The sequence below is a fragment of the Vibrio sp. Vb1127 genome (assembly GCF_033338735.1).
Classification (GTDB): Bacteria; Pseudomonadota; Gammaproteobacteria; order Enterobacterales; family Vibrionaceae; genus Vibrio; species Vibrio alginolyticus.
On the sequence record NZ_JAWOTF010000003.1, the window covers coordinates 216,207 to 331,549 of the forward strand.

Consider the following 115,343-nt stretch of genomic DNA (forward strand, 5'->3'; position numbering starts at 1 on the left):
CAAAGGCCGTAAGATCTCGGTAATGGGCCACGGTATGGGTATCCCATCATGCTCGATTTACGCAACTGAACTAATCAAAGACTTCGGCGTGAAGAAAATCATCCGTGTTGGCAGCTGTGGCGCAGTGAATGAAGACATCAAAGTGCGTGATGTTGTGATCGGCATGGGTGCATGTACTGACTCTAAAGTGAACCGTATCCGCTTTAAAGGTCATGACTTCGCGGCAATCGCAGACTACAACATGGTTCGTGCGGCAGAAGACGCTGCAAAAGCTCGCGGTATTGACGTTAAAGTTGGTAACCTATTCTCAGCAGAGCTTTTCTACACGCCAGATCCAGAAATGTTCGATGTAATGGACAAGTACGGCATTGTTGGTGTTGAAATGGAAGCGGCTGGTATTTACGGTGTTGCGGCAGAATACGGTGCAAAAGCTCTGACAATCTGTACGGTTTCTGATCATATCAAGACTGGCGAACAGACTACATCTGACGAGCGTCAAACGACATTCAACGACATGATGCTAATCGCACTAGATTCAGTATTGCTTGGTGACGAAGAGTAAGCGACGAAGAGTCATTCTATTTTTCGCTCTCAAGAGCTAAAAAAACAGCCCGCACATTGCGGGCTGTTTTTATATGAGTTGTTAGCGCTACCTAGTTACTTGGTTAGCAGCAGGTTTAGCGCTTTTTTACGACGTATCGGTTGTCGACGTAAAATCAAGATGAACAACATACCACAGACAAAGCTCATTAAGACCATCATGTACATATAACGATCGCTCTTGCGATAGTGGTGGTCTGAAATTGCCGTCACCCGGCCCGTCTCAAAGGTCACGCGAACAAAACCGATAAGCGCACCATCTGCAAAAACTGGTTCAACCAACTGCTGGCGACCAATGGAAGCTGTTGCCAAAGGCGTATCCAGGCCAAGAACTTCGCGTACCGATAATGCCTCTTCACTAGACGCTAAACGTACACCCTGTGCATCGTAGATTGTTGCATCAAACACTAAACGGTCTTGTGCTAGCTGGTTTGTTAGCTGAAGTAATCGTTCTTGATCTTTAGTTAAAATCATCTCACTGGCAGAAAGAGACGCCTGTGAAATCAAAACTTTGGTGAGTGTTTCAAGCTGTTGTGCTTGAATTTTCTCATTACCCTTACTGATCACAACACTGTTTTTTATTGTGATAAACAACATCACACACAGCAGGATTAGTGCCAGAATTCTTAGGGCATTCCTTACTGAGAACAAAGATTCACTCATGCTCTTTACTCATCCATTTAAAATAAAACAAAGACTTGCCTTTTTAGTTTGTTGAGGTAACGTTTTAGCAAAGTCATAAGGGATTATATACATGGACGCGTCAAAAAGCTTGCCTATCAGAAAACATACGACACTTTTAAAACGATTACCCGAGACTCGATTTGCCTCCCAATTAGATAAAGCAAAAGCAAACTGGATCGTATTTGCTGAGTACCTTTCGCCAAGTCACTTCGAAGACATTGATTTCTTCACCGGCTTTTACAACCCGATACTAGAAACGTGGAAAGTTGGCCAATATGAAGTAGCCCTGATGGCCGGAGAGTTGACTCCTCAACATGAAACGATCTTACAAAGTCTCAACCTAGATTACGCCTCGCTTAATGAAGTGCCCGATCTATCAACCCAAGGGTTGATTGTATTTGATATGGATTCAACGGCGATCCAGATAGAGTGTATTGATGAAATCGCGAAACTGGCAGGAGTAGGGGATGAGGTAGCGGAAGTCACTGAACGTGCCATGCAAGGTGAGCTGGATTTTGAGCAAAGTTTACGTCAGCGAGTTGGTAAGCTCAAAGGTGCCGATGAATCAATTCTTGAACAAGTTCGTTCCCAGTTACCATTCATGCCGGACTTTGAAGCGCTAATTGCGACGTTGAAAGCCTTGGGCTGGAAAACAGCGATTGCTTCCGGTGGTTTTACTTACTTCTCTGATTACATCAAAGATAAAGTCGACCTAGATTTTGCTCGCTCCAATCAATTAGAAATTATTGACGGCAAACTCACGGGTAACGTACTTGGTGATGTGGTAACGGCGCAGATGAAGTCAGACATTCTAGTGGAATTGGCGGATGAATATGAAATTGAGCAGCACAACACGGTTGCTGTCGGTGATGGCGCTAATGATCTTGTGATGATGTCGGTGGCAGGATTAGGGATTGCGTATCACGCAAAACCAAAAGTGGAAGCTCAAGCGCAATCTGCGATTCGCTTTGCTGGGTTGGGCGGTGTGCTCTGTATTTTATCTGGCGCATTGGTGAAGCAGCAAAAGGTCAGCTGGAAAGCTAAACCTTAACCACCCATTCAAAAACACCGCCAGAAAGGCGGTGTTTTTTTTCAATTTGGTATGACTTTGAATTTACTCGGTTAACTCCAATCTAATTACAACCTCTTCAGTAATGTCTTCAAATTCACTGTAACCAACGAGCGCTGTCAACTCTTTTTCTAACTTGCTTGCTTGATGTACACCAAATTGGGTTAAGTCACTTAAATCTTGTTGCAGTAATGATGTCATCGGATCGAAAATTGGCGCAGTAGAAAGGCGAAGCACGTAAAAGTCACCCATCATTCGCGCTTTCTTTATAAATTGAATCCGCTCTTTTACGCTGTTGAACTCTTGATGAAGCTTTGACTCAATACCTGTAATTTTATTGCCTACTTTTGCGGCGCTTATGTAGATATCCTGATGTCTGGCTTGAGCACCTTCTACACGTTTTATTGGCTCTGCGATTAATGTGCTTGTCCGGCCTTTAAAGATAGGTTCAAGTGACAACAGTTGGTCATGCCCAAGACGGGCAAAAAGCTCAATGTGTTTAGGTAGCGGCAAGTTCACCCCGATAACGGGGGTTTTTATTGAAGATGACGTACTCTTACTGATAAAAATGGGCGTGCTCAGCGTACGCGAGAGCAACATGCAGTGCAGCCTTTCAAGTAGAGCATTACTTGGTAGCGTCTCTTTTTGCGGGATTAGCTTGTCTTGATTGTGCTCGATAATACTGTTGAAAAAAGCGATTACCTTCATGGTTTGGCTGCTTTCATCAATAACTAGCTGCACGCTACAACCATCTGGGCTTACACGAATTACTCGATATGGCACCGACATTAACGGCAATTTTTTATCGTAGAGTTGTAATTCTCGAAAGTTGATTCTTACCTCTTGCCCAGAACGTAACATCGTGGGCTCACTTAGCCTAATTCCGAGTCCTCGTTTGGAAAGGTCAACAGTACAGCCGCCTGTTTTAGTTTGTCCTGAGTACAACTCTAAAGGTGTTTTAAAACGATAACGAGGCTCTTTACGACGAGACTTTGCATCAAAATAAATGCCCTTTGGATTGCCGATAACTCTTCTCGGATGACGAAACGCGTTTAACGTATTAGCGGGTAAGCGCGGCTTTTCAGTTAGCAGGTAATCCTGCCCTGATTTTTCGTCAGCAATTTCTTGCAAAATACCAATATGAGTCAGTGATTGAGACGTTTCTGCCAACTCTGGAGAGAATGCTGCTAGGTCTTCCTGTTCTTGCTCTGATAGTTCAAAGATTGAAATTCTAAAGGCGCGCCAACTCTCTCGTTTGCCACCTAAATGCCAAAATAGCTGGCGCTGTTCGCGAGTTGCTTCTGGGCGAAACATCGAATAGAAATAGGTTCGATTCTCGTGCTCGTGAGTAAATGAATAAAGGACATTGGTTGTTCCTTTAACACCAGGCTTAATGAGTGACGCGATGCGTTGCTCGTTGAATAAGGAACCAAACATTTGCTGGTTTCTCTCATCGTGCCAGTATTGCCAAAGCTTTTGATTGTTTGGCGTTAACATTGCTAATTTTAGGTCACTACCATCAAAGAATAGAGGCAAGCTGCTGGTGTGCTTTAGTGCGATGTGCTCATAACCGCGAGTTCGAGCTCGAATAATCTTGTCTTGATTGTCGTGACGAGCCCTTTTAGCAGCACTGTTGAGCGCTTCATCTATCACTTTGGTGACGACATTGGTATCAGTTAAGCGTATGGTTCTGAGGTATCGAACTGAGTCATTTTCGTAACAGTCATCAACCGCGAGTATGCGGTATGCAAGCGGTTTCTCTATACCTGCAACGTTAGATTTGCTGGCAAATTCAGTAAACGTGACCTGAATAATTTCCCCAAGGTTATATTTAAATGCGCTAGGGACTTTGAACTTTGCGCCAGAGCTAGATAAATCAATGCTTAATCCATGAAGAAGCTGTCCTTTAGAACGGCAAATTTCAACTTGAGATTGGACTTTCAAGCGTTTTTCTTGGCGCTTTAAATCGTAGCCTAGGTGAACGGGTTCTGCTAAGAACGGGCTTTTAGGATCCGTTAACGATTGCGTTTTTTGCTGAGTAAGGCGCTTGCTCATTACGCGAAAGTTATTTCGCGTGTTGACCAATGCTTCCCACATTCCTTCCGTGTAGCAGCCAAACTTTTTGATGTTTTTATGGTAAGCGTTGAAAGCAACATCATCCAACCAATGTGGAATACCATCCAAAATATACTCGCGACATTCGCCTTGAACGCGACCTCGCAAATCAATGCTTTTTTTGCATGGAGCCATTAAGCGGTTAAGTTCCATTTTAACCAAAATTTTGGCCGAAGGCGGCTCTTCCTCGGTCAGTTGGCCAAGGACAAAGTCAAAGTCATTCGTACCGTAAACGGGAATGAGTCGTTCTGCGAGCGAGAGAATTTCAGATTGCTGCATTATTTCTGTTAGAGTATGTCGTTACTTTAAATTGTATCGGCTAAGCGAAGTAATACTTAAGTATATCAATAGTTCATTTCAGTTCAGGTCTGACTTGGCTGTGCTTAGTCACATTTGTAGAAAAAATTGAGGCATCATGGCGAAAGCAAAACGAGCGTATGTTTGTAATGATTGTGGCGCGGACTTTCCCCGTTGGCAGGGGCAGTGTAACGCATGTGGTGCATGGAATACGATAACAGAAGTACGTATCGCTGCATCGCCAACCGTTGCTCGCAATGAACGCTTAAGCGGCTACGCTGGTTCCGCAACAGAAGCTACGGTTCAAACGCTATCCGAAATTGATCTGCAAGAAGTACCTCGCTTCACCAGTGGGTTTAAAGAGCTTGACCGTGTGTTGGGTGGTGGGGTTGTGCCAGGTGCCGCAATTTTGATTGGTGGTAACCCTGGTGCAGGTAAATCAACACTTCTGTTGCAAACCATGTGTAGTTTATCTGCGCAAATGCCAACGCTTTACGTAACCGGTGAAGAGTCGTTACAGCAGGTGGCAATGCGTGCTTCCCGATTGGGCTTGCCGAAAGATCATTTAAAAATGCTATCGGAAACGAACGTCGACAAAATTTGCCAAATCGCCGAAAAAGAGCAGCCTCGTATAATGGTAATAGACTCGATTCAGGTGATGCACGTTTCTGATGTTCAATCGTCGCCTGGCAGTGTTGCTCAGGTACGTGAATCTGCGACGGCTCTGACACGATACGCAAAACAGAATAATGTTGCGGTATTTATTGTTGGTCACGTAACAAAAGATGGTACCCTTGCGGGCCCCAAAGTTCTTGAACACATTATCGACTGTTCGGTACTACTCGATGGTGGAACGGATAGCCGATTCCGCACTTTGCGTAGTCATAAAAACCGTTTTGGTGCTGTGAATGAGCTTGGTGTATTTGCAATGACAGGCCAAGGATTGAAGGAAGTGAGTAACCCATCAGCGATCTTCCTTTCTCGTGGTGAAGAAGAAACATCAGGCTCTTCAGTCATGGTGGTTTGGGAAGGCACGCGCCCTCTACTAGTAGAGATTCAAGCGCTGGTGGATTACTCGCAGTTAGCCAACCCTCGTCGTGTTGCGGTCGGCTTGGAGCAGAACCGCCTATCACTTTTGCTCGCTGTGTTGCATAAGCATGGTGGCTTACAAATGGCAGACCAAGATGTCTTTGTTAATGTGGTTGGCGGTGTTAAGGTGACGGAGACAAGCGCTGATCTTGCTTTAGTTATGGCGCTTTTATCGAGTTTTCGTGACCGTCCACTCCCTAAAGATGTGGTGATTTTTGGTGAGGTAGGGCTTGCGGGCGAAATCCGTCCAGTGCCAAGTGGGCAAGAGCGTTTGAATGAAGCGTTCAAACATGGTTTCAAGAAAGCCATCGTGCCAGCAGCCAACATGCCGAAAGGTGGCATCCCTGGCATGCAAATTCACGGCGTTAAGAAATTGTCGGAAGCGATAGAGGCTTTTGACGAGCTGTAATGCTCATAAGAATGGTATTTGTGCAATCACAAACTGTTCTATCCGTCCTCAATAAAATGCGAATAAAGTACATAAATTGCTGTGTTTGACTATGCTTTGGGGACGGAAATTTCACGTTAAAATTTTTTTTCTTCCATCCGCACGCAAGGGTATCAGTATTGACAGAATGTGATATACTCTGCGCGCACTTTATACCTTATTAACAGAGTAAGACAATGACTGATTTATCAAAATACAGAAACATTGGTATTTTTGCTCACGTAGACGCGGGTAAAACTACCTCTACAGAGCGTATCCTAAAGCTAACTGGTAAGATCCATAAGATCGGTGACACTCACGACGGTTCAACTACTACTGACTTCATGGAGCAGGAAGCTGAGCGTGGTATCACAATCCAGTCTGCAGCAACAACTTGTTTCTGGAACGATCACCGTCTAAACATCATCGATACTCCTGGACACGTTGACTTCACTATCGAAGTTTACCGTTCTCTAAAAGTACTTGACGGTGGTATCGGTGTATTCTGTGGTTCTGGTGGTGTTGAGCCTCAGTCAGAAACTAACTGGCGTTACGCTGACGAATCACACGTATCACGTCTGATCTTCGTTAACAAACTAGACCGTATGGGCGCAGATTTCTACAAAGTTGTAGATCAAGTACAGAACGTACTAGGTGCTACACCTCTAGTTATGACTCTACCTATCGGTATCGAAGAAGATTTCGTAGGTGTTGTAGACGTACTAAGCCAACAAGCTTACGTATGGGATGAGTCTGGCCAACCAGAGAACTACGAAGTTCAAGATATTCCAGCAGACATGGTAGAGAAAGCTGCTGAATACCGTGAAATGCTAATCGAAACTGCTCTAGAGCAAGACGAAGATCTAATGATGGCTTACCTAGAAGAAGGCGAAGAGCCATCTCTAGAAGACATCAAACGTTGTATCCGTAAAGGTACTCGTGATCTAGCATTCTTCCCAACTTACTGTGGTTCAGCGTACAAGAACAAAGGTATCCAACTTATTCTTGACGCGGTAATTGATTACCTACCATCTCCAACAGAAGTTGATCCACAGCCTCTAACTGATTCAGAGACTGGTGAGCCAACTGGTGAAGTTGCGACTGTATCTGCAGACGAGCCACTACGTGCTCTTGCATTTAAGATCATGGATGACCGCTTCGGTGCTCTAACCTTTATCCGCATCTACTCTGGTAAGATGAAGAAAGGTGACACAATCCTTAACTCTGCAACTGGTAAAACAGAGCGTATCGGCCGTATGGTTGAGATGCACGCGGACGAGCGTAACGAAATCGATTCAGCACAAGCTGGTGACATCATCGCTGTAGTTGGTATGAAGAACGTTCAAACTGGTCACACTCTATGTGATCCTAAGCACGAATGTACTCTTGAGCCAATGATCTTCCCAGATCCAGTAATCTCTATCGCAGTTAAGCCTAAAGATAAAGGCGGTTCTGAGAAGATGGGTATCGCGATCGGTAAAATGGTTGCAGAAGATCCATCATTCCAAGTTGAGACTGATGAAGATTCAGGCGAAACTATCCTGAAAGGTATGGGTGAACTTCACCTAGACATCAAGGTAGATATCCTTAAGCGTACTTACGGCGTTGAGCTAGAAGTTGGTGCTCCACAGGTTGCTTACCGTGAAACTATCACTCAAGCAATCGAAGATAGCTACACGCACAAGAAACAGTCTGGTGGTTCTGGTCAGTTCGGTAAGATCGACTACCGCATCAAACCAGGTGAGCCAAACTCTGGCTTCACGTTCAAATCAACAGTTGTTGGTGGTAACGTACCTAAAGAATTCTGGCCTGCAGTTGAGAAAGGCTTTGCGTCAATGATGGAGCACGGTGTTCTAGCTGGCTTCCCTACTCTAGACGTTGAAGTTGAACTATTCGACGGTGGTTTCCACGCAGTTGACTCTTCAGCTATCGCTTACGAAATCGCAGCGAAAGGTGCATTCCGTCAGTCTATGCCTAAAGCTGGCGCGCAACTTCTTGAGCCAATCATGAAAGTTGACGTGTTCACTCCAGAAGATCACGTTGGTGACGTAATCGGTGACCTTAACCGTCGTCGTGGTATGATCAAAGACCAACAAGCAGCTTCTACTGGCGTACGTATCAAGGGTGATGTACCTCTATCAGAAATGTTTGGTTACATCGGTACTCTACGTACTATGACTTCTGGTCGTGGTCAGTTCTCTATGGAGTTCTCACACTACGCACCATGTCCAACAAACGTTGCAGAGCAAGTAATTGCTGACGTTAAAGAGCGTAATGCTAAGAAGTAATTCTTAAGTTAACTCTATAACTTGAAAGCCCCGCTTAGTGCGGGGCTTTTTGTATTTAGCAGTCTTATACGCAGAGCGTGTTTGTTTTATTCCTATTTAGCGTTTGTTTTGATGATTGTTATGATGCCGTTCTAGTGCTGTTGCCTTTTAGGTCAATGGTCTTAAAGTCTGGTACCACTGACTTTTCAAATATTTCTATTTCTTCCTTCAACCATTGCGCAAACAATTGAGCTTTAGGTCTTTTTAAGTAGCCTTTTGGCGCACACAAGTAATACGCAAAGTTGGGCTTGATAGCGATATCTCCAATTCGGACCAATTTGCCAGAACGAAAATATTGATGAGCTAAACTGTGTTTTACTAATGCCACGCCTTGAAGTGATAGTGCAGCCTCAAGCACGAGATGTGATCCACTGTATTTTAAGGTAGGCTTTGCTGCGCAGTGACCCAAGGTTGCTAACCACATATTCCAATCAAGATCAGGCCAAACATCTTCAATCAGCTCAGCTTTGCTTAAATCCTCGATGTTATAGATCCCGTGCTCTTTCTGGTACACCGGATGACAAGCTGGATAAAAAGCTTCGTCCATTAGCCATTGTGATTCTAAATTGGGGTACTTTCCTAAACCGTAACGAACACATAAATCTATCTGGCTATCTTGAAAAGACACCAAATCATTGGTTGGTTCTAATAGCAAGGCGATATCAGGGTGACGCTGACGAAAAGCCGTAATTTTCGGGACTAACCAATGATGAGCGAAAGAGGGGAGTGTTGATATCGAAAGGTGGTTCGGGTTTGGATCTTGATTGACTAATCTTACCCCTTGCTGCAAATGAGCAAACCCTCTTTCTGCCTGACTAAACAGTAGCTCTCCCTCAGGTGTGAGCACGATTTTTCTGTGCTGACGAACAAATAGGTCCGTGCCTAAGAACTCTTCTAAATGACGAATTTGCTGACTAATGGCCGCTGGCGTAACAAACAGTTCTTTTGCTGCCGTTTTAAAGCTTCCTTCCTTTGCTGCAACGAAAAAGTAATACAAGCCCTGTAAGGGAGGCATTCGATCTTTCACATTAGTTTTCCTTAACTCTATGGCAGATTCTATCGTTTGAGGATATCAGCGTAGTCGCTGATTATTAAGTGGTCAACATTGTATAGGGATCTTTGAAATGGAAAACATGACACACACTTGTGAGCGTACTATACCTACTGCCCATCAGAGCGGGTTACAGTTAATTTATTCTAAACTGGCGGCTTGGAGAAGGAACTATAAGACACGTCGTCACTTGAGAGAGTTACCAAAGCACCTTTGGGACGATATTGGGTTAGGTGAAAGGGAGATTAGTTGTGAAGTGAGTAAGCCATTCTGGAGAGAGTAGTTTATGAGTTTGATTCAAGCTCAAAGTTAAGTTGCACTCCCCAATGGTGTTGAGGAGTGCAAGCAAAATTACAAGTCTTCTTCCCACACGACCAATTCATCTTTTGGCCAATTGTGGCCTATCTCATGATACTTTTGTTCGAGCACATGACGTTTAATTTTAAGCGTTGGCGTCAGTACGCCATTTTCTATACTCCAAGGTTCTTTAATCATTAACACACCTTTGATTTGCTCATGAGAGGCGAGTTCTTGATTCATCCTGGCAATAACTTTACGTGTGGTACGTGCGTATCGCTCTCGATCAAAGTTAGGGAAGTCATGTGGCACAACCAAAAGAATCGGAGCGGGTAGCCCTAAACCGATGAGACACATCATCTCTACGCGACTGTACTCGAAAAGCTTTTTCTCGATAGGAACCGGAGAGACAAATTTACCTTTGGCGGTTTTGAAGTTATCTTTTTTACGGCCTTGAATCGTTAGATAACCATCTGAGTCGATAGCGCCGATATCGCCTGTGTGTAGCCAGCCCTCTGAATCAAAAGACTCTTGGGTGGCAATGTCATTTTTGTAGTAGCCAGAAAATAGCCCTTTGCCACGCACCATGATTTCATCATCAGCTGCGATTTTTAACTCAATGCCTGGTCCTGCATTACCGACACTACCGATTTTGTCAGCTCTAAATGGGTAGTTGAGCGTGCTGTAGGCAAATGATTCCGTCATCCCCCAAGCCTCTGTGATATCAAGGCCCACTGAGTGGTACCATTCCAACAGCGCTGGCGAGACAGGTGCAGAGCCACAGCCTAATACTCGAGCCTGATCTAAACCTAGACCATCTGCTAGCTTTTTCTTGATCAAAGAATTGACGAATGGGATTTTCAACAGAATATTGAGCTTCTTCTGTGGAAGTTTGTCTTGAATACGTTGCTGGAATAGCGTCCATAATCGTGGGACGGAGATAAACAGAGTTGGTCGGTGCATCTTCACATCTTCGATAAAAGTGTCCAGTGACTCTGGAAATGCTGTTGGCACGCCACCCATAATCGATGAACCGAAGATATAAACACGCTCTGTAATATGAGCGAGCGGTAAATAAGAGAACAATCGGTCGTTTTCTTGGATACCAATATGATTGATCAGTTGCTGAACAGACCAACTGAATGCGCCGTAAGTTAGCATCGCGCCTTTCGGTAACCCTGATGTGCCTGAGGTATACACCAACGACATTAGCTTGTCATCGTAATGCTGCGGACGCTCTTTACTTGGCACTGCATCAGCAATGAGCGCTTGGTATTCGTGCTTACACTTTGGTGCCGTGTCATAAGGTAGAGCGATGCTAATGAGTTCAGGCATAGCATCAATGACTTGCTGAGTTGCTTTGGGATCATCGAGTTTTCCGCCAATGATCGCTTTACTTTCACTATGAGTCACACAGTATTCGATGGTGTCTGCACCGGCGGTAGGAAAGATTGGCACACTGACATAGTCACCAAGCATCATAGCAAGATCGCAAATAAACCATTCTGCACAGTTTTTAGATACTAATGCGACTTTGTCGCCAGGCTTTACACCAAGTGAGCGTAGTGCGCTGACAAGTTTTAAGGCTTGATCTGCAACATCAGAGAATGTGTACTCAACAAATTGTCGGTTAATAATTTGTTTTAGGTAGACCTCATTTGGACGCTCTTGAGCCCATTTGAGGATCATTTCATTTGGTGGTGGGAGAGCGCAACCAGCAGCGCTATTTAGATTCGGCTGATTCATTTTAAGTGACTCCATGTCTTCTCATTGTATTTATAATTGTTAACGCATTGTTAACTTTAGCATGTTAAATCGCGACACGGGAATGCATTTTGATGAAATATGTGGGGAAGATAGCGTTAGTTATGGTTGAAGTCGGAGCGACTCGATCTAAAAAAGCAATGTGATTGATGCTACGCAAAAGAGAACAGGCTTTTCAGCTGTTATGTCATATCGACTTCATACTAAGAGCACAGGTAAGCAATTTATTTTATTAATAATATTGCGAAAACATAGAATCTATCCTAATTATTTATTAACTAGTGGCTTAGTGTTGAAGATAAGTATAAATGTCTCCTAATTTCTTCAAAGCGCCAAACTTAAAGGTATGTCGTGGTTTTGAAGTAGCTATACTAATCTTACTTTGGAAAGTTAGGAGCTTCACCTCAAGCTATTGCCTGAGATTACTTGGGTACGATCATCAGCAAAAGGAAAGATGTGATGTTACGGAAGACTTTACTGGGTACCTATCTTTGTAGTTTATTCATTGCGGGGAATGCATATGGTGCTGAAGGAGATGATATTCCTCAGCGCGCCCAAACGGTTGGTGATGTTATTGAGCGCCCAGGCGTTCTCACACCTAAAGGTAAATGGTCATTTGATTCGTCTTTAAGCTATACACAAAACTCTTCAAACAAAGTATCTGTTGTTGGGTATACAGTCTTACCAACTCTGATTGTTGGGCGAATTGAAGTGAGTGATTCGGATAGGACTACAGTAACCGTTGGATTAACTGCTCGGTACGGTTTAACAAACGCCACAGAGTTAGAAGTTAGAGTGCCGTATGTGTATCGTAATGACCAAGTTTCTACGCGCCCCATTCAAGATGGTTCAAACAGTGAAGTAGTAAACACAACGGTGGATGGCGGAGGGCTTGGTGATGTAGAGTTCGCATTGAGGCACCAGTTTAACTTTGAGTCTGCGCCATACTGGGTAGGTGGCCTTAGAGTAAAGTCGGATACAGGACGATCGCCTTATGATGTTTCTATTGAAGATGGAAGCAACTCATTTAGTGATGTCCCTACAGGTTCGGGTTTTTGGAGTTTTGAGCCTAATTTATCTCTTATTCACCCTGTTGATCCTGCGGTCTTGTTCGCTAGTCTAAGTTATATTTATAACTTAGAGGATACTGTTACAGTTGGCGACACAAAAGCTGATGTTGAACTTGGAGACACTATTTCTCTTTCAGGAGGAATGGGGTTTGCGGTGAATCCTGATCTTTCATTCTCTTTAGGACTTAGCCATAAAACTATTTTAAAAAGCAAAGTAAATGGCAGATCGGCAGATGATGCTAAGTTGCTTCAATTAGATGCATTAACTTTTGGTATAAACTATGCCTTTAGTGAACGCTCATCTATCAATGTTAGTGCTCAAGCTGGTCTTACAGAAGATACTCCCGACTTTCAATTAACAGTACGAGTACCTTTTAATTTGTAAAATGGATATTAGGCCCTTGAGTCTTGGGCCTAATTTATCGTTAGCGCCTAGTGTTCGCATTATAAATTGATTGGATTATATTGGATAAAGTAGGTATATATTCTTAAAATGATGGTGGCCTATTGATATATCTACCTTTCTTTTGGTATGTAATCATAGATATCAGTCGTTTCTAATATCAAAGAAGCTTAACGTGACAATTTTTCAGATAAAAATGGAAATGCTCATTGAAGGTGGTTCAATAAGGCGTCTTCTAATTGTTGGTTTGCTTTGATTTCCCGTATTACCCCATTTACTTGAGCATCAATGTCTACGAGCGTGCTAAGTCCAATAATACTGTTATCTTTCGTGTTTTGAATAATATTGATAATACTTGAATTTATAAAGTCTGAACTTATTATATTAGGATGTTGAGACGAAGGCATTTTGGGTGAATCTATAGAATCATCTCCAATAATATTTCCTTCACCAAATTGTATGATGTTAACAATACCCTGGTTGAAAATATCTCCACTTTGATTTTCACTATTTGCGCTAATGTTTTTTAAATTACCATTTTCAATTACTAAGTTGGCAATGTTTGTGTTCAAAATATCATCGCCATTTATAGTCGTAGTAATGCTTAATCCAATATTAATAATATACTCGTCCGTAATTTGGAAGCCACCTCGATATTCTTCTAAAGATAAATTTGAAAGAGGAGTAAGTTCTTGCAGGCCAACATCTTTAGCATTCACATTAAAATGAGGTATTAGCATACAAAGCACTAACAAAAATTTATTGTAGTTCATAATGCAGGCCTTTCAGGTTGTTTAGTTCTTAAAGTTATTTAAAACAATGTTATATTAATTTTCACCGGAAACTGGGAGAGTAATGCTAAATACCCCTAAGGAATCTCTAGACACTCCTGTTTTTAATGGTGATCTTTGATATACGGTGAAATTATCATTGGTTATAAAGCTAGACCTTCCCATTTCCGCTTCGTTACGGACCAGTAACACAATTCCTTGGTAATATTTTTCAAACTCATCCAGTTTCATTATCATGGTTCCTCTAGAAGGGTCTCCTAGAATAACTGAGTGATTGTTTATACCTCTGATGACAACAAAATGCATATACCCATCGAAATTAACGAGAGTAATCCCAGGGACGCCGACTTCTTTAATTTTCTCCAATCCTACTTGAAAGCCGTCAGAACGTAACCCTATGGAATCCAAGTAAAACTTCATATCCAACAAAGAAAAACCTTTCTCTTTGATTTTTTCTTTATCACCTTTTTCAAACATGCTTTTGAAGATATCTTGTTCAGATGACTCTGTTGCATAATGAAAAGTGAGAAGAGAAGCCAGGGCGGCAGAGCCACAGCTGAAGTCATACTGTTGGCGAAAAACATCACCGAACACTATTTCTTTGTAGCTTTTAACAGGAACAGAGTAATGTGCTCGGTAAGGTAGCAGTTCTAATGAAATGGCTGATGCTGAATAAACGAGCATCAGCCAAATTACGTTATTTAATACTTTCATATTGTTTACTTGAGTGTCAGGTTAACGACGGTAGAGTTCTGGATTAAAACGTTGTTTCCGCTGTTCTGAATTACGTTGGATATACCCGAACTGTCTGCGAACGCTCCACTTGATAGTATATTGTTACCACTCACGGTGTTTGACGCGACATTATCTGACGAAATACCATTGATATCTGATTCTGCATAAACCAAGTCGAGTTCAACATTTTGTCCACCTCTTGATTCATTCATGATATCCAAGCTAACTTCTCCGCCAGATAATGCAATGTCATCAGCGAGTGCAGTGCAGGCAACTATCATACTCAAAGTACAGATTGCCAAACGCATCGCTTTCTCCTACTAGTCGGTTACTCACCCCCAGTAAACACACTTGCATTAGTTGTAACAGATTGTTGTACAAGTGAATTTGAACCAGCATTCTGACCAACGGTAGTAATACCAGCCGCACCACCAAGACCACCAAGGGTGTTCATGTTTTCAACTCGAACTCGAGTATCATCCGCGTTAGTTGCATAAATAACTGATGCACCTGTAACACCACCCATTAGGCTTGAGCTCGCAACAACCATATCTGTATCCATATGGACTTGATTGAAGCTATCAACATTTGTTGAGCTCGAGTCACTTTGATAGTTACTATTGTCGTTAAAGCTGTTCGAGTTTGTTGTGCTTGAATCAGCGTAGCTACGGTTATCACTCTGGTTACGGTTGTCGCTTTGATTACGATTATCGCTGTTATCGTTAAAGCTACTGTTGATACTAGAGTCACTGTTGTCGTTGTTGCTACGTCTTACAGTAGTACTAGAGTCGCTGTTGTCGTTGTGGCTTCTATTTGTGTTAGTACTTGAATCACTACTATCACTATTTAGGCTCACATCAAGATCAGCACTGGTACTGTTGTCGTTAGCGTTAGACGTACTATTGTCGTTGTGGCTTTGAGCTGTGTTAGTGCTCGAGTTTGAGTTGTCGCTGTTGTTATTAAAGCTGTCATCAACACCAAGAGTTGCACTGTTGTCAGTGTCGCTGTTGTCGTTGAAGCTATGACCAATACCTAGTGACGCACTATTATCGCTGTTGTCGTTGAAGCTATCACCAACACCGAGAGATGCGCTATTGTCACTGTTATCATTGAAGCTGCCAGATAAACCGATATCGGTATTAGCGCTGTCAGTCCATTGCATGTTGTCGTCTCCATCATCGATCTCATTCGCGATTAGAGAGCCACTAAATAAAATTGCTGACATTGCTAAAGCAAGCCCTGTTTTGTTTAGAGTCATAACGATTACTCCATTTCCTGTTATTCCTGATTAAAAATGACTGCACTTAACTTCTTGCTGCTTCCTTCAAATGTTGTGGGAAGCGATGAAATTATAAGAAAGGATCAGTGAAAGCTGTTCTCATTATTGAGAATGATTCAGGCTGGAAGGGAGTATTTAGGTGCGTCTCTTTAAGGTGTTAAAGAAAAAAATAACATAATCATAATGTTATTTTTTGTATTTACTTTAAGTACTCATCAAGTATGAAATGAAGCCAATATAAAGAAGTAATTCGTTCTATTGCACTGAGCGGAGCAGTCATCCATTTTTTATAAATGGTATTTTATCCAATTATTATCTTTATTATTTAATATTATAAATCATATCCTTATGCTAACACAGGTTGAAAAGTATGGATAAAAATATAACATGTTCATACTTTTTAAGTCTTTTTCGGTGCTGAAAAGCAATGCGATATCATTCTGAAGTGCTATATTTTCTACTTAAAATGAAGATAAATTCTCTTTGCTATCCCCAATTAATTTTCTAACGGGGGTTGGTGAAACAGGTAAGTTAATGTGGTGGGACTATGGAAAAGAAGCACTTGATACTGCTAGCTGAGAGTAATTTACAAAGTAACTTAATAAAAAAACAGCTGTCTTCCATTCATGATGTCGATGTAAAGATAATGCAACCAGATGAAGTGGTGTTCAGAAGTCACTCACTCAGTATCGATTTGATGTTTATTGATTACGATTTTATGCGTCAGCTTGAAGTACAAGGAAAGTTACCAGATTTTGATCTATTTGGGTGGTCCTTTATGCTTCACAACGTCCCTTGTGAAAAAGTACAAACGGACTTACTGCATTGGAAGTTGTTAAAAGGAATTTTGCTCCGAAGTGCATCAGTGACACATATATGTGATGGCGCGGAATACGTACTGAAAGGTGGGTTGTGGCTACCAAGAATGTACCTAGAGAAGTTAGTCCTCAATTATCGGCATGCAAATTTGTCCGAAGAACAGCAGCATGATGAGTTAACATGCAGAGAAAAACAGATTCTAGAGCTACTTGTGTACGGCATTTCAAATCAACAAATTGCTTCAAGACTTTTTTTATCTGAAAGTACAGTGAAAAGCCATATATACAAGTTGTACAAAAAACTCGATGTCCATTCTCGTCATGATGCGGTTAAGTTGGTAAGAATGAACAATGGCTTAACCGAGAGAAGTTAAGTCACAATTTGTGATGCTCTTTTTATCGGGGTCTGTTCCGTTTTCACTATCTAATCTAAGCAAGGGCACTCGTATTTGAGTGCCCGTGGTTTATCTAGATTCAATAGTTGGCGTATCAGCAGGCTACATCATGCCCGTGACAAGGCCTGCTGCCACAAAAAACACGATCATCCATAGTACCGAAAGGTTGAGCTTTTTGTGTAGATAGAAACCCGCAATCACTAACGCCATGTCGATGGGAGCAACAACTGCGCTGCTAAATACTGGCTGGTAAAGTGCCGCGAGTAGTAACCCTACTACCGAGGCATTTACACCGTTGATGGCGCCGGAGACCAGCGGTTTGCCTGCCAGTGCTTGCCAGTTTTTAAGAACGCCAAGCAGTAAAAGAAACCCTGGGAGGAATACGCCAAGCGTTGCGATCAGAGCGCCTAAAATTGGCGTATCCGAAAGCTCATAACCGATAAAAGTCGCAAAGGTGAACATTGGCCCCGGTACAGCTTGTGCAGCGGCGTAGCCTGTTAAAAATGCATCTTGGCTGAGCTGGTCGCCAACAATGTTTTGCAGAAGCGGCAGCACCACATGACCGCCACCAAACACTAAACTACCAGCTTGGAAAAAATCACTAAACAGCCCAAGCAAAGGTAACGTATGAGCCACTAATGGTAAGCCGAGTAAAAGCACCGCAAATAGAGCCAATGGCGCGATAGACGGTTTAAACGGCTCGGCTGATGACGCGGAGTCTTTCTTCAGATATCGCGTACCGACAAAACCTGCTGCGATCAACACGAACATTTGCGTCATGATGTTTGGTCCCACCAGCAACGCAATCGCAGTCGCGACGCACAAACCCGCGGTCAGTTTACTTTGGCAGAAGTTTTTGTACATGCCCCAAGTCGCATCCGCCACGACGACGACTGCGAGCAGTTTTAGGCCGTGAACGATGTTTTGGAGCACTGCGGTGTCGGTGATTTGGCTGCTCACCATCGCCAGCGCCAACATGATGATCACCGAAGGAAGCGTGAATCCGACAAATGCTGCGCATGCGCCACCTAAACCGCCGCGTTTATAACCTAAAGCAAAGCCAACTTGGCTTGAGCCCGGTCCCGGCAAAAACTGACTGAGTGCGACAATTTGCGCGTACTCGCTGTCATCAAGCCATTTCAGTTTCTCAACAAAGGTTTGGCGAAAATAACCAATATGAGCCGCCGGGCCGCCGAAGCTGAACCAACCCAGCCAGAAAAAAGTTTTGAATATGGTGAACATGTCGAGCCTGTTTATCTAAAAAGCATTGTTGCTAATTTATCGAATGCTCTAAAATGACTCAAATTGATGATTTTAATTTCATCTATGAATAAAATGGGATGAGGATGTTGGAGTGAAAGAGGACATTCAGTGGCGCAACATTGACTTGAACTTATTGGTGACGTTTTCCTACTTGTATCGCTATCGAAGCGTTAGCGTCGCGGCAGAGAAAAGTTACGTTAGCCAGTCGGCGATGAGTCATAGTTTGTCTCGTTTAAGGTTGTTGTTTGACGACCCGCTTTTTGAGCGAAAAGGGCACAAGATGGAGCCCACCGAGCACGCTCACCACATCGCGCCAATCGTGCATCATTTGTTGGATTCTATTGCCAAAGACTTGCTCACTAAGTCTGTCTTCCAGCCTAAAAATTACGCGGGTGTATGTCGCATCGGGTTAACGGATTATGCCGAGTTTATCTTTGCTCCTCGGCTTTATGACGAAATACGCCAGCGCGCCCCAGAGGCGCAGATCAGTTTTATTAACGTCAATCGTAGCAACTACGTGGCATTAACTGAGCACGAAAAGCTCGATGTCATTATTGGCAGCATGCCGGTGTTGGATGACAACTTTGAGAGCTTGTACTTGTACACCGAAAAACACGTGTGCATGTGTGATAAACAGGTGTTGAAAGGGGAAACACAGCTGTCTCTGGAAGCGTTCGCGAACATCGAGCAAGCTCTGGTAAGTCCCGATGGGAGCTTAAAGACACAAGTAGACCAAAAGCTCGCAGAACATGGCTTGAGCCGCAAAGTCACCGTGGCGTCGCGCAACTTTCTCACTATTCGGCATCTATTGAAAAAGCGCGATCTCATTGCCATCGTGCCAGAAAAAATGGCGTTGGCGGAGGGCTTTTCGGACGATCTCATTACTGTTAAGCCGCCGATCGCCGTTGCGGATTTTGATATTGCCATGCTGTGGCATTCCAGCCGAAACAATGAAGACAAAGGCATTTGGCTACGCGAGTTGGTTTCTTCGACCATCACCTCTAAATGATAAACATTTGGGGCACTCATGGTGCTTAGAGTGATTTGTTGTTGAACTTCTTACTACCCGCTGAGTTATCGGCGTTACGCCGAAACAGTACTGATTGTGCAAAATGAATATCTTGGGTTAGGGGGGGATGTTCCAGATTTAATTCATAAAAGAGATTAATGGAAAAGGTATCATTGAGTTGTACCACGTAGTTTAAGCTCTGTTTGAACGTATACATGAAGAGGGAGTAAGCGTCCATCTCGGTATTTTTCCACTAGTAAGTTCACTCCCTGAGTTCCCATCAACTCAGAGTGAATACGAATTGTAGACAACGGCGGAAAGGTAAAGCGAGCAGTAGGAATATCATTCATACTAATCAGCGTAATATCCTCTGGTATCTTTAAGCCAAATTCATGGATTGCACGTACTATGCCAATCGCGATGGAGTCTGAATCAATGAATACTGCTTTCGGGAAGTCACCTTTGGCTAGCATCTCTTTCGCTAAGTTATAACCGGACAAACTAGAGCAGGCACAATAGTGTATATCATGTTCTGCGACCACGCCTTTTAGATAGCCATAGTCCAAAAACACATTTTCACGAGTGTCAGCTGCGTCGTGCTTGTCTTGACCGCCAATATAACCGATGCGGCGGTGGCCTCGTTGTACAAAGAAATCAACTACTTGCCTACTGATTCGAATAAGGTCGACATCAACGCAATCATAAGGGCAGGTTGGATCTGAAAAGTTTATGTAGCAAATGCTATCGGCTAGACGTTTAGGTAATTTATCTACTACCTTTTGGTCGACATTTCCGACTAAAAGGACACCTGTTATCTTTTTCGTTTCAACATCAATTTCACTGTTATAGCAATTGGTTAGCGTAATACCTAATTTGTCGCATTGCGTTTCAATCCCATGACGAATTGATAAGTAGTAAGGGTCATTCACCTCTGTTTCTTGTTTGTAGTTATATAAGGCTAAAAAGTGATGTTTTTGCTTAGCTTCTTTGATGCCTTTCTTCGAGCTACTGGTGCGGTACTCCAGTTTTTCTGCAATTTCCAAAATGCGGTATTTGGTTTCTTCTTTAACGCTCAACGTTGGGTCGTTGTTCAAAACCCGCGATACGGTTGCAAGTGAGACGCCTGCTTCAATGGCGATATCTTTTAGCTTTGCCATGTAAATTTCCCGTTGGCACTGCCCAAGTGTGAGCTCAATAATCTGACTATTTTAAACAGCTACTTAGATATGCACAAACCTTTAGTAAGACAGTCCTAAACACTTTAAATCATCATATCAAGCCAAATTGTTTTCATGAAATAGACTCTATTGAGTAATAAATAAAGCCGTAAACGTAAGGATTATATTGCTGTAAAAATACTGAAAAACGCGACTGGTTTGGAAACTTGCTACTTGTGGTAACTCTAGTACTTAATAGGACTCGAGCTGTTTAGAGTTTAATCAAGCAAACGTTTTATTGTTCATGTTTATGTTTTGTGTCTCATTTTATAAACAAATCAATAGGAAAGTATTCAACTCTATTTATAATCTCCGCGCTTTTAAAAGCTGTCTAACAGTATGAAAAATTAGGAAATTATAATGAAAAAAGTATTGCCATTATTGGCTTTAGGTGCAGTGGTTGCTTCAGCATCAGTTCAAGCAAAAGGTAACTGGTATGTTGGTGCTGATTTGGTAAATTCAGATCTTAAAGTTAAAAGCTTGTCAAAAGATTTTTCTGCGACAGGTCTTAGCCTTGCTGTAGGTAAAGAGCTTCAATATTCAGAAAACTTCAAACTAGCTTTTGAAGGTGAGTACATATACTTTGGCGACTTTGAAGAAACATTTTCTTACATGGGGTGGCCGGTTAAATTTAGTGTTGATGCTTCTGCGTTCAATTTCAATGCGAAGCCTAAATACCAATTTGCAGGTACAGGCTTCTATGTTGGTGCGATTGCTGGCCTTGGTGTAATGAGTGTTTCTTATGAAGTGAAATCATCTAGCACTGTTACCGATGATGGTCGTGATGTAGGCTTTAACTACGGTGTTGAGGCTGGTTATGAGTTCGCTTCAGGTTTGGTTGTATCTGGTGGCTACCGTGCTTCTTCGGTAAGTATTGATGCCGAAAACGGTGGCAGCGAAGATTTTGATTTTGACAGCCTGTACGTTGGTGTTGATTACAAGTTTTAAGCTTGCGTAAGCAAAACATAGATACTAAAGAGGAGCCGTTAGGCTCCTTTTTTGATCAGATTATCAATCAACTCATAATGGTGATCTTGTACGCCTGCAAGGTTGCCATATTTGGGTTGGTGGCGGTCATTTTCTTTCGCGTGTTGCCAGCCAATGGTGTGACGCACAAAATGCTCTGCAAACGCGTGGGAAACTTCCAAGCAACCTGCCAGTACGGTATCAACATAACTTTGCATGATTGGGCTCTTTGCGCATGGTGGTAGTGGCTCGTCTTTTACGTAAACCCAAATGTCGTGTTCTTGGTTAAAACTCGCATCTGTTTCGATTTGATCTGGCTGCAGTTGAATACGATGATAACCTCGCTCACGGCGATCGAATTCTGCGAGCGCTTCTTTATTCACTTCGAGTAAAACGCCATTAACCTGTCCATCGCCTTGGTTCACCACTAATGGAGAGAGGCTGTAGCTGTCGTCAATCTTCCCCCAGTAGCGCACCAGTCCATGAGCAATGACGGGAATGGCTTCTCCCGTTTGTCCGGTTAACTTACGTGACGCAGAATTAATCAAACTGCCATAGCCAAATATGTACATCTTCGTTGCATCCCTTAACTGATGGTTGTGTCTCTCACCGTTTATACCTAACCCGCCTCTGAAGCACAACTTTACCTCTTAAGTATAATCTTAATTATAAACATGTATTTTTTATGCATGTTTGTGGTAGCATCAATATTGTAGTTGAGTCAACCAGCATCAAGAGACGCTTGAGGGCAAGATAATGCTGAATATCACCGATAAAAAAGTGGAAGAAAAAATCCCCGCATGGCTGCGATTAGGCTTTCGGCCGTTTTTTCTGTTTGGGTCGATTTACGCCATTGTTGCGATTGCGTTGTGGGTGTGGATGTTCCAAGGCGGACAGCCAAACGCATTAGCCGTGCCTGCATTGTGGTGGCACGTACATGAAATGTTGTTCGGTTTTTCGATGGCCATTGTAGTTGGCTTTGTACTGACCGCGGTACAAAACTGGACTGGCATTAATGGTACCAAGCATTACATGCTTCTGGCTTTATTTGGCTTGTGGTTAGTGCCCCGCATATTGCTTTGGACACCAGCACCGTTATGGTTAACCAGCAGTATCGAAGCGGTATTTTTACTGTTTGTCGCCTATGAGGTGGGCATTCGTGTGTATCGAGCCAAAGGTTGGCGTAATTTGTTTTTCGTTCCACTGTTTCTTTTAGCCATCTTTGCGAACTTTGCAAGCTACGCAACGATAAAAGGTATGCCGCCCTTTAGCTCTTCAGCGGTGTGGCAAGCAATGCTGTGGTGGTTTACCTTGCTGTTGTCAGTGATGGGCGGACGTGTGATTCCATTTTTTACTGCGCGTCGATTTAATTTCGAAAAAGCGCAACCATTGGCTTGGTTAGAGTGGTTCGCGAACTTGCCATTGGTAATGCTATTTGTGCTGAGCTTTTTCCCTGTGACGTTTGCAGAACTAGGTAGTCCTTTGATGCTATTTGCAGGTGTTGCTCAGTTGGTGCGTTTTGTTCGCTGGAAACCTTGGTTAACCCTGAGCGAGCCTTTAGTGTGGTCGCTGCATGCTGCGTATTTGTGTTTACCACTAAGCTTAATTTTGCGAGGCGTCTGGGGAGATGCATTTGCCAGCCATAACCTCATTCACCTGTTTGCGATAGGTGCGTTAGGCGGTTTGATTTTAGCGATGATTACACGGGTGACGATGGGACATACTGGTCGCATGATCTACAAAGGGCCAAACATGAGCCTTGCGTTTGCAGCAATTACCGCGGCAGCTTTGGTTCGCAGTTTCGCCGTGATCTTTGATCCAGCGAACATGATACTGTGGATTGATATCAGCGGGGGATTATGGATTGTTGCGTTTGGGCTATTTGTGTGGCGCTTTGGTGTGATGCTTGTGACCCCTCGTGTGGATGGTCACCCCGGATAAGATTCTAATGTGAGTAGAGAAAAGAGGAGCCGCGTGCTCCTCTTTTGGTTTTTGTTCTTTATAGGTTTAGTGTTTATTCGTCTTCGTCGTCCGCTTTATTCGTGAGCCCCAAGCGTTTAAATAGCCACCACTCTAGACCAAAAATGACAATTAAGGCGATGCAGAACCAGGTGAATGCCATGGTGGATTCCACGCCTGGCATTCCACCAACATTGATACCGAGTAAACCTGTTAAGAAGCTGGTTGGTAGAAAAATCGTTGCTACCAAAGTAAACAGGTAACTGTTTTTATTGGTTTTCTCATCACGATGATGTTTGATCTCTTCTTGGAAAAGCGCCACTTCTCCAAGATAAAACTCAAGTGTTTCATTTATGCGCGTAATATTATTGTGTGCGAAGCGATATTGATGAGGTCTCAAAGCAATCAATTCTGATTCTGACTCCACAAGATCACGGATAGCGTACTGCTGAGGGCGAATAAAACGCTTGATAGAAATCAGTGCTTTTTGAGTCGCCATATGTTTGTACGTCGACTCATCATTCACGTCGAACTGGTTTAGTGTTTCTTCAATCGTATCAAGGTAAATGTCTATTTTACTGTTTAATCCTTCAATGATCTGATGAAGTAAACTGGCAAGACTTTTTGGGCCTTTGTGTTCCGCTAATGCTTGGCGAATCTCCATGATCGCGCGTGATGGAATTTTACGAGTTGAAATGAGTGCGCCTTGAAAGTAGAGAATTCGAATACTAAGCATATCTTCTGGTGATGCATTGCCGTTCATATTGACGCCTCGTAAAATCAACATGAAGTTCTCGTCATCCAAAGGATGGAAAGATGGTCGACTTTCGTCGGCTAATAGATGATCAACCGTAGCTCGAGGTACTTGGTTTTGCTCCAGCCAACCACGAATATCAGGATGCAGCCGTTCGCAATGGTACCAATGCTTAGCTTGAATTTGCTCTGCCGTGGTGGATTGTTGAGTTGCTTCTGGGGTTGAGAAGTCCCAATGTTCAATCATAAAACCCATTTTCTTTTCCTTGTTTGAGCCGATACCAAAATAACCTCAAGATACTTCTTTCGCGAGAATTGCATTGCCATAGAGAGGCAATGCTCTGAGTACGGTACTCTGAAGTCATTGATGCATTATTTTTCAAATGAGTATGATTGTATTTAATGCCAAATGTCTATGAATAGTTGTTCTTATTTGCAATCGAGTGGAGCGCACCAAGGTGTTGTGCTTAAACAACAAAACAAAAAGCCTGCAACTAAGCAGGCTTTATTGTGGGGGGAGGGAGGGGAGCTGTTAGCCAACTTGAGAAAGATTAACCACTTTCTGTTGTAGCTTTTTCTTTAAATAGTCCGTTAAGGCCTGTTTTTCTTCCTCGTTCATGTAAAGACCAAGCTTAGTACGGCGCCATAAAATGTCTTCATCGGTCATTGCCATTTCATGGTTCATTAAGTAATCGATCTCACGTTGGTAAACACCACCGGCTTGTGTCGAGAACGTTTGTCCTAAGTCAGCTTCACTTGTTGTACCTTCCATTAAGTTCCACGTTTGGGTACCAAACTGAGTGACATAACGAAGAATCAATGCTTCTGGCGCCCAAGTGTATTTAGCATGAATTTGTTTCGCTAATTGTTCACGACTACAGCTGAAGTTACCACCAGGAAGGGTTTGGTTGGCCGTCCAGTCTTTACCCATTTCAGGTAGGAACGGAGCAAGTTTCTTCATTGCTGCTTCACCTAACTTACGGTAGGTCGTTAACTTACCACCAAAAACAGAAAGCAGAGGTGCATGGTCGTATTCCGCATCGAGCTCTAGCGTGTAGTCTCGTGTGATTGCTTGCGGAGAGTCAGATTCATCGTCACATAAAGGACGAACACCGCTGTATGTCCAAACTACATCTTCGCGAGTCAACTGGTGGACAAAGTGTTGGTTTACGATATCAATGAGGTAATCGACTTCGTCATCTGAGATCGACACTTCACGTGGGTCACCTTTGTATTCCACATCTGTTGTACCAATGATTGAGAACTTATCTAAGTAAGGAATCATAAATACGATGCGATTGTCTTTGTTTTGAAGAATGTAGGCTTGCGGTTCGTTGTGGATACGAGGAACAACGATGTGCGAGCCTTTGATTAAGCGAATGTTACGAGGAGAGGCTTGCTCTAATCCATCATCAAAGAACTGTTTTACCCAAGGCCCCGCAGCATTGACTAACGCTTTCGCTTTACGTTCGAAACGTTGGTCTGTCATCACATCGTGAATAGTAACATGCCAGATACCACCTTCACGGTGTGCTTTTTCCACGCGGCAGTAGTTACGCACTTCAGCATGGTTTTCGCGAGCCGCAAGAACGTTCAGTAATACTAAACGTGCATCATCAACCCAACAGTCAGAGTATTCGAAACCCGTTTTCATCTCTGGTTTTAGCAAGCCAGATTTCGCAAGGTTGACGGTTTTACTGCCTTGCAGCGTCGTACGTTTACCCAAGTTATCGTAAAGGAAAAGGCCACAACGAATCATCCAAGCTGGGCGTAGGAATGGGCGATGCGGTAAACGGAAACGCATTGGTAATGCGACGTGTGGTGCTTTACGAAGAATAACCTCACGCTCTGCGAGCGCTTCCGAAACTAAACGAAACTCGTAGTGTTCAAGGTAGCGTAAACCGCCGTGTATCAGTTTAGAACTTGCTGAAGAAGTCGCAGATGCGAAGTCATGTGCTTCATATAAGCCAACACTCAAACCTCGGCCAGCTGCGTCTGCTGCAATACCAGCTCCGTTAATGCCGCCACCGATTACGATCAAGTCTAAGGTAGTGGATGAGCTAGTAGTGGAAGCATTATTTTGTATACTCATAAATTTGACCTCTTGGTGAGCGAACGAGCATTTTAGAACATAATGTAATCCTAGCTCAGGTTTCGTTTGTGATCATCTATTATTTTCGTTTGTGAGCGTTTTGTGTGATTTAGACACAAAAAAAACCTCTGTCTAATTAAGACAGAGGTCATTTGAGGGGGAGTTATACGATTGACGTTACTCGTTTTCGGAGTTTGATTCGTTAGCTTCAACCACTTCAAGTGGGATAGAAGCTTCCTTCAAAATTGACAAGATTTCTTCTGGTGGCTGCTTATTGGTAAAGATCATGTTGAGCTGTGCAATATTGCCTAGTTTCACCATAGCATTGCGCCCGAACTTGGTGTGGTCTACGGCAAGAAATACACTACGGCTATTGTCAATGATCGCTTGTTTGACCCGGACTTCGTGGTAATCAAAGTCTAATAGCGAGCCATCGAAGTCGATACCGCTAATGCCGAGAATACCAAAGTCGAGACGGAACTGTTTAACGAAATCGAGGGTAGCCTCGCCAACAATACCGCCGTCTCTGCTGCGGACTTCTCCACCCGCTAAGATGACTTTGATTTCAGGGTTAGGGAAAAGAATGGTCGCAACATTGATGTTGTTGGTGACAACACGCAACTGTTTATGGTTTTTATTGAGCGCTCGCGCAACTGCTTCTGGTGTGGTGCCGATATCGATGAATAGTGTGGCACCATCTGGAATGTGTTTGACTACCTCGTCTGCAATGACATCTTTTTCATTGAAGTTGAGCGCTTTACGCGTGTTGTAAGATGTGTTTTCAGAACTGAGAGGAATAGTGGCTCCACCGTGATAACGACGAATTTTGTTGTCATCGGCGAGTTCATTGAGATCGCGTCGGATGGTTTGTGGGCTGACATTGAATCTTTCTACTAACTCATCCGTGCTGACATAGCCTTGTTTTTTCACCAGCTCAACAATCTGCTGGTGTCGAGGTATTTGCTTCACTTACCACTCCCTTGTGCATTGGTAACGGCCAATGCTTCAAATTCGAAGCTCTATTGTGCTCGAATTTGCTCGTTGTGAGAAGTAAGCGAGTTCAGGAATCGGGGATAAAGCGCAAAAAGAGCGCACAAATGGCGCTCTTTTTTTCTTATGGAGATGAGATTAATCTTCTTCGTCGTGAAGTTCAGACCAGGTTTGTGCACATTTCACTGCACGTTTCCAGCCCTTGTAACGACGATTGCGTTTTTCTTCATCATCGTGTGGCTCAAAGGTGCGATCAAGTACCGCTTTATTCTGCAACTCATCAATGCTATCCCAGTAACCAACTGCAAGGCCGGCAAGGTAGGCTGCACCAAGAGCGGTAACCTCAGTTACTTGAGGGCGGTGTACTTCTGTGTTCAATACATCGGATTGGAATTGCATTAGGAAGTTGTTCGCTACTGCACCACCATCGACGCGAAGGTTCGCAAGCTTAATGCCTGAGTCAGCTTGCATCGCATCCAGTACGTCACGAGTTTGATAAGCGATGCCTTCCAATGTTGCACGGATGATATGGTTTGAATTCACACCGCGAGTAAGGCCGACAATCGTGCCACGTGCGTAGGCATCCCAGTATGGAGCGCCTAAACCAGTAAATGCAGGCACGACATAAACGCCGTTTGATGTATCCACTTTTGTCGCGAAGTATTCAGAGTCTTCTGCACCGTTTAGGATTTTCAATTCATCGCGTAGCCATTGGATAGAAGCTCCACCCATGAATACGGCGCCTTCAAGTGCATAAGCTGGTTCGCCTGCAGGACCACAAGCCAAAGTAGTTAGAAGGCCATGTGTCGAAGTGACTTTTTCTTGGCCAGTATTCATTAGCAAGAAACAACCCGTACCGTAAGTGTTTTTCGCTTGACCCGCTTCAACACACATTTGGCCGTAAAGCGCCGCTTGTTGGTCACCTGCGATTCCAGAAATAGGAATACGAGTACCGCCTTTACCACCGATGTTGGTTTTACCGTAAATTTCCGATGAGCGCTTCACTTCTGGCATCATAGATGCTGGGATGCCAAGCTCATCTAACATTTTTTGATCCCAACATAGATCGTTGATGTTAAACAGCATGGTACGCGATGCGTTAGTGTAGTCGGTTACGTGAACGCGACCTTGAGTCATCTTCCAAACTAACCAAGTATCGACAGTACCAAACAACAGCTTACCTGCTTCTGCGTCTTCTCGTGCGCCTTCAACATTGTCCAGAATCCATTTAACTTTGGTACCGGAGAAGTAAGGGTCAAGCACCAAACCAGTGTTGTCACGTACATAGTTTTCGAGACCGCGTGCTTTTAAATCTTCACAGATATCAGCAGTACGGCGACATTGCCATACGATCGCATTGTAAACGGGTTTACCTGTTTCTTTATTCCAGACGATGGTCGTTTCACGCTGGTTAGTAATACCGATAGCCGCTAATTGGTCGCTACGGATGCCAGACTTAGCTAGAGCTTCTACTAAGGTAGAGCTTTGTGTTGCCCAGATCTCCATTGGATCATGTTCAACCCAACCAGCTTCTGGATAAATCTGAGTAAATTCGCGTTGCGCGACGCTTACGATGTTCGCATCATGATCAAGAATCACTGCGCGAGAGCTTGTTGTACCTTGGTCTAGGGCAACAATGTATTTTTGCTCAGTCATGGTAAGAATCCTTTTGTTTCGTTATTTATATTTTAGTAAATGTTCGAGTTACGTCAGTTTTAAGCTCTAGCTTCTTCTGTTTCTTCTTCCGTCTCACATTGGTTTGGAATCGTACAACCGTGGCCTTGTTGTGGAAGGTAAGCGGCAATCGCTTTTGGATACAACCAACCACCAAAACACGCACCTGCAATCGGAGCAAGTAAAGGCACGATAAAGTAAGGAATGTCTTTAGCACCTGTCAGAGCGTAATCCCAACCTGCGAAGTAAGCGAACAGCTTTGGTCCAAAGTCACGAGCAGGGTTCATCGCAAAGCCTGTTAGTGGACCAAGTGAACCACCGATGACGGCAATCAAAATACCGATTAATAGAGGGTTCATTGCGCCACGTGCCGCGCCGTTATTTTCATCGCCCAGAGCCAGAATCGCAAACATCAGCACAGCAGTGATAACGAATTCCACAGCAAAAGCACCAAAGAAAGAGAGGGAGGCATGCGGATAGGTTGAGAAGATACCAGCAGTTGCTAGTGCATCTTGGCTGCTGCGAACGAAGTTATGAGCGATTTCGTAGTCGGTGAAAAGGTTGCTGTATAAGCTGTATACCAATGCAGCAGAACAGAATGCCCCAAGCATTTGAGCGATAATGTATGGCACCACTTTCGCCTTATCAAAACCATGGAACATAGCAAGTGCGATGGTAACGGCAGGGTTGATGTGTGCACCAGAGACGCCAGCCGTACAGTAAATAGCGATGGCGACACCGAAGCCCCATACAATACTGATTTCCCATTGTCCAAATGATGCGCCTGTTAGAACTAAGGCTGCAACACAGCCTACGCCGAAGAAAATAAGTAGTCCTGTACCGATAAACTCGGCCAAACATTCTCCGAGCAGAGAGGGGTGTTTGTTCGTTGTCATGTTAAAAGTCCTTTGATCATTTTTGCCTGTCTAGCACGATACTATTGTGCATATATAAACGTTTGCGAAAACAAACGAGCGTTAAAAATGAGCGTTTGAGCATAAATTTGTTAATCAAAGTCTTCGTTTTTGTTAAATGGCGCATCTTTTAACCGGAAAAGAACACAACGAAAATAATTTATTTGTCACGAGGCCAGTGATGAGAGCGCTCAAATTACCGATGTGAAAAAGAATGCACAACTGGTAAGAGGAGTTTTGTGAAGCTGCTACGTGCTTGGAGACTTATTGCACAGAACTTGTGTAGCAATTAACCCTAAAGGAGTAGCGGAATGTCAAATGTATCAAGGGATAGCAGTGATATAAAAAATACGCTGTCATGTTTGGACTTTTAGAAAAAATCGTCATCCCATTGGTACCAATAGGATGAGTTGATAAGAGAATAAACGCTGTTAATGTCTTGTGTTTGTGAATCATTGCTTCGGCATTCAAATAAAAATTGTTTTTTTTATTTCGTTTGATGCTAAACGTGATCGTTTTTCAGCTTTTTAGTTATTAGTTGGTTCGGAGCGAGTAGGGCAGGCGTAAATCGCCCTTTTTACGGTTAGTTTATGTTCTAATTCGAGCCTTTGTTTCAAAGGTTTCGAATTGGAATGCTCAAGTGAGAGGTTTGAACATCAGTTTAATATTAACGAATCTTGAGTAAAGTTGAACGATGATCTAATTAATGCTCATATAATTTACTGTATTTACTTATATTTAATCCATGTGCAACATTTGTCACAGAAATAAAATCCTAACTCCATACAATTCATGAACTTTCGAACGAAGATTTATTTTGTTTCGTTCGCTCCTTTTGTGTTTTTACCATCGCATACAAAATAATGAGGTTCCTATGTTTGGAATATTCAAACCTAAGGCGCACATTGATCGTCTGTCCCCTGGCAGCATCGATAGCACCTACTCTCGCCTCCGTTGGCAACTCTTTATCGGTATCTTTGTTGGCTACGCCGGTTACTATCTAGTTCGTAAAAACTTCAGTTTGGCGATGCCTTATCTTATCGAGCAAGGCTTTAGCCGCGGAGACTTAGGTGTCGCCTTGGCAGCTGTTTCCATTGCATATGGTCTCTCTAAGTTTCTAATGGGCAGCGTTTCAGACCGCTCCAACCCTCGCTATTTCCTTAGTGGCGGCCTATTGATGTCTGCATTAGTGATGTTTTGCTTTGGCTTTATGCCATGGGCGACTGGTAGCGTCACTGCGATGTTCATTTTGCTTTTCTTAAACGGTTGGTTCCAAGGGATGGGGTGGCCTGCTTGTGGCCGAACCATGGTGCACTGGTGGTCACGTAAAGAGCGTGGTGAGATCGTTTCGGTTTGGAACGTGGCGCACAACGTGGGTGGTGGCTTGATTGGTCCACTATTTATTCTTGGCCTGTGGGCATTTAACGATGATTGGCGCACTGCATTTTATGTTCCTGCATTTTTCGCCACGTTGGTTGCTGTGTTTGTTTGGATGACGGTTCGCGATACCCCTCAGTCTTGTGGTCTGCCTCCTATTGAAGAATACAAAGACGATTACCCAGATGACTATGACAAGTCCCATGAACAAGAAATGACAGCGAAGGAAATCTTCTTCAAATACGTCTTCAACAACAAACTTCTTTGGTCGATTGCAATTGCAAACGCATTTGTTTACCTAATTCGTTACGGCGTACTGGACTGGGCACCTGTTTACCTAAAAGAAGCGAAGGATTTCTCGGTAGATAAATCGTCATGGGCTTATTTCTTATACGAATGGGCTGGCATTCCAGGAACACTATTGTGTGGTTGGATCTCTGACAAATTGTTCAAAGGTCGTCGTGCACCTGCTGGTATCTTATTTATGGTGCTAGTGACAGTTGCAGTGATGGTTTATTGGTTTAACCCTGCGGGCAACCCAACAGTAGATATGATGGCGCTTATTGCAATTGGCTTCCTAATCTATGGTCCGGTTATGCTGATCGGTTTGTACGCACTTGAACTCGCTCCGAAGAAAGCCGCAGGTACTGCCGCTGGTCTTACTGGTTTGTTTGGATACCTGGGTGGGGCAGTTGCCGCAAACGCGATTTTGGGCTATACCGTAGACCACTTTGGCTGGGATGGTGGCTTTATCATCTTAGTGGGTTCTTGTATTACTTCTATCGTGTGTTTGATGTACGCCTTCTTAGGTGAACGTGCGCACCACGAGCAAAAAGAGCGCGAGAAGGAAGCGCTAGCGTAATATTTATTTAAAGAGGCAGTGGAATACTGCCTCTTCGCTTTATCAAGGAAATAACAATGAAAACAAAGTCAGTATGTCTTACTTTTTTAGCACTTAGCCTCTCTGCTGGTGCGATTGCGAAGCCGCTTGTCATTGCGCACCGTGGCGCATCGGGCTACTTGCCTGAGCACACGCTAGAAGCCAAAGCACTTGCTTACGCAATGAAACCTGACTACATAGAGCAAGATGTGGTAATGACGAAAGACGACCAGTTGGTCGTGTTGCATGACCATTATCTCGATCGCGTAACGGATGTTGCGGAGCGTTTTCCTGATCGTGCACGTAAAGATGGTCGTTATTACGCGATTGATTTCACTCTGGCGGAAATCAAATCCTTGCGAGTTACCGAAGGGTTCAACATCGATGAGAAAGGCAACAAAGTAGCGGGCTATCCAACCCGATTCCCTATGTGGAAATCTGACTTCACCGTGCCGACGTTTGCTGAAGAGATTGAGCTGATCCAAGGCTTAAACAAAACGCTGGGTTATGACATCGGTATTTACCCAGAAATTAAAGCGCCTTGGTTCCATCGTCATGAAGGTAAGGACATTTCTAAAGCAGTACTTAAAGTCTTGAAGCAGTACGGTTACGGCTCTCAAGACGACAAAGTCTACCTTCAGTGTTTTGATGCGAATGAACTTCAACGCATCAACAGTGAACTCATGCCTGCAATGGACATGGACTTAAAGCTCGTTCAGCTTATGGCTTACACGGACTGGAACGAAACTATGGTGTACAAAGGCGACAAGGCAACACCATACAGTTATGACTGGATGTTCGAAGCCGACGGAATGAAGAAAGTAGCGAGTTACGCGGAAGGAATTGGACCTTGGAAGCCGATGCTGGTGGATGATAAGTCAACCAAAGACAATATCATCATCAAGCCGTTGATGAAGGCTGCAAAAGACGCTGGCTTGCAAGTGCATCCATACACGTTCCGCGCCGATCCAGGACGCATTCCAGCGTACACTGACAGCTTTGAAGGCATGATGGATGTGTACTACAACCAAGTAAAAGTGGATGGTTTGTTTACTGATTTCCCAGATAAAGCGGTCAGCTTTTTAAATCAGTAATCACGCATTTTGCTGTAAGCTAAAAAATCCCCCAACAGTTTCCTGCTGGGGGATTTTTCGTAGGGCTAATTCACGAATGAATTAGTTGTTTTTATGCAGTTCGCTGTTCAGTTCAACCGCGCTCTTGTTTGCAAGACACTCGATTTGACCTGTTACAGAGTTACGACGGAACAGTAGGTCAGAAACACCAGCAAGATCGCGGGCTTTCACAACTTCTACTTCTTGGCCTGCAGAATCTAGCATGCGCACTTTAGAACCAGCAGTTACGTACAGACCTGATTCGATAGTACAACGGTCACCCATTGGGAAGCCAAGACCTGCGTTCGCGCCTAGTAGAGAGTTTTCACCGATAGAAACCACAACTTTACCGCCGCCAGATAGCGTACCCATGATAGATGCGCCGCCGCCGATGTCAGAGCCGTTACCAACCACTACGCCAGCAGAGATACGACCTTCAACCATGCTCACGCCTGTTGTACCCGCGTTGAAGTTGATGAAGCCTTCGTGCATTACCGTTGTGCCTTCGCCAACGTGTGCGCCAAGACGTACGCGAGAAGTGTCAGCGATACGAACGCCAGTTGGTACCACGTAGTCCACCATTTTAGGGAACTTGTCTACGCAATCTACGCTTAGTGCACGACCCGCTAGGCGAGCTTCGATTTGACGCTCTGCTAGTTCAGGTAGGTCGATTGGACCTTCATTAGTCCATGCGATGTTGTGTAGTAGACCGAAGATACCGTCTAGTACCGTACCGTGTGGTTGAACTAGGCGATTAGAGATAAGTTGAAGTTTTAGGAAACCTTCAGCAACGCTTTGTGGCTGCTCGTCAGTTGCAAGGATAACCAGTACAAGTGGTTGTGCTGATTCTGCTGCTTTTGCTGCGAAAGAAGCGTTTGCCGCATCGCCGTTTGCTTCAAATGCTGCTGCCAGTTCTGCGCTTTGTGCTGCAGAGATCTCGATAGCTTGGTTGCCTTGCTCATAACCTGCTACTGCTGCTAGTGCGTTAACAAGCGCTTCGCTTGGGTTAAGAACTGGGTTTGGGAAAAACGCTTCGATGATTTTGCCGTCGCGGTTTTTAGTTGCCGTACCAAAGGCTAGAGAGAAGAAAGCCATAGTTGATCTCCATGTGTTGAGTCTTGTGTCTCGTCTGTTCACTGACAAGAAATAATTAAGTTGTCGGTCATCATAAAGAGAGTGTTGGGGAGTTTAAAGAGGGGAAATGGAGAAAGTCCGTAGATGGATACCTTTTGTCTTTTTAGAGATATGTTTGTCTGATGAGAAATGTGTCGCAAAAGCCTTATCAGGCCGATTTTGGGCAGAGACACAGTGAAGTGGGAGAAGGGAGCATCGCAAAAAAATAAGGGGAGGACCGAAGTCACTCCCCCTACACTGGGTTTGTTGGATTTACTGACTTTGGATAGTAAAGCGATAAATCGACTTAGAGGCTTAGCTCACCGACCTCTACTGCAAGTGCAACCGTTGCCCCTACCATTGGATTGTTGCCCATACCGATGAAGCCCATCATCGCTACGTGTGCTGGTACTGAAGAGCTACCCGCGAATTGCGCATCGGCGTGCATGCGACCCAAGGTATCTGTCATGCCGTAAGAGGCAGGACCTGCCGCCACGTTGTCTGGGTGTAGAGTACGACCAGTACCACCACCTGATGCCACAGAGAAGTAAGGCATGCCTTCACGGTTACGTTCTGCTTTGTAGATGCCTGCTACAGGGTGTTGGAAGCGAGTCGGGTTGGTTGAGTTACCAGTGATGCTCACATCCACTTGTTCTTTATGCATGATAGCCACGCCTTCACGCACATCGTCTGCACCGTAGCAAAGGATCTCACCACGTGGACCTTGGGAGAAACGGCGACGTTCTACTTCCACTAACTCACCAGTTTGGTAGTTGTACTGAGTGCGTACGTAAGTGAAACCATTGATGCGTGAGATTAGGTAAGCGGCGTCTTTACCCAAGCCATTTAGGATAACTTTCAACGGATTTTTTCGTGACTTGTTCACGTTCAATGCGATTTTGATAGCGCCTTCTGCCGCTGCGAATGACTCATGGCCCGCAAGGAAAGCGAAACAGCCACTTTCTTCATTCAATAGACGAGCCGCCAATGCACCGTGACCGATACCCACTCGGCGTTGTTCTGCGACGCTGCCTGGTTTTGTGCAGGCTTGAAGGCCTTCACCGATGATGTTTGCAGCTTCTTCAGCTGTTTTTGCTACGCGGAAAATCGCCAAAGCAGTGCCTAGCGTGTAGGCATCGGCAGCGCTTTCAAACGCGATAGGTTGAGTGTCCATCACTAGTGCTTTAGGGTCGATACCACGATCCATACAGTATTGGTAAGCCTCTTCCAGAGAAGAAAGTTGCATTTCGTCTAATGTGCGACGTACAGATTCAGTAATTGGAGTGTTCATAATCTCTTTCCTCTTGGTGGCAATTATTGTTGGCGTGGGTTGATGGTAGTTACGGCTTCGTCAAAACGACCGTAAGTCCCCGTCGCTTTGTCTGCGGCTTCTGCAGCAGATACGCCTTCGTTGATGGCTTTCATCATCTTGCCGAGGTTGAGATATTGGTAACCAATCACTTCTTTGTTTTCGTCTAGCGCGAGTTTTGTTACATAGCCTTCAGCCAACTCCATGTAACGCACGCCTTTTGCTTTGGTTGAGTAGCTAGTACCCACTTGGCTGCGTTGAGTTTGACCAAGATCTTCCAATGCCGCACCAATTTCTAAGCCGCCTTCAGAGAAAGCAGATTGCGTACGACCGTAAACAAATTGAAGGAAGATTTCGCGCATCGCGACGTTAATAGCATCACATACCAAGTCGGTATTCAGTGCTTCAAGAATGGTTTTGCCTGTTAGGATTTCTGCGGCCATCGCTGCTGATTGAGTCATGCCTGAACAGCCGATCGTTTCGATCAAAGCTTCTTCGATGATGCCGTTTTTGACGTTAAGGGTCAGTTTTGCTGCGCCTTGTTGAGGAGCACAAGCACCAACGCCGTGGCTAAGACCAGAAATCGCGATAACGTCTTTTGGATTGATCATTGCGCCTTCAACAGGGATCGGTGCAGATGCATGAAGCTCGCCGCGTTGAATCGGGCACATTGATTGGATTTCGTGTGAATATTGCATAATGTTTTCCCAGTGTACGATATCCAGCCTATTTGTCAGTCTCAACGGCGTTGACTGCTCTTATTCGCTCCATCAAATAGAAAACTATGTTCAGGAGGTTCATGCGTTTGTCGCCTTGTTGAGTTAACAACTATTTTGGATATCTTTTTAATTTTTGAGAAAACAGGAGCGGGGTTGGAGAAGAGTTGAATTGCTCACTACAGAACTCTCGCTTTCACAACATAAGCGAAAGCACTTCCAACAGGGCTGACCTGTTTTCGTTTCTGTAGGAGTCATTAGCTTTAACAGCGGTTCGAATCTTTCGATTCCGGTGGCACCCCATCACCGGACCCATTTAGACTAGATCTAAGTCACACTAATCCGCAACATGAAATTTAGAGCAATTTGGGATATTAAATCGGTTCTTTATATTCTCAGAGATATATGGAGATAAACGGAAGGAATAAAAAAACGCCGCATAATGCGACGTTTTTTCTAAACAAATAAGAGGCTTATGCAGCGTCTTCTTGCTCGCTATCTTCTTCAACAGCTTCAAGCTTCTTTGCTTTTTTTGGTGCAGGTTTACGTTTTGCACCAAGAGCGTAAAGCACTTCTTCTTTGTTTTGCGCAAGGAACATTGCAAGATCTTCTTGCTTACCTTCGTCTTCTAGAAGTTCACTTTTACCCAGCAGTGAGAATAACTCGTCTGCCATATCCAGCATTTTGTCGTATGCGTCAGCTTCCGCTTTAGAGGTAAAAGTCATTTTCTCTTCTCCATTGCGTTCTACCACGTACTTGACGATTACAGCCATGGTTGGTCCCCTAATTTGGTGTATTGATACTGGCTTTTTATACAGTTTTTGACCAATCAAGTCTAGCGACAAGCCTCAGAATGAGAGACACGTACAACTAACTGACTAGCATTTAAACTATCTTGGTTTCACTTTGCGGATTTGTCCGCCAAAGGAAGGTTTGTTGGTCGCTCCCAATCTTGGCAAAATTCGATAAACGTTTTGAGCAATGGGCTTTGATATTTCTCTTTATGAACCAGTAACCAGAAGCGACGTTTCATATCTAAAGGCATGTCGAGCAGTTTTACGCGGCCGTCACGAATAGCAGGTTCTGCAGACAAACGTGACAAACAGCCCAAGCCTAACCCTGCCGATACTGAGTTGATCAACGCTTCGGTGGTATTGAGCTGAAAAGCTTCATGCCAATATTCCAAGCGCGGCGCGACAACGCGCATAAAAAATTCGCGTGAACCAGAGCCTGCCTCTCGCAATATCCATTCACTGTTTTCTAGCTCGGTTAAGTTTACTGGCCCTTCGTGCGCGGCTGGGGAATTGGGCGCGCAAATCACGCACATTTCATCTTCGCTAAACTGGGTAGACTGCAATTCAGGGTGAAGTGTTTTGCCTTCAATGAGGGCTATGTCTAACTCGTAATCGGTCAGCATGTCGCAGATTTGTGCGGAGTTAGAAATGAACAGACTTTGAGAACGATGGTTCGTTTGCTGACGAAATTCGCTAAGCAAATAGGGCGCGACTTGGTTGCCAATGGTGTCGCTGGCACCAATGCGAAGTTGGCCCGATAGCGCTTGGTCACCATCGAAAATGCTCTCGATGTCCTTGGCTCGGTTGAGTAATTCATCCGCCAGTGGCAGTAATTTTTGACCTTCTTGGTTCAAAATCAGTCGGTTATTAACACGATCAAATAAGTGATGGCCGATCTGCTTTTCTAATTCTGAGAGTGCCATGCTCACTGCGGCTTTCGATAAAAAGAGACTATCAGAAGCCGCTGTGAGCGTTTTGTGCTGCGTGATCGTCGTAAACACTTTCAGTTGTTTAAGAGAAATGTGACTTGCCATACCCCACCGTTAAGTAATTCTGAACGTTTGTTTTAAATAATTAGATATATCGGAACGAAGTGCAAGCGTATTATACGTCTCATCAAGAGTGAGTCTGGTTGAGGTCATCATGATTCAAAGAACAAAAGCAAAAGTAATGGGAGCGCCAACTCCAATGGCGGGTTTGGCTCTTGGTATTGCAAGCTTGGGCTGGAGTTGGGAAAACTTCGCCGAATTACATGGCTACGGACAGTGGATTAGTGCGGGTATCGCGAGCATATTGTTGGCTATATTGGCAACCAAGTTTTTGCTACATAATCATCTATTGAGACAAGATCTTGCTCATCCGGTTGTGGGCAGCGTGGTTCCGACATTTGCGATGGGCACTATGGTGGTATCGAACTCTCTCGGCCATTTTTACCCATTAGCTGGCGATGCGCTTTGGCTGATTGCGGTGGTTTTGCACATCGTATTCTTGGTGAGCTTTGTTTACCATCGCGCCAAAGATTTTGAATTGCACCACATGGTTCCTAGTTGGTTTGTACCGCCTGTGGGTATCATCGTTGCGGATGTGTCTTTCTCTGGCAACCCTATGTTAGCACCAGTGGCACAAGGTGCATTGATGTTTGGTATGGTGGCGTACGCGATCATGTTGCCGATGATGATTTACCGTTTCATGTTTACCCATGAAATTCCGGATGCAGCAAAACCAACCATGGCAATTATGGCGGCGCCAGCAAGTCTATCATTGGCAGGGTACTTAACGGTCACTGCGACACCATCACCAGTGATCATCGCTATGCTATTTGGTATCGCGGTATTGATGACAGCCATCATATATCTCGCGTTCTTTAAATTGCTTAGACTGCCATTCAGCCCTGGCTATGCAGCGTTTACCTTCCCGATGGTGATCGGTGCGACGGCGCTGTTTAAAATGGCGAATTGGATGGAGTTGCAAGGATTGGCTGCGCACTATGTTCAACAAGTGCGAGGCTTAGCTGGTCTTGAGTTGATTGTGGCAACATTTGTTGTCTCTTATGTGGCCTTACAATACATCAACAACTTGTTGATTCAGCCACGCTTGATGCACGCTCATCACGCTTAAATAGCAGATAGGAAAAAGCCTCTTGGTCTTACAACCAAGAGGCTTTTTTATTTCAATCGGCGTCGATGTTGGACGCTAGCCTTTTTTGTAAAATCGCGACATCTCATCCAGAGAATGACGAATGATATCGACAGGAACTTTCTGTTCTTTCTCGACTTTTAACTGGCGATTCAGTTGCTGAGAGTGCCCGCCAGGGTTGACCACAAGCATCAGTTCTTTGCCGACCAATGCATAGTTGTAGTAGCTGCCTGCAATATACCAATCGCGAGAGGCAGAGCTATCAAACAAGTTATGACCAACGCTGTATGAACTCGTTGTGCCTTGAACGTCAAACAGCGTATTCATCATGGTTGGCACGACGTCAAAATGGGTCGTGCGGTAATCAACTTGCTCTGGCTGACGATTTGGCATGTACACGTAAAGAGGCACATGCACTTGAACGTCACTGTAATTACCCGTGTGGCCCCAATAGTTCATCTTATGGTCATTAAACTCTTCACCATGATCTGATGAAATCACCACAATGGTGTTGTCTAAGTCGACGTTTTTCAGCACATCACCAATCAAGCTGTCGATGTAGTACAACGAGTTCTTGTATCGATTGTGGTAAAGCGAAGCGTCAAAATCGTTGTTGAGCAAAATGTGGTCAACGCGTTCCCAGTATGGTTTGAATTTCGCAAATTCAGGTTCAGGAAACACCGTGCCGTGGGCGGCATCGTAGAACAGAAAACCAAAGTACGGCTTGTCGCTGTCCTGCTTTTGGAACTCGATGAACTTGTCTGTTATCTGCTGATCGCGCTCGACAGCTGTTTCCCCAGTTTGTTTCAGGGTCAAATCCGACACTTTTTTGAATACCGTGCGAGAAAGTGGCGGACTGGTGAGCGGTGCTGAGCCAAAAATGCCCATGCGGTAGCCTTCTGCTTGCAGCGTATCCATAAACACAGGAGAGCGTTGACTTGCGTAAAAGCTTTCCCAGTAGGTCGCGGGCAAGCTGTAAAACAGGCTGAAAATACCCGCTTGAGTTGAGTTGCCGCCGCTCATATGTTGTGTGAAATTCACCGTTTTTTCGGCGAACTTGCTGACATTTGGCATGACTTCCGGCGTCGCATCACTGTAGCGCCACGCATCAACCAAGATAAACAAGACATTGGGCTGTTTCTCTTTGCTTTGCACTTGAATCGGCGCAAGCGGATAGTTGAGTGAGCTACGTTCAATGTTGGTTAACTCTACGCGGTTCTTCGATGCAATGCTCTCATCCACTAGGTCGTGTTTGTAAATAAATTTACGAGCCGTCAGCGGGTAGTAAAGTGGCCAGTTATTCGAAAACTGACTGACTTCATCGTCGTAAAGGGCATTTTTGTACGCATGAATCATCTGCGTGCTAAGCAATACAGCAAACCAAACGCTGATCAAAACGAACTTAGCTCGGCTTTCTGACAGTTGATTACTTACCCAAACGGTACAAGCGAGCCCGATCACCAGAATGGCAATTTCACTGATGAAGATTAGCCAACTCATCCAAGAAATATCGAAGACATCACCGCCACCTTCGAAAAACATACGGATTAATAGAGCGTTGATGTGAAGTTTGTATTGCTGAAAAACGAGGATATCGACTTTAAACATGATCAATAGACAGATCGCGATAGCGATCACGATGCCTTTGAATACTCGAGTCGGTAGAAAAGATAGCAATAAACTCAACAACATAAATGGAAGAGCGATCAAGCCCAGCCAGCCATATTGAGTCGAAACCAAATAGTAACCTTGCAACAAGGTTAGCGGTTCATTCTGATTGTTAGACAACACAAAAGGATAACAAGCGATCGACAGGTACACTGCAAAGCAAGCAAAAAAAGCAATCAGCCAAGCGCTGTTGGAAGACAGTTTGCGAAACATACTTTTTGTTTGTTTATAAATTATGGGTAGAGGGAGTATAAAACAGTGTTTTTTATTATGGAATAGTTGCGACGAATGTCACATTTTGTATGGAAGTGTCAGACTTGATTGACATGTGAAAATTCAGAAGATTCATACTCTATTTGAGTGATATATAACCTTTTGTTTTTTCCGAACGCGAGATCACTGCGGGTTTAAATGGGGCTGTGCTAAGCTAGCTAACAGTTTCAATCGGCGCTCGGTATTCCCAATTTGTTTACTGTTTATCACTCCAACCAAGTTGACGTTCTTAAATCACTCCTTGTCGAACTGATTCGAATCAGTCCGCTGGAAAACCCGTTCGAAAAAGAACAAATTCTGGTTCAAAGTCCGGGCATGTCCCAGTGGCTAAAAATGGAATTGGCCAAAGAGTTTGGTGTTGCCGCGAACATTGATTTTCCGCTTCCTGCTACCTTCATTTGGGAAATGTTTACGCAGGTGTTGCCAGACGTGCCAAAACGCAGTGCGTTTAACAAAGAAGCGATGACTTGGAAGTTGATGCATCTGCTGCCGGGGCTTCTCAACCAAGACGTGTTTTCGCCGTTAGCGCAGTACCTCAAAGATGACAGTGATCACTCTAAGCTGTATCAACTGGCTGAGAAAATTGCCGATATTTTCGATGGTTACTTGGTGTATCGTCCGGAGTGGATCGCAAGTTGGGAAGCAGGGCAGAGTGTGCCAGAGCTGGAAGATGAGCATCCGTGGCAGCCGATCTTATGGCAAGCGTTGTATGATCACACTGTGTCATTAGGACAGTCTCCATATCACCGTGCCAACCTTTATGAGCACTTTATCGACACGTTAGAGAGTTTTAACGGCAATTTTGACCATTTACCCAAGCGTTTGTTTGTTTTTGGCATTTCTTCGTTGCCGCCTCGCTATATGGATGCGCTAAAAGCAATTGGTGAACACATCGACGTGCATCTGATGTTCACCAACCCGTGTCGTTATTACTGGGGTGAAGTTCGAGATCGCAAATATCTGGCTCGTTTGGCGGCGAAACATCGTCAGCACGTTGTGTGGCAGGACGATCACTCGGAAGTGCAAGGTGAAACTGAGCAACTGAAAGGATCACTGGAAGATAATGTGATCGATGAGCTGCACACCGATGTGGTCGGAAACAGTCTGTTGGCATCCATGGGTAAACTCGGGCGCGACAATATGTATCTGTTGTCTCAGCTGGAATCTCATGAAATTGAAGCCTTTGTTGATGTTGAGCGCGACAGTCTGCTCCATCAATTGCAAGCGGATATTCTCAATCTTGAAGAACATCAAGATGACCAACAGATTGAAAACAGTCATCACAAACAAGTGGTTAGCTTGGGTGATAAATCACTGAGCCTACACGCTTGTCACAGCCCGATGCGTGAAGTGGAAGTGCTGCATGATCAACTGTTGGCGATGTTCGATGCTGACCCAACGTTAAAACCGCGCGATATTATCGTGATGGTCGCGGACATCAACGCTTACAGCCCTGCGATTCAGGCGGTCTTTGGTAACGCGCCGGGTGAGCGTTTTATTCCATATTCGATTTCTGACCGAACCGCCGATCAAGAGAGCCCAATTCTGGCCGCATTTATGCAGTTGGTGAACTTACCCAATACGCGCTGTTTGGCCTCAGAACTACTCGAACTTCTGGAAACTCCAGCGATATTAAAGCGTTTTGAACTCAGCGAAGATGATTTTTTACAAGCCAAACAATGGGTTGAGGAATCGGGGATTCGCTGGGGATTGGACGCCAATACCGGATGCGAATTTGAACTGCCGGAAACCCGTCAAAACACATGGCAATTTGGTATTCAACGAATGTTGCTTGGCTACGCGATGCCAGAATCCGCAGGTTTGTTTGAAACCGAGCAAGGCAGTTTGTCTCCGTACAACGAAGTACAAGGCATGGGCGCAGAGCTGGCGGGCAAGTTGGCACACTTTATCCAACAAATTAGCACTTATCGAAGCAAACTTTCTCATGTTCAGACTATTGATGGTTGGCGAGAGACTTTAGTTTTACTGCTGGATGACTTCTTCTCAGTTGAGTTAGAAGGCGAAATGGCGCTCAAATCCATTCGCGATACGCTCAGCCAACTCAAAGAGCAATTAGCTGATGCCGCATTTGATGATGCGTTATCGCCGTCGATCATCAGCCAATACCTTCAAAACAAATTATCTGGCACACGAGTCAGCCAGCGCTTCCTTGCTGGTCAAGTGAACTTTTGTACCCTGATGCCGATGCGCTCTATTCCGTTTAGAACTGTTTGTCTGTTGGGGATGAATGACGGCGTGTATCCGCGCTCCATGCCGCCAGAAGGCTTTGACTTGATGACAGGAAGAACCAAACCGGGCGACCGTTCGCGCCGAGATGATGACCGTTACCTATTCCTCGAAGCGATGTTGTCTGCACAGCAAACGCTCTACATCAGTTATGTTGGTCGTTCAATCCAAGATAACACCGAGCGAGTGCCTTCGGTTCTGGTTTCTGAGCTGATGGAATACTGTCACCAAAACTATTGTTTAAGTGGTGATGAAGCGTTGCCCGTTGATGAGTCTGGCGACAACTTATTAAATGCGTTGGTGAATACCCACGCCATGGTGCCGTTTAGCCCGAGTGCGTTCCAAGGCATGCACGCCAGCTACGCGAAAGAGTGGATTCCAGCGGCATTGACTCAAAGTAGTCAATCGCAAGGCTATGTTCGTCGTGATTTTAATCGGGCATTAGACGACTATCTGTTAGGAGCGACGTTCCCACTTGAGCTCGACTTAGTCGAGTTGCAACGTTTCTGGCGCTTACCTGTGCAGTATTTTTTCAATCGTCGTTTAAAAGTGATCTTTGAACCGCCGCTACCGGTGATGGAAGACGACGAACCCTTTGTTTTAGGTGGTTTGGAAAGCTATCAAATGCGTGATGAGCTGTTAGAAACCTTGCTTGAAACGACATTGATGCAGCCAGAGAAAAAAACAGAGGTGCTTAAACACTTTATGAGTCAACAGCGCGCGCAAGGCAAACTACCGGTGGGGGCGTTTGGTGATATCGAGTTTGAAACCAACCGAGTTCAGGCGGAAGAGCTGGTGGATAAACTGGCGTTTTTATCTGGTGCACCTCAAGACGATTTGGAAATCGACCTGACGTTTGATTCCTTGTTTGAGCGAAATGAAGGCGAAGAGAAAAACGTTCGCCTAACAGGTTGGCTAACTCAATGCTACCAATCCGGTTTGATTCGCTATCGAAGCGGTAAGATTCGATCGCAGGATTACCTTGCAGCGTGGGTCGATCACCTTGCCATGTCGGCGTCGGGTCATGCTAAGAAAACCCACATCATTGGTTACGATCGTAAAGAAGGCGCACTGCATTTGATCTACCCAGAAATTGCCGATGCGCAGTATGCCAAACAGCTACTGACTGAATTAGTTCGCTTATTTTTCGAAGGCATGACTAAGCCTTTGCCTTATTTCCCGAAAACGGCGTTGGCTTGTGTTGAAGCGGGCTTTAGCCGCGGTCAGTGGGTAGATGACGAAGAGAAATCTTTGAAGAAAATGGCTGACGCATTCAATGATGGCTTCATGAGCCCGGGCGAAGGCAATAATGCGTACATCTCTCGAATTTGGCCTGCTTGGAATGATGAGTTGGCCTCAGAAGTTCGTTTGCTGACAGCATTAGTTTTGCAAGGTGCGCGCTTAGCGGTTCAAGACGCTGATGACGTAAAAGCGTAATAAAGACAGTTGGATAAAGAGAAGGAAGAGTAGGGTGGCCGCCAGAAAATCATTATTTTTTGTAGGGCGTTCGCTGTACGGCCACAAGGTCAGAGGGACCATGATACTTTTGTTTAATTCATTTGAGTTGTGCCGCCAAAAGGTTTGGCTTATCTCGTGGGGCGCATACTAACGGTACGTCTTATGGATAACCGTGAGAAAGATCTCACAAAGCTCTAAATTATCCAACTTGTTAAACATATTAATAGAATTTTTAACTATAGATCACATTTATTAGGTGATACGTCCTAGTAAATAATCCGGAGAGATTCAGCGTTATGGATCAAATGTCAGGTGCAGAGTGTCCTCTACATACATTAGACCGCACAGAGCAACCTCAACCAACGCCACTAGAACCGATGACGTTTCCTCTGCATGGTGCGAGGTTAATCGAGGCATCAGCAGGTACAGGTAAAACCTTCACTATTGCAGGTTTATATCTGCGCCTTTTGCTTGGTCACGGCAGCGCGGAAACTCGACATCGCGTACCGCTTACGGTCGACCAAATTCTGGTTGTAACCTTTACCGAAGCGGCAACTGCGGAATTGCGCGATCGTATCAGGGCAAGAATCCATGATGCGCGAATCGCGTTTGCGCGTGGACAGAGTTCCGACCCGGTGATCCAACCTTTGCTTAATGAGTTTGACGATCACAAGCAAGCCGCAGAAATTTTATTGCAGGCAGAGCGTCAGATGGACGAGGCGGCGGTCTACACCATTCACGGTTTTTGCCAACGTATGCTAACGCAAAATGCGTTTGAATCTGGCAGCCGATTTAATAACGAGTTTGTGACCGATGAAAGTCACCTAAAAGCGCAAGTTGTAGCCGATTACTGGCGCCGCAATTTCTACCCGTTGCCATTTACCTTGGCTGGGGAAATTCGCCAGCTATGGAGCTCTCCATCTGCGTTGTTGTCTGACATCAGCAATTACTTAACCGGTGCGCCGTTAATCCTTTCTGTTCCTGCAATGAAAGGCAGTTTGGCTGATCTTCATACTGAAAATCTGAAAAAAATTGATGAATTAAAAGCACAGTGGCGAGAAAGCCAAGATGACTTCTTCACGCTGATTTCAGATTCAGATATTAACAAACGCAGCTACACCAAAAAGTCTCTGCCGACGTGGTTGGAGGCGGTAAACGCTTGGGCAGCAACGGAAACCACAGGATACGATTATCCAGACAAGCTGGAGAAATTCGCGCAAAACGTCTTGTTGGAAAAAACACCGAAAGGCAGTGCGCCGCAGCACGCGGTATTTGAAGCCATTGAAACATTTCTTGCCAATCCAATCAGCTTAAAAGCGCCACTGCTTGCTCATGCGATTGAGCATTGTCGTGTGATGCTGGCCAACGCGAAAAATCAAAAACAGTGGCTCTCTTTCGATGATTTGCTAACGCAACTTTCTGCTTCTATCGATACGGACGAAAGCGAGCTTTTAGCGGCGCGTATTCGTACTTTGTATCCTGTCGCAATGATTGACGAGTTCCAAGATACCGACCCGCTTCAATACAGTATTTTCAGCCGTATTTATCTGAACAACCCAGAATGTGGTTTGTTTATGATCGGTGACCCCAAGCAGGCGATTTATGGCTTTCGTGGCGCAGACATTTTCACTTACATCAAAGCGCGTAACCAAGTAAGTGCCCACTACACGTTAGGAACCAACTGGCGTTCTAGCGCAGATATGGTGCAGGCGGTAAACCAAGTATTTGCTTTGCCAGACAGTCCATTTATCTATGATTCAGATATTCCGTTCTTACCCGTTAAGTACAGTCCCAATGCCGAAAAACGCATTTGGACTATGGGTGGCCAAAAGCAACCGGCGCTGACTTATTGGTTGCAAGAAGCGGACGATAAACCGCTACCAAAAGGCGAGTATTTGACTCGAATGGCAGAGGCGACTGCAAGCCAAATCCAAACTATTTTGACGCAGGCTCAACAGGGGCAAGCGTGTCTGGTGAATGGCGAAAAACAGAAAGCGGTTCAAGCGGGCGATATCGCGGTGTTGGTTCGAACAGGTAGTGAAGGTCGAATGATCAAACAAGCGCTGGCTGAACAAGGCATTGCCAGCGTGTACCTGTCTAACCGAGACAGTGTGTTTACCAGTTCAGTGGCGCAGGATCTACAGCGTTTGCTGCAAGCGGTGCTGACTCCAGAAAATGACCGTGCGCTGCGTGCAAGTCTTGCCTCTGAGCTGTTTGCCCTCGATGCAGCAAGTTTGGATGCGCTTAATAACGATGAAGTGGTGTGGGAAAACGCTGTTAACGAATTCAAAGAATATCGCAAACTTTGGGTTCAACGTGGTGTGCTGCCGATGTTGCGCGCTGTGATCAGCAAACGCCATATTGCCGAGCGATTACTAGAAGAATGCGCGAGTTCACAGGGTGAGAATGGTGAGCGAGTACTTACCGATTTAATGCACATTGGTGAACTGCTTCAACAAGCCAGTAATGAACTGGATAGCGACCACGGTCTGCTGCGTTGGCTCGCTCAGTCTATCAGTGATGCGGAAAACGGTTTGGGTGGCAGTGATGACCAAATCCAACGTTTAGAATCGGAACGTAACTTAGTGCAGATCGTAACTATTCACAAATCAAAAGGCTTGGAGTATGACCTTGTATTTCTGCCGTTTGTGTTCAGCTATCGAGAAGCCAGCGAAGCAAAATATTACGATGCAGCCAATGACCGCACGGTACTGGATATCACTGGCAACGATGCGTCCATGAAGCAAGCGGATAAAGAGCGTTTGGCGGAAGACTTACGCTTGATATACGTGGCACTAACGCGTGCTGTGTATGCGTGTTTTATCGGTGCCTCACCTTTACGCAATGGCCGTTCGACCAAAGAGCCAACCGGCGTACACCGCAGTGCGATTGGCTATTTGATTCAAAATGGTCAAGAAGGTGGCATCAACGATTTGTACCAAGGTTTAGCAAAGCAACAAGACGAGCTTGATTGTGTCGTTGTGGCCGATCCGCCGCAGCAACTCGAAGAGAAGTACGTAGCGCCACAAGAAGAAATACACGATCTTAGCGCGAAAGAGCTGCAAAACCCTATCGACAGAAACTGGCGCATCACCAGTTATTCTGGCTTGGTCAAGCAAGGCTCTCATCACGCCGAGCATGATGCCACGATTGAGATTACGGGTTTTGATATCGACTCATCTGAAGAGCAAGACGAAGCGGATTTGGTGGAGCCAGAGCGTTCTATTTTTACCTTCCCTCGCGGTGCGCGTCCGGGTACGTTCCTGCACAGCCTGTTTGAGGAAATTGAATTTACTCAGCCAGCCACGACGGAAGAGAATACACAAATCATCCTTGGCTTGATGGAAAGCGAACAGCTCGATGAAGAGTGGTTGCCCATTTTACAGCAATTGATTGATACCGTACTCGCAACGCCGTTGGATGGTAAGTCTTTGCTGCTGAATCAAAAAGCACCGTCGCAACGTTTGGTGGAGATGGAATTTTTGCTGCCGATTGAAGTGTTGTCTGCACCGGCGTTAAACCGAGTCATTCAACGTCACGATCCGTTGTCGGCGAAAGCGGGGGATTTAGGTTTCCAAACCGTGCAAGGTATGCTTAAAGGTTTTATCGATTTGGTGTTTGAACATCAAGGTAAATACTACGTGCTTGACTGGAAATCGAATCATCTTGGCGACGATGTGACGTACTACCATGGTGAGGCTCTGAAATCGGCCATGGCGGATCACCGCTACGATTTGCAGTATCAGATTTATGCGTTAGCACTGCATCGTTTCCTACGTAGCCGATTGGCCAATTATGATTATGAACAGCACTTCGGTGGCGTGTATTACTTGTTCTTGCGCGGCATGGATGGGCGGAGTGACCACGGCATTTTTGCCGCGAAACCAACCTTAGACTTCTTACAAGAGATGGATCGTTTGATTGATGGTCAAGCACTTGAAACGCGCTCAACTCAAGCCGGGCAGATGGAGCTACTTTAATGACGACAAATCACAATCTTCATTCTGACCAAGATAGCCTATTGGTAGTGTTGGAACGCTTGGCGCACAAAGGTGCTATTCGACAGCTCGACTACCAATTTGCCTGCTTTATTGATTCTCAAACGCATGATGAACAGTCGGATAGCCAAGCACTGGCGTTTATCGCTGGTGTTGTCAGTAGTGAGCTTGGCAAAGGACATATCTGTCTGCCTCTGTTCGATGCACAAGGGCAATCTACGGATTTAGCCAGTAAGCTAGGGCTGTTTGGTGAGTCGGCATTGGCGCTCAACACACAGTTGCAAGGCATAGACTGGATTCAAGTATTAAAAAATTCCACCGTGGTCGGCGCGCAAGGAGAAGCCTTGCCGCTGATGTTCGATGGCGAGCGTCTGTATCTGCACCGCTATTGGCATTATGAAGTGACACTGGCGGAAAAGCTCAATCAGTTGGGCGCCGCAGTTAACTTGCAACCACAAGAGTTTGCGCGATTATCCGAGTTGCTCAACCATTTGTTTGCACGCCAATACCATTTTCTGTTTAACGCGTTAGGCAAAGCAGTAGAAGCGGGAAGCAGCAACCAAGTGTTGCGTCAGCAATTGGTGTGTGACCACCTTGATGTGGTCGCAAGCGAATCGTTGGATTGGTACGCCATTGATTCCGTGCTTAGCAATGCGCGCAAAGTTCAAGATTTGCAAACACTGGATGAACTCGTACCACTCTCAGCTTGTGTGAACTGGCAAAAAGTCGCGGCGGCGGTTGCGTTAACTCGTCGATTTGCTGTGATTTCTGGTGGCCCAGGTACGGGTAAAACGACGACAGTAACCAAATTGCTTGCTGCTTTGATTGAACAGGCGACGCACGAGAAAAATCTAACCATCAAGCTGGTGGCCCCGACGGGGAAAGCGGCGGCGCGATTAACCGAGTCCATTGGTAAAGCAGTGCAAGAACTGCCAGTTTCTCCGGAGCTAAAAGCCAAAATTCCGACTGAATCGAGCACCTTGCATCGATTGCTTGGCGCGATTCCTAATAGCGCAGAATTTCGTCACAACAAGCAAAATCCACTGCATTTGGATATTTTAGTTATCGACGAAGCGTCGATGGTCGATTTACCGCTGATGTACAAAGTGGTCGATGCCTTACCGAAACATGCCCGGCTGATTTTGTTAGGTGATAAAGACCAACTTGCCTCAGTTGAAGCAGGGGCAGTGTTGGGTGATATCTGTTCGTTCCATGCATTGGGTTATGGCAAAGAGCAGGCGTCAGCCATCGCAAAACTGACGGGTTTCGATACTTTAGCCCATACAGGTAACAGTGCATCTAGCATTGCTGATAGTTTATGTATGCTGCAAAAGAGCTACCGATTTGACGCTCGCTCAGGCATTGGTCAGTTGGCAAAAGCGGTTAACTCAGGTTCTGCTGCGAGCGTAGATAACGTCTGGGCGCGTGACTTTTCCGATATCGAACATTTCGCCCTAAGTAGTCAACATTACAACCAAATGATGCAGACGTTGGTGCAGGAATACGGTCGTTACCTCAAACGCATTGGACAACAGGAAATCGATCCTAAAACCGGAGAGCCAGAGTCGCTAACGCACAAAGCCAAAGCAGTGTTAGAGACTTTCAACCAATGCCGGCTACTGTGCGCGATCCGTGAAGGTGACTTTGGTGTGGCTGGGCTAAACCAACGCATCGAGAAAGCGCTCGCGGCGCGCAAGTTCATTCAAGTTCAGGATGAAATTTGGTATCACGGCAGACCCGTCATGGTTACGCGTAATGATCACGGTTTAGGTTTGTATAACGGTGATATCGGTATTTGTATGCGAGATGACACTGAAGAAGAACCGCGTTTGAAAGTCTTTTTCGAGTTACCTGACGGCAGTGTGAAATCGGTCTTGCCAAGCCGAGTACCTGAACATGAAACGGCTTACGCCATGACGATCCATAAATCGCAAGGCAGTGAATTTGATTACACCCTGATGATTTTGCCACCAGACTTTAGCCCGATATTAACCCGTGAGTTGATTTACACAGGCATTACCCGCGCGAAAAAGCGTTTAGCTCTTTACGCCGAACTCAATGTTCTGAAGCGAGGCATTAAGGTGAAAACGATTCGTGCGAGTGGGCTAGTACAGCGGCTTACCAACTGATTATGGACTTAGTTTATAGTCAGTTTTACCTTTGTTACATGTCAAACTTGGTGATGAGTTGTATTTTAACAATTCTCTTTCTGAAAGAAAAGTCATTTCAATTGATGTTTTTGAATCTGAAACGTTAACATTATACGCAATTATGGGCATAAGGATCTGAATGAAATGAATACAACTTACTTTAACAGCGTTAATAGGTATAGCTACATATATAGTGTTAAGCCTGGTGATACTCTTACGAGAATTATATGGAAGTTTTATCATTTTAAGTTTGGAACAGATGGCTATAATTTTGCTCTTGCTCAAATAAAAAAAGACAACCCTAAAATTTCAGACCCTAATTCGATTAAATCTGGTCAATCTATTTACTTGAGAAAGTTGAACGTTTCAAATACCAAGCAATCTGAGTTTTCTTCTAAAATTGCCATTTCAGATCATGATCAAGCGCAATTTGAATCAACGATGAAATCTATGTCGCAAAACGAAAAGGAAGCATTTTGGGCTCTTTCTTGGCTTGATGATAATTGGGGGCCTGCGAGCGCAGGTATCGGTGCTACTTTTGCGTCCATGGGGGCTTTATTAGGAGATAGTGAAAAAGGAAATGTTGCAGAGCTAAAAAAGCTTGATGGTTTATATAGAGATTATAAATCAGGAACGTTTTCGAAAGGGCAGTATGATTATCGCAGGAAAAAACTATTAGAGAATGTAGCAAAAAATCTTGGACCAACTGAGAAGCTTCTCTTTAATGGTAAGAAAGCTCGAGAGGCTATGAGGATATCTAGAAACGGCGGGGTTATGACTACTGCGGCGCTTAAGAAGAATACAGATAGGTTAGCAAAGTTATCAAAAGTAGCAGCTAAAGGCGGCACTGTATTAACTGCAGTTAATATTGGTATTGCCTGCGATCAGATAGCTAGAGCAGACTCTAACGCAAAGAAAAACGAAATATTGGTGGAAACTGCAGCAAGTACAGTCGTTGGTTTAGCTGGCGGGGCCGTTATATCTCTGGTAGTTATGGCTACTCCAGTTGGTTGGATAGGCGCTATCGCTTTAGGGGTTGTCTCTGCCAGTGCTAGTTATGCGTCTGGTAAAGTTGTTGCTGATAAATACAAAGAGTTATATAGCAATATAGACTTAGTTGGTAAGACCAAGGTCGGTGAAGTTTGCAGTTATTAGAAGTTTCTTTTATTACATTTTTTGTTGCAGGTGCTTTGTTAGTTTTTTGGTACCTGATAGTAGGTATTTTGCTTATTGTTATCACGCCGCAAAAAGTAAAGCACTATGCGTATACTAGTGAGCACTATACAGATATTGAGCTTGCTTTAGTTTCTGGATTTCACTTTGGGGCCTTAATACATGGATTAGCTCTTGTTGCCGCAGTTGCATTTCCTAAGTTGGCCAAAAAAAGAAAGCTAACAGATATTCGTAGAGTTTGCCCAAAGTGGTTCATAAGTATTGGGCTAGTGTACTGGACTATTTTAATCTTTATCGTAGTCACTATTTTTGCATCTTTGTTAGCTATGATTTTGTTTTGAATTGATTACGTACGTAAAAGAAGACCGAGCTTATGGCTCGGTCTTCTTTTATGCATGTTTTGCAAACGCATTGGTAAAAGACACGCTGCGTATTTTGTATTGCTGTTGATAAGCAAGAATAAAATCTCGGATAGCGTCATTTACGGGGAAAACACAGTGGACGTCTAGGCCTTCTAAAAACTGATTGTCAGCCATATCCCAGAAGCTTTGAAGCGAATTACAAATGATTGTTCTCATAACAGTGCTCGTCTCGGCTTATTTAAAGTCAGATTAACAACTGTCCTTGGTGTGCAATACGGAGCTAACTAGTTTTTCAATTGCCCAGTATTTTAGGGTGAAGGCTAATTACATCACCTAGATCCATTCGTATTGGTTAAAAACCAATCACTAGCGAGCAGAGTATAGCCAACCAAATGTATATTTAAAAGATAAAATTGGAACAAAAATCAAGCAATGGTTTGCGCATTTCTAAGTTGGGTTTACATGATGACCCGCTAGTCCGGAGTAGGGTTTATGTGTGGCCTTACTCCTCAACAAACTCGTTCCTAAACAAGCTCGATGTGCAGGGTTGAGCGTTAATGAACTAAATCCTGCCCTTTGAGGTTAGTTGGTATAGTGGAACGTTAAGTTTCGCTCCCTGATTTAAGGTTAAGCTATAAATCTAACGCTAAGATTTTGGACTTACGCTGGAAGTTATATAACCCTTGTTTGGCTCCAGGTAAATAGTCGACACTGACTTCGTAAAAACCTTGCTCTCTGAACCAATGCAAACTGTGTGTCGTGAGGACAAAAATCTGATCAATGGTTTCGGATTTAGAACGATGTTTCATGTAGTTGAGCAGTAACAAACCTCGGTTTCCATCACGATAGTCAGGGTGAATCGCTACGCAAGCCATCTCAGCTTTACGCTCTTCTGGGTATGGATAAAGGGCAGCACAGCCAATAATCAAGCCGTCTTTTTCGATGATGGTAAATTTTCCAATCTCTTGCTCTAGCTGTTCTCGAGAGCGCCTAACCAGTACACCTTGTTCTTCTAACGGGCGAATGAGGTCTAAGATACCGCCAATATCGTCAATATTAGCTTGCCTCACTTGTTCAGCACTCGCCATAACAACTTGGGTACCGATACCGTCGAAAGAGAACAACTCCTGAATTAAGGCGCCATCTACTTTATAACTGATCAAGTGGCTACGAGGTACTCCGGCACGGCAAGCGGCAATAGAGCCTTTAAGAAAGCGCAGTGTTCCAGTGTTGTAATCTAGGTCAGGAGACGTATTTTCAGAAAGCGTTTTGATGACATGCTCCGCCTCAATTGGTAGTAACTCGGCGACAGCATTGCCGTTGTCATCAATGACACCTTGTTCGGAGCAAAAACCAATCAGCTTATCCGCACCCAGCTTTATCGCTAGTTGGGTGGCGACTTCTTCCGATAATAAATTGAAGCACTCGCCAGTCACAGAGCTAGCAATGGGACCTAGCAGAACAATTGAACCTTGATCAAGAGTGCGATTAATCGCGTCGGTGTCAATGCGGCGAATACGTCCACTATGGCAATAGTCCACACCATCATCAACGCCGAGTGGTTGGGCAATGATGTAGTTTCCGCTAACGACATTGAGCTGGGTACCTGCCATCGGAGTATTGTTGAGGCTCATTGATAGGCGCGCAGTAATCGCAAGCTGAAGTTGTCCGGCAGCTTGCATAACAACAGATAAAGCCGATTCATCCGTAATGCGGATATTTTTGTGGTAAGGCGTAGTGAGGTCTTGTTTTTCTAGCAGCTGATTAATTTGAGGACGTGCACCATACACCACCACGACTTTGATTCCGAGGCTGTGCATGAGTGCGATATCATTAATAATATTGCCAAAATTTTTGTGTGCGACGGCTTCTCCGCCCAGCATGATCACCATGGTTTTTCCGCGGTGAGCATTGACATAAGGTGTTGATTGACGGAATCCTTTTACGAGAGCAGTACTACGAATTTTCACTACAGCCATTCCCTTGTTTAATTATGTTAAAATAATGCCTTTTTATTCATTGAGTGGCAAGGCGAAATTTTGGAATAAAGCACAAACATATTGAGGTAGGTTCTTGGTCCCGTTAAGAGGGAAGGTTACAATGGTGGCGTCTTTCCTCAATACGTGAACCTCATGTCTTCTGCTGTTAATAAGAATGCTGCGATCACTGCTTCAAATCTGTCAAAAACGTCATCTAAATCAATGCTTCGTAAGTGGCTAGAGCGTTCTCTCATGCTTATAGCGATAGTTGGAACCGTTGTCGTGTGCATGCTGTATAGTGATTTGATTACTCGAACCATTAATCCGCCCATTCCCAAATCGACAATTTATGGTCGCTGGGTTGAGCAAGATGTTGCGCCTTATGCTCGTGAAGAATTTGTGTTGAGTGAGCGCGGTGTTACCGTAAATGGTTCTACAGTGGCGACCAGTTTTGAATTCGATGGGGATTCGTTTTCGTATCGAGTGGGTTCAAATGAGCGGCACTTCAATTTTGTGGGTAAGCAGCATGCAGAAATGAAGCTGGATGCCAATGCTCATTATCTACCTGTATTCCGTTTAGAGGGACGTGCAAGGATAGCGGTAAGATAGTCGTTTTTATTATTGTCTTTTAAGCAGAGCTCTCTTGCGTCTGTGAGCCATATGGATGATCACAATTTCATCTCTCAATCAGTAAATTTTACTTCCAAACATAATCCGGACAATTCCGTAATTCTTCCGCTGTTATCATGTTGCATTAACTGAATGAATTTACAACGAGTAAACGGATTGGCTTAGCGTTGAAACATTTTGTCGTTGCTTTTCAATTGCACCGTATGCATTTGTTTGCCATCCTTTTGCTATTCTCTTTTACGGAAAAGACACGTGTTAAAAAAACTCCTTCCTATTATCTCTTTGAGCCTACTCTTTGGCTGTGCTCAACAAAATGATCGTGCTCAGCAATATCTTGATGGTGAGTTTCCTCAGATCCTCAATCAAGTGGATGTGGTTGAGTCTAACAAACCACGCGATTTTACTGAATTTAACAAGCAAGCTGAGCAAGTGGTGATAAAGTCACCATCCATGGCGAAGATATACCAACCGCTATATCAACGATTAAGTGAGTGGGCGCAACAGAGCGGAGATACCAGTGCGTTGAGTGCGTTTGGCATTCAAGCCGCGCAATTGGGTGGTGGTGATAAAAAAGGTAATGTGCTGTTTACCGGATACTTTTCTCCCGTGATGGAGCTGCGTCATACACCAAACGACATTTTTAAGTACCCAGTTTATGGCAAGCCAAACTGCTCATCAGATTGTCCGACTCGTGCGGAGATCTACAACGGGGCATTAGATGGCCAAGGTTTAGTGCTAGGTTATGCGCCTAACCGTATTGACCCGTTTATGATGGAAGTGCAGGGCAGTGGCTATGTGCATTTTGAAGATGATGATACGTTGGAGTACTTCGCGTACGCAGGGAAAAATAATAAAGCTTACGTTAGTATTGGCCGCATTTTGATTGAACGTGGTGAAGTGCCGCGTGAAAAAATGTCTCTCAAAGCGATTAAAGAGTGGGTAATGGACAACGACGACGCAACAGTACGCGAGTTGTTGGAGCAAAACCCTTCTTACGTCTTCTTTGCGCCAAAAGCGGAAGCGCCAGTAACGGGATCGGCTGGTATTCCTTTGTTACCAATGGCCGCGGTCGCGGGTGACCGTTCTATCTTACCAATGGGCACACCAATCTTGGCGGAAGTACCATTGCTGAATGCGGATGGTACGTGGAGCGGTGCTCATCAACTGCGAATGCTGATCGTTTTAGACACTGGTGGTGCGGTAAAACAGAACCATTTGGATCTGTATCATGGCATTGGTGCGAGAGCAGGAACGGAAGCAGGGCACTACAAGCATTTTGGTCGAGTTTGGAAACTTGGGCTGGAAAACTCACCAACTCAAGCGCCTTGGGCTTTGCCGCCAGAAAAGCTACAATAGCGACCCAAGAAAGAGGAACCGCCTCTTATCTAGACATTTCATCAAAGAGTGCGTATAAATCGCACTCTTTGTTTTTCTATCGATCATCTGGACTTCAATATGCGTGAACTCGATACCCCAGCATCTGACAGCTACAATCAACGCTTTGGCGGCACTCGTCGTCTTTATGGCAACAGTGAAGTGGACATTCTTCGCGCTGCACACGTTTGTGTTATTGGTATTGGTGGCGTGGGTTCATGGGCGGTCGAAGCGCTGGCCCGTACTGGGATCGGTGAGTTGACTCTGATTGATATGGACGATGTTTGTGTCACGAACATTAACCGCCAAATTCATGCGATGACGGGCACCGTTGGCCAAAGCAAGATTGAAGTGATGGCCGAGCGTGTCAAATTGATCAACCCAGAGTGTAAAGTCAATCTGATTGATGATTTCATCACGCCAGACAATCAACATGAGTACTTAAGCAAAGAGTTTGATTACGTGCTAGATGCGATTGACAGCGTAAAAGCGAAGGCGTCTTTGTTGGCGTATTGCCGCAGCAACAAGGTCAAAGTGATCACCACGGGGGGCGCTGGTGGTCAGGTTGACCCAACGCAGATCATGGTCGCTGACTTAACGAAAACGATCCAAGATCCTCTAGCGAAGAAAATCAAAGACACCTTGCGTCGTCATCATAACTTCCCTAAGAATCCGGCTCGTAAGTTTGGTATTGATTGCGTGTTTTCAACCGAGCAGCTGAAGTATCCTCAAGCAGACGGTTCAGTGTGTGGTGTGAAGTCGACAGCGGAAGGTCCAAAACGTATGGATTGCGCTAGCGGTTTTGGTGCGGCGACTGTCGTAACTGCAACGTTTGGCTTTGTCGCGGTATCGCGAATCGTTGAGAAGTTGATTTCAAAATATAAGCAGTAAACTAGAAGAAGAGCGCATCATGACAGATTTTCCCGTTTCTCCATTTGGTACAGATATCACCAGCGAAGACATTGTAGCGACTATGCAGCAATTTAAAGGCTGGGAAGATCGTTACCGTCAGGTTATTCAGTGGGGTAAAAAGCTGCCAAAAATGCCAGAAGAGCTGAAATCAGAACAAGTTACCGTTTCGGGTTGTGAAAGCTTGGTGTGGTTAGTGAGCAAAGAGCAAGATGGCGTTTGGCATTTTTGTGCGGACTCCGATGCGCGTATCGTCCGTGGATTGATTGCCTTGGTAATGGCAGCTTATGACGGTAAAACGGCCGATCAAATTCAAGCGTTTGATATTGATGCTTATTTTGATCAACTGGGGCTTGTCTCCCATTTAAGCCCGTCACGTGGTAATGGCTTGAAAGCTATTGTAGAGCAGATTAAGCAAACCGCCGTGTAACGAGTCATTTTCCCAATTCTTAAAAAACGCCGAATAACCTAGCTGTTTGGCGTTTTTTGTATCTGAGTTGAGACATTTTTTGCATATGGATAAAAAGTATGCAAATAGTCGACTATTTTAGTGTTAATTAACCTTTCTATTGATCCTGGTTCATTATATTGCCCACTTGGTTTTTATAAACTCAATTGTATTTAAAATTTGTCTATATTAGATAGTAGACATATGCCTCATTCGCTCCTGTTCCCCAATGCTGACACGCATTTGGAGGCGATTGGGATATTTAGGTACAAACGCTAGGAACCTCCCTATATGCAATTCACCTTGGAACATGCGCAAGACGTGTTATCCGGAATGCCAGACCCCACTTTTATTCTGAGTGAAGATGGTATCTATATTGATGTTTTTGGAGGAACAGATAAAAAAGCCTATCACGATGGAAGCAATTTGATAGGTAAGACACTTCACAGCGTACTTGAAAAAGAGCAAGCCGACTGGTTTATCGAGCAGATCAGTCGATCACTGAAACAAGACAGTATTGTGACGATCGAGTACAAGATGTGCGCCGACAGCATTCAGGGAATAGATGCTAACAGTGGGCCAAGAGGCGACCTATACTACGAAGGCAAGATCTGCCCACTCGCTATAAAATACCGAGGTCGTCGCGTTGTCCTTATTCTTACACGCAACATCTCCAATCGCCACCGAGTTGAAACCCTTCTTCGCCATCAAAGCCAAATTGATGCTCTTACCAACATCTACAATCGACGTGTCTTTTTCGAAAAGCTCACAGAAGAGGTCATTAAAGCTCAAGAGCCGAACTATCACTCCGCGTTGTTATTGTTTGATTTGGACTTTTTTAAAGTCATCAATGATAAACGTGGTCATGATGCGGGGGATTATGTCTTAGAGACCTTAGCTGATTTGGTTTCTCACTTACTCGTCAAAGACGAAATTTTTGCAAGAGTCGGAGGGGAGGAGTTTGCGATTATTTTGCCAGAAACTTCTCTGTCGGCGGCGAAAGAGGTAGGAGAGGAAGTACGTTCCCACATTCAAAATTGTCAGTTCGAATTTGAAAAGATTGAAATTCCGGTCACGGTGAGTGTAGGCGTGGTGGAAATAGGCAGAAATGAAACCACCAAACGTTTGTATGCGCATGCAGATAAAGCGCTTTATGCTGCGAAAAGAAATGGCAGAAATTGCGTGGCGACTCTGGATAGGCAGATGGAGTAACCTTGTTGGTTACTCCAAATCAAACCGTTGGCGTTATAGCATGTCGACGGCTTTTTCTACGGCGGCGATGAGTCTATCCACATCTTCAGCCGTGTTATAAATACCAAAAGAGACGCGTACCGTGCCTTTCACATTTAGCGCATCCATCAATGGGTGAGCGCAGTGGTGTCCTGCTCGTACCGCAATGCCTTGTTGATCGAGCAGCGTCGCAATATCTTGGTGATGAACGCCGTCCATGACGAACGTCAGTACAGAGGCATTCGGTTGATAGCCTAGAATATGAATGTCATCCAAAGCGCTTAGTGCTTGGTAGGCCTTATCCTGAAGCGCATGGAGATGATCCTCTACTTCGTGATGGTCAAAACCTTGGTACCACTCAATGGCTTTCGCTAGAGCAATTGCGCCCGCAACGTTTGGTGTGCCCGCTTCAAATTTACCAGGAAGTGCAGAAAACGTCGTTTTTTCGAAAGAAACGCGTTCAACCATTTTACCGCCGCCGTGCCATGGTGGCATGGCTTCCAAAAGTTCAAGCTTGCCGTATAAAACCCCAATGCCTGCTGGTGCATAAAGTTTGTGACCTGAGAAAACGTAGAAATCGATATCTGATGCCGATAAATCAAGTTGCTCATGTACGATGCCTTGCGCGCCATCAACTACAATAACCGCGCCAACGTTGTGCGCCAGTTCAGTGATTTTTTCTATAGGTTGGCGTGTGCCTGTTACGTTGGTTATTTGCGCGCAAGCAACAATTTTACAGCGGTCAGACAGAAGCGCCTCAAATGCACTGATGTCGAACTGGCAATCTGATGTCATCGGAACTTTAATGACTTTAGCACCCGTTTGCTCTGCCACGATTTGCCAGGGCACGATGTTGGCGTGGTGCTCCATCTCGCTAATCAAGATCTCATCACCTGGTTGTAACGTGCTACGGGCGTAGGTTTGAGCAATTAAGTTCAGTGCTTCGGTTGCGCCCCGTGTCCAAATGATCTCTTTAGAGCTGTTTGCACCAATAAAGCTTGCCACTCGTTCTCGTGCCGCTTCAAATTGGCTGGTGGCATTAGCCGTTAAACTATGGCTGCCACGGTGAACATTGGCATTTTGCGCACTGTAGTAATGACTGATGACATTAATCACACATTGCGGTTTTTGCGTTGTCGCTGCGCTATCTAGATACACTAAGGGCGTATCGTTGACGGATTGGTTTAGAGCAGGAAATTGCTCGCGTACAGCATTTACGTCAAACATTATTCTTCACCAAGCTTGTGGTAGTGCAGAGTAGGCAGAGGGATCATTGGTTCAGCAACTGACCATGCGTGTTTTTTACCTGAGAGTTGAATGATTACTTCCATCGCGAACTCTAAAGCTGTACCCGGACCTTGACTGGTGATCAGGTTGTGGTTGATATCAAAGGTCACGCGTTTGCTGCGCCACTTCTCTTCCGGGATATGTGACTGAAAGCTCGGGTGACAGGTCATCAGTGATTGTGGGAAAAGATCATGGTGTTGCAATACCAACGCCGGTGCTGCGCAGATAGCAGCGACCAATTTTCCCTCGTAGATGTGCTGCTTAAGGATTTCTATCATCACCGTGCTATCACGAAAAATTTCTGCACCACCAACACCACCAGAAAGCGCTATGGCGTCAAACTCATCATCAGCGATATCGACTAGCTTACAATCGGCAGTTAGTGTGACTCCGCGAGAAGCTTTCATCGTCAATGAGCCATCAAAAGCAGCACTCGCTACTGTAACGTCATAACCCGCGCGAACCATCATGTCGATAACGGTGACGGCTTCCATTTCTTCGGTGCCTGGAGCTATTGGCACTAAGATTTTCTTACTCATTGTTCTGTCCAGCTTTGTTCTATTTGTTTGATGCGTTGGTAAAGTTTTAAATTCTCAGGCGTATTGATACGATGTTTCTCGGCAGCCTTTAACAAGTATCCGGTTATAAAATCAATTTCCGTTCGACGTTGATGGAATACGTCTTGCCTCATTGAAGAATAGTTCTCAGCTGTGGCGTTCACCACTTGCATTACCGTATCGAAAAGAGAGCGAAACTCGATAGCAATACCTTCTTTACTCATTACTTCAACCAGTTCTTGAGTGATGCTTTCGAGTTGTATCTTAAACTCGGGCTGCGCAAGCTCACCATTCTTACACTGGTGAATCGCAGTCAGTGGGTTAATCGCGCAGTTAATTGCTAACTTAGTCCATAACGCAGATTGGATGTGTGGATTCCAAATGACCTCTGGAAGAGCATGATGCATAACATCTTGCAGAAAAGCGCACTGCATTCCTTTGTCATTATAACCACCCGCTTGCGTTGTTCCGTGACCGGTATGCAATACGTGTTGGTTATCTGGTTTGTATGCGCCGTGCGTCGTTGTTGCGAGCACTATCGGATTGTTTGGCACAACCTTCTCCAAGGCAGAGGCAGTACCCATACCATTGTGCATCAGCATGATAATCGTGTCTGTATTGATATGAGGGAGCAAAGGCTGAATGGCGTCTTCCACTTGCCAAGCTTTTACCGTGATCAAAATGAGATCTGCTTTATTTACGGAGGAAATATCTTGATTACTGAATACGATTGCGGGTGTGTCATCCAACTGAAGTGATTGTTGGCTTTCAGAACTTCTTCCCCACAATGAAACATTGTGCCCGGCAAGCTTAAATTTTGTTGCCCAGAGTGAGCCCACCGCACCTGGACCGAGGATAAGGATATTCACCAAACGCTCTCATTAAAAAGGTTTGCTGCAAGGATAATGAGGGAAAAAAGGAAAGCAAATAAAAATGGCGCCGAAAGGCGCCATTTTTGAGCAAACTTAGTGGTTCAATTAGAACTTGTAAGTTACAGCAAGGTAGTGGCCAAAGCCAGTTGACTTGAACCCATCAGTATCTTTGATACCGTACACGTCTTTGTAACCTTTTAGACCGTAACCCACTGCGAAGCGGTCTGAGTGCCAGTAGATACCGTTGAACATTGCACCACCGTTTGACGCGGTTGAACCAAACTTGTTACCAGCATCATCATCCATACCGAATTGGTAATCGATGTAGCCTTGGTAAGAAATGAATGAACCGTTCTCGAAGAAGTAGAATGGTTTGAACCAGTTAGTCGAGATTTGGAAACCGTTCCAATCCTTTTTGTTGCCGTCGTAAGTGCCGTATAGGTTAACACCAACTTTACCAAACCAAGGAACCATTACGTCAGAACCTAGACCGATTTTTTGAGAGTTAACACCAGAGTTACCACCCCACTCGATTAGAGTTGCAACGTATAGCTCTTGAACTGGACCGAAAGATAGGTCTTTACCAGTTACCGCATCTAGAGACATACGTGGAGCGAATTTCATAAAGATCTTCTCTGCGCCAGCTTTGTCGCTACCTGGATCAGAAGTTAGGTTGAATACATCAACGTAGCCGTAAAGGTCGAAGATACCAGAGCGGCCGCCGAATTCCATTTCTAGGTAGTCGTGTGAAGACTCACCTGGAAGTTCGTCAAATGCACCCATTAGGTTAAATTGCATCCACTTGTAATCGTTTTTGTGAATATCGCCGTCAGAGTAATCTGCCGCCATAACTGGAGCTGAAGTAGCCGCTAGAAGGCTAAGAGCTAAAAGTGATTTACGCATAAGGGGACTCTCTATGTTTGTAATGATTCAGAACACGCAATCTGTGCTGCGCTTTCCAATTGGCGGGAATAATAGCGATAAAAATCCCAAATGAAAGTGATAAAGGGTGCAAAATGAAACGTTTTTGGTGAGTTGCATCACGAAATTATCTTTATTTACGGAACTTTTTGTTTGTTGCATTTTATTGCAATAAATGTGTGATTTGGATCGTTTGCGTGAGCGATTTTATGACTTTTTAAGCCAGTCGATTAACCAACATAAATCGTTAGTGATCGGAGTGATAAGGGATTCGTATGTATCCGTGAATCAAAGAGGACGTTTGAATGAAAGAAGTCATGTTATTCCCACTCACTTCAGTTGTACTCCCTGAAGGTAAAATGAATCTGCGCATTTTTGAGCCACGATATAAGCGAATGGTAAAGGAATGCAGCCTACAAAATGTGGGTTTTGGAGTTTGCCTAGTAGGAAGTGAAGGTGACCCTAAAGACGTGGGTAACGTTTCATCTATCGGAACTTTGGTCAGGATTGTTGATTTTGAAACACTCAGTGATGGTCTTCTTGGTATTACAGTCGCTGGTGAGAAACGCTTTGTTGTCAAACGAGTTCGTGCAGATGCGGACGGCTTACGCCATGCAGAGGTCGAATGGTTAGACAATTGGCAACATCCAGACAACTCACCAGATTTCTTCTATTTAAGCCAGCAGTTATCCCATGTTTATGAAGAGTTTCCTCAACTTGGAAACCTCTACCAGCATCGTTTTTACGATGACTCAGCTTGGGTGACCCAGCGCTGGCTTGAATTACTTCCTTTAGACTGCAATCTGTTCGAACAGCTCGTTGGCGCAGAGAACTGCATTCCTGCGTTGCAATTTCTGACAGAAGCCATAGAAGCCCCGACTAACAAAGAGGCAAGGATATGAAAGGATTTGGCAGAGCTGCGCTAACTATGGTGGCGGCATTAGGACTGGCGGCGTGTGGCTCCGACAGTGACACTATCGAGTATTCCAATTTACAAGCAGTGCACGCGTCTTCTGATGCGCCGCTTGCAAATGTGTGGATCAACGATAAACCATCATTAACGAATGTTGATTATGGTGTGGGATCTGGCTACGTTAAATTGCGAGAGGGGATGAATTCGATTCAGGTCGATGTTCAGCTCCCAGGTAATGAAACCGCGACCGTAATACCTAAAACAGAACTAGATCTTGATTCCGACCTCAATTATAACGTGTTCGTTGTTGGCGATGCCGATGGTTCGCCAAACCCAGTTGAGCCTTTAGTTGTGACTCGCAGCGCCGATTCAATGGCTGATGCCAATAGTCTAGATGTTCAAGTTGTTCATGCAGCTTCAGGCGTTCCTGCTGTTGATCTTTATGTCACTGAGCCAGGTGTTGCTCTTGCTAGCGCGACTCCAATAACTAACCTTGCTTACAAAGCTTCTACCGACGTATTGAACATCCCAGCTGGTGAGTATCAAGTTCGACTTGCCGTAGGAGACAGCGTTGCTTTTGACTCCGGCACAGTACCTCTTGCGGCTAATTCCAACTTGACGATTGCCGCTATCGGCACAGGAGATTCGAATAGCACGTCACCTGTCAAACTCTTGGTGTTGGACGGTTCGGGCTCTTCTATAATTGAAGATATGGGCAGCCAAGCTGAAGTAAGAGTCGGACACCTTGTCGATGGAGCGCCAGTCGTCGATGTTAACGTTAACGGGGCGGCCTTCGCTCCTCTTGCCGACTTAGCGTTCAAAGAGATTCGTGGTTATTTGGATCTTGCTGCTGGCGCTTACGATATTGACGTTTACGTGGATGGCACAACAACCAATCCGATCATAGATGTTGACGGGTTAATGGTTGCAGGTGGAATGGATTACAGTGTTTATGCAGTCGGTGTTGTTAGCCCAGCGATTGATATCGAAGCTCTGGTTGTTGAAGATATGAGACGCGCTGTGGCGACTAGCGCGACATTGAATGTGACACACGCTGCGGCTAATCCTATAGCGGAAATGGTGGATATTTACCTCACTACGAGTGCAGGAATAGATGGAAGTGATCCAACTATTGCTAATTTTGCGTATAAAAATAGCGTACAAGGATTATATGTCGCTGAAGGTACATATTATGTAACGGTAACAGTGGCTGGTAACCCAAGTATTGTTGCGGTTGACTCAGCACCAGTCAATGTAATGAACGGTGTTGTGTACCAAGTCGTTGCCATTGATGATGGGAACAACGGTGGTTTCAACTTGTTGGTCGATGACGTGACCGATTAGGACGAATGGGAGGAGGAGACTCCTCCCACAAATTAAGGCCGATTATGATGAGTGATAGCCCGAAAAAACTGGGGCGCAGTGATTGGAACGATTACATGGATAAAGTGAAGGCTCGAGACAAAGATGCGTTCGCTTTTGTATTCCGTTTTTACGCACCCAAGCTGAAGCAATTCGCTTACAAACATGTTGGTAATGAGCAAGTTGCTATGGAGATGGTGCAAGAGACCATGGCGACAGTTTGGCAGAAAGCGCACCTCTATGATGGTGAAAAGAGCGCGTTATCGACTTGGATATATACCATAATCCGAAACCTTTGTTTTGATTTGCTGAGAAAACAGAAAGGTAAGGAATTACACATTCATTCTGATGACATTTGGCCGTCAGAGTATTATCCACCTGATCTTGTTGATCACTATTCACCAGAACAAGATATGTTGAAAGAACAGGTGGTTAAGTTTTTAGATATATTACCGAAAAACCAGAGAGATGTTTTACAAGCGGTATATCTTGAAGAGCTACCTCATCAACAGGTCGCGGAATTATTTGATATACCCCTCGGTACTGTAAAATCCAGGCTGAGGCTTGCAGTAGAAAAGCTAAGGCATTCAATGCATACGGAGCAACTATGAACAAACACCCAGATAACAGCTTGTTAGAAGCATACGCTTCGGGAAGCATTGATGCGGTTTCTGGTCTTGTGGTCGCAACCCATTTAGAAATATGCACCAAGTGCCGAGCTTATGTGAACCAAGTCGAAGCAAGTCAAGCGAACATCGTAAGTGACATACCTTCTGAGTATGTTTCTGAATTTGACGACATGTTTAATGACATCATCAATGCGGAGCCAGCGACTGATAATATCGTGATCCGCGACTCTGCTGCTGTTAATGTCGCAGGAAAAAGTTTCGCTCTTCCTAAAACTCTAGCGCGTTTCTCTGACCTCGTAGGGTCATGGAGAAGTTACGGAGGCAAGGTTTTTAGTGCTCAGATTGACCTAGGGGAAGACGCTCGTGTCAGCTTAATGTACATCGGGGAAGATGTGCAAATTCCTCAACATACGCACAAAGGCCTGGAGTCTACATTGATCCTACATGGTGGATTTAGTGACGAGGATGGCCAATATGAAGAGGGCGATTTGATGATTAGAGACGCATCAGTGAAGCACAGCCCTTACACTAAGGCCGGAGAAGACTGCTTGTGTTTAACCGTATTGACTGAGCCGATGATCTTTACTCAAGGCGTGGCACGTATATTTAATATGTTTGGTAAAGGGTTATACCCATAGACCTCTTATCTTATATCTCGCAAAACAAAAACCACCGAATTCGGTGGTTTTTTATATGTTTCGTTAATGCTTGTGACGTGCTTTTTCCAATAGAGCATCAAAGTAATGTCGTAGCGAGTACAACATAATCAAGCTTGGCACGACCATGACAGCGGTAAGCACGAAGAATGTGCTCCAATCATTGAGATAATCCACTAGCTCGCCACTGAAAGAAGCAAGAGTCGTCCGTCCGAAGTTTCCTAGAGAGGCAAGCAACGCATACTGAGTTGCCGAAAATGCTTGCCCGGTTAGAATCGTCAAAAATGAAACAAAAGCGACAGTTGAGAAAGCAGTCGTAAAGTTATCGACAATAATCGTGGCTAAGTACAAGTGCTCGTTTGGGCCTACCGAAGCAATCCAAGCAAACATCAAGTTACTGGCAGACATCGCAATACCGCCGATCATTAATCCACGTACAATACCAAACCTAACGTTGAACATGCTTCCGACAAAAGTAAAGAAGATGGTGGCTCCCCAACCGATCAGTTTGGAGTAATAGCCAATTTGTTCATTGCTAAAACCAATATCTTTATAGAACGCGATCGACATCCTGCCCAAAAACGCTTCGCCAATTTTAAATAGGAAAACGAACAGCAACAGAGTAATCGCGACACGGACGCCATTGCGATTAAAGAAATCAAGGAAAGGTTCTACAACAGTCACGGTAAACCAAGCTACGACTTTTGAACCAACCACTTCTTTGTGGCGTTGTTCTGCGGCAGACTGAAGTTGTTCGCGTTGAGTCTTCGGTTCACCGACTAAAATCGTAAAGACCATTAGAATGCCGACTATCACCGCCATCCCGTAGTACACACCATTCCAACCGACACTGTCAGCATTAACAAACGCTAAATAACCCGGTAGTGAATAACCTGTCCACCAGCCAATGACCGCCATTGCAGAAGCTTGAGGCAGTTTAGACTCTTCTGACTTTGGGAAAGTATCAATACGAAAAGCATCAATTGCGATGTCTTGTGTCGCTGAAGCCGTTGCAATGCACAAGGCGAGTAGTGACGCAAACACCAAGTTTTCCGCTGGATTAACGCCGGCAATAAATAGGGTAGCGACGAGTACGATACTTTGGCAAAAGAAAATCCAGCTACGTCTTTGCCCCAGCAGTCTAAAGAGGACTGGCAGCTTCACGCGGTCAACCAGAGGTGCCCACAGAAAGTTGATCGCATAGACCGCAAAAACGCTACCAAAATAGCCAATTGCGGAGAGGGTCAAGCCGGCATCTTTTAGCCAACCTGACATGTTTGAACCGATAAGAACCCACGGAAAGCCGCTAGAGCAGCCCAGCATGAAAACCCACATGAGTCGTTTATCGAGGTAACTTTTTACCGTTTCCAACCAAGTGATGGAAGGTAATGAAGACATAAATCAATCCAATAAAATGAAGCCGTTGAAAGAGAAAGCCCTTCGATTATTCAAAGGGCTTATCGTTTTGGCTATTTAAGTAGTGTAGCTTTGGTGATGACGATTTGCGTCTCTGGTACATCACGCATTCGGCCTACTGTCGTGGTCGGCTGCTGAGCCATTTTCTGGATAACGTCGAACCCCTCAGTAACCTCACCAAATACAGCATAACCTGGTGGTCGAGCGCCATAGTTGAGAAAGTCATTGTCGACTAAGTTGACGAAAAACTGACGAGTTGCAGAGTTTGGTGCATTAGTTCGTGCCATGGCGATGGTAGCACGGTCATTGTTTAGACCATTATTTCCTTCGTTTTTGATTGGCGCGTATGTTTTCACCATTTGCATATCTTGGTTAAAGCCACCACCTTGCGCCATAAAACCTGGAATAACGCGGTGAAAAATAGTGCCTTCATAGCTACCGTCTTCTACATATTTCAGGAAGTTCGCTACCGTAATCGGCGCTTTCTCTTCATTCAGTTCGACAGTAAATGAACCTAACGTTGTTTCAAACGCCACTTTTGGTCCGGCCCAAACGCTGCAGCTGAGTAGCGCGAGAGAAAGAATTGCCTTGCGTAACATTAGAAACGCTCCTGCATGTATTGACGAAGCTCAGGATCATTGGCAATTTCTTTAAGTGTTAATGTCACTACATCATTCAGTGTCTCTTCAATATCGGCATCAGAAGCACTCAATGTGCCAGATCGCTTTGCTGTACCTGTATAAGTTTTGACTAGCTTGCCCTCAGGTGTCTCTGCTGTGATTTCCAGCACAACTTTAGCATCCATCTCGTTTTCCATCACCGAATGCTTCACGTTGACCAACGCTTCTTGAACGCTCAATTCAATCGCGTTGTTGCTGTTTAGATCCGCATGGAAACCTTGAGATGAGAATTGCTTCTCTAATGCTTCTTCTAACGCAATACGTAAATTCTGTTTAGCATGAAGAGGAAGAATGTTCGAACGGCCGTTATCCACCAACGCCACGTACTGCGCTGCACGTACATCTTTGCTGGTCAAACTGTAAGTCTTGCCTTGAACAATTGGATTGGTGCTCAATGTGCTTTCTGGCATCAGGTTCAGCTGAGGTTGTTGAGGGGCTGAACACGCAGCAAGCAACGCAACCGAAGCCGCAAGTACCAATTTTCTCATTTTATTATTCCTTTTAACTATTTTGCTAAAGCTTATATTGCGCTTAATTTAGCAGGATTTTTTGTAGCCTGTAAAATCACAAACTTATTGTTGGAAGCGATAAGTTTCACATTTTTATCGCCAAACAGACGTTTGAGTTTTGCGTCGTACCCGAGGTGACGATTTCCGATAACCAGTAAACGGCCATTTTCACTTAATACTTGTTTAGCATCGCAGAACATTTGCCAAGCAATATGATCGGTGATTGCCTGTTGTTGATGAAACGGTGGATTACACATAACCATAGAGCTGCTGCTGTGTTTAAAACCCTCCAAGCAATTGTTCGCTATGCACTGTATGTCTCTATTTTCACCAAGGTTGTCGCGTAGGTTCTGTTTTGCTGATTCAAGCGCCATAAAACTTTCATCAACACATGTTAGCCGAGCATTTGGATTCAACTGACCAAATTTAACAGACAGAACACCATTGCCGCAGCCGAGGTCGATGACATTGTCTATCGAAGGGTCTTGAGGCAGGTGCTGCAGCATAAAGCGTGCACCTAAATCTAAACTTTCTCCTGAATAGACATTTGGCATGTTCTTGAGTTCGATATCTTCGCCATCAACGCGCCAAGTCGTGAAAGGCATTACTTCAATCGGAGGCTCAACTGTTGCTTGAGAAAACACCAATCTGTGCTTTTTCCAGGCCAAAGATGTTTTTGTTTCGCCTAAGTATTTTTCAAACAGTTTTAGCGTCGAAGTATGAATGTCTTTCGCTTTATTGACTGCAATGACGGGGCAGGAAGCCGGTAGCGCCTTTCTTAATTGGCTTAGTATCCACACTAGATGGCGGTTACTTTTGGGCAGTTGCAGCAAGACGAGATCAATATTGGCAGGAACGAGGTCCATCGTGGTGGCAAACGCTACTTTATTGCACTGGTTTTGCTCGAGATTTTGCTGTGCACCTTTATGTGAGATGAATGAATCACTCATTAGCGTTACATGGTGCTTTTCCGAAAACCAGCAGGAGAGGGCACCAAAGCTGTCATTAATCACGAGGATGTTTTGATTGTCTGGCAAAGCAAGCTCTTCAACATGATTAATAAGATACTCATCACCGGCATCCCACGCTTGTAGCGTTTCGTTACTACGTTTTGGGAAACGATGAAGTGTTAAGCTTCGCTCGTGAAGGTTCAGTTCGGTTTTCATAGCTAAATGTAAGTTGATTTAGAAATTAAGTGTTATTGTCGCAAATGATGACGTGTCGAGATACAAAAAGCTGTCAAATTTTACGAGTTCAGTTATGGCTGCTCTCTAGGCATGTTCATGGAGTCGAGCGCTTTGAGACAATATGTCTACAAAGTGCGTCAATAGTGAGAGTGATGTTTGAGTGATGCATGTCTGCTTTACTTAGGTATATACTTATGGAATTCGCATCAATGAGGAACGAATATGATCCAAGAAATCATAGAGAAGAAACTACACAGTGAGCTGCAACCCAGCTATCTCAAAGTCATTAATGAGAGCTACATGCATAATGTGCCACCAGGCTCAGAGAGTCATTTCAAAGTGATTGTTGTGAGTGATTCGTTCGCGGGACAGCGTTTGATTGGGCGCCATCGTCAAGTTCATCAAATTTTGGCAAATGAACTGGATAACCACATTCATGCATTAGCTATTCATACATACACTGATGAAGAGTGGAAGCGTGAACAAGATGGCGCCCCTGATAGCCCGATGTGTATGGGTGGCGGTCACTAAAAACGCAAGATATAAAGGTGCAGAGAAAGGTGGCTTAAGGCCATCTTTTTTCGTTTTACATTCTTTAGGGACGTTAACGTGGCACAAATTCTGGTTAAAAAATGTGTTAACAGTGTTTCAACAAATGAATGGAAATTGCAGAATATTTCAGGCGATGAATATCACTTTTCCATAAGATATGTATGGAATATGGCATTTGTGCGATGGGTCAAAGTTATGACTATTCTTTGACCTTTTAGACCTGATTCTACCGAAATAACCCCTCTATTCTAATGATTGATCATGGCATCAAGTTCCTAAAAAATGCTAGACTACGGCACCTGATAAATCTCGCGTATTCCTTGTGACGAGATTTTTAATAGGATGTTGCGATTTTGATGTTTAAAACAACATCAAAACCGGACACTGATGTCGTGTCTAAAAGTTACGCAATCAAAAGAATCTTTTTCCCGATAAAAGTAGTGCAAGTGCGTATGATTACAATAAAGAAGGGCTTGGATCTTCCTATCGCAGGAACTCCATCCCAGGTGATTAATGATGGTAAGACCATCAAAAAAGTCGCCTTGCTTGGCGAAGAGTACGTTGGCATGCGACCTACCATGCATGTCCGCGTTGGTGATGAAGTGAAAAAAGCGCAAGTTCTTTTTGAAGATAAAAAGAACCCAGGCGTGAAATTTACTGCACCAGCAGCCGGTAAAGTGATCGAAGTTAACCGTGGCGCTAAACGTGTCCTTCAATCTGTAGTGATTGAAGTGGCAGGTGAAGAGCAGGTGACATTTGATAAGTTCGAAGCCGCTCAACTTTCAGGTCTAGATCGTGAAGTGATCAAGACTCAGTTGGTTGACTCTGGCTTATGGACCGCTTTACGTACTCGTCCGTTTAGCAAGGTTCCTGCAATCGAGTCTTCTACTAAGGCTATTTTCGTAACTGCAATGGATACTAATCCACTAGCAGCTAAGCCTGAGTTGATCATTAATGAGCAACAAGAAGCATTCATTGCTGGTCTAGACATTCTTTCAGCCCTGACAGAAGGCAAGGTTTACGTATGTAAATCTGGCACTAGCTTGCCACGCTCTTCACAGTCTAACGTAGAAGAACACGTCTTCGATGGCCCTCACCCAGCAGGTCTTGCTGGCACCCACATGCATTTCCTATACCCAGTAAATGCAGAGAATGTGGCATGGAGCATCAACTACCAAGACGTTATCGCGTTCGGTAAGCTGTTCCTAACTGGTGAGCTATGCACAGATCGTGTTGTATCTCTAGCTGGCCCAGTTGTGAATAACCCTCGTCTAGTTCGTACCGTAATGGGTGCAAGCTTAGATGACCTAACAGATAACGAGCTGATGCCTGGCGAAGTTCGTGTGATCTCTGGTTCAGTACTAACAGGTACACATGCAACTGGTCCACACGCATACCTTGGCCGTTACCATCAACAGGTTTCTGTATTACGTGAAGGCCGTGAAAAAGAACTATTTGGCTGGGCAATGCCTGGTAAGAATAAGTTCTCGGTAACTCGCTCTTTCCTTGGTCACGTATTCAAAGGTCAGTTGTTCAATATGACAACGACGACCAATGGTAGTGATCGTTCAATGGTTCCAATTGGCAACTACGAACGCGTAATGCCTCTAGATATGGAGCCTACTTTGCTGCTTCGTGACCTATGTGCCGGCGACACAGACAGTGCTCAAGCACTGGGTGCGCTTGAACTGGATGAAGAAGATCTAGCATTGTGTACCTTTGTATGTCCAGGTAAGTACGAGTACGGTACGTTACTTCGTGAATGCCTAGATACTATCGAGAAGGAAGGGTAATTTTCATGGCTCTTAAAAAGTTTCTTGAAGACATCGAGCATCATTTTGAGCCTGGTGGCAAACACGAAAAATGGTTTGCCCTGTACGAAGCTGTAGCAACAGTTTTTTACACGCCAGGTATCGTAACAAATAAAAGCTCGCACGTTCGTGATAGCGTTGACCTAAAACGTATCATGATCATGGTTTGGTTTGCGGTATTCCCAGCAATGTTCTGGGGTATGTACAACGCAGGTGGCCAAGCTATTGCAGCACTTAACCACATGTACGCTGGTGACCAACTAGCGACAGTTATCGCAGGTAACTGGCACTACTGGCTAACAGAAATGCTTGGCGGCACTATCGGTGCGGAAGCGGGTGTTGGCAGTAAGATGCTACTAGGTGCGACTTACTTCCTGCCAATCTACGCAACAGTATTTATTGTTGGTGGCTTCTGGGAAGTGTTGTTCTGTATGGTGCGTAAGCACGAAGTTAACGAAGGTTTCTTTGTAACTTCTATCTTATTCGCACTTATCGTTCCACCAACGCTACCTCTATGGCAAGCGGCGCTAGGTATCACATTTGGTGTTGTTGTAGCAAAAGAGATCTTCGGTGGTACAGGTCGTAACTTCCTTAACCCTGCACTTGCAGGTCGTGCATTTCTATTCTTCGCTTACCCAGCGCAAATTTCGGGTGACGTAGTATGGACTGCAGCTGACGGCTTCTCTGGTGCAACTGCTCTTAGCCAATGGGCTCAAGGTGGTAACGGTGCTCTAGTTAACACAGTAACTGGCGCTCCTATCACTTGGATGGACGCGTTCATCGGTAACATCCCTGGTTCAATTGGTGAAGTATCGACTCTAGCTCTAATGATCGGTGCAGCGATGATCGTTTACATGCGAATCGCTTCATGGCGCATCATTGCGGGTGTAATGATCGGTATGATCGCAGTATCGACTCTGTTTAACGTGATCGGTTCTGACACTAATCCAATGTTTAATATGCCATGGCACTGGCACCTAGTTCTAGGTGGTTTTGCATTCGGTATGTTCTTCATGGCAACTGACCCAGTATCAGCGTCATTTACTAGCAAAGGTAAATGGTGGTACGGCATCCTGATTGGTGCAATGTGTGTGATGATCCGTGTAGTTAACCCAGCGTACCCAGAAGGTATGATGCTGGCGATTCTATTCGCGAACCTATTCGCACCTCTGTTCGACCATGTAGTGATTGAGAAGAACATCAAGCGGAGACTAGCACGCTATGGCAAGTAATAACGACAGCATTAAAAAGACGCTGGGTGTTGTTATCGGGTTGAGCCTTGTTTGTTCAATCATCGTATCAACAGCAGCAGTAGGTCTGCGTGATAAGCAAAAAGCTAACGCTGTCCTAGATAAGCAATCAAAGATCGTTGAAGTTGCAGGCATTGACGCAAACGGTAAGAAAGTACCAGAGCTATTTGCTGAGTACATCGAACCTCGTCTAGTAGACCTTGAAACAGGTAACTTTACTGAGGGTAATGCATCTACCTACGATCAACGTGAAGCATCAAAAGATGCAGAACGTTCAATCGCATTGACACCAGAAGAAGACGTAGCTGATATCCGTCGTCGCGCGAATACAGCAGTGGTGTACCTTGTAAAAGATCAAGATGAAGTCCAAAAAGTTATCCTGCCTATGCACGGTAAAGGACTATGGTCGATGATGTATGCCTTTGTAGCCGTTGAAACTGATGGTAACACTGTGTCTGCTATTACTTACTACGAGCAAGGTGAAACTCCTGGACTTGGTGGTGAAGTAGAGAACCCTTCATGGCGCGATCAATTCATTGGCAAGAAATTGTACAATGATGATCACCAGCCAGCGATTAAGGTCGTGAAAGGCGGCGCACCGCAAGGTTCTGAGCACGGTGTTGATGGCCTATCAGGAGCGACGCTCACTAGTAATGGTGTTCAACACACATTTGACTTCTGGTTAGGTGATATGGGCTTTGGTCCTTTCCTAGCAAAAGTTCGTGACGGAGAACTTAACTAATGTCTAGTGCACAAAACGTTAAAAAGAGCATTCTAGCGCCAGTATTGGATAACAACCCAATCGCGCTACAAGTTCTTGGTGTATGTTCTGCTCTTGCAGTAACAACTAAACTAGAAACAGCTTTTGTAATGACACTAGCGGTAACATTTGTAACTGCGTTGTCTAACTTCTCTGTTTCATTGATCCGTAACCACATTCCTAACAGTGTGCGTATCATCGTTCAGATGGCAATCATCGCATCGTTAGTAATCGTGGTAGACCAAGTGCTAAAAGCTTACCTATACGATATCTCTAAACAGCTATCTGTATTCGTTGGTCTGATTATCACTAACTGTATCGTAATGGGTCGTGCTGAAGCATTCGCAATGAAGTCTGCGCCAGTACCATCTCTTATTGACGGTATTGGTAACGGTCTAGGTTACGGCTTCGTTCTTATCACTGTAGGTTTCTTCCGTGAGCTATTTGGCTCAGGCAAACTATTTGGTCTAGAAGTTCTACCTCTAGTGAGCAACGGTGGTTGGTACCAGCCTAACGGCCTAATGCTACTAGCACCATCAGCATTCTTCCTAATCGGCTTCCTTATCTGGGTAATCCGTATTCTGAAACCAGAACAAGTAGAAGCGAAGGAGTAAGGACGTCATGGAACATTACATTAGTCTGTTAGTTAAATCGATTTTCATCGAAAACATGGCTCTGTCTTTCTTCCTAGGTATGTGTACTTTCCTTGCCGTATCTAAGAAGGTTAAGACCTCTTTCGGCCTAGGTGTTGCAGTTGTGGTAGTTCTGACTATCGCTGTTCCTGTGAACAACCTGGTATACAACCTAGTTCTGAGAGAGAACGCGTTAGTTGAGGGCGTGGACCTTAGCTTCCTAAACTTCATCACCTTTATCGGTGTAATTGCAGCACTTGTACAGATTCTAGAGATGGTCCTAGACCGTTTCTTCCCACCTTTGTACAACGCGCTAGGCATCTTCCTACCGCTGATCACAGTAAACTGTGCAATCTTCGGTGGTGTATCTTTCATGGTACAACGTGACTACAACTTTGCTGAATCGATCGTTTACGGTTTCGGCTCTGGTGTGGGCTGGATGCTAGCAATCGTTGCTCTTGCAGGTATCCGTGAGAAGATGAAGTACTCTGACGTACCTCCAGGTCTACGTGGTCTTGGTATCACATTTATCACTGTAGGTCTTATGGCGTTAGGCTTTATGTCTTTCTCTGGTGTTCAACTGTAAGTCGGGTAAACCGCAACAATTAAGGAATAGTCAATGGACATTATTCTTGGTGTAGTGATGTTTACTCTGATCGTACTTGCACTAGTACTAGTGATTCTTTTCGCTAAGTCTAAGCTTGTACCAACAGGTGACATTACAATTTCTGTGAACGATGACCCTTCTCTGGCGATCGTTACACAACCAGGTGGTAAGCTACTGAGTGCTCTAGCAGGTGCTGGCGTATTCGTATCTTCTGCTTGTGGTGGCGGTGGCTCATGTGGTCAGTGTCGCGTAAAAGTTAAATCAGGTGGTGGCGACATCCTACCAACCGAGCTTGACCATATTACTAAAGGTGAAGCACGTGAAGGTGAGCGTCTAGCGTGTCAGGTTGCAATGAAAACTGACATGGATATCGAGCTTCCTGAAGAAATCTTCGGCGTTAAGAAGTGGGAATGTACTGTTATCTCTAACGATAACAAAGCGACATTCATCAAAGAGCTTAAGCTGCAAATTCCAGATGGCGAATCAGTACCTTTCCGTGCTGGTGGTTACATCCAGATTGAAGCTCCTGCTCACCACGTGAAATACGCAGACTACGATATTCCTGAGGAATACCGTGAAGACTGGGAGAAGTTCAACCTTTTCCGTTACGAGTCTAAAGTTAATGAAGAGACCATTCGTGCATACTCTATGGCTAACTACCCAGAAGAGCACGGTATCATCATGCTTAACGTTCGTATCGCAACTCCGCCGCCGAACAACCCAGACGTACCACCAGGCATCATGTCTTCGTACATCTGGTCTCTAAAAGAAGGCGACAAGTGTACTATTTCTGGTCCATTTGGTGAGTTCTTTGCGAAAGATACAGATGCAGAAATGGTATTCGTTGGTGGTGGTGCTGGTATGGCTCCAATGCGCTCACACATCTTCGACCAACTTAAGCGTCTGCACTCTAAGCGTAAGATGTCTTTCTGGTATGGCGCACGTTCTAAGCGTGAAATGTTCTACGTAGAAGATTTCGATATGCTACAAGCTGAGAATGACAACTTCGTATGGCACTGTGCACTGTCTGATCCACTTCCAGAAGATAACTGGGATGGTTACACTGGCTTTATTCACAACGTTCTTTACGAGAACTACCTACGTGATCACGAAGCGCCAGAAGACTGTGAATACTACATGTGTGGTCCACCTATGATGAACGCTGCTGTAATCGGCATGCTGAAAGATCTAGGTGTAGAGGATGAAAACATCCTACTAGATGACTTCGGTGGTTAATTCCTCCAAGTGATTGAATCTATGGCTAGCTCTCCAAGAGAGCTAGCCATTATTTTTTATAGACATAAAACTGATACTCAACAGTTGATATAGGTAATCGGATTGAAAGGATTGATCCTATTTCCCATATCAATTCAACAACATTGGGAGTTAACAAGTGAAAAAGTGGCTTGTTGCATTTGCTTCTCTATTGATTTTGGCTGGCTGTGAGCAGCCTGCAGATCAAATTCATTTAAGTGGCCCTACCATGGGGACTTCTTACAACATCAAGTATATCGAGCAAGATGGTATTCCAACGCCAAAAGCGATGCAGACAGAAATTGATCGCTTATTGGAAGAGGTTAATGACCAAATGTCGACCTATCGTGACGACTCAGAGTTAAGTCGTTTTAACCAGCATCAAACGAGCGAGCCATTTATAGTTTCGACACAAACAGCAACGGTAGTGAAAGAAGCAATTCGTCTTAACGGTCTTACTTTAGGTGCGTTGGATGTGACTGTCGGCCCTCTAGTTAACCTGTGGGGGTTTGGTCCAGAAGCTCGTCCAGATGTAGTTCCAACCGACGAAGAACTCGCTGCTCGTAAAGCAAATACCGGTATTCATCACCTATCTGTTGATGGTAATAAGCTGTCCAAAGATCTTCCTAACTTGTACGTCGACCTATCGACAATTGCGAAAGGTTGGGGGGTTGACGTGGTTGCTGACTACCTTCAATCTGAAGGGGTACAGAACTTTATGGTTGAAGTTGGCGGTGAAATGCGTCTCAAAGGTGTCAATCGTGAAGGTGTGCCTTGGCGTATCGCAATTGAAAAACCGACCGTTGATGAACGTTCAATTCAAGAAATTATTGAACCAGGCGACATGGCAATTGCAACAAGTGGTGACTATCGTAATTACTTTGAGAGTAATGGTGTGAGATACTCTCATATTATTAATCCACGAACAGGCAAACCAATTCATCATAAAGTGGTGTCTGTAACGGTATTAGATAAATCGTCGATGACTGCTGATGGTCTTGCAACTGGTCTTATGGTGCTAGGTGAAGACAAAGGCATGGCAATTGCGAACGAAAATAATATTCCTGTTTTCATGATTGTGAAAACGGAAGATGGTTTTAAAGAGTTGGCTTCGGAAGCATACAAGCCATTCATGAAGAAATAACAACAGAAGTGAGCATGTTTTTATGAATACATTTCTAATTACCTTTGCTGTGTTTGTCGCGGTAATCACTGCAATGGCTGTCGGATACATTTTCCAAAAGAAAGTCGTGAAAGGTAGCTGCGGTGGCTTAGGGGCAGTTGGTATCGAAAAAGTGTGTAATTGTCCAGAACCCTGCGATGCGCGTAAAAAACGTGAAGCGCGCGAGGCTGCGCGTGCTGAGAAATTGGCGGCGTGGGAAAAAGATAGAATTGCTTAGTATTGGTTAATCGTACTAAGAAAGTGATAAAGCTCAGCGTTCTGCTGAGCTTTATTTTTAGGCAGCTAACCAAAGCTCAGATGTCCGAGAAAGAGCCCAATACCGTGTTTTGTTGTTTCTTTCTCTCATGTTACAGAGCAAGACCACACTGATAGTCATTAGGACGAAGAAATGATTTGGTTACGTCCGTTCTCTTTGGCCATGTAAAGTCGCTCATCCGCCACTTTTATTTGTTGTTCCAGCTCCCCCTCGATGTTGCTTACACCAATACTCGCGGTCACAAGAATGTTTTTGTCCAAATAAGTTATTGGCGTTTTTTCTATGCGCTGTCTCATTTGTTCTAAGCGTGTTAGAAAGCCGTCATAGTCGCCACTGGCTTGAATACAAAACTCCTCGCCACCAAGCCTAGCGACAATATCATTTGGAAAATAGATTTTTAGAATATTCGCTATCATGACTAACACTGCATCGCCGCCCTCATGTCCGTGTGTATCATTTACTTGCTTAAAGAAATCGATATCAAGCATCGCGATGTTTCTTTGAGCGTTTTCTACATGGGGTTGCTCAAACAGAAAGCGGCGGTTCCATAAGCCCGTTAGCGCATCTTGATTTGCCATTTTAAACAGTTCAGATGTTGCGTCTTTGATATCTAACAGTTGGTGAATACGGCAAAAAAATTCTTCTTGATTAAATGGCTTGTATAAAAAGTCATTGGCCCCTGCTTTTAGAAACCTAGCCGTCATGGTCTTAGAGTTACTACCCGACAAGCCGAGAATGGCTAATTGATTTTTATCCCACTTCCGACGTAATTCACGCACCATAGTAATGCCATCTTTAACGGGCATATCATGGTCGGTTAAAACGAGAGTGATATCTGGATTTTGCTCGACAAGCTCTAGGGCTTTTTGCCCATTGTCAGCTTCCAACGTCTGAATATATTGATGCTCCAAAAGTTGGGCAATGTGTCTTCTTACGGTGTGTGAATCATCAACGACTAAACATTTGTGTTGTTGATTGTTGGTTAGTCGCTTGAGGAGTGGTAATAGATAGGAAACGGACGCCATGCTGTCTTTCAAAATATAGTCGAGGACACCTTTTGCAAGCATCTTTTCGCGAGTGTCTTCTTGAAATCGAGCCGTTAAAACAATGACACGATGACCATGTTCCAAAACGAGGTCAATAATCTCGCCATCTTGAGCATCCGGTAAACAATAGTCTAAAACCGCACAGAAGAGGTCCTGTGCTGAAGATAACAAGTTCTTTGCCTCCGCGTAGCTTTCCGCTGCGATGACCTCATAACCAGCTTGGCTTATTGTTTGGCAAAGAAAGTTTTTAAATGCACGACTATCTTCAACAACCAGAATCTTATTACTCAAGCGCAGTCCCCAAAATTAATTGTTTAAAATCAATGATAACTAAAATTAAACTTATCGCCATCAAAAAACACATGTCAACCAAAAGTAGAACAACTACTCAAATGTTTGACACGCATCCGTTAACATCACATCATTATTCCTGTCTTAGTTATATAATTATGTTTAGCTAACGTAGGGAGAAAGTAGTATGGAAATGCATCAACATGGTATGGCTGAGCTATTTCAACAACTGGGCCTCGGTAGCTCTCCTCAAGAAATGAAAGATTTTATTAATCAACATCGACACAAAAGAGATTCTGCGCCTTTACATGAAGCTAGCTTTTGGACGATGTCACAGGCGAACTTTCTAAAACAAGCCATCGAAGAAGATGCAGATTGGGCCGAATTAGTCGATCAATTGGACGTAATGCTTCGAGATTGACGTTCGCTTAAACACGCCCATTTCTCTTCAGGTAGATTTGATTTATACTGTTTTTTTGAACAGTGCTTTGATGGCTATGTCAGATCGAATTAGAAAAATTATTCATGTCGATATGGATTGTTTTTATGCTGCCGTAGAGATGAGAGATAACCCCAGTTACCGTGGCATTGCACTCGCTGTTGGCGGACATGAAAAGCAGCGTGGAGTGATTAGCACCTGTAATTATGATGCGCGTAAATATGGTGTTCGCAGTGCAATGTCAACGGCGCGCGCGCTGCAACTCTGTCCTCATTTGTTGGTTGTGCCCGGTAGAATGCATGTATATAAGCAAGTCTCTCAGCAGATTCGTGCTATTTTTGAGCGTTATACGCCTATCATTGAACCTCTCTCATTGGATGAAGCATACCTCGATGTCACGGACTCGACAGCTTGCCGTGGCTCCGCTACGTTGATCGCAGAGTCAATTCGCCGCGATATCTGGAGTGAACTTGGGTTGACGGCATCGGCGGGCATTGCTCCGATAAAGTTTCTTGCCAAGGTCGCGTCAGACATGAACAAGCCCAACGGTCAGTTTGTGATTCCGCCAGAGAAAGTCCAAGAGGTTATCGATAGTCTTCCGCTAGAGAACATTCCTGGTGTGGGGAAGGTGAGTCTTGAGAAGCTCCACCAAGCCGGTTTTTATCGATGTGAGGACATTAAAAACAGTGACTATAGAGAGTTGTTGAGGCAGTTTGGTCGTCAGGGTGCCTCCTTATGGCAGCGAAGCCATGGAATTGATAATCGAGAAGTCGTTGTTGAGCGCGAGAGAAAGTCCGTCGGTGTGGAAAGGACATTCAGCCAGAACATCGCAACCTATGATGAATGTTGGCAAGTGATTGAGGAGAAACTTTATCCTGAACTCGAGAAACGTTTAGAGCGTGCAAGCCCAGATAAGTCGATTATTAAACAAGGTATTAAAGTCAAATTTGCCGACTTTCAACTGACAACAATTGAGCACATCCATCCGCAATTAGAGCTTGAGGACTTCAAGACCTTGCTAAGAGATATTCTTAAACGCCAAAATGGACGGGAAATTCGCCTTTTAGGCTTGAACGTGATGCTCAAGCCCGAAGACCAAGCGCGTCAATTGAGCTTTTTTTAGGCCCTTACCGTTTCTACCTGCGTTAATACCTGCTCAAAACTTACATTTGCCATTGCACCATAACCTGCTAGCTTTGAGGCTTTTAGCTGGCTAATCAAAGGAGTGCTGATTCCGCACAAGAAGCGAGCAACGGCATCATTACTGATGGCCGATGGGGAAAGCTGAATAAACTCCCGCGCCCATATCGATACTTGAGATTGTTCAATATCTTCAGGTTCTGGTGCTGTGAATGTGGCGACGTGACCACGACACACGGAGCAGTGACCACATTGCTTTGGTGCATCGTGATCCGCAAAGTAGTTCGCCAATTGTGAGCTCAAACAGTGCTCGGACTGGAACAAGTGCAGCATGGTGTGGATTCTTTCGATATCTTTGCTTTCTTTGGATTGGAACAGTTCAGACAGTTGTTGGATTAAAACATCCGAGCTCTGTTTGGTTGGCATAACTGAGTACACGTCCGTCAGTTGTTTGCTCTCTAGTTCTATCCAGCCGTTCTGGTGAAAATAGTCGAGCGCTGCGACAACTCGGCTGCGTTCCGATTGATAGTTCATCCATAGCGCTTCTAGATCAACTTGGCACCACACTTTGGCTTTTTGTGAGCAGGAAAAAATAGCCTCCACAAATTGACGTCGCTCGCCTTGAAATTGATTCACAATAAATTGCTGATCGTGCAAAAACTTAAACCGATATTCCGCAAAGTAACTGTACTTTGCTTCAATGACGTTATGTAGCTCCAAATAAACCAACAAGGTTTTGAGTGGCAATTGGCGGATATTACTTTCACGCGACAAACGCAGTGGCACTACCTCCCATTGTGGAGCATGTTCTTTCGCTTGCTCGACTACATAGTTAATTGACGTAAATTCTGGTGTGTCACCATAGACAAAATTCTCCAACACCGTTAGGCCGGACGTATTGCCTAGCAGAATGCACTCCGAGCGTTGCCCGTCCCTGCCTGCACGTCCAATCTCTTGTGCGTAGTTCTCGATTGATTTGGGTAAGTCGAAGTGAATGACGCGTCGAATATCAGATTTATCGACCCCCATACCAAATGCAATCGTTGCAACAATACAGTCAATTTGGCCATCCATGAACTGCTGTTGGATTTGTTCACGAACGTCGCTTTTCATGCCAGCGTGGTATGCGTGAGCGTTAATGCCAATATTGATTAATGACTTTGCTACTCGTTCTGCTGTTTGCTGCTGCGTCACGTATACGATGGTCGGAAGCTTAGGTGAAGAGGCGATGATCTCACTGAGCTGTTCTTGTTTCTTTGTTTCCTCACACGGGATCACCGAGATATCCAGATTAGAGCGGTAGAAGCCTGTAACGGTAATATGTTCACTGGAAATATCGAACTTTTTTTGCATGTCTTCAATAACTGCAGGCGTTGCCGTTGCGGTGAGAAGTAAAGACTGTGGGATGTTCAGTTCACGTTGATATTGCGGTAGTTTGAGATAATCTGGACGAAAGTTATGCCCCCATTCGGAAATACAGTGCGCTTCATCAATGACCATCAAAGAAATCGGTACTTGGCGAATGAATTCACGAAAACGCTCATTTTTTAGTCGCTCAACAGAAATCATCAAGATTTTGATTTGTCCATTCTTCACGCCAGCCATGACCTGTTGTGCTTCTTCTCTACTTTGACTGCTATCGATAGAAGCGGCCGCGATTCCTTTACTTTGTAAAAAGCTCAGTTGATCCTTCATTAACGCCAACAACGGAGAGATCACCAACGTAAGGTTGGGTAATATGGTTGCAGGTAGTTGATAACAGAGTGACTTCCCCGAGCCTGTAGGAAAGATTGCCGCAGCAGAGTAACCATTCATAACGGCTTCAATAACGGGTTGCTGACCTTGGCGTAATGAGTCAAAACCAAATACAGATTGAAGTGTTTGATGCAGCGAGTCACTTTGCATAATAGGGAAACCTTTCTTTGATGGTAAACTTGGCTACATTAACACACCCCGAATACTAAACGCGCGTCCTAAAAGTATGAACAAAGCTGACTTAGTCCAAATTATCATCCAACATCTGGAAGAAAAACTTCAAGTTGCCCATTCATCGGCTCAGCGAGCTATCGATGCCGCCACAGATGAAGAAACTGTTCCCGAGCACAAGTACGATACATTGGCACTTGAAGCCGCGTATCTTGCTCATGGACAAGCCATGCGAATTCAAGATAGTGAAGAGGAGTTGCGTCAATATCGTTCTTTAGTGACTCGTAACTTTAAGAATGCGCCTGTTGGTGTTGGTGCTTACGTTGTTCTCGCAGATGAGAATTTGATCGAAAAGCACTTCTTTGTAGGCCCTTGCTCTGGTGGTTTGACTGTTCAATATCAGACTCTGGAAGTCTTTGTCTTAACAGCCAAATCTCCTCTGGGTCGAGCGTTGTTCGGGAAAGAAGAGGGTGATGAGGTTGACGTGAAAATAGGAGATAAAACAACTTGTTACGAAGTCGTGACGATTTGCTGACATCTCATGTATTACTCAGTGTTATGTTTAACACGAGTAATGTTAAATAAAAGAGAATGACATGAAAAAGCTTTTTACACTCTCATTGCTGATGGTCAGTGCTACTGGTTATGCAGCGCAGTGTCGTGTGGACATCAATAATGAAGTCCGTATGGATGGGCAAAGCTTGGAAATTCGCCAAACGACAGGTGATAAAGCTGTCGTGGATGAGGATAACAACCTCTTCATCAAAGGTGAGCTAATTGAACTCAATGCCGACCAAAAAGCGGCAATTGAAGACTATCGCGAAAAAATGAACGCGTATATTCCACAAGCAAAGCAATTGGCGAGTGATGGTTTAGCGCTTGCGAATGATATTATTGATGATGTTGCGGAAAGCCTCGATGCACCTGGTGCGTTTGATAATGTAAAAGTCGCAGTAAAGGACTTTTTCGCTGATGTTGAATCACGTTACTACAAAGATGGTGATTTCATCCTGCCTGCGGAGAGTTTTGAGTCTATGACACAAGGGTGGACTGAAGACTTTGCAAAAGCACAAGAGATCTTCAATAAAGAGTTTTTAGCCAGTTCGTTGGATGCTTTATCGAAAAAAATGAAGGAAGAGGGAGGGATAAACCTCACTGCATTATCAGAGAGTATGGCTGAACTCAGCGCGAAAGTAGAAGAGCGTTTAGCCGAGCATTCGAAAGAGGTAGAACAACAAGCAGAAGACTTGTGCGATTCGCTGGATGACATGGCAGGGCAAGAAAACGATCTGTTGAAGAAAATCCCTGAGCTAAAAGATTACCGAGTATTTACGATTTAATTACTCATTAAAAAGCAAAAACTCGATGAGATAAAGAAAGAGAGCACTATTGTGCTCTCTTTGCGTTTTACTCGCTTATTCTTTGATAGCTTATTGCGCATTCATCTCGGTGAGCTTATCGCCGACAGGTTTTGAGAAGTTAAAGCCATCATGCTGATCCCAGTTGATAGACCATGTCATTACTCCTGCATAATTCGGGTAATGGTACGCTGGTTTAACGGTGCCACATGAAGTGCCTTTGGTTAAACAATCTAGTGCGTTGATAATATTCTGTGTTGGAGCCTGCCCTGAATTTGCCGAGCTAGGACCTGAAGGTAAACCGATTGCGACTTGATCATCGCGCAATGGTGCAAATTGAGTGCCGTCGGCCAACTCAAAACCTTCGATAAGCATTTTAGATTGCGCTACCATCATATCCACAGAGCCTTCTGGTGCACTGCTTGGCAAGTATGGGTTTGGTAAACCACCGTTGTTATATAACTGGACGTGAAGCAAGTCGAGCGTGCTGCGTGTCTCGTTAATCACAGGGATGTACGCCCCCCAAATACCGCTGTAAGCCACATAACCACCTTGAACATAAGGGTGCTCAGGCGCCATGGTTAGGTACATATCGCCACCCATGTTTTGCTCTATTTGAAGCAAAGCACGACCAAGGCGAGCTTGAATTTGCGAGCCATGAACTAAGTTAGAACCACTCTCTAAATCCACATCTAGACCATCAAAGCCCCACTCAGCGATAAGACCTGTTAGGCTAGAGACAAAGTTGGCTTCATCTTGGTCGGTATTCAGCGTAATCGTGCCTTCTGCGCCGCCAAGAGAGAGAACAAACTTCTTACCTTTAGCTTGAAGCGCTGCCATGTCCTGCTTGAATTGTGTTGGATCGAGTGCTGGACAATCGCTGTAAATATCGCCTGAATATAGATTAAAGTGCACGGTGCCATCACTGTTGCGATCATTTTCAGCAAAGGCAATATCAATCACATCCCAAGCATCTGCCATATCCGCTAGACGAATTGGACAGCCCGCTCCATTTACAAAATTGTGCCAGTAACCGATGAGTTTATGGCGTTTATCTACTTGCTCAACCACCGTTATTGCTGCGGCGTCAGACAATGCATTGCTTCCTGACAAATCCACAGCTTGGGCGCTAACAGTAAAGTTACCAAGTGCAGTTGGTGTCCAGTTGGCTGTGTAAGGTGCCGTGGTATCGGTTGCAACAATAGAGCCGTTGATCATGAAATCAACGTGTTTAATGCCTGAAGTTAAAGACGTTACATCGGCGCTTAATGCGAGGCTTTTGCCTAATCCGGCGGTCTGACCGCTGCTTGGTGAAGTCAGAGAGACGACCAAATCTTTATCGCTGACTTCCACACCAACCAGGGACTCTGACGTGTTGTTATCATTATCGGTTGCGACGGCTTTAAGCTGGTTAGCGCCAATAAGTGTGGCGTTCCAAGTAACGGAATATGGCGCTTGAGTGGTGACCCCTAAGCTGGTGTTGTTCGCAAAAAACTCAACTTGCGTGACTGTGCCATCAGCATCGCTTGCGTTTGCCGTGATTTCGTTATTGCTGCCAGCGAGCACGACTTGTCCATCCGTTGGTGCCGTAATGGTAACTTGCGGTGGTGTCGAACAAGCACCTAGGCCACTCCAAGCATCTTGCCAGTATAGCCCTTCACCAGGCTCGTAAGCCCATGTCGCATCCGAGGAGCACCAACCAGAAACATCACAACGATATTTTTGGTTGAAGTGAGAAACCAGGTCGCCAGCTTGATAACTTGTGCCTGCCACATAAGGTACTGCATCTGCACATCCGCCTGTTCCGGTTTCTGCATTACTAATAACCAGCGCTACTTCTTGGCTCATCGTTGCGAGGTTTGTATCATCAGTCGCTTGTGCTTTGAACGAGTATGTACCTGGACTCGCGGTCCATTGATATTCGTAAGGTGCGCTAGTATCAATGGCGACAGATTGATTGTTTACGAAGAACTCAACTTGTGTGACCACACCATCAATATCGTCAGCTTGAGCGGCTACGGTTAGGTTATCGCCTACATTAAGCACTTCTGTGCCTACTGGGCTTGTCAATGAAATGCTTGGTGGCGGTAATTCGACTTGTGGTTGAACTTGGATAGAAATCGTCGTGGTGCTAACAGCTCCCTCATTATCTGTCGCAATTGCGGTCAATTGCGAGATCCCTTCAATAGCTGTCCAAGAAGCTTCGAATGGTGCTTGAGTTACCACAGCAACGGTTTGGTTGCCTGCAACAAACTCAATTTGTGTGATTTGGCCATCTTCGTCAGCTGCGTTGGCTAACAAAGTGATCGCACTGCCTTCGGGAATTTGTGCGTTGTTTATTGGAGAGGAGAACGACACCGTTGGTGATAAATTGTTGCTTCCACCATCACATTGCCCTAACGCTTTCCATGCTTCCCAAGATCCTGAGTTGGTCACGGGATCATTGCCTTGCGTCCAATATGCAGCCTCATAAGCGGCTCCTTGCGTTTTTACTAAAGCGCCCGATGTATAAGTCGCAGTGCTGTCCCAGTCGGGTAGACTTTGACAGTTATAGGCTTGAGCTTGGTAGCTGGCGCTGAGTGCTACAACCATCGCTCCGTGAAGTAGGGTGACCTTCATTTTCCTCTCCTTGAATCATGGGTATAAATGAGAACAGAGTAATAACTAGCTGATAAATAGACATTAGGGGGAAAAAGCGAAGCACAATATTCTGCTTTTCGACACAGTATCACGAGGAACAGTTCGTCCCTTACACCAGAGCTCATTATTTTTCGGCTCACTTCACGGCAGAAGGATTGGTAAAATTCAGCCACGTAAAACGAACAACAGTCGCGAGGCTTTTGAGCGATGAATATGAGATGTACGTTAAAATTTACAAGCTGAATGACTACAAATTGTTTCAACTGTCGAGGATTTAACCGAGGTGCTCTTGTTGAATAGTGAATATTGCTATAGTGTACTAGTTAGCTAGTTCAATGATATTTTTGTGTGAGTAGTATGACACAGCAAACCTCTTCTCAGCCTCGCGAGCATTTTGGCTCTCGTCTCGGGTTCATCTTAGCTGCCGCAGGTGCCGCAGTTGGCCTTGGCAATATTTGGGGCTTCCCAACTCAAGCAGCCAGTAATGGTGGCGGTGCTTTCCTGTTAGTTTATTTGGTGATGATTCTTATCGTCGCATTTCCGATGCTGGTGGTTGAAATGGCGATTGGTCGCCATGGTCAAGCCAACCCTGTAGACAGTATGCGTGCAATCACAGATAACCCTACCGGTAAAAAGCTCGGCGGCATTGTGGGTTGGATTGGTTTAAGCGTACCAAGCGCTGTCTTAGCGTTTTATTCAATTGTTGGTGGTTGGTTGATCTGCTTTTTACTGGGTGCAATCACAGATCTAATGGGGTTAGAAGCTGCAACTCAATGGCTAAAGGGCTTTAGTGTTGAACGTAACTTGTTCGGAACCATTACTTTTTATGTACTGACGATTCTCATCGTACAAGGTGGCGTAAAACAAGGTATTGAGAAGTGGTCCACACGTTTGATGCCAGCATTGTTTGTTCTGTTTGCTCTACTGTTTGCTTACATCATGACGCAAAACGGTGCGATGGAAGGGCTAAAGCATTACTTGGTACCGGATTTCGAAAAGGTATGGGACCGCAAGTTGATTCTTGCCGCAATGGGGCAGGGCTTCTTCTCGCTTACGATCGGTGGCTGTTCAATGCTGATTTATGGCTCTTACTTGAGTAAGAAAGAGAACCTACCAAAGATGGCGATGAACGTGACCATGGTAGATACTGCCGTTGCTTTCATTGCAGGATTAGTGGTGATGCCAGCGATGTTTGTGGCAATGCAAAAAGGCGTTCAGATCTATGCAGAAGATGGCTCTCTATTAAGCTCTGATACGTTGGTATTTACCGTATTGCCATTGATGTTTGATAGCTTAGGTTTGCTTGGTCAATTGTTCTCTATTGTGTTCTTCTTATTGCTGACGATTGCGGCGCTAACGTCCTCCATTTCAATGTTAGAGTGTCCAGTGGCTTTAGTGAGTGAGCGCTTCAATACTAAGCGTAGCGCAACGAGCTGGGTTTTAGGTGGTCTCATTGCCTTGTTCAGTGTGGTGATTGTTTATAACTTTGGCGCTCTGTTTGGTATGGTCGCGACGGTTGCTACTCAGTATCTACAACCAACCGCTGCGCTCTTATTCTGCTTATTTGGTGGTTGGGTATGGAATCGCAACTCAAAAATCAAAGAGCTTGAGCAAGGTTGCCCGGAGTTTACGCAAGGTTGGTTTGGTAAGTTATGGCCTGCGTATGTGAAGTTTGTATGTCCAATTCTTGTGGCGACAGTCATCTGGGCTTCATTTGGCTAACCGAGACGCCTATCGAATAAAAGAAAAGGGCTTGATGGTAACTCATCAAGCCCTTTTTCATATTGGTTATTCTCGTTTCGGTTATCCGCCAAGCATGGTGTGGATTAACGGAATTGTCCTGCTTCTGGAAGAAAGTCAAAACCAGCAGAAGCCAGTTTTGTCTCCAGTGCTGTGCGTTCGATATCGAAGAAAGCCACCAGTTTATCTAAGTCACCACCGAAGTCGTCGCGTAGCTTCATATTCACAATGCTCATCAGCATGACAGGATCCATGGATTCAAAGTTCGCTAGATTCATTACTTATCCTCAAAATCTGAAATCAGTAGGTTTGCCGCAGCAAATGCCGCTTTTTCACGCGCTTCTTTAGGCAGGGACTCATCCGCTGCAACATCGTTCAGTGCTTTAACTGCACATGAAATTGCTTGGGGAATATAAGCTTGATCGCCACTACCAATCTGAGCATAAAGCTCACGAACCAGTTCACAACAGCCGTATACTTGCATGTTTTCTTTCCACTAAATGATAACTTATCTCAATATACACACAGCGGATTTGAAACTCAAAGTACAGAGTTGTTTTGGCTCAAGTTGAAGGTTTGCTTGAGCGAGATTTAATCACTGCATTTGTGCTTCTAACTGCTGAGTGACTTCTGGTGAAAGTTGAAGTTGTTTTGCTAGTTCTTGCAGATACGCTTTTTCCATAAAGTTTTGTTTATCAGCGACGATCAAAGACGCCAGGTAAATTTCTGACGCTTGTTGAGGAGAGGTCGCCTGATTAGCAATTTCAGCAGGATCAAGCGGTTTGTTTAACTCTTGCTGAACGAGGTGACGAACGTGCTCATCTGCGCCCATATCCGCGAGAGCTTGTTCAATGCGAGCCATTTCCTCTTCATCAACGTGACCATCAGCTTTTGCAGCTCCAATCATTGCTTTTAAAATTAAGACACTGTGTTTACTGTCATCGGGGTCAAAGGTTTCTTGAACACCTTGACCGGATTGCTTGGCTTGCCAGTCGTTATACACTTTGTAGGCCAAGGCTCCAAGCGCAGCTGCGCCACCGACTTTTAATGCGCTTGACCCTATTTTTTTAGTCATTTTTTTACTTTTCTTTGAGCCCATCAGCATACCGATGAGGCCTCCGCCTACAGCACCTGCTCCTAGCGTTTTTAGGCTACTTGAATTTGATGAGGATTTGATGTTGTTGGTTTGTTTGCCCAATGCATCTGCACCTTGCTTAAGTAAGTCTGATTTGAGTGCTTGGTTTAGAAGACTTTTTAAATCCATAACTGACCTCCTTTAGATGATGAAATCAGTTTAATAGCAAGAAGCTGAACCAGAGATTAACAAAGTGAATAGTTCGAAAAAGGTGGAGGGGGGGCGTTGAGCTGTAATAAAAAGGGCTGACCGAAGCCAACCCTTTTTAACTATTTGAAATTACTTCAAATGCGAACTCGTCGAGTACTTACTTTAGTTGAGCTTTTACGTGCTCAACAATGTCAGTCATTGCGACTGCTGTTTTCTCACCAGTAGCACGGTTCTTGTATTCGAAGTTGCCTTCTTTCATTGAGCGGTCACCGATAATAATGGTATGCGGTACACCAATAAGCTCCATGTCAGAGAACATTACGCCTGGGCGTTCTTTACGGTCGTCAAATAGCACTTCGATGCCCATTGCTGTTAGCTCAGCGTACAATTTATCAGCGGCTTCTTTCACTTCTTCTGACTTGTGCATGTTCATTGGAACGATCGCTACCTGGAATGGTGCGATTGCATCTGGCCAGATGATGCCGTATTTGTCGTGGTTTTGTTCAATAGCAGCCGCTACTACGCGAGTGATACCGATACCGTAACAACCCATTTCTAGGATGACGTTCTTACCATCAGGACCCAGTACACCACAGTTCATCGCTGCGGAGTAAGCGTTACCTAGTTGGAAGATATGGCCAACTTCGATACCACGCTTAAGCTGGATAATGCCCTTGCCACATGGGCTTGGGTCACCTTCCACAACGTTACGTAGGTCTTCAACTTGGCCAAGCTCTACATCACGACCCCAGTTAATACCGAAGTAGTGTTTGCCATCGATGTTCGCGCCCGCACCGAAGTCGCTCATTACCGCAACGCTGCGGTCAACAATGAACGGCAGTTTAAGGCCAACAGGGCCAAGTGAACCTGGGCCTGCACCGATAAGCGCACGAATTTCTTCTTCAGATGCCATTTCCAGTGGAGCTGCAACCTGAGGAAGGTTTTCTGCTTTCACTTCGTTCAGTTCATGATCACCACGAATAATAAGCGCGATGATTGGCGCATCAACTTCGTCAGATGCTTTCACAAACAGTGTTTTCACTGTTTTTTCAATTGGTAGTTCGAACTGCTCAACCAATTCAGCGATTGTTTTCGCGTTTGGCGTATCAACCAACGTCATTTCTTGTGTTGGTGCCGCAGCCTCAGAGGCTGGAGCTAGTGCTTCTGCTTTTTCAATGTTTGCCGCGTAATCTGACTCGCTAGAAAATGCGATGATATCCTCGCCGCTTTCAGCCAGTACGTGGAACTCTTGAGAGCCGCTACCACCGATAGCACCGCTATCTGCAAGTACAGGACGGTAATCCAGACCCATGCGATCGAATGCTTTACAGTAAGCATCGTGCATTGCGTCGTATGACTTTTGTAGTCCGTCTTTATCAATGTCAAAGCTGTACGCATCCATCATTGAGAATTCACGTGAACGCATTACGCCAAAACGTGGGCGTCGTTCGTCACGAAATTTAGTTTGGATTTGGTACAGGTTTAGCGGAAGCTGTTTGTAAGAGCTCACTTCATTGCGAACAAGGCTAGTGATCACTTCTTCAGCGGTTGGGCTAAGTACAAACGGACGAACATGACGGTCAGTAAAGCGAAGTAGCTCAGGGCCCATCTTTTCGCTGCGGCCTGTCTCTTCCCATAGTTCAAACGGCTGAACAACGGGCATCAAAGTTTCGACTGCGCCTGCATTGTCGATTTCTTGACGAACGATGTTTTCGACTTTACGCAGTACACGTAGACCAGTAGGTAGCCAGGTGTATAAACCTGAAGCCAGCTTACGGATCATACCTGCACGTAGCATGAGCTGGTGGCTCACTACTTCTGCGTCGTTTGGAGTCTCCTTCAGAGTAGAAAGAAGATAATTACTGGTACGCATTAAATTTATCCGTTTATTTAAGTTAGATACTCAAGCTTGAATAAGCAGGAGTATGGGAGTTCCCGAAAGGGAAATTTGTTAGCCGTCTATAATATCAGCCAATTGCGTTTGTCAAAAGCTTTCAATAGCGGTAACCGTTATTAAGTTGCTTGTTGCTGTGAACTTTACGTTCAAGTCGAACAAATTTACCGCATATTCTTTGTCGTCCGGCTTGTTTTTCTTATATGCTGGGCGAGGATCTTGTGCCAGAACTTGTTCAATGACTGATCTTACATAGTCAGTATCGGATCGATTTTCTATCGTTGCTAATGCTTGAGCAGAAAAGGTGACTTGTGACTTTTCTGGCTCTTGGTCTGCGTATCCGCCTTGTGCTTCCGAAATAGAATCCGAATAGGGAATATAAGGCTTAATATCCACAATCGGTGTCCCATCCACGAGATCTACACTGCCTAAATCAAGATAGATTTGATCGCCTTGCTTAGTGACTCCTTTCACTTCAACGGCTGACATTCCGATTCCGTTTGGACGGAAAGTCGAGCGCGAGGCAAAGACACCAATTCGTTCATTGCCGCCTAATCGTGGCGGACGTACAGTTGGTTTCCAACCAGCTTCCAGATTCTGATCAAATAGAAACAACAACCAAACGTGAGAGAACTGTTCTAGCCCACGCACTGCTTCAGGGCTATTTGCTGCACCTAACAGTTTTACGCGTGCTTTAGCCTCTGGTACTAAGCGTGGTTGGCGCGGAACTGCAAACTTTTCTTTGTACGGTGTCTCAATGACGCCGATGGGTTCGATGGAATACATGGTGGACATCTTTAAGAATTCATTGAGATGAAAAGTATCACAAATTTCTCTTGCTTTTCTTGTTGATAATGATTATTAATTAAAATGTTATAACATAACAATTTAATTAAAAGGAAAAGTATTATGAAACCAGGAATCCACCCTGAATATCGTCCTGTGGTGTTCCACGACACCAGTGTAGATAAGTACTTTGTCGTTGGTTCTACGTTGAAAACGGAGAGAACCATCGAATGGAAAGATGGCAAAACTTACCCTTACTTTACGTTAGATGTGTCGTCAGCTTCTCACCCGTACTACACCGGTAAACAGCGCGTTGTACAAACCGAAGGTCGCATTGCGAACTTCAACCGTCGTTTTGGTCAATTTAAGAGCGAAAAGGAATAAATCATGAAGGTAGTAAAATCATTAAAAAGTGCAAAAAGTCGTCATCCGGATTGCCAGATTGTAAAACGGAGAGGGCGTCTTTATGTCATTTGTAAAACGAACCCGAGATTCAAAGCTGTGCAAAAGTAATCAACCTGCATATATCTAACTTATGGTTTTGTTTAATTGATAATATTGAGTTAATTATCTTGCATGGATGAAATATCTACATTTTTATTCAATGTTGGTTATAAATGCCTCTGTTCGTCACAGTTTGTAACATTTAGGGCTTTTATTTGACCTTCTACTCAAGTACCCTTCGCACGCTTTTTGACATTTTTGTCACATTTGCATAGGAATAAAAACAAGGAGGGAACAGATGAGTTCATCTGATTCAATTAAACAAAACTCGCCTAAGAAGCCGCTGTTTACGCGCTTTTTGGATACTGTCGAATATTTGGGGAACTTATTACCCCACCCGATCACACTATTTGCCATTTTCTGTTTAGCCATTCTGGTGATGTCGGGTATTGCAGGATACTTCGAAGTTTCCGTAGTTGACCCTCGTCCTGAGGGTGCAAAAGGTCGTGCCGCGGATGGCATGATTCATGTCGTTAGCTTGCTTAACGCTGATGGCCTTGAGCTAATCGTTACCAATCTAGTGAAAAACTTTGTCGGCTTTGCACCTTTGGGTACGGTATTGGTTGCGATGTTGGGTGTTGCTATTGCTGAATACTCAGGCTTGCTATCTGCAGCAATGCGTGGCTTAGTCATGGGAGCATCTCAACGCATGGTAACAGTGACGGTCGTTTTCGCGGGTATCATTTCAAATACGGCATCAGAGCTTGGCTATGTGGTACTTATTCCACTGGCTGCAATGCTGTTCCATTCTTTAGGTCGTCACCCACTTGCCGGTCTTGCTGCGGCGTTCGCTGGTGTATCTGGTGGTTACTCAGCAAACCTACTTATTGGTACGGTTGACCCGCTGTTGTCAGGCATTACTGAAACGGCGGCGCAAATGATCGACCCAACTTACACTGTTGGTCCAGAAGTTAACTGGTACTTCATGTTTGTGTCGACATTCTTCATTGCAATCACAGGTGCGTTTGTTACTGAAAAAATTGTTGAGCCAAAGCTTGGCAAATACAGTGAAGAAGAAGCCTCAGAAGATTTGTCGAACGACAAAATGGGTGGCTTAACAGACATTGAGAAGAAAGGCCTAAAACTAGCAGGTGTTGCTGTACTGGTTGTTTCAGCGCTGCTTGCTTGGACGGTTGTTCCAGAAGACGGCATCCTACGTTCTGATGCAGGTACAATTGCAGGTTCACCATTCCTGAAAAGTATCGTGGCATTCATCTTTGTGTTCTTTGCTATTCCAGGCTTTGTGTTTGGTAAAGTTGTGGGCACGATGAAGACGGATCGCGATGTAATTGATGCAATGGCGAAATCTATGTCTTCTATGGGCATGTACATTGTATTAGTTTTCTTTGCGGCTCAGTTCGTTGCTTTCTTTAAATGGACTAACTTCGGTCAGGTATTCGCGGTTGCTGGCGCTAGCTTCCTGCAAGAAATTGGCTTAACTGGCCCAATGTTGTTCTTTGCCTTCATCCTGATGTGTGGATTTATCAACCTAATGATTGGTTCGGCATCGGCACAGTGGGCAGTAACGGCTCCGATTTTTGTTCCTATGTTGATGCTTGTTGGTTATGCACCGGAAACGATTCAGGCTGCTTACCGAATTGGTGACTCGACGACAAACATCATTACTCCAATGATGAGCTACTTTGGTTTGATTCTTGCCGTAGCGACTCGTTACATGAAGAACTTAGGTATCGGTACGCTGATCGCGACCATGCTACCTTACTCAATCTGCTTCATTGTAGGTTGGAGTGTGCTGTTCTACCTATGGGTATTCGTATTTGGTTTACCAGTAGGCCCTGGCGCAGCAACATACTACACACCGTAGAAAACGGTTACCTCACACAGCTCCATTATAAAAAGCCTGCGAACGTCGCAGGCTTTTTTATCGATTGAGACTGTGTACGCAGGCTTACCTGATTATAGATGTCGGTTTATAGCTGAAAACGCATCAACAAAGGGCGATAAAAGTGCTGAGTGAGCCAGCACAAGCTTTTCCAAATTATGCGTTTGTACCAAGGTAAGTGCGCAATATAAACATAGCTAAATTCAATTTCTGGCCGGGCTTTTCTGTTGCGTTTAAAAGCCGGAGCGCCTGAGCTCATATTAAAGCGACGCTGGTATATCATTGCATGGCGGATGGTATAGGCCGATATTCGACGATACAATGCGAGGCGTTGTGGCTTATTGGTATCGTAGCCAAAAATTGGGCAAGTCATATCATTATCAATTTCTACAATGCCTAAAGTAGCCAGCATCTCTTCTTGATAAAACAGTCCCACTAAATGTACTAATTTGTTCTGGCTCACCTGTTTTAAATATTGGGTTGAAAACTGGATGTTATTGAGGCTGTATTTATCAAGGTAAAGCATGTCATATAACTCTTTGGCACGCTGAAACTCTTCATCAGTGGTCAGTGGCCTAAACTGCCAATCTTTATCATTAAGCAGTTTGAAGTCTTTCGTTAAATCTCGGTTGAAGCTGAACGCTTGCCAATCATCAAGTAAATACACTTGTCGTGTTACCAAGCTTTGCCATTGCTGCTGCTCTAATCGCTGAATAAAGCGTGATTGTTGACGTTGGTTAATGGAGCGAAGCACCAAGGGAAAGGTGGGGTATTGATCGAGTGCGACGCGACGCAGTTCATCGAGATTTAAGGATGCCCATTGTTCGCTATACATATTGGTGGACAAGCACTGATTGTTGAGAGTTTGGACTTGATCCAATCCAGCCAATGATAAGATTGGTTTAGTCATATTAATAAGTAACTTACATACCCATCGAACAGCCACATTTTTGACTTTGTGAAGCTCTTCTTCGGCGTAGCCACTAAGCAGTGTCATAGGGGACACGGCATAACAGTTGTTTGGTATTTTTGGTGTTACGGAGTAGGGAATGGCAACATCATCGATATAGTAGCAACCAAAGCTTGCTGTGCATTCATCAATGGGATTCGACTGCATAAGAGTGAAAAAAGTTTTATGCCATTCTTGAGAGGAAAGTGTCATGAGTTCAATGCCTCTCCATTCCACTCAATATCAACGGTAGAAGCGTCGCTCCACTTCGTCTTGTTCTGCCTAGCTAACCGGAGTAATTCAAACATACTCCGGATTTGGCTCCCGGCCGGTAAGTTATGCTGTTGCATCACATTCACTCCAGACCACCAATCTTGCCAAGTTCGAGCCTTGAACAGGGATAATCCACCTTCCGCGATGAGTGTTATTGGACCTAAATGATGCAATCGCTGCTTGGAAGGACTGGTAAACTCCATATTAGGAAGCAGTTGGTTGCATCGAGACGAGAGTAGGTGCAAACCACTGGTGGCTCTTGGGTTACATTCAATCACGTAGAGTTCATCTTGTGATTTGATGAAGTCAAACGACACTTGCCCATGATAAGTATGACGTTTACCAAAAGCTGCGATAAATGTATCTAGTCGTTCGCACGAGATCGGCTGAAAAGCACTGGCGGCCGAGCCGTTTACACAGTATTTCGGCACATAAGCTTGGTGTGCTTTAAGGTCACCATGTTCAAAAATGGCATAGTTACACACCGGAGTCCCATGGATTTTTTGTTGCTGAACCCAAGGGTAAAGGGGCGATATCGTGGCGGCAGAAATAGACTCAGTTGTCACATCTCTTATGACTTGCCCGCCAAACCGAGAGTAAACGGGCTTTAGAACGGTTCTCTTATTAATTTCAATCTCACTTTTATCAGCGACCAAACGAGTTTTTGGAAGTGTGATTTCTGGCAAACTTTGAAGCTGTTCAAAGACGGTCAACTTGTTGTGCAGGGCATTGAGTAGTCTCACATTGGGCAGAAAAAAATCTACTTCTGGGCATTGTTTGGCAACATGAGCCAAGTAATACACTTCTTCACAAGTGGGTATCACCATATCAATACGCATCTGAGTAATGATTTTTAGGATCTGCTGTTGATAGGTGGGAAACGCAAATCGAGGCGAAGCGGTGGGGATATAAGACTCGATGCCTCGCAAAAACGATCCTAGAGGTTTTTTTAGCGAATCGGTGAGAGTTACGTCATGTCCATGATGCATACACATGGTTGCCCACTCTAGTGCAACTGGTGATCGGGCTCCGGTGATTAAGACCCGCATATGTTCACCACACGTCGTTGTTTATTCATTGGCGTCCAAATAGGCGCAGGGCGGTAACTAAATCTGACAGGATCAAGCCGCAATTGGTCAAACAACTTTATCAAGGCTTGATGTATAACCCGATGGTGGTGAACATCCGCTTCAATTTGAATGGCTTGTGACCCTGTTTGGGTGATTCGGTAATCCACGCGACTTTGGGCGGATAGTGTTATAGCGCGGTAGATGAGATCTGGTAACACCGTCACTGGGACGTGGTTTGCGTTTAGCGTGAGGCGATCACCACATCGTCCGGCAATCGCGCCAAGAGGTTCAAATACGCCATTATCCTGTTTATTCTCAATAATATCGTCGAGCTGATAACGAATAATTGGCTGAGTTTTACGACGAAAATCGGTGATAATTGGGCTGTAATGAGTACGTTCGGTATTCAGCCAATGTTTTTCGATGTAAACAACATCTTGATTCCAGCGCATTTGTCCATGCTGATCAGTACATGCAAGAAAACCTTCGGTACATTGATAGACTTCATGGAGTTCGCTGTCGAACCGTTGAGAAATAAAGTGACGGTCACTCTCAGTTAGGACTTCTGCACCAGAAATGATCCGCTGTGGTTGAATTTCGGGTTGACTAAATTGACCGCTGAACTGGGCGCAGAGCTGAAGAGCTTGCGCACTACCAACCAAAAGTGTGGGTTGGAACTCATCCAGCTCTTTTATCCATTCTTGGTAAGGTTTGGTCAAATCGGCATAAAAGAATGTGACTGGCCCTTTCGCGATGGATTTATACAGTGGGCTGTTGGCCCGCAAGGCTAGTGCAATTCGGTGCTTTTGCCATAGGTTGGGCAACAGGCGAGCCAATATATTGCCAGCCCACAGTTGCGTTTCCTGTTTGTCAGCAAGAAATAACCCGCGCATGCCTGATGTGCCCGAAGAAAGCCCAACAGTAACATCGCCAACTTTCGAAGCGGCGAAGTTGCGTGACTGTTCTGCTTCGAGTGCTTGTTGCATTAGCTGTTCAGCATCTAGGCCTTTCGTATTCAACTCCGAGAGGCTCTCCATCATGGTTTGCTTATTCATGATAGGGAAATCACTAAGTGCTGCACCTTGAAGTGAGCGGTAATACGGTGAATGACAGCATACCCAATCTAGGTGTTGCGTTAAATGTCGTTGCTGCCATGTTTCGACTTGTTCCCTTGAGCCGAAGGGGCGGTAGCGGGTTCGCCAGAATTCTGAGATAAGCGTTCTCACTTCATCCATCCTTCTTTGATTAGCTGCTGGATAGTTTCCTGACAATGTGAAGGCACGAAGCGAACAAAGTGGTGGGTTTGTTGGTAGCAACTTCTCAACTCGGAGAGGGTGTTTTTATAGGCTTTTGTATCATCGCAAAGCATGTTCGCCAGCCAATGTTGATCGATATTTTCACTCAAGCTCTCGATTAACCAGCATGCATCGGCGAGTAAGAACAGCCAACCTTGGTCTCTTTTAACCAGCAAGCCCACTTGGCCAGCTGCATGGCCTGGCAAGCTAACCATATAAATAAATCCATCGTCGAACATGTCTTTACAGAGCAAATTAACACCTTGGCACTGAGGAAGAATTTGGCTGATTGATACAGAAAAGTCACTATGAATGAATAAGTTAGATTCAAGTTGTGGAGGAAGTAGAGCTTTTAGGTATCCTTTTCTTACGCCTCCAATTCGACCACTTTTAGTAATTGCATCCACCCCTTTTTGTTGGCAATGCAATTGAGAGTGGGAAAACTCAGACACGGCAGCAATGTGATCAGCATGGAAGTGGGAAAGTACTAAGTGTTCAATATCATGAGGTTTGAGACTTTCTTTTGCTAACTGCGCAACAATTCCGTGTTCTTTTTTATAGCGACAAGGTGTTGTCCAAGCATAAAAACGTTCAGGGAAGGGGCGAGTCGCGCTAAAAAAATGCTCGTGATATCCCGTGTCAAACAGGATGTTGCCTTGTGTTGGGTGCTGAATTAACGCAACGGCTGCCGGAAATGCTCTAGGCTTGATACCAGAACCTGGTTTGACAACAAAGCCTGGGTGTACGCAGTGTCCAGCCTCAAAGATTTTTATTTTTAGACCAGTTTGCATACTGCTGTATTCCTTCTTGAATTGAAAAAAGCGGTTGGTAATTCAGTGTTTGTTTCGCCTTGCTGATATCCAGAGTTTGATGATAGTTAAACAATCCTGCGCTGTATGAGGTGAGCCTTGGTTCTGGCTGATGTGGTAAGTGCCTTCGTATTTGCTCACTGAGCCTTAATAATGGTGATACAACGCCGTATGGTAATGATTGTAACGTTACTTTTAGGTTTAACCCCTCACATAAAGCTTGCAGAACAGTCTCAATTGGCATTGGTTCGTTGTTGGAAATGTTGAACACATCACCATGCTGAAGTTGGCCTGCCTGAGTGCAAGCGAGCATCGCTGCATGGGCAACGTTGTCGACATAGGTCAGATCAACCACAGGATTTCTACCCGATGGCAGAAGCAGAGTGTTGTTTTTTATCGCCTTAAGCACTCTTGGGATAATCGCGCGATCATTGGGTCCAAAAATGCCACGCGGTCTTAAAATGATCGCTTTGCTTTGGCCTTTTACGGCTTCAATTTCCGATAGGTATTTTGTGTGTGCGTAATCATTACACCAGTATGAAGCTATGGCGTCGGTTTCTCGAATATTCCAACGGTCTTGATGGTCAAAGTAGACGCTGGTGGAGGAAATATGGATAAAACGCGAGATTTGATAGGTATTAGCCGCATTGACGAGGTTTTTGGTGGCATCTACATTGGCTTGATAAAACGCCTGCCACTTTCCCCATGGGCTTGAGAGAGCGGCACAATGGATGATTGCATCCATACCTTGGCATACCGCATGAACTGCTGAGTGGTCTCTTAAATCGACTATATGTGGGATAACATCGAATTGCTCGGCGAGTTGTTTAGCGATGACTGTATTTCGTGCTGTAAAGTGCAGTTCATGCTGCTGGTGAAACATTCTCAGAATTGCGCTACCCAACATCCCGCTGCCACCAGTGACCAATATCTTCATAGTTTTAGCACTCCCATCCCTAGTGACAACCCTGCGGCGGTGCCAGCTAATAACACATGTTTTCCTGCGGCTTCTGGCTGATTACGCAGCCAGTGTAAGTTAATTGGGAGTGAGGCGGCGACTTGGTTTCCCAAAGTCGAAAAGTGATTAACGGTTTTCTCTGTTGGTAGCCCGGTGAGTGAAGGCAGTTTTTTTAATCCATGCGCGCTGGCTTGATGAGGAAGAAAATAATCAATATCGCCGAGTGTTACCGGAGAGGCGTCAAACCCTTTTTTTAGAAACGCTGGTAAGGCTTTACGCACATGTTTAAAGAGTGCTTTGCCCTCCATCTCAAACTGGCAACTTTTTAAATAGGCTTGATGCTCGGAGGTATGCGGATTGATATGACTACCTCCGCCCTTAATTTGACAAAATGAATACCCGGTATGATGCGTTTCAAAGTGACTGGTGAGCAATCCATCATCGTTGTGTTCTTCGAGCAAAAATGCGGCGGCACCGTCCGCGAATAAGGTTGCAACTTCTGGTTTGAGCGTAAAATTTCGATTCAGTGTGATGCCAGTGGCGAGTTCGCTGGTGACAATAAGAATCCGACGGTACCGTTTTGCTAAGAATAGACTCTGAGCAAGATCAAGCGCAGAGAGAAAGGATAAACAGGTGCTGTTCAAATCAAAGCTTTCTAGCCATGTTGGAGCGTCTAACGCGGCGAGAACCGCTGAAGCGTCGTAGGGTAGAGACTGGTGGTGTGTACCGCTAGCGTAGATAAGGAGATCAACGGAGCTTAAGGTATGTGTGTTTCCTAAACACTGCTCTATTGCCTGCACCGCCATGTAAATAGCGGTCTCTTTTGTATTGGCTACATGACGATATTCAACGTCGAATTTATTTCGGCAGGTCCCTGGCGCTAATTTTAGGAAGTGATCCATCTCTCGATCAGACCATTGATTCGTTGGCAGGTAGCTTCCACTGGAAACGATGTTAAAGCCCATTATTCTCTATACACTTATTAAAAACGTCGTTCAAAATAAACCACGTTGCATATTGAAGCTATGGTGAGCGAGATGAAAAATAAACAGAACAAAACAAATGGGAGTAAGAGCACGCTTTGGGTGCAATGCTGAGAATGAATTTTCAGGAATGAGCCAGGCTTTTATTTGCTGGCTCAATATGAATAGAGTGAGGGTTACTTCTTAAATTTCGCCAAAATACGATCCAAATGGTTTGCAAATTCGCGTCGATCGGTTTGAGAAAGCGCGGCGGGCCCACCTGTCTGAATTCCGCTTGAACGCATGGTTTCCATAAAGTCGCGGATATTTAGGCGAGCTTTGATGGTGTCTTTTGTATAGAGCTCGCCACGAGAACTGAGGGCTTGAGCGCCTTTAGAGATAACCTCATCTGCAAGCGGAATATCTGACGTGATCACCAAATCGTTGGCTTCTACACGCTTGACGATTTCGTTGTCTGCGATGTCAAATCCCGCAGGGACTTGTAGCGAGTGGATGTTGTCTCTTTTCGGCACAGGGACAACGTGGTTAGCGACAAACGTACATTCAATCCCCGTACGCTCGGCGGCACGCACAATGGTTTCGCGAATAACTTTCGGACACGCGTCTGCATCTACCCATAACTTCATGATGATTTCTCACTGAGTTTCGCTTCTAACTCTTCAATACGAATGGCTAGCATTTTTACGGTGTGTTCTAGGGCTTCAAGACGATCATTATCGGTGTGGTGTTGTGCTGCGATTTCAACCTTGGGTACGCGTTGAGCACTCTTCCAACTTTTTATTGCGGTGATTAACGCTGGCATTGGAACTGGCGTTTTCAATCGTGCTTTCACTAACGCTACGGTTGGCTCTTTTCCTTGTTGTTGCAACTGTTCCATTGCCGCTTCTAATTCTTTAGTAACGTCTTGAGTTAACATTTTTAATCCTTAACAACGATATATCTATCATCATACGTTGAGTGCGCTAATTTGGCGAATGGCATTTTGGAGAGTGTAGTGTGAGAGATCTCTTACATAGGTTGTGAGAGAAAACGATTTCGTAAGCGGAAAAAGAGAAGCTGAAGAGCTTAAGTTTCTGATAAATAATGATTTAACAACTTGTTAACCAATGTGAGAGCCAAATATTTATCTTAGATAGATTGTCTATTTTTGGAAAAGGCGTAAATTGAGAGTTGTCAGCAGGAAGCAGACATGGAACAGGAAAGCACCAAGGATTTGGTTATCGTCAGGAAGACGATTTGGTTGGTCAGGATGATTAATCAAGCATGGAGCGTAGGACATTGTAAGGATACGATCATCAATAGGATGTTGATGACTAAGGATAGACGATGGACCCCTCTAGGATTGAGGTTATGGACAGCATCAGGAAGATGCAAGGGACACCGCTCAAGGAACAAGTGACGTGTGCTAACGAGGAATGTTAGCAGTCAGGATGATAAGGACACCGCTAGGACGGCGACGTAAGGAATAAGCTGACGGAATCAGCCACTATTATGGATGATGCATGGAGCACTTTTAGTAGCCGGACTGCTGCGAGTAAGACCATGACCCCGATACTTATGTGTCGGGGTCTTTCTTATATAAAAACGATATCCAGTGTTCTCATTGAATTAAGCATCTCGATGTTATTTGGGGATATCAATATCACAAAATATATAAATTCCTAATAACACTTAATAAAAAACAACTCAGATCAATATCCTTTCCAACCAGTTGGTTTAACTTTCGGCTTCTCTACAAGGTGTTATGCCCGCAATCATTGAGCATGTTCAGCTCATCGAGTTTGTGATCTGCGGATAGATTAAGTTTGTTGTAATCAAGGAACAGATGTGGCCATAGTAACCAGAAGAATGCTTCTTCTACCCTACAATGAGTCGTTGCAACTAGAATTCGTCATGCTGAATTGCTGTGCGAAAAACCGTGCTGAATTGAATGGTCCGTATACAGTTGCGTCTGCCAAACAGATGTTTGAGAAAATACTGGATGATGAGAACATTTATAGTATGGCAGTGCTAGAGAGCACCAGTCGTGACTATATGGGACACGTGTTCATTGCTAATCTCGATTCCGAACCTGAATTAGGGTTTATTTTTGATAAATCATATTGGGGTAAAGGGTTAGCAACAGAAGCACTAAAAGCATTTTTCCCCAAAGCGTGCCGTGAGTTGGGCTTGAATAAGGTGAAAGCTAACGTGAATAGCAATCATCAAGCTTCTATGGCGGTACTGAAAAAGCTGGGATTTGTTAAAACAAAAGAAAGTAAGGATGTATATGGTCCTTACTTTGAAATGGAATTTACAAGCGATGCGGTGGTAGGTGAAAGTTCTGCGGCCTGAAACCGACCATGGTTAACTCTCCTTGGTAGCAATCGTCACCAAGAGATGAAAACTCAAATTGATACACCGTATGCCAACGCCAGACTCCGTCTGGCGTTTTTAGTTTATGGGCACCAAAGGCGATGCTGATTAATTGGAGATCCAATTGCTCACATTTACGCGTGATGACCGCTTTTGCGAGTTCGGCTTGGCGACGCTGTTGCCAAAACAGGTAACAGAAAAAGCAGAGCCCTAAAATTGCTAAAAGATCACCAATCATTCCTGAACCTTTCTTAGCTTTTTGTTGCTTGTTGTAAGCTTACTAGCGCATTTGCTAGTTCCTCTGATGGGTTTGAATGCAGCAAAGGCAATAACACCATTCTTAACTCTGGCAGCATCACTAAATCGGCAAATAACTGATTAAATAGGGATTGATTACCGGTTTGAGCTAAACGCAGCAAAAACTGTTCCGCTACCTTTTCATTGGCGAGTAAGTGCCAAGCGCGGCCCGCCACACCAATCAATACCTCCTGATGGCTTAAACGAGGGCTATGCAATATCGCATCTAATACTGGAGAGGCGACTTCTGTTGGTGCACCAGCAAGGGCTCGGATAAGTGCTGAAAGTAGGAAGAGATCAGGTTCGCTACTTGCGATTTCTTGCTGTGCCTTTTCTGCGATACGTTCTGCTAAACGCTCTTGTAGCTCTACATGCTCAAGCGCACCTAATAGGGCATAAAGTGGCTCATTTGGTAGGTGGTTCAACGCTTTGCGTATCATTACTCCGTTTTGCTCTTTGTTCAGGCGAGCGGCTATGTCTGTGATACCTTGCAGACCTACAGTTTGCCAATTATCCCAGCCTAAACCTCCAGAGAAGTAATGCTGGGTATGCTCGTAATATTGGCTGGTAGGAAGATTGAGGTTTGCGCGGACCTGGCTATGAAACACGGCCATTTTATCTTCGGAAGGTTTGAAAGTGTATGGGTTGTTAGACAGCTTTTGCTGTTGCTCTTCAGTGATATCATCATTGAGGCGTGTTCCCATAGCCTCCACTACGTATTTAATGAAATTGCCGATATCCGCTTGCTTTAACAAACCGCGCTCGTCCAATTCAAACTTTAGAAACCAAATCCAAGGTTGCTTTTGTTCATTCCAGTACGCGATGGCAAGGTGTGCTTTACGTTGCATTGGAAATGGGTAAGGTGCTTGACCTTTTTCTACATCGGTAAACTCTTTCTTAGCGATGGTTTTGATACGGCGACCAAGATCGAAGATTTGATAATCACAGTGGCTGTTGTTCAACAGTTGAGTGAGGGTTTGAATGTTTTCCATTAAATACGACGTCCTAACGTTCTTTTCACAAGAAATGGTATCATTCTCGGCTAATTCAAGGTTCGAGATAGAATTAATGGTAACAAATACTCAATTGGTCGACTTACTTCACCAACTTGAAGCGCAGCTTAGAGAGCATAACTTATGGCAATATACTATGCCTTCAGAGCAAGCCTTACAAAGTACAGAGCCATTTGCGATTGATACATTGCACCCTCATGAGTGGTTGCAGTGGATCTTTATAGCCAGAATGCACTCACTAGTGAAAAACAATCAACCACTGCCAAGAGGGTTTTCTCTCGAGCCCTATTTTTCAGAAGCGTGGAAGCAGGAACCGCAGTTCGCCGAGCTGCTTGTTACAATCCGAACCATTGACGAACTGTGTAAGTAAACGAATGCTAGAACAAGAACTAACGCGATCTTCAGAACCAGTTGAGCTGGAGATCGTTTATCAGGATGAATATTTTGTAGCGGTCAATAAGCCTGCAGGCATGTTAGTGCATCGCAGTTGGTTAGATAAACACGAAACTCAGTTTGTCATGCAAACTTTGCGCGACCAAATTGGTCAGCATGTGTTCCCATTGCATCGTCTGGATCGTCCAACATCTGGTGTGCTTGTGTTTGCGTTGTCGAGTGAAGTCGCATCACAAGTCATGCCGATGTTTGCTGAACATAAAATGGAAAAGACATACCACGCAATAGTACGCGGTTGGATTGAGGAAGAGGGCGTCTTGGATTACGCGCTCAAAGTCGAGTTAGACAAGATTGCGGATAAGTTCGCTTCACAAGAAAAAGAAGCGCAAGAAGCGGTGACGGAATATAAGCCGTTGGCTAAAGTGGAAGTTCCCTATTCGACGGGTAAATTTCCTACAACGCGTTATTGCTTAGTTGAGATGAAACCTAAAACGGGGCGTAAGCACCAACTTCGTCGTCATATGGCACATCTACGCCATCCGATCGTGGGTGATACAACGCACGGGGATGGAAAGCACAACAAGCTGTATCGCACAGAGTTTGAATCTCATCGTCTGCTACTGCATGCTTCAGAGTTACGGTTCGTCCATCCATTTACCGATCAAGAGATTGTCATGACGGCCAATCTTGATGAAACTTGGCAGCAATTGTTCACTCGATTTGAGTGGGATGAATCGATGATTAACCGATAATCGGTGCAGTTAGATCTAGATAATGATTGGGTACAAATAAAAAGGGTTAGCATCAATGCTAACCCTTTTTAATATTTAAGACTTAACGTTTTACTTTAGTTTTTCAAGATCCGCTTCGATCTCTGCGATTTTACTCGAAACGACTTTTTCTAAATGACGAAGGTCTGAAAGAATTTTCTCTTTTACATCAACCTCAGGTTGTTTCGTTGGCTTAGTGATTTTATTCAGTTCATCAATGACTAATGTGAGGTTTCGGTTGATTTCCGTTACTTCTTTATATTTGTGACTGCCACTATCAACAAGAACATTTTTGATTTGGCGTGGATATTTGAATTTAACGCTTTTAGCGAATAGTTCGCCTTTTTGCTTGTGGAAATATATCTTGAGCACATCTTTGTGTGCTTCTTGGCGTAGGGAATAACGTTCAATCTGCTTAGGGTCGTGAATACCCAAACCAGTGAGGTGGGGATACATAGGCTACCTCTATTACATCTAATTGATATTGATATAACTGTAGCAGCCTATGTATGAGCTAGATAGCTGATATTTAGCCAAAATGCTTAACTTGTGGGCAAGATCGCTCTCGCCCTGAACCGAAAAGATTGGCAGGTTTGATCTAAGCTGCGACCTCATCAGATAACTTTTCGATCAATCTCTCTCTTAGCTCATCTTGCTGTTCTTCACTTAATCTTCCTCCTGCATCACTGGTTAAAATAAACAAGTCTTCTGCTCGCTCACCAATGGTGGTGATTTTGGCACCGTGAAGGTTGATATTTAAATCAGCAAACGTACGGCCTACTTTGGCCAACAGCCCTGGTGTGTCTAGCGCGACAAACTCCATTAAAGTGTGTTTTTTACCTTTGGTTGGTAAGAAGTCGACTTTGGTTTTCACATTAAAGTGCTGAAGTTTGTTCGGAGTACGGCGCGTTTTAATCTTGGTTGGTCGGCCCGCCTCCAGTACATGGGTGAGGTGTTTAATCACCGCCGCGTGACGAGACTCATCGATCGCTTCGCCATGTTGATCGAGTACCATAAAGGTATCAATCACGTGCCCATCTTTGCTGGTCATGATTTGCGCGTCGTGTACATTAAAATTACGCCTATCTAACTCCGCCACGACCGTCGCAAATAAAGCAGGCTGGTCTTTCGTATATACAAACACCTCAGTGCCGCCACGAGTGGCTTTTTTACTGATCAATACCAAAGGCTTAGTCGGATCTTCCATGCGAAGTAAGTGTTCGCAGTGCCACGCGATTTGCGTATGAGTATGACGAAGGAAGTAGTCAGCTTTGAAGCGTTGCCACAATACTTCAATTTCGCGCGCGGCAAACCCCTCTTTGCGCAGCATTGCGGAGGCCATTTGTTGATTGTGGCGAATTCGCTCACGCACATCGACAGGGTTCTCTAGGCCTCTACGTAAAGCACGTTGTGTGGAGTAATACAGCTCCGCAAGTAAAGTTCGTTTCCAAGCATTCCAAAGTTCTGGGTTGGTTGCACAAATATCTGCAACTGTCAGGCATACAAGATAATCGAGAGATTCTTCGTCTCTGACTTTTTTGGCAAACTCGGTAATGACATCAGGATCATAAATATCTCGGCGCTGTGCGGTGACAGACATTAATAGATGATGTCTTACCAACCAAGCGACAAGTTTCGCTTCGGGCTTCGATAAACCATGCTCAATGCAGAAGTCGTACGCTTCTCCTTCACCGATAATCGAGTGATCGCCGCCACGACCTTTCCCGATATCATGGAAAATAGCGGCAATAATCAGCAGCTCTTTCTTTTGCATCCGAGGGTAGACGTCACAGCAAATAGGGTGCTTCGCATGATTTTCTGGGTCACTAAAAGTGTTGATGTGTTTAAGTAAGCGAATACTGTGTTCATCAACGGTGTAGGCATGGAATAAGTCAAACTGCATTTGACCAACAATCTGACTCCATTGCGGTAAATAGGCCGCCATAACCCCTAATCGGTGCATGAGACTGAATGCTTTGTGCAGAGCATTAGGGTGACGACATAACGCCATGAACTTTTCACGCGCAGCAGGAATGGTGTGCAAAAACTTGTTGAGCCGACGGCGAGCGGTGCGCAGTTGACGCAGCGTTGGTGGGCTCACCCCTTCAATAGTTGAGTCGTTAGCAATATGTAAGAACATATCCAGAATAGTTTCTGGGCGAGCTTGGAACAATGCGGGTTTCCGCGCTTCAATTAAAGAACCGCGACGTTGAAAGTCCGTATCGAGAATCTCGGCACTTTCTGTCGCCCCACCATTAATGATCGCTTGGTCAAAGAGTTTGAGTAGCATTTTATTGAGCTCTGCCACACGACGAAGCGTGCGGTAGAACTCTTTCATCATCATTTCTACGCCTCGGTTGCCTTCTCCGACGTAGCCTAGATTTTCCGCAACTTGTGCTTGATGAGCAAAGGTCAAGCGGTTGTCATAGCGGCGAAGCTCCATGTGCAGAGCGAAACGTACTCGCCAAAGGAAGTCCTGACATTCAACCAATTCTCGGTATTCTGCGTCAGTTAAAAATCCGTATCGGCTCATTTCCAACAATGAAGTAGCACCAAAGTGACGTCGAGCGACCCAGCTCAATGTATGAATATCGCGCAGCCCGCCAGGGGTTGATTTAATGTCCGGTTCTAAGTTGTAGGTCGTGTCGTGGTAACGTGCATGGCGTTCGCGCTGCTCTTGAATTTTAGCGCGGTAAAACGTCTCACTTGGCCAGAAGGAGTCTGATAACACGACTTTCTTCAGTGCCTGAAAGGTGTCCTCGCTTCCACACAGCAGTCGCGCTTCTTGCAGGTTTGTCGCGACCGTTAGATCGGCTTTACCAATTTCAGCACATTCAGTAACGGTGCGAACAGCGTGTCCGACCTCGAGTTTTAAATCCCACAACAGCGTAATGAACTCGCTGATTTTTGCTTCTAACGCGGTTGGCAGTTTATTGTTCGACAGAATCAAAATATCGATATCGGAGAGCGGATGCAGCTCGCCGCGTCCGTAGCCACCAACGGCAACCAGAGAAATGTTGTAAATATCCTTGAAGCCAAAATGTTGCCACAAACGATTGAGAAGCAGATCCATATATTCAGCTCTGGCTAAAACCAAGCTTGTTACCGGATGATGATTGAGAAACTCTTGGTTTTGATTAGAGCTAAACTTCTCTAATTCTTGTTTGAGTTCACCGATATTGATTTGTTCATCGGAAAAGGTAAGAGGGGACTGAAGTGTCATATTTGCCATCCGTGCAAGCTAATCTAATAACAATCTAACAAATTTGCGGCAGATAAAAAATATCCCCGCCGAAGCAGGGATATAGTAAACAACGAGTGGTCGTCAGCTTTACGCGTTTTTCATTAGGCGAGGAATCGTATCGTCGCTACGAAGCGTCAGTACTTCACAACCTTCTTTTGTTACTACAATGGTATGTTCCCATTGCGCAGAGTTCTTGCCGTCGCCCGTGTAAACAGTCCAGTCATCTTGTGCATCAACAGAGCAACCAAATTTACCTGCGTTAATCATCGGCTCAATAGTAAAGCACATGCCTTCTTTTAATACGCGGCGGTCTTTGTTCTTGTAATGAACCACTTGTGGTTCTTCATGGAACTCATCGCCGATACCGTGACCACAGAAGTCTTTCACAATAGAAAACTTGTTGCGAGGATTGTTCTTGTTGTTCTCTTTGATGTACTTCTCGATAGCTGTACCGATGTCACCAACCGTTGAACCTGGCTTAACGGTGCGCATACCAACATACAGTGCTTCTTGAGCTACCATGCACAGACGTTTGTTTGCAGGCGAAACATCACCGACTAGGAACATCTTAGAAGTGTCACCATGGTAACCCTGAGGACGCACGCTCAGATCGGCATTCTCATCATTTGGAACGATTACGGTAATATCAACGTTTAAGATGTCACCATCTTTTAGTACCGCCGGCTTCATTTGGCCGTTGCTACCGATTTCGTCTTTTTCCGCTGGAATACCGTGGCATACGATATGGTTGATTGAAGTACAGATCGACTTAGGGAAACCATGGTAATCAAGCGGAGCAGAGTATGCGCCTTTTTCTAGAGCGTACTCATGACAGATTTTGTTTAACTCTTCTGTCGTCACACCAACTTTGATGTGTGGTTCGATCATTTCTAGAATCTCTGCGGCTAGCTTGCCCGCAATGCGCATGCGTTCTATTTCTTCAGCAGTTTTAATCTTGATTGACATTGGCTTTCTCTACTTATTCCTAAGCACGTAAACGTGCGAATGGCTGCATTCTATCAGACATCGGGGCGTTAACCCAAGTTAGATAGGAATATGCATCATTCTTAATTCGATCATATGTTTAAAGTTTTGCTTATAAATAGGAGAAAGTGGCTCGGTGAAGAAATAATTTTTACTAGCCACAGTGAGCTAAAATATGGTATAAAGCGCGCCGGAATAGAGGACTGTTCTCTTCGTTTAGCAAAGTTAAGCGGCGAAGCAAGCTTCATCCGAATAACCTTTTATCTTTAAATCACACACATTCCGTCACATATTCCGGGGTGCTGAGCAGAAGCTTGGTCGGAGTTATGGGGAATGTGGAGGCCTAACCCCATAGAGGATTTTAAAATGGCAACTGTATCAATGCGCGATATGCTAAAAGCTGGTGTTCACTTCGGTCACCAGACTCGTTACTGGAACCCAAAAATGAAGCCATTCATCTTTGGCGCTCGTAACAAAGTTCATATCATCAACCTAGAAAAAACTGTACCAATGTTCAACGACGCTCTAGCTGAACTAGCTAAAGTTGGCGAGAAGAAAGGTAAGGTTCTATTCGTAGGTACTAAGCGCGCTGCATCTGAAGCTGTTAAAGAAGCTGCAATCGCAAGCAACCAGTTTTACGTAAACAACCGCTGGTTAGGCGGTATGCTTACAAACTACAAAACAGTTCGTCAGTCTATCAAGCGTCTAAAAGAACTAGAGACTCAATCTCAAGACGGTACTTTTGACAAACTAACTAAGAAAGAAGCTCTAATGCGTACTCGCGAAATGGAGAAGCTGGAGAAATCTCTTGGTGGTATCAAAGACATGGGCGGCCTACCAGACGCTCTATTCGTAATCGACGCTGATCACGAACACATTGCAATTAAAGAAGCTAACAACCTAGGTATTCCAGTATACGCTGTGGTAGATACTAACTCTAACCCAGACGGCGTTGACTACGTAATCCCAGGTAACGACGACGCGATCCGCGCTGTACAGCTATACCTGAACGCTGCTGCTTCAGCAGTATCTGAAGGTCGTAACAAAGACGTAGCTGCAGTTGCTGAAAAAGACGGTTTCGTAGAAGCTGAATAATAGCGGCTCTGTGTCACACTTGGTCTATGTGAAACCTTTGTGTAGCATAAACTAAGTTATAGTTAGCAATGGGGGCCGACAATGTTAGGCCCCTGTTTTTTACCTTATTTCGAATCAAACGAGGAAGACAGAATGGCAACTGTAACTGCTGCTCTAGTTAAAGAACTTCGCGAGCGTACTGGCGCTGGCATGATGGAATGTAAGAAAGCGCTTGTAGAAGCAAACGCTGACATCGAACTAGCAATTGAAAACATGCGTAAATCTGGCGCAGCGAAAGCAGCTAAGAAAGCTGGTAACGTTGCAGCTGAAGGCGCAATCATCATCAAAGAAGAAAACGGCGTTGCTGTTCTTCTTGAAGTTAACTGCCAAACTGACTTCGTTGCTAAAGACGGTAACTTCACTGCATTCGCAGAAGAAGTTGCAGCTGCAGCTCTAGCTTCAAAAGCTTCTGTTGAAGAACTACAAGCACAATTCGAAGACGCACGTGTAGCTCTAGTAGCTAAAATCGGTGAAAACATCACTATCCGTCGCGTAGAATACGTTCAAGGCACTGCAATCGCTTCTTACCGTCACGGTGAGAAAATCGGTGTTGTTGTTGCTGGTGAAGGCGACGCAGAAACTCTTAAGCACGTTGCAATGCACGTTGCTGCTTCTAAGCCAGAGTTCGTTAACCCAGAAGACGTACCAGCTGACGTAGTAGAAAAAGAGAAAGCGGTTCAAGTTGAAATCGCAATGAACGAAGGCAAGCCTGCTGAAATCGCTGAGAAGATGGTTGTTGGCCGCATGAAGAAATTCACTGGCGAGATCTCTCTAACAGGTCAAGCTTTCATCATGGAGCCTAAGAAAACTGTAGGCGAAATGCTGAAAGAAAAAGGCGCTTCAGTTTCTACGTTCGTTCGCCTAGAAGTAGGTGAAGGTATCGAGAAGAAAGAAGAAATGAGCTTCGCTGAAGAAGTTGCAGCAGCTCAAAAAGGTTAATCCTTAGAGACTGTATAAAGATTAGACCGTAGCCAAGGCTGCGGTCTTTTTATGAGCAGTGAACGATTAGCCGTGATGAATAGCCATAACTGAAGTTGTGTCTATTCATGACTGTTAATCAACAACTCTCTTTGGAAGGTAAACTCCATGACTACGAACCCTAAACCAGCGTATCAACGTATTCTATTAAAACTGAGTGGTGAAGCTCTTCAAGGTGAAGACGGTTTTGGTATTGATCCTGCGGTCCTTGATCGTATGGCACAAGAAGTTAAAGAACTGGTTGAACTGGGTGTTCAGGTTGGTGTAGTTATCGGTGGCGGTAACTTGTTCCGTGGTGCAGGCCTAGCTGAAGCTGGTATGAACCGCGTAGTTGGTGACCACATGGGTATGCTTGCTACAGTAATGAATGGCCTAGCGATGCGTGATGCTCTTCACCGTGCATACGTAAATGCGCGCGTTATGTCTGCAATCCCTCTAAAAGGCGTATGTGACGACTATAATTGGGCTGATGCGATCCGTGAGCTTCGCCAAGGCCGAGTTGTCATCTTCTCTGCTGGTACTGGTAACCCGTTCTTTACAACGGATTCTGCTGCTTGTTTACGTGGTATCGAAATTGAAGCGGATGTCGTACTAAAAGCGACGAAAGTTGATGGTGTATTTACTGCTGACCCTGTAGCAAACCCAGACGCAGAGCTGTATGATAAGCTATCTTATGCAGAAGTTCTGGATAAAGAGCTGAAAGTTATGGACTTGGCGGCGTTTACGCTAGCTCGTGACCACAAAATGCCAATCCGCGTATTTAATATGAACAAGCCAGGCGCACTACGTCGCGTGGTTATGGGCGAAGCAGAAGGCACGCTCATCAACGAATAAGCTTGGCTTAAGGTGCCACTCCAAAGCGTTAGGGTGGTGCTTGCTTTGCTCAACCGTTTTAGGCTTTCTTCAGGAAAGATGACATTTTTAAGGTGAAACTGTGATTAACGAAATCAAAAAAGACGCGCAAGAGCGCATGGATAAAAGCGTTGAAGCGCTTAAGAACAACCTTTCTAAAATTCGTACAGGTCGTGCACACCCAAGCCTACTATCTGGTATTTCTGTAGAATACTACGGTGCAGCAACACCTCTAAACCAAGTAGCAAACGTTATTGCTGAAGATGCACGTACACTTGCAATCACGGTTTTTGATAAAGAGCTGACGCCGAAAGTAGAAAAAGCGATCATGACGTCTGACCTTGGTCTAAACCCTATGTCAGCTGGCACTATCATCCGCGTTCCACTTCCACCGCTAACGGAAGAACGTCGTAAAGACCTAGTTAAGATCGTTCGTGGTGAAGCTGAAGGTGGTCGTGTTGCTGTTCGTAACATCCGTCGTGACGCAAACAACGATCTTAAAGCGCTTCTAAAAGATAAAGAAATCTCTGAAGATGAAGACCGTAAAGCACAAGACGAAATTCAAAAGCTAACTGACGTTGCAGTTAAGAAGATCGATGAAGTTCTTGCTGCAAAAGAAAAAGAGTTGATGGAAGTTTAATACTCCCACACACATCACTGTTGGAAAACGCTGTGCTCACAGCTCAGCGTTTTTTTATGTTAGTCTATCCAACTGATGGAACTCAATTAACTCCCTATGCAAAATTCTCAAGCCTTCTCTGATTCCCTTCCTAAGCATATTGCCATCATTATGGACGGTAATGGCCGTTGGGCTAAGTCCAAAGGAAAACCTCGCGTATTTGGTCATAAAAAAGGCGTTAGTGCCGTTCGTAAGACCGTGGCTGCTGCTTCAAAACTAGGCATTAGAGCCATGACGCTGTTTGCTTTTAGTAGTGAAAACTGGCGTCGTCCGGAGGAAGAAGTGGGTCTTTTGATGGAACTGTTTATCACGGTCCTGTCTAGTGAAGTAAAAAAACTACACAAAAATAACTTACGCTTGCGCGTGATCGGTGATACCAGTCGATTTAGTGAGCGTCTACAAAAGAAAATTGTAGAAGCAGAAAACCTAACGGCAGATAACACGGGTATGGTGATCAACATTGCAGCCAACTATGGCGGTAAATGGGACATCACAGAAGCTGCTAAAACGTTAGCGCTAAAAGCACGTAACGGTGAAATTCGTGTAGAGGATATCAATGAGCAGCTAATCACTGAGCATTTGACCATGGCAGACCTACCGGAAGTGGATCTTTTAATTCGCACCAGTGGAGAGTGCCGCATCAGCAACTTTATGTTGTGGCAAATGGCTTATGCAGAAATGTACTTTACACCAGAGTACTGGCCAGAATTCGATGAAGACAGTTTGGTAGAAGCTGT

At 44.6% G+C, this 115,343-nt stretch carries 105 protein-coding genes and 1 riboswitch (2 of these 106 cut by a window edge); of the genes, 52 read left to right on the forward strand and 53 right to left on the reverse strand.

From position 1 onward, the window contains the following. Positions 1–562, forward strand: the 3' portion of a protein-coding gene (deoD, locus tag R7H07_RS07100) for a purine-nucleoside phosphorylase (protein WP_005380140.1). 158 nt of this gene lie to the left of the window's left edge; the window shows 562 of its 720 coding nt (coding positions 159–720); its start codon lies off the left edge, out of view; its stop codon occupies positions 560–562. Positions 563–657: 95 nt separating this feature from the next. Here deoD and R7H07_RS07105 read toward each other — a convergent pair whose 3' ends face one another. Then, positions 658–1,263 (reverse strand): YtjB family periplasmic protein, encoded by a 606-nt coding sequence (locus tag R7H07_RS07105; RefSeq protein WP_065274784.1) that lies wholly within the window; start codon positions 1,261–1,263, stop codon positions 658–660. A 91-nt stretch (positions 1,264–1,354) separates the two neighbouring features. On the opposite strand from R7H07_RS07105, the gene serB reads away from it, so the two are divergent. Further along, positions 1,355–2,335: a phosphoserine phosphatase gene (gene serB / locus R7H07_RS07110; RefSeq protein ID WP_005386439.1), complete on the forward strand. Its 981-nt coding sequence runs from the start codon at positions 1,355–1,357 to the stop codon at positions 2,333–2,335. A gap of 63 nt (positions 2,336–2,398) precedes the next feature. On the opposite strand, the gene R7H07_RS07115 is transcribed toward serB, so the two are convergent. Next, the gene (locus R7H07_RS07115; RefSeq protein ID WP_065274783.1) at positions 2,399–4,747 is read right to left on the reverse strand and encodes a PilZ domain-containing protein; all 2,349 of its coding nucleotides are present in this window, start codon (positions 4,745–4,747) and stop codon (positions 2,399–2,401) included. Between the two features lie 136 nt (positions 4,748–4,883). Here R7H07_RS07115 and radA point away from each other — a divergent pair, with 136 nt between their 5' ends. Both radA and fusA read left to right on the forward strand, forming a co-directional pair. After that, positions 4,884–6,263, forward strand: a complete 1,380-nt coding sequence (gene radA, locus R7H07_RS07120; RefSeq protein WP_005386443.1) for a DNA repair protein RadA — start codon at positions 4,884–4,886, stop codon at positions 6,261–6,263. A gap of 215 nt (positions 6,264–6,478) precedes the next feature. Then, complete coding sequence (fusA, locus tag R7H07_RS07125) at positions 6,479–8,569, forward strand: elongation factor G (protein WP_005386444.1); 2,091 nt, start codon at positions 6,479–6,481, stop codon at positions 8,567–8,569. A gap of 118 nt (positions 8,570–8,687) precedes the next feature. On the opposite strand, the gene R7H07_RS07130 is transcribed toward fusA, so the two are convergent. Then, the gene (locus R7H07_RS07130) at positions 8,688–9,635 is read right to left on the reverse strand and encodes a LysR substrate-binding domain-containing protein (protein ID WP_017820432.1); all 948 of its coding nucleotides are present in this window, start codon (positions 9,633–9,635) and stop codon (positions 8,688–8,690) included. 106 nt (positions 9,636–9,741) lie between these two features. Between R7H07_RS07130 and R7H07_RS07135 the strand changes: the two genes are divergently transcribed. Next, positions 9,742–9,942, forward strand: coding sequence for a DUF1127 domain-containing protein (locus R7H07_RS07135; protein WP_224721253.1), 201 nt, complete (start codon positions 9,742–9,744; stop codon positions 9,940–9,942). A gap of 68 nt (positions 9,943–10,010) precedes the next feature. On the opposite strand, the gene R7H07_RS07140 is transcribed toward R7H07_RS07135, so the two are convergent. After that, positions 10,011–11,702 (reverse strand): AMP-binding protein, encoded by a 1,692-nt coding sequence (locus R7H07_RS07140; RefSeq protein ID WP_025768211.1) that lies wholly within the window; start codon positions 11,700–11,702, stop codon positions 10,011–10,013. Between the two features lie 477 nt (positions 11,703–12,179). Here R7H07_RS07140 and R7H07_RS07145 point away from each other — a divergent pair, with 477 nt between their 5' ends. Further along, positions 12,180–13,175 (forward strand): transporter, encoded by a 996-nt coding sequence (locus R7H07_RS07145; protein ID WP_005380160.1) that lies wholly within the window; start codon positions 12,180–12,182, stop codon positions 13,173–13,175. A gap of 224 nt (positions 13,176–13,399) precedes the next feature. Here the strand turns inward: R7H07_RS07145 and R7H07_RS07150 are convergent, their stop codons facing one another. The 4 genes from R7H07_RS07150 to R7H07_RS07165 are packed head-to-tail and all read right to left on the reverse strand — an operon-like array spanning position 13,400 to position 15,977. Next, entirely contained in the window at positions 13,400–13,966 is a 567-nt protein-coding gene (locus R7H07_RS07150) for a hypothetical protein (protein WP_042521364.1), read from the reverse strand. Between the two features lie 54 nt (positions 13,967–14,020). Continuing rightward, entirely contained in the window at positions 14,021–14,698 is a 678-nt protein-coding gene (locus R7H07_RS07155) for a C39 family peptidase (protein ID WP_033905563.1), read from the reverse strand. Positions 14,699–14,703: 5 nt separating this feature from the next. Beyond that, on the reverse strand, positions 14,704–15,027 hold the full coding sequence (locus R7H07_RS07160; protein ID WP_005380167.1) for a hypothetical protein: 324 nt from the start codon (positions 15,025–15,027) through the stop codon (positions 14,704–14,706). A 20-nt stretch (positions 15,028–15,047) separates the two neighbouring features. Next, positions 15,048–15,977 carry a hypothetical protein gene (locus tag R7H07_RS07165; RefSeq protein ID WP_005391691.1) on the reverse strand — a complete coding sequence of 310 codons (930 nt, stop codon included), beginning with the start codon at positions 15,975–15,977 and terminating at the stop codon, positions 15,048–15,050. Positions 15,978–16,545: 568 nt separating this feature from the next. Here R7H07_RS07165 and R7H07_RS07170 point away from each other — a divergent pair. Beyond that, positions 16,546–17,190, forward strand: a complete 645-nt coding sequence (locus R7H07_RS07170; RefSeq protein ID WP_005380169.1) for a helix-turn-helix transcriptional regulator — start codon at positions 16,546–16,548, stop codon at positions 17,188–17,190. A 123-nt stretch (positions 17,191–17,313) separates the two neighbouring features. On the opposite strand, the gene chrA is transcribed toward R7H07_RS07170, so the two are convergent. Continuing rightward, the gene (chrA, locus tag R7H07_RS07175; protein ID WP_206959596.1) at positions 17,314–18,453 is read right to left on the reverse strand and encodes a chromate efflux transporter; all 1,140 of its coding nucleotides are present in this window, start codon (positions 18,451–18,453) and stop codon (positions 17,314–17,316) included. A gap of 112 nt (positions 18,454–18,565) precedes the next feature. On the opposite strand from chrA, the gene R7H07_RS07180 reads away from it, so the two are divergent. Next, positions 18,566–19,483 carry a LysR family transcriptional regulator gene (locus R7H07_RS07180; RefSeq protein WP_052484234.1) on the forward strand — a complete coding sequence of 306 codons (918 nt, stop codon included), beginning with the start codon at positions 18,566–18,568 and terminating at the stop codon, positions 19,481–19,483. A gap of 170 nt (positions 19,484–19,653) precedes the next feature. Here the strand turns inward: R7H07_RS07180 and ebgR are convergent, their stop codons facing one another. Next, positions 19,654–20,640: a transcriptional regulator EbgR gene (gene ebgR / locus R7H07_RS07185; RefSeq protein ID WP_025768213.1), complete on the reverse strand. Its 987-nt coding sequence runs from the start codon at positions 20,638–20,640 to the stop codon at positions 19,654–19,656. Positions 20,641–21,060: 420 nt separating this feature from the next. On the opposite strand from ebgR, the gene R7H07_RS07190 reads away from it, so the two are divergent. After that, the gene (locus R7H07_RS07190; RefSeq protein WP_017636001.1) at positions 21,061–21,648 is read left to right on the forward strand and encodes an outer membrane beta-barrel protein; all 588 of its coding nucleotides are present in this window, start codon (positions 21,061–21,063) and stop codon (positions 21,646–21,648) included. Positions 21,649–21,686: 38 nt separating this feature from the next. On the opposite strand, the gene R7H07_RS07195 is transcribed toward R7H07_RS07190, so the two are convergent. Then, positions 21,687–22,238: a gamma-glutamylcyclotransferase family protein gene (locus tag R7H07_RS07195; RefSeq protein ID WP_042521366.1), complete on the reverse strand. Its 552-nt coding sequence runs from the start codon at positions 22,236–22,238 to the stop codon at positions 21,687–21,689. Positions 22,239–22,422: 184 nt separating this feature from the next. On the opposite strand from R7H07_RS07195, the gene R7H07_RS07200 reads away from it, so the two are divergent. Further along, the gene (locus R7H07_RS07200) at positions 22,423–23,607 is read left to right on the forward strand and encodes an NnrS family protein (protein WP_005391701.1); all 1,185 of its coding nucleotides are present in this window, start codon (positions 22,423–22,425) and stop codon (positions 23,605–23,607) included. A 73-nt stretch (positions 23,608–23,680) separates the two neighbouring features. Here the strand turns inward: R7H07_RS07200 and R7H07_RS07205 are convergent, their stop codons facing one another. The 5 genes from R7H07_RS07205 to R7H07_RS07225 all read right to left on the reverse strand — a co-directional run bounded on the left by R7H07_RS07205 (position 23,681) and on the right by R7H07_RS07225 (position 30,030). Then, positions 23,681–24,634, reverse strand: coding sequence for a CorA family divalent cation transporter (locus R7H07_RS07205; protein WP_005391702.1), 954 nt, complete (start codon positions 24,632–24,634; stop codon positions 23,681–23,683). Between the two features lie 276 nt (positions 24,635–24,910). Further along, positions 24,911–26,470, reverse strand: coding sequence for a glycerol-3-phosphate dehydrogenase (glpD, locus tag R7H07_RS07210; RefSeq protein ID WP_005391703.1), 1,560 nt, complete (start codon positions 26,468–26,470; stop codon positions 24,911–24,913). Positions 26,471–26,647: 177 nt separating this feature from the next. Beyond that, the gene (locus tag R7H07_RS07215) at positions 26,648–27,439 is read right to left on the reverse strand and encodes a DeoR/GlpR family transcriptional regulator (RefSeq protein WP_005380192.1); all 792 of its coding nucleotides are present in this window, start codon (positions 27,437–27,439) and stop codon (positions 26,648–26,650) included. Between the two features lie 159 nt (positions 27,440–27,598). Next, positions 27,599–29,116 (reverse strand): glycerol kinase GlpK, encoded by a 1,518-nt coding sequence (glpK, locus tag R7H07_RS07220; protein ID WP_005380193.1) that lies wholly within the window; start codon positions 29,114–29,116, stop codon positions 27,599–27,601. A 59-nt stretch (positions 29,117–29,175) separates the two neighbouring features. After that, positions 29,176–30,030 (reverse strand): MIP/aquaporin family protein, encoded by an 855-nt coding sequence (locus tag R7H07_RS07225; RefSeq protein ID WP_005380195.1) that lies wholly within the window; start codon positions 30,028–30,030, stop codon positions 29,176–29,178. Positions 30,031–30,922: 892 nt separating this feature from the next. Here R7H07_RS07225 and glpT point away from each other — a divergent pair. Together glpT and glpQ are read left to right on the forward strand one after the other, a co-directional pair. Then, complete coding sequence (gene glpT / locus R7H07_RS07230) at positions 30,923–32,287, forward strand: glycerol-3-phosphate transporter (protein WP_005380199.1); 1,365 nt, start codon at positions 30,923–30,925, stop codon at positions 32,285–32,287. A 56-nt stretch (positions 32,288–32,343) separates the two neighbouring features. Then, a complete protein-coding gene (glpQ, locus tag R7H07_RS07235) occupies positions 32,344–33,399 on the forward strand; it encodes a glycerophosphodiester phosphodiesterase (protein ID WP_005380201.1) in 1,056 nt (351 codons plus the stop codon). 81 nt (positions 33,400–33,480) lie between these two features. Here the strand turns inward: glpQ and dapD are convergent, their stop codons facing one another. The 5 genes from dapD to R7H07_RS07260 all read right to left on the reverse strand — a co-directional run bounded on the left by dapD (position 33,481) and on the right by R7H07_RS07260 (position 38,383). Continuing rightward, the gene (gene dapD, locus R7H07_RS07240) at positions 33,481–34,512 is read right to left on the reverse strand and encodes a 2,3,4,5-tetrahydropyridine-2,6-dicarboxylate N-succinyltransferase (protein ID WP_005391708.1); all 1,032 of its coding nucleotides are present in this window, start codon (positions 34,510–34,512) and stop codon (positions 33,481–33,483) included. Between the two features lie 325 nt (positions 34,513–34,837). Then, positions 34,838–35,821, reverse strand: coding sequence for a GGGtGRT protein (locus R7H07_RS07245; RefSeq protein WP_005391709.1), 984 nt, complete (start codon positions 35,819–35,821; stop codon positions 34,838–34,840). Between the two features lie 23 nt (positions 35,822–35,844). After that, the gene (locus R7H07_RS07250; protein WP_005391710.1) at positions 35,845–36,537 is read right to left on the reverse strand and encodes an iron-sulfur cluster assembly scaffold protein; all 693 of its coding nucleotides are present in this window, start codon (positions 36,535–36,537) and stop codon (positions 35,845–35,847) included. A 259-nt stretch (positions 36,538–36,796) separates the two neighbouring features. Continuing rightward, positions 36,797–36,872: riboswitch (Fluoride riboswitch) on the reverse strand. Positions 36,873–37,028: 156 nt separating this feature from the next. After that, positions 37,029–37,328 (reverse strand): YebG family protein, encoded by a 300-nt coding sequence (locus tag R7H07_RS07255; protein WP_005380208.1) that lies wholly within the window; start codon positions 37,326–37,328, stop codon positions 37,029–37,031. 128 nt (positions 37,329–37,456) lie between these two features. Continuing rightward, on the reverse strand, positions 37,457–38,383 hold the full coding sequence (locus R7H07_RS07260) for a LysR substrate-binding domain-containing protein (RefSeq protein WP_206959594.1): 927 nt from the start codon (positions 38,381–38,383) through the stop codon (positions 37,457–37,459). 109 nt (positions 38,384–38,492) lie between these two features. Between R7H07_RS07260 and R7H07_RS07265 the strand changes: the two genes are divergently transcribed. Then, entirely contained in the window at positions 38,493–39,467 is a 975-nt protein-coding gene (locus R7H07_RS07265; protein WP_017636010.1) for a TDT family transporter, read from the forward strand. A gap of 75 nt (positions 39,468–39,542) precedes the next feature. Here R7H07_RS07265 and R7H07_RS07270 read toward each other — a convergent pair whose 3' ends face one another. After that, positions 39,543–41,366 carry a DUF3413 domain-containing protein gene (locus R7H07_RS07270; RefSeq protein ID WP_104975548.1) on the reverse strand — a complete coding sequence of 608 codons (1,824 nt, stop codon included), beginning with the start codon at positions 41,364–41,366 and terminating at the stop codon, positions 39,543–39,545. A 252-nt stretch (positions 41,367–41,618) separates the two neighbouring features. Between R7H07_RS07270 and recC the strand changes: the two genes are divergently transcribed. From recC to R7H07_RS07295, 5 genes are all read left to right on the forward strand, one after another. Beyond that, positions 41,619–45,110 carry an exodeoxyribonuclease V subunit gamma gene (gene recC / locus R7H07_RS07275; protein WP_206959592.1) on the forward strand — a complete coding sequence of 1,164 codons (3,492 nt, stop codon included), beginning with the start codon at positions 41,619–41,621 and terminating at the stop codon, positions 45,108–45,110. A gap of 326 nt (positions 45,111–45,436) precedes the next feature. Next, on the forward strand, positions 45,437–49,111 hold the full coding sequence (gene recB / locus R7H07_RS07280) for an exodeoxyribonuclease V subunit beta (RefSeq protein ID WP_206959613.1): 3,675 nt from the start codon (positions 45,437–45,439) through the stop codon (positions 49,109–49,111). Continuing rightward, positions 49,111–51,258, forward strand: coding sequence for an exodeoxyribonuclease V subunit alpha (gene recD, locus R7H07_RS07285; RefSeq protein ID WP_182016227.1), 2,148 nt, complete (start codon positions 49,111–49,113; stop codon positions 51,256–51,258). The genes recB and recD overlap by 1 nt, the downstream gene beginning before the upstream one ends. A 165-nt stretch (positions 51,259–51,423) precedes the next feature. Then, positions 51,424–52,434, forward strand: a complete 1,011-nt coding sequence (locus tag R7H07_RS07290) for a LysM peptidoglycan-binding domain-containing protein (RefSeq protein ID WP_054574840.1) — start codon at positions 51,424–51,426, stop codon at positions 52,432–52,434. Beyond that, on the forward strand, positions 52,422–52,793 hold the full coding sequence (locus R7H07_RS07295; RefSeq protein ID WP_031780957.1) for a hypothetical protein: 372 nt from the start codon (positions 52,422–52,424) through the stop codon (positions 52,791–52,793). Before R7H07_RS07290 ends, R7H07_RS07295 begins: the two co-directional genes overlap by 13 nt. A 48-nt stretch (positions 52,794–52,841) precedes the next feature. On the opposite strand, the gene R7H07_RS07300 is transcribed toward R7H07_RS07295, so the two are convergent. Next, positions 52,842–53,030, reverse strand: coding sequence for a hypothetical protein (locus R7H07_RS07300; protein ID WP_005380230.1), 189 nt, complete (start codon positions 53,028–53,030; stop codon positions 52,842–52,844). Positions 53,031–53,446: 416 nt separating this feature from the next. After that, positions 53,447–54,784, reverse strand: coding sequence for an amino-acid N-acetyltransferase (gene argA / locus R7H07_RS07305; protein ID WP_012841478.1), 1,338 nt, complete (start codon positions 54,782–54,784; stop codon positions 53,447–53,449). A 162-nt stretch (positions 54,785–54,946) separates the two neighbouring features. Between argA and R7H07_RS07310 the strand changes: the two genes are divergently transcribed. The 5 genes from R7H07_RS07310 (at position 54,947) to R7H07_RS07330 (ending at position 59,366) form a co-directional block, all read left to right on the forward strand. After that, entirely contained in the window at positions 54,947–55,402 is a 456-nt protein-coding gene (locus tag R7H07_RS07310; RefSeq protein ID WP_005380234.1) for a DUF2850 domain-containing protein, read from the forward strand. A gap of 273 nt (positions 55,403–55,675) precedes the next feature. Next, positions 55,676–56,779 carry a murein transglycosylase A gene (gene mltA, locus R7H07_RS07315; protein WP_005391723.1) on the forward strand — a complete coding sequence of 368 codons (1,104 nt, stop codon included), beginning with the start codon at positions 55,676–55,678 and terminating at the stop codon, positions 56,777–56,779. 99 nt (positions 56,780–56,878) lie between these two features. Next, on the forward strand, positions 56,879–57,688 hold the full coding sequence (tcdA, locus tag R7H07_RS07320; RefSeq protein ID WP_206959590.1) for a tRNA cyclic N6-threonylcarbamoyladenosine(37) synthase TcdA: 810 nt from the start codon (positions 56,879–56,881) through the stop codon (positions 57,686–57,688). A 19-nt stretch (positions 57,689–57,707) separates the two neighbouring features. After that, positions 57,708–58,136: a cysteine desulfurase sulfur acceptor subunit CsdE gene (gene csdE, locus R7H07_RS07325; protein WP_005385278.1), complete on the forward strand. Its 429-nt coding sequence runs from the start codon at positions 57,708–57,710 to the stop codon at positions 58,134–58,136. A 309-nt stretch (positions 58,137–58,445) separates the two neighbouring features. Next, positions 58,446–59,366, forward strand: a complete 921-nt coding sequence (locus R7H07_RS07330) for a sensor domain-containing diguanylate cyclase (protein WP_065274776.1) — start codon at positions 58,446–58,448, stop codon at positions 59,364–59,366. Between the two features lie 33 nt (positions 59,367–59,399). Here the strand turns inward: R7H07_RS07330 and csdA are convergent, their stop codons facing one another. From csdA to R7H07_RS07350, 4 genes are all read right to left on the reverse strand, one after another. Beyond that, positions 59,400–60,611 (reverse strand): cysteine desulfurase CsdA, encoded by a 1,212-nt coding sequence (csdA, locus tag R7H07_RS07335; protein ID WP_065274775.1) that lies wholly within the window; start codon positions 60,609–60,611, stop codon positions 59,400–59,402. Then, positions 60,611–61,210, reverse strand: coding sequence for a DJ-1 family glyoxalase III (locus R7H07_RS07340; protein ID WP_006742560.1), 600 nt, complete (start codon positions 61,208–61,210; stop codon positions 60,611–60,613). The genes csdA and R7H07_RS07340 overlap by 1 nt, the downstream gene beginning before the upstream one ends. Next, positions 61,207–62,097, reverse strand: coding sequence for a 2-dehydropantoate 2-reductase (panE, locus tag R7H07_RS07345; RefSeq protein ID WP_017820775.1), 891 nt, complete (start codon positions 62,095–62,097; stop codon positions 61,207–61,209). Before panE ends, R7H07_RS07340 begins: the two co-directional genes overlap by 4 nt. Before the next feature lie 108 nt (positions 62,098–62,205). Beyond that, positions 62,206–63,003 (reverse strand): outer membrane protein OmpK, encoded by a 798-nt coding sequence (locus R7H07_RS07350; protein WP_005385292.1) that lies wholly within the window; start codon positions 63,001–63,003, stop codon positions 62,206–62,208. Positions 63,004–63,326: 323 nt separating this feature from the next. Between R7H07_RS07350 and R7H07_RS07355 the strand changes: the two genes are divergently transcribed. From R7H07_RS07355 to R7H07_RS07370, 4 genes are read left to right on the forward strand one after another with little or no spacing between them, the layout of a single operon-like run. Further along, positions 63,327–63,923 (forward strand): LON peptidase substrate-binding domain-containing protein, encoded by a 597-nt coding sequence (locus R7H07_RS07355; RefSeq protein ID WP_005380253.1) that lies wholly within the window; start codon positions 63,327–63,329, stop codon positions 63,921–63,923. Next, on the forward strand, positions 63,920–65,278 hold the full coding sequence (locus tag R7H07_RS07360) for a DUF4397 domain-containing protein (RefSeq protein ID WP_005380254.1): 1,359 nt from the start codon (positions 63,920–63,922) through the stop codon (positions 65,276–65,278). The genes R7H07_RS07355 and R7H07_RS07360 overlap by 4 nt, the downstream gene beginning before the upstream one ends. Positions 65,279–65,322: 44 nt before the next feature. Then, a complete protein-coding gene (locus R7H07_RS07365; RefSeq protein ID WP_005380255.1) occupies positions 65,323–65,907 on the forward strand; it encodes an RNA polymerase sigma factor in 585 nt (194 codons plus the stop codon). Continuing rightward, positions 65,904–66,563 carry a ChrR family anti-sigma-E factor gene (locus R7H07_RS07370; RefSeq protein ID WP_065274773.1) on the forward strand — a complete coding sequence of 220 codons (660 nt, stop codon included), beginning with the start codon at positions 65,904–65,906 and terminating at the stop codon, positions 66,561–66,563. Before R7H07_RS07365 ends, R7H07_RS07370 begins: the two co-directional genes overlap by 4 nt. A 63-nt stretch (positions 66,564–66,626) precedes the next feature. Here R7H07_RS07370 and R7H07_RS07375 read toward each other — a convergent pair whose 3' ends face one another. From R7H07_RS07375 to R7H07_RS07390, 4 genes are all read right to left on the reverse strand, one after another. After that, the gene (locus R7H07_RS07375; protein WP_005380257.1) at positions 66,627–67,979 is read right to left on the reverse strand and encodes an AmpG family muropeptide MFS transporter; all 1,353 of its coding nucleotides are present in this window, start codon (positions 67,977–67,979) and stop codon (positions 66,627–66,629) included. A 71-nt stretch (positions 67,980–68,050) separates the two neighbouring features. Continuing rightward, on the reverse strand, positions 68,051–68,596 hold the full coding sequence (locus R7H07_RS07380) for a peptidylprolyl isomerase (RefSeq protein ID WP_203346006.1): 546 nt from the start codon (positions 68,594–68,596) through the stop codon (positions 68,051–68,053). Next, positions 68,596–69,165, reverse strand: a complete 570-nt coding sequence (locus R7H07_RS07385; protein WP_005380259.1) for a YajG family lipoprotein — start codon at positions 69,163–69,165, stop codon at positions 68,596–68,598. Before R7H07_RS07385 ends, R7H07_RS07380 begins: the two co-directional genes overlap by 1 nt. Positions 69,166–69,197: 32 nt before the next feature. Then, entirely contained in the window at positions 69,198–70,352 is a 1,155-nt protein-coding gene (locus tag R7H07_RS07390; protein ID WP_206959588.1) for a methyltransferase, read from the reverse strand. 243 nt (positions 70,353–70,595) lie between these two features. Here R7H07_RS07390 and bolA point away from each other — a divergent pair, with 243 nt between their 5' ends. The 9 genes from bolA to nqrM all read left to right on the forward strand — a co-directional run bounded on the left by bolA (position 70,596) and on the right by nqrM (position 78,639). Further along, positions 70,596–70,904 carry a transcriptional regulator BolA gene (bolA, locus tag R7H07_RS07395; protein WP_206959586.1) on the forward strand — a complete coding sequence of 103 codons (309 nt, stop codon included), beginning with the start codon at positions 70,596–70,598 and terminating at the stop codon, positions 70,902–70,904. A gap of 473 nt (positions 70,905–71,377) precedes the next feature. After that, positions 71,378–72,718: a Na(+)-translocating NADH-quinone reductase subunit A gene (locus R7H07_RS07400; RefSeq protein ID WP_005380264.1), complete on the forward strand. Its 1,341-nt coding sequence runs from the start codon at positions 71,378–71,380 to the stop codon at positions 72,716–72,718. Positions 72,719–72,723: 5 nt separating this feature from the next. Next, positions 72,724–73,968, forward strand: a complete 1,245-nt coding sequence (locus R7H07_RS07405; RefSeq protein WP_005380265.1) for an NADH:ubiquinone reductase (Na(+)-transporting) subunit B — start codon at positions 72,724–72,726, stop codon at positions 73,966–73,968. Continuing rightward, positions 73,958–74,728 carry a Na(+)-translocating NADH-quinone reductase subunit C gene (locus tag R7H07_RS07410; RefSeq protein ID WP_065274769.1) on the forward strand — a complete coding sequence of 257 codons (771 nt, stop codon included), beginning with the start codon at positions 73,958–73,960 and terminating at the stop codon, positions 74,726–74,728. The genes R7H07_RS07405 and R7H07_RS07410 overlap by 11 nt, the downstream gene beginning before the upstream one ends. After that, a complete protein-coding gene (locus tag R7H07_RS07415; protein WP_005380269.1) occupies positions 74,728–75,360 on the forward strand; it encodes an NADH:ubiquinone reductase (Na(+)-transporting) subunit D in 633 nt (210 codons plus the stop codon). The genes R7H07_RS07410 and R7H07_RS07415 overlap by 1 nt, the downstream gene beginning before the upstream one ends. 7 nt (positions 75,361–75,367) lie before the next feature. Then, positions 75,368–75,964, forward strand: coding sequence for an NADH:ubiquinone reductase (Na(+)-transporting) subunit E (gene nqrE, locus R7H07_RS07420; RefSeq protein ID WP_005380270.1), 597 nt, complete (start codon positions 75,368–75,370; stop codon positions 75,962–75,964). Between the two features lie 33 nt (positions 75,965–75,997). Next, entirely contained in the window at positions 75,998–77,221 is a 1,224-nt protein-coding gene (nqrF, locus tag R7H07_RS07425; RefSeq protein ID WP_005380271.1) for an NADH:ubiquinone reductase (Na(+)-transporting) subunit F, read from the forward strand. Positions 77,222–77,378: 157 nt separating this feature from the next. Further along, positions 77,379–78,383: an FAD:protein FMN transferase gene (locus tag R7H07_RS07430; RefSeq protein WP_005391755.1), complete on the forward strand. Its 1,005-nt coding sequence runs from the start codon at positions 77,379–77,381 to the stop codon at positions 78,381–78,383. A 22-nt stretch (positions 78,384–78,405) separates the two neighbouring features. After that, positions 78,406–78,639, forward strand: a complete 234-nt coding sequence (nqrM, locus tag R7H07_RS07435; protein WP_005380273.1) for a (Na+)-NQR maturation NqrM — start codon at positions 78,406–78,408, stop codon at positions 78,637–78,639. 158 nt (positions 78,640–78,797) lie between these two features. Here the strand turns inward: nqrM and R7H07_RS07440 are convergent, their stop codons facing one another. Further along, positions 78,798–80,015, reverse strand: coding sequence for a response regulator (locus R7H07_RS07440; RefSeq protein ID WP_005380276.1), 1,218 nt, complete (start codon positions 80,013–80,015; stop codon positions 78,798–78,800). 187 nt (positions 80,016–80,202) lie between these two features. Here R7H07_RS07440 and R7H07_RS07445 point away from each other — a divergent pair, with 187 nt between their 5' ends. Then, positions 80,203–80,436, forward strand: a complete 234-nt coding sequence (locus tag R7H07_RS07445; protein WP_005380277.1) for a DUF2789 domain-containing protein — start codon at positions 80,203–80,205, stop codon at positions 80,434–80,436. A 76-nt stretch (positions 80,437–80,512) separates the two neighbouring features. Beyond that, entirely contained in the window at positions 80,513–81,577 is a 1,065-nt protein-coding gene (gene dinB / locus R7H07_RS07450) for a DNA polymerase IV (protein WP_054576341.1), read from the forward strand. On the opposite strand, the gene R7H07_RS07455 is transcribed toward dinB, so the two are convergent. Next, complete coding sequence (locus R7H07_RS07455) at positions 81,574–83,499, reverse strand: ATP-dependent DNA helicase RecQ (protein WP_054576291.1); 1,926 nt, start codon at positions 83,497–83,499, stop codon at positions 81,574–81,576. The two genes, dinB and R7H07_RS07455, sit on opposite strands and share 4 nt — an antisense overlap. Before the next feature lie 76 nt (positions 83,500–83,575). On the opposite strand from R7H07_RS07455, the gene R7H07_RS07460 reads away from it, so the two are divergent. Further along, entirely contained in the window at positions 83,576–84,055 is a 480-nt protein-coding gene (locus tag R7H07_RS07460; protein WP_005380280.1) for a GreA/GreB family elongation factor, read from the forward strand. Positions 84,056–84,116: 61 nt separating this feature from the next. Further along, complete coding sequence (locus R7H07_RS07465; protein ID WP_005380283.1) at positions 84,117–84,860, forward strand: YggN family protein; 744 nt, start codon at positions 84,117–84,119, stop codon at positions 84,858–84,860. Positions 84,861–84,950: 90 nt separating this feature from the next. On the opposite strand, the gene R7H07_RS07470 is transcribed toward R7H07_RS07465, so the two are convergent. Continuing rightward, complete coding sequence (locus tag R7H07_RS07470) at positions 84,951–87,497, reverse strand: Ig-like domain-containing protein (protein WP_206959585.1); 2,547 nt, start codon at positions 87,495–87,497, stop codon at positions 84,951–84,953. A gap of 378 nt (positions 87,498–87,875) precedes the next feature. Here R7H07_RS07470 and R7H07_RS07475 point away from each other — a divergent pair, with 378 nt between their 5' ends. After that, positions 87,876–89,240, forward strand: a complete 1,365-nt coding sequence (locus R7H07_RS07475; protein ID WP_033905531.1) for a sodium-dependent transporter — start codon at positions 87,876–87,878, stop codon at positions 89,238–89,240. Positions 89,241–89,344: 104 nt separating this feature from the next. On the opposite strand, the gene R7H07_RS07480 is transcribed toward R7H07_RS07475, so the two are convergent. The 5 genes from R7H07_RS07480 to tsaA all read right to left on the reverse strand — a co-directional run bounded on the left by R7H07_RS07480 (position 89,345) and on the right by tsaA (position 93,223). After that, the gene (locus tag R7H07_RS07480; RefSeq protein WP_005380289.1) at positions 89,345–89,536 is read right to left on the reverse strand and encodes a DUF4250 domain-containing protein; all 192 of its coding nucleotides are present in this window, start codon (positions 89,534–89,536) and stop codon (positions 89,345–89,347) included. Beyond that, a complete protein-coding gene (locus tag R7H07_RS07485) occupies positions 89,536–89,742 on the reverse strand; it encodes a YaeP family protein (RefSeq protein ID WP_206959584.1) in 207 nt (68 codons plus the stop codon). Before R7H07_RS07485 ends, R7H07_RS07480 begins: the two co-directional genes overlap by 1 nt. 111 nt (positions 89,743–89,853) lie before the next feature. Continuing rightward, positions 89,854–90,522: a tellurite resistance TerB family protein gene (locus R7H07_RS07490; RefSeq protein ID WP_206959583.1), complete on the reverse strand. Its 669-nt coding sequence runs from the start codon at positions 90,520–90,522 to the stop codon at positions 89,854–89,856. 178 nt (positions 90,523–90,700) lie between these two features. Further along, positions 90,701–92,416: a proline--tRNA ligase gene (locus tag R7H07_RS07495; protein ID WP_206959582.1), complete on the reverse strand. Its 1,716-nt coding sequence runs from the start codon at positions 92,414–92,416 to the stop codon at positions 90,701–90,703. Positions 92,417–92,527: 111 nt separating this feature from the next. Continuing rightward, a complete protein-coding gene (gene tsaA, locus R7H07_RS07500) occupies positions 92,528–93,223 on the reverse strand; it encodes a tRNA (N6-threonylcarbamoyladenosine(37)-N6)-methyltransferase TrmO (protein ID WP_005380294.1) in 696 nt (231 codons plus the stop codon). Positions 93,224–93,346: 123 nt separating this feature from the next. On the opposite strand from tsaA, the gene R7H07_RS07505 reads away from it, so the two are divergent. The 3 genes from R7H07_RS07505 (at position 93,347) to R7H07_RS07515 (ending at position 95,552) form a co-directional block, all read left to right on the forward strand. Continuing rightward, complete coding sequence (locus tag R7H07_RS07505; RefSeq protein WP_005380295.1) at positions 93,347–93,607, forward strand: type B 50S ribosomal protein L31; 261 nt, start codon at positions 93,347–93,349, stop codon at positions 93,605–93,607. Between the two features lie 3 nt (positions 93,608–93,610). Next, the gene (gene ykgO, locus R7H07_RS07510; RefSeq protein ID WP_005380299.1) at positions 93,611–93,736 is read left to right on the forward strand and encodes a type B 50S ribosomal protein L36; all 126 of its coding nucleotides are present in this window, start codon (positions 93,611–93,613) and stop codon (positions 93,734–93,736) included. 229 nt (positions 93,737–93,965) lie between these two features. Then, entirely contained in the window at positions 93,966–95,552 is a 1,587-nt protein-coding gene (locus R7H07_RS07515) for an AbgT family transporter (RefSeq protein WP_005380301.1), read from the forward strand. A gap of 106 nt (positions 95,553–95,658) precedes the next feature. Here the strand turns inward: R7H07_RS07515 and R7H07_RS07520 are convergent, their stop codons facing one another. The 8 genes from R7H07_RS07520 to R7H07_RS07555 form a co-directional block, all read right to left on the reverse strand. Then, positions 95,659–96,732, reverse strand: a complete 1,074-nt coding sequence (locus tag R7H07_RS07520) for a hypothetical protein (RefSeq protein WP_206959581.1) — start codon at positions 96,730–96,732, stop codon at positions 95,659–95,661. Then, positions 96,729–97,841 (reverse strand): ATP-grasp domain-containing protein, encoded by a 1,113-nt coding sequence (locus tag R7H07_RS07525; RefSeq protein ID WP_206959580.1) that lies wholly within the window; start codon positions 97,839–97,841, stop codon positions 96,729–96,731. The genes R7H07_RS07520 and R7H07_RS07525 overlap by 4 nt, the downstream gene beginning before the upstream one ends. Beyond that, entirely contained in the window at positions 97,829–99,097 is a 1,269-nt protein-coding gene (locus tag R7H07_RS07530) for a F390 synthetase-related protein (RefSeq protein ID WP_206959579.1), read from the reverse strand. Before R7H07_RS07530 ends, R7H07_RS07525 begins: the two co-directional genes overlap by 13 nt. Further along, entirely contained in the window at positions 99,085–99,948 is an 864-nt protein-coding gene (locus R7H07_RS07535; protein WP_017820759.1) for an MBL fold metallo-hydrolase, read from the reverse strand. The genes R7H07_RS07530 and R7H07_RS07535 overlap by 13 nt, the downstream gene beginning before the upstream one ends. Continuing rightward, positions 99,917–100,903 carry an NAD-dependent epimerase/dehydratase family protein gene (locus R7H07_RS07540; RefSeq protein WP_206959578.1) on the reverse strand — a complete coding sequence of 329 codons (987 nt, stop codon included), beginning with the start codon at positions 100,901–100,903 and terminating at the stop codon, positions 99,917–99,919. The genes R7H07_RS07535 and R7H07_RS07540 overlap by 32 nt, the downstream gene beginning before the upstream one ends. Further along, on the reverse strand, positions 100,900–101,889 hold the full coding sequence (locus R7H07_RS07545; RefSeq protein WP_172840021.1) for a ketoacyl-ACP synthase III: 990 nt from the start codon (positions 101,887–101,889) through the stop codon (positions 100,900–100,902). Before R7H07_RS07545 ends, R7H07_RS07540 begins: the two co-directional genes overlap by 4 nt. A gap of 194 nt (positions 101,890–102,083) precedes the next feature. After that, positions 102,084–102,533 carry a YaiI/YqxD family protein gene (locus R7H07_RS07550; protein ID WP_005380310.1) on the reverse strand — a complete coding sequence of 150 codons (450 nt, stop codon included), beginning with the start codon at positions 102,531–102,533 and terminating at the stop codon, positions 102,084–102,086. After that, complete coding sequence (locus R7H07_RS07555) at positions 102,530–102,823, reverse strand: hypothetical protein (protein ID WP_033905520.1); 294 nt, start codon at positions 102,821–102,823, stop codon at positions 102,530–102,532. Before R7H07_RS07555 ends, R7H07_RS07550 begins: the two co-directional genes overlap by 4 nt. 932 nt (positions 102,824–103,755) lie before the next feature. Here R7H07_RS07555 and R7H07_RS07560 point away from each other — a divergent pair. Further along, the gene (locus tag R7H07_RS07560; protein ID WP_025768243.1) at positions 103,756–104,241 is read left to right on the forward strand and encodes a GNAT family N-acetyltransferase; all 486 of its coding nucleotides are present in this window, start codon (positions 103,756–103,758) and stop codon (positions 104,239–104,241) included. Here the strand turns inward: R7H07_RS07560 and R7H07_RS07565 are convergent. Both R7H07_RS07565 and R7H07_RS07570 read right to left on the reverse strand, forming a co-directional pair. Then, positions 104,201–104,500: a DUF3301 domain-containing protein gene (locus R7H07_RS07565; protein ID WP_206959577.1), complete on the reverse strand. Its 300-nt coding sequence runs from the start codon at positions 104,498–104,500 to the stop codon at positions 104,201–104,203. The two genes, R7H07_RS07560 and R7H07_RS07565, sit on opposite strands and share 41 nt — an antisense overlap. 13 nt (positions 104,501–104,513) lie before the next feature. Then, positions 104,514–105,551 carry a DUF3549 family protein gene (locus R7H07_RS07570; RefSeq protein WP_206959574.1) on the reverse strand — a complete coding sequence of 346 codons (1,038 nt, stop codon included), beginning with the start codon at positions 105,549–105,551 and terminating at the stop codon, positions 104,514–104,516. Positions 105,552–105,627: 76 nt separating this feature from the next. Here R7H07_RS07570 and R7H07_RS07575 point away from each other — a divergent pair, with 76 nt between their 5' ends. Further along, on the forward strand, positions 105,628–105,942 hold the full coding sequence (locus R7H07_RS07575; RefSeq protein ID WP_005380318.1) for a YqcC family protein: 315 nt from the start codon (positions 105,628–105,630) through the stop codon (positions 105,940–105,942). A 4-nt stretch (positions 105,943–105,946) separates the two neighbouring features. Then, positions 105,947–106,717 carry a tRNA pseudouridine(65) synthase TruC gene (gene truC / locus R7H07_RS07580; RefSeq protein WP_005380319.1) on the forward strand — a complete coding sequence of 257 codons (771 nt, stop codon included), beginning with the start codon at positions 105,947–105,949 and terminating at the stop codon, positions 106,715–106,717. 90 nt (positions 106,718–106,807) lie between these two features. Here the strand turns inward: truC and R7H07_RS07585 are convergent, their stop codons facing one another. The 3 genes from R7H07_RS07585 to map all read right to left on the reverse strand — a co-directional run bounded on the left by R7H07_RS07585 (position 106,808) and on the right by map (position 110,945). Then, a complete protein-coding gene (locus R7H07_RS07585; RefSeq protein WP_005380322.1) occupies positions 106,808–107,191 on the reverse strand; it encodes a DUF3461 family protein in 384 nt (127 codons plus the stop codon). 142 nt (positions 107,192–107,333) lie between these two features. Further along, the gene (gene glnD, locus R7H07_RS07590) at positions 107,334–109,958 is read right to left on the reverse strand and encodes a bifunctional uridylyltransferase/uridylyl-removing protein GlnD (RefSeq protein WP_017636037.1); all 2,625 of its coding nucleotides are present in this window, start codon (positions 109,956–109,958) and stop codon (positions 107,334–107,336) included. A gap of 108 nt (positions 109,959–110,066) precedes the next feature. Beyond that, positions 110,067–110,945 carry a type I methionyl aminopeptidase gene (gene map, locus R7H07_RS07595; protein WP_005380326.1) on the reverse strand — a complete coding sequence of 293 codons (879 nt, stop codon included), beginning with the start codon at positions 110,943–110,945 and terminating at the stop codon, positions 110,067–110,069. Between the two features lie 384 nt (positions 110,946–111,329). Here map and rpsB point away from each other — a divergent pair, with 384 nt between their 5' ends. The 5 genes from rpsB to R7H07_RS07620 form a co-directional block, all read left to right on the forward strand. Further along, entirely contained in the window at positions 111,330–112,058 is a 729-nt protein-coding gene (gene rpsB, locus R7H07_RS07600; protein WP_005380327.1) for a 30S ribosomal protein S2, read from the forward strand. Between the two features lie 132 nt (positions 112,059–112,190). Then, complete coding sequence (gene tsf / locus R7H07_RS07605; protein ID WP_005380328.1) at positions 112,191–113,036, forward strand: translation elongation factor Ts; 846 nt, start codon at positions 112,191–112,193, stop codon at positions 113,034–113,036. 147 nt (positions 113,037–113,183) lie between these two features. Then, positions 113,184–113,909 carry a UMP kinase gene (gene pyrH, locus R7H07_RS07610; protein ID WP_005380329.1) on the forward strand — a complete coding sequence of 242 codons (726 nt, stop codon included), beginning with the start codon at positions 113,184–113,186 and terminating at the stop codon, positions 113,907–113,909. A gap of 100 nt (positions 113,910–114,009) precedes the next feature. Continuing rightward, positions 114,010–114,567, forward strand: coding sequence for a ribosome recycling factor (frr, locus tag R7H07_RS07615; protein ID WP_005380330.1), 558 nt, complete (start codon positions 114,010–114,012; stop codon positions 114,565–114,567). A 96-nt stretch (positions 114,568–114,663) separates the two neighbouring features. Next, on the forward strand, positions 114,664–115,343 hold the 5' portion of the coding sequence (locus tag R7H07_RS07620) for an isoprenyl transferase (protein ID WP_005380331.1). It continues 76 nt past the right edge of the window; the window shows 680 of its 756 coding nt (coding positions 1–680); the start codon lies at positions 114,664–114,666; its stop codon lies beyond the right edge, outside the window.

What these genes read in the sequence shown, in the direction of transcription:
- glpD (WP_005391703.1), bottom strand. Translation starts at nt 26,470, where the DNA reads ATGAGTATACAAAATAATGCTTCCACTACTAGCTCATCCACTACCTTA.
- R7H07_RS07385 (WP_005380259.1), bottom strand. Translation starts at nt 69,165, where the DNA reads ATGAGAAAATTGGTACTTGCGGCTTCGGTTGCGTTGCTTGCTGCGTGT.
- R7H07_RS07565 (WP_206959577.1), bottom strand. Translation starts at nt 104,500, where the DNA reads ATGATTGGTGATCTTTTAGCAATTTTAGGGCTCTGCTTTTTCTGTTAC.
- glpQ (WP_005380201.1), top strand. Translation starts at nt 32,344, where the DNA reads ATGAAAACAAAGTCAGTATGTCTTACTTTTTTAGCACTTAGCCTCTCT.
- R7H07_RS07505 (WP_005380295.1), top strand. Translation starts at nt 93,347, where the DNA reads ATGAAACCAGGAATCCACCCTGAATATCGTCCTGTGGTGTTCCACGAC.
- R7H07_RS07415 (WP_005380269.1), top strand. Translation starts at nt 74,728, where the DNA reads ATGTCTAGTGCACAAAACGTTAAAAAGAGCATTCTAGCGCCAGTATTG.
- glnD (WP_017636037.1), bottom strand. Translation starts at nt 109,958, where the DNA reads ATGACACTTCAGTCCCCTCTTACCTTTTCCGATGAACAAATCAATATC.
- R7H07_RS07575 (WP_005380318.1), top strand. Translation starts at nt 105,628, where the DNA reads ATGGTAACAAATACTCAATTGGTCGACTTACTTCACCAACTTGAAGCG.
- pyrH (WP_005380329.1), top strand. Translation starts at nt 113,184, where the DNA reads ATGACTACGAACCCTAAACCAGCGTATCAACGTATTCTATTAAAACTG.
- R7H07_RS07200 (WP_005391701.1), top strand. Translation starts at nt 22,423, where the DNA reads ATGCTGAATATCACCGATAAAAAAGTGGAAGAAAAAATCCCCGCATGG.
- R7H07_RS07255 (WP_005380208.1), bottom strand. Translation starts at nt 37,328, where the DNA reads ATGGCTGTAATCGTCAAGTACGTGGTAGAACGCAATGGAGAAGAGAAA.
- truC (WP_005380319.1), top strand. Translation starts at nt 105,947, where the DNA reads ATGCTAGAACAAGAACTAACGCGATCTTCAGAACCAGTTGAGCTGGAG.
- R7H07_RS07490 (WP_206959583.1), bottom strand. Translation starts at nt 90,522, where the DNA reads ATGGATTTAAAAAGTCTTCTAAACCAAGCACTCAAATCAGACTTACTT.
- dinB (WP_054576341.1), top strand. Translation starts at nt 80,513, where the DNA reads ATGTCAGATCGAATTAGAAAAATTATTCATGTCGATATGGATTGTTTT.
- R7H07_RS07525 (WP_206959580.1), bottom strand. Translation starts at nt 97,841, where the DNA reads ATGCGGGTCTTAATCACCGGAGCCCGATCACCAGTTGCACTAGAGTGG.
- map (WP_005380326.1), bottom strand. Translation starts at nt 110,945, where the DNA reads ATGTCAATCAAGATTAAAACTGCTGAAGAAATAGAACGCATGCGCATT.
- R7H07_RS07475 (WP_033905531.1), top strand. Translation starts at nt 87,876, where the DNA reads ATGACACAGCAAACCTCTTCTCAGCCTCGCGAGCATTTTGGCTCTCGT.
- R7H07_RS07205 (WP_005391702.1), bottom strand. Translation starts at nt 24,634, where the DNA reads ATGGGTTTTATGATTGAACATTGGGACTTCTCAACCCCAGAAGCAACT.
- bolA (WP_206959586.1), top strand. Translation starts at nt 70,596, where the DNA reads ATGATCCAAGAAATCATAGAGAAGAAACTACACAGTGAGCTGCAACCC.
- R7H07_RS07340 (WP_006742560.1), bottom strand. Translation starts at nt 61,210, where the DNA reads ATGAGTAAGAAAATCTTAGTGCCAATAGCTCCAGGCACCGAAGAAATG.
- nqrF (WP_005380271.1), top strand. Translation starts at nt 75,998, where the DNA reads ATGGACATTATTCTTGGTGTAGTGATGTTTACTCTGATCGTACTTGCA.
- R7H07_RS07265 (WP_017636010.1), top strand. Translation starts at nt 38,493, where the DNA reads ATGATTCAAAGAACAAAAGCAAAAGTAATGGGAGCGCCAACTCCAATG.
- R7H07_RS07380 (WP_203346006.1), bottom strand. Translation starts at nt 68,596, where the DNA reads ATGTTACGCAAGGCAATTCTTTCTCTCGCGCTACTCAGCTGCAGCGTT.
- R7H07_RS07140 (WP_025768211.1), bottom strand. Translation starts at nt 11,702, where the DNA reads ATGAATCAGCCGAATCTAAATAGCGCTGCTGGTTGCGCTCTCCCACCA.
- R7H07_RS07250 (WP_005391710.1), bottom strand. Translation starts at nt 36,537, where the DNA reads ATGCAATATTCACACGAAATCCAATCAATGTGCCCGATTCAACGCGGC.
- R7H07_RS07290 (WP_054574840.1), top strand. Translation starts at nt 51,424, where the DNA reads ATGAATACAACTTACTTTAACAGCGTTAATAGGTATAGCTACATATAT.
- R7H07_RS07330 (WP_065274776.1), top strand. Translation starts at nt 58,446, where the DNA reads ATGCAATTCACCTTGGAACATGCGCAAGACGTGTTATCCGGAATGCCA.
- tcdA (WP_206959590.1), top strand. Translation starts at nt 56,879, where the DNA reads ATGCGTGAACTCGATACCCCAGCATCTGACAGCTACAATCAACGCTTT.
- radA (WP_005386443.1), top strand. Translation starts at nt 4,884, where the DNA reads ATGGCGAAAGCAAAACGAGCGTATGTTTGTAATGATTGTGGCGCGGAC.
- R7H07_RS07270 (WP_104975548.1), bottom strand. Translation starts at nt 41,366, where the DNA reads ATGTTTCGCAAACTGTCTTCCAACAGCGCTTGGCTGATTGCTTTTTTT.
- nqrE (WP_005380270.1), top strand. Translation starts at nt 75,368, where the DNA reads ATGGAACATTACATTAGTCTGTTAGTTAAATCGATTTTCATCGAAAAC.
- R7H07_RS07355 (WP_005380253.1), top strand. Translation starts at nt 63,327, where the DNA reads ATGAAAGAAGTCATGTTATTCCCACTCACTTCAGTTGTACTCCCTGAA.
- R7H07_RS07405 (WP_005380265.1), top strand. Translation starts at nt 72,724, where the DNA reads ATGGCTCTTAAAAAGTTTCTTGAAGACATCGAGCATCATTTTGAGCCT.
- R7H07_RS07535 (WP_017820759.1), bottom strand. Translation starts at nt 99,948, where the DNA reads ATGCAAACTGGTCTAAAAATAAAAATCTTTGAGGCTGGACACTGCGTA.
- tsaA (WP_005380294.1), bottom strand. Translation starts at nt 93,223, where the DNA reads ATGTATTCCATCGAACCCATCGGCGTCATTGAGACACCGTACAAAGAA.
- chrA (WP_206959596.1), bottom strand. Translation starts at nt 18,453, where the DNA reads ATGTTCACCATATTCAAAACTTTTTTCTGGCTGGGTTGGTTCAGCTTC.
- R7H07_RS07145 (WP_005380160.1), top strand. Translation starts at nt 12,180, where the DNA reads ATGTTACGGAAGACTTTACTGGGTACCTATCTTTGTAGTTTATTCATT.
- R7H07_RS07300 (WP_005380230.1), bottom strand. Translation starts at nt 53,030, where the DNA reads ATGAGAACAATCATTTGTAATTCGCTTCAAAGCTTCTGGGATATGGCT.
- R7H07_RS07165 (WP_005391691.1), bottom strand. Translation starts at nt 15,977, where the DNA reads ATGACTCTAAACAAAACAGGGCTTGCTTTAGCAATGTCAGCAATTTTA.
- rpsB (WP_005380327.1), top strand. Translation starts at nt 111,330, where the DNA reads ATGGCAACTGTATCAATGCGCGATATGCTAAAAGCTGGTGTTCACTTC.
- R7H07_RS07445 (WP_005380277.1), top strand. Translation starts at nt 80,203, where the DNA reads ATGGAAATGCATCAACATGGTATGGCTGAGCTATTTCAACAACTGGGC.
- R7H07_RS07135 (WP_224721253.1), top strand. Translation starts at nt 9,742, where the DNA reads ATGACACACACTTGTGAGCGTACTATACCTACTGCCCATCAGAGCGGG.
- R7H07_RS07245 (WP_005391709.1), bottom strand. Translation starts at nt 35,821, where the DNA reads ATGAACACTCCAATTACTGAATCTGTACGTCGCACATTAGACGAAATG.
- R7H07_RS07460 (WP_005380280.1), top strand. Translation starts at nt 83,576, where the DNA reads ATGAACAAAGCTGACTTAGTCCAAATTATCATCCAACATCTGGAAGAA.
- R7H07_RS07155 (WP_033905563.1), bottom strand. Translation starts at nt 14,698, where the DNA reads ATGAAAGTATTAAATAACGTAATTTGGCTGATGCTCGTTTATTCAGCA.
- nqrM (WP_005380273.1), top strand. Translation starts at nt 78,406, where the DNA reads ATGAATACATTTCTAATTACCTTTGCTGTGTTTGTCGCGGTAATCACT.
- R7H07_RS07360 (WP_005380254.1), top strand. Translation starts at nt 63,920, where the DNA reads ATGAAAGGATTTGGCAGAGCTGCGCTAACTATGGTGGCGGCATTAGGA.
- recD (WP_182016227.1), top strand. Translation starts at nt 49,111, where the DNA reads ATGACGACAAATCACAATCTTCATTCTGACCAAGATAGCCTATTGGTA.
- R7H07_RS07150 (WP_042521364.1), bottom strand. Translation starts at nt 13,966, where the DNA reads ATGAACTACAATAAATTTTTGTTAGTGCTTTGTATGCTAATACCTCAT.
- R7H07_RS07190 (WP_017636001.1), top strand. Translation starts at nt 21,061, where the DNA reads ATGAAAAAAGTATTGCCATTATTGGCTTTAGGTGCAGTGGTTGCTTCA.
- csdE (WP_005385278.1), top strand. Translation starts at nt 57,708, where the DNA reads ATGACAGATTTTCCCGTTTCTCCATTTGGTACAGATATCACCAGCGAA.
- recB (WP_206959613.1), top strand. Translation starts at nt 45,437, where the DNA reads ATGTCAGGTGCAGAGTGTCCTCTACATACATTAGACCGCACAGAGCAA.
- R7H07_RS07540 (WP_206959578.1), bottom strand. Translation starts at nt 100,903, where the DNA reads ATGAAGATATTGGTCACTGGTGGCAGCGGGATGTTGGGTAGCGCAATT.
- R7H07_RS07195 (WP_042521366.1), bottom strand. Translation starts at nt 22,238, where the DNA reads ATGTACATATTTGGCTATGGCAGTTTGATTAATTCTGCGTCACGTAAG.
- R7H07_RS07310 (WP_005380234.1), top strand. Translation starts at nt 54,947, where the DNA reads ATGTCTTCTGCTGTTAATAAGAATGCTGCGATCACTGCTTCAAATCTG.
- R7H07_RS07465 (WP_005380283.1), top strand. Translation starts at nt 84,117, where the DNA reads ATGAAAAAGCTTTTTACACTCTCATTGCTGATGGTCAGTGCTACTGGT.
- R7H07_RS07350 (WP_005385292.1), bottom strand. Translation starts at nt 63,003, where the DNA reads ATGCGTAAATCACTTTTAGCTCTTAGCCTTCTAGCGGCTACTTCAGCT.
- R7H07_RS07555 (WP_033905520.1), bottom strand. Translation starts at nt 102,823, where the DNA reads ATGTTAACTCAAGACGTTACTAAAGAATTAGAAGCGGCAATGGAACAG.
- csdA (WP_065274775.1), bottom strand. Translation starts at nt 60,611, where the DNA reads ATGTTTGACGTAAATGCTGTACGCGAGCAATTTCCTGCTCTAAACCAA.
- glpT (WP_005380199.1), top strand. Translation starts at nt 30,923, where the DNA reads ATGTTTGGAATATTCAAACCTAAGGCGCACATTGATCGTCTGTCCCCT.
- ebgR (WP_025768213.1), bottom strand. Translation starts at nt 20,640, where the DNA reads ATGGCAAAGCTAAAAGATATCGCCATTGAAGCAGGCGTCTCACTTGCA.
- R7H07_RS07520 (WP_206959581.1), bottom strand. Translation starts at nt 96,732, where the DNA reads ATGACACTTTCCTCTCAAGAATGGCATAAAACTTTTTTCACTCTTATG.
- R7H07_RS07560 (WP_025768243.1), top strand. Translation starts at nt 103,756, where the DNA reads ATGCTTCTTCTACCCTACAATGAGTCGTTGCAACTAGAATTCGTCATG.
- R7H07_RS07495 (WP_206959582.1), bottom strand. Translation starts at nt 92,416, where the DNA reads ATGCGTACCAGTAATTATCTTCTTTCTACTCTGAAGGAGACTCCAAAC.
- R7H07_RS07115 (WP_065274783.1), bottom strand. Translation starts at nt 4,747, where the DNA reads ATGCAGCAATCTGAAATTCTCTCGCTCGCAGAACGACTCATTCCCGTT.
- glpK (WP_005380193.1), bottom strand. Translation starts at nt 29,116, where the DNA reads ATGACTGAGCAAAAATACATTGTTGCCCTAGACCAAGGTACAACAAGC.
- R7H07_RS07550 (WP_005380310.1), bottom strand. Translation starts at nt 102,533, where the DNA reads ATGAAGTTATGGGTAGATGCAGACGCGTGTCCGAAAGTTATTCGCGAA.
- R7H07_RS07225 (WP_005380195.1), bottom strand. Translation starts at nt 30,030, where the DNA reads ATGACAACGAACAAACACCCCTCTCTGCTCGGAGAATGTTTGGCCGAG.
- R7H07_RS07170 (WP_005380169.1), top strand. Translation starts at nt 16,546, where the DNA reads ATGGAAAAGAAGCACTTGATACTGCTAGCTGAGAGTAATTTACAAAGT.
- R7H07_RS07515 (WP_005380301.1), top strand. Translation starts at nt 93,966, where the DNA reads ATGAGTTCATCTGATTCAATTAAACAAAACTCGCCTAAGAAGCCGCTG.
- R7H07_RS07160 (WP_005380167.1), bottom strand. Translation starts at nt 15,027, where the DNA reads ATGCGTTTGGCAATCTGTACTTTGAGTATGATAGTTGCCTGCACTGCA.
- R7H07_RS07570 (WP_206959574.1), bottom strand. Translation starts at nt 105,551, where the DNA reads ATGGAAAACATTCAAACCCTCACTCAACTGTTGAACAACAGCCACTGT.
- dapD (WP_005391708.1), bottom strand. Translation starts at nt 34,512, where the DNA reads ATGGCTTTCTTCTCTCTAGCCTTTGGTACGGCAACTAAAAACCGCGAC.
- R7H07_RS07400 (WP_005380264.1), top strand. Translation starts at nt 71,378, where the DNA reads ATGATTACAATAAAGAAGGGCTTGGATCTTCCTATCGCAGGAACTCCA.
- tsf (WP_005380328.1), top strand. Translation starts at nt 112,191, where the DNA reads ATGGCAACTGTAACTGCTGCTCTAGTTAAAGAACTTCGCGAGCGTACT.
- R7H07_RS07480 (WP_005380289.1), bottom strand. Translation starts at nt 89,536, where the DNA reads ATGAATCTAGCGAACTTTGAATCCATGGATCCTGTCATGCTGATGAGC.
- R7H07_RS07375 (WP_005380257.1), bottom strand. Translation starts at nt 67,979, where the DNA reads ATGTCTTCATTACCTTCCATCACTTGGTTGGAAACGGTAAAAAGTTAC.
- R7H07_RS07105 (WP_065274784.1), bottom strand. Translation starts at nt 1,263, where the DNA reads ATGAGTGAATCTTTGTTCTCAGTAAGGAATGCCCTAAGAATTCTGGCA.
- R7H07_RS07370 (WP_065274773.1), top strand. Translation starts at nt 65,904, where the DNA reads ATGAACAAACACCCAGATAACAGCTTGTTAGAAGCATACGCTTCGGGA.
- R7H07_RS07390 (WP_206959588.1), bottom strand. Translation starts at nt 70,352, where the DNA reads ATGAAAACCGAACTGAACCTTCACGAGCGAAGCTTAACACTTCATCGT.
- R7H07_RS07260 (WP_206959594.1), bottom strand. Translation starts at nt 38,383, where the DNA reads ATGGCAAGTCACATTTCTCTTAAACAACTGAAAGTGTTTACGACGATC.
- R7H07_RS07470 (WP_206959585.1), bottom strand. Translation starts at nt 87,497, where the DNA reads ATGAAGGTCACCCTACTTCACGGAGCGATGGTTGTAGCACTCAGCGCC.
- R7H07_RS07530 (WP_206959579.1), bottom strand. Translation starts at nt 99,097, where the DNA reads ATGGATGAAGTGAGAACGCTTATCTCAGAATTCTGGCGAACCCGCTAC.
- R7H07_RS07585 (WP_005380322.1), bottom strand. Translation starts at nt 107,191, where the DNA reads ATGTATCCCCACCTCACTGGTTTGGGTATTCACGACCCTAAGCAGATT.
- R7H07_RS07455 (WP_054576291.1), bottom strand. Translation starts at nt 83,499, where the DNA reads ATGCAAAGTGACTCGCTGCATCAAACACTTCAATCTGTATTTGGTTTT.
- R7H07_RS07365 (WP_005380255.1), top strand. Translation starts at nt 65,323, where the DNA reads ATGATGAGTGATAGCCCGAAAAAACTGGGGCGCAGTGATTGGAACGAT.
- fusA (WP_005386444.1), top strand. Translation starts at nt 6,479, where the DNA reads ATGACTGATTTATCAAAATACAGAAACATTGGTATTTTTGCTCACGTA.
- serB (WP_005386439.1), top strand. Translation starts at nt 1,355, where the DNA reads ATGGACGCGTCAAAAAGCTTGCCTATCAGAAAACATACGACACTTTTA.
- R7H07_RS07485 (WP_206959584.1), bottom strand. Translation starts at nt 89,742, where the DNA reads ATGCAAGTATACGGCTGTTGTGAACTGGTTCGTGAGCTTTATGCTCAG.
- R7H07_RS07545 (WP_172840021.1), bottom strand. Translation starts at nt 101,889, where the DNA reads ATGGGCTTTAACATCGTTTCCAGTGGAAGCTACCTGCCAACGAATCAA.
- R7H07_RS07410 (WP_065274769.1), top strand. Translation starts at nt 73,958, where the DNA reads ATGGCAAGTAATAACGACAGCATTAAAAAGACGCTGGGTGTTGTTATC.
- ykgO (WP_005380299.1), top strand. Translation starts at nt 93,611, where the DNA reads ATGAAGGTAGTAAAATCATTAAAAAGTGCAAAAAGTCGTCATCCGGAT.